The sequence below is a fragment of the Burkholderia sp. Bp9004 genome, assembly GCF_003858025.1.
Lineage (GTDB): Bacteria > Pseudomonadota > Gammaproteobacteria > Burkholderiales > Burkholderiaceae > Burkholderia > Burkholderia diffusa.
The window spans coordinates 115,344-200,977 of record NZ_QTQD01000009.1 but is presented as its reverse complement, the minus strand read 5'-3'; the positions used below and the strand labels follow the sequence as shown (position 1 = coordinate 200,977).

90 protein-coding genes, 5 tRNA genes and 1 pseudogene (1 of these 96 only partly in view) are annotated in these 85,634 nt (G+C 66.7%); 57 read left to right on the top strand and 39 right to left on the bottom strand.

The features are described 5' to 3' along the window. Positions 1-159: pseudogene (locus DIE08_RS13410) on the top strand (electron transfer flavoprotein subunit alpha/FixB family protein); the annotation flags it as partial. 323 nt (positions 160-482) lie between these two features. Here DIE08_RS13410 and DIE08_RS13405 read toward each other — a convergent pair. Next, entirely contained in the window at positions 483-1,769 is a 1,287-nt protein-coding gene (locus DIE08_RS13405) for a D-amino acid dehydrogenase (protein ID WP_059599367.1), read from the bottom strand. A 144-nt stretch (positions 1,770-1,913) separates the two neighbouring features. On the opposite strand from DIE08_RS13405, the gene DIE08_RS13400 reads away from it, so the two are divergent. Together DIE08_RS13400 and DIE08_RS13395 are read left to right on the top strand one after the other, a co-directional pair. Continuing rightward, positions 1,914-2,402, top strand: coding sequence for an Lrp/AsnC ligand binding domain-containing protein (locus DIE08_RS13400; RefSeq protein ID WP_006762687.1), 489 nt, complete (start codon positions 1,914-1,916; stop codon positions 2,400-2,402). Between the two features lie 91 nt (positions 2,403-2,493). Then, positions 2,494-3,672 (top strand): PA0069 family radical SAM protein, encoded by a 1,179-nt coding sequence (locus DIE08_RS13395; protein WP_124902132.1) that lies wholly within the window; start codon positions 2,494-2,496, stop codon positions 3,670-3,672. Positions 3,673-3,694: 22 nt separating this feature from the next. Here the strand turns inward: DIE08_RS13395 and DIE08_RS13390 are convergent, their stop codons facing one another. Together DIE08_RS13390 and DIE08_RS13385 are read right to left on the bottom strand one after the other, a co-directional pair. Beyond that, the gene (locus DIE08_RS13390; RefSeq protein WP_059599369.1) at positions 3,695-4,165 is read right to left on the bottom strand and encodes an NINE protein; all 471 of its coding nucleotides are present in this window, start codon (positions 4,163-4,165) and stop codon (positions 3,695-3,697) included. Positions 4,166-4,275: 110 nt separating this feature from the next. Further along, positions 4,276-5,415 (bottom strand): sorbosone dehydrogenase family protein, encoded by a 1,140-nt coding sequence (locus DIE08_RS13385; RefSeq protein ID WP_124902133.1) that lies wholly within the window; start codon positions 5,413-5,415, stop codon positions 4,276-4,278. A 153-nt stretch (positions 5,416-5,568) separates the two neighbouring features. Between DIE08_RS13385 and rpsP the strand changes: the two genes are divergently transcribed. The 6 genes from rpsP (at position 5,569) to DIE08_RS13355 (ending at position 9,696) form a co-directional block, all read left to right on the top strand. Next, complete coding sequence (gene rpsP, locus DIE08_RS13380; protein ID WP_006476550.1) at positions 5,569-5,823, top strand: 30S ribosomal protein S16; 255 nt, start codon at positions 5,569-5,571, stop codon at positions 5,821-5,823. Positions 5,824-5,865: 42 nt separating this feature from the next. After that, a complete protein-coding gene (rimM, locus tag DIE08_RS13375; protein WP_124902131.1) occupies positions 5,866-6,543 on the top strand; it encodes a ribosome maturation factor RimM in 678 nt (225 codons plus the stop codon). Continuing rightward, a complete protein-coding gene (trmD, locus tag DIE08_RS13370) occupies positions 6,543-7,337 on the top strand; it encodes a tRNA (guanosine(37)-N1)-methyltransferase TrmD (protein ID WP_124902130.1) in 795 nt (264 codons plus the stop codon). The genes rimM and trmD overlap by 1 nt, the downstream gene beginning before the upstream one ends. 133 nt (positions 7,338-7,470) lie before the next feature. Further along, positions 7,471-7,863: a 50S ribosomal protein L19 gene (gene rplS, locus DIE08_RS13365; RefSeq protein ID WP_006753174.1), complete on the top strand. Its 393-nt coding sequence runs from the start codon at positions 7,471-7,473 to the stop codon at positions 7,861-7,863. An 87-nt stretch (positions 7,864-7,950) separates the two neighbouring features. Further along, positions 7,951-8,637 carry a CoA pyrophosphatase gene (locus tag DIE08_RS13360; protein WP_124623381.1) on the top strand — a complete coding sequence of 229 codons (687 nt, stop codon included), beginning with the start codon at positions 7,951-7,953 and terminating at the stop codon, positions 8,635-8,637. A 120-nt stretch (positions 8,638-8,757) separates the two neighbouring features. Then, on the top strand, positions 8,758-9,696 hold the full coding sequence (locus tag DIE08_RS13355) for a CobD/CbiB family protein (RefSeq protein WP_059599374.1): 939 nt from the start codon (positions 8,758-8,760) through the stop codon (positions 9,694-9,696). Between the two features lie 78 nt (positions 9,697-9,774). Here DIE08_RS13355 and DIE08_RS13350 read toward each other — a convergent pair whose 3' ends face one another. Genes DIE08_RS13350 through DIE08_RS13340 form a run of 3 tightly spaced genes read right to left on the bottom strand, consistent with a single transcriptional unit; the run spans position 9,775 to position 12,348 of the window. Next, a complete protein-coding gene (locus tag DIE08_RS13350; protein ID WP_124623378.1) occupies positions 9,775-10,092 on the bottom strand; it encodes a putative signal transducing protein in 318 nt (105 codons plus the stop codon). Between the two features lie 58 nt (positions 10,093-10,150). After that, positions 10,151-11,092, bottom strand: a complete 942-nt coding sequence (gene rsgA, locus DIE08_RS13345) for a ribosome small subunit-dependent GTPase A (RefSeq protein ID WP_059599376.1) — start codon at positions 11,090-11,092, stop codon at positions 10,151-10,153. After that, on the bottom strand, positions 11,089-12,348 hold the full coding sequence (locus DIE08_RS13340) for a M48 family metallopeptidase (protein WP_059599377.1): 1,260 nt from the start codon (positions 12,346-12,348) through the stop codon (positions 11,089-11,091). Before DIE08_RS13340 ends, rsgA begins: the two co-directional genes overlap by 4 nt. Before the next feature lie 117 nt (positions 12,349-12,465). On the opposite strand from DIE08_RS13340, the gene orn reads away from it, so the two are divergent. Next, positions 12,466-13,086 carry an oligoribonuclease gene (orn, locus tag DIE08_RS13335; RefSeq protein WP_059678659.1) on the top strand — a complete coding sequence of 207 codons (621 nt, stop codon included), beginning with the start codon at positions 12,466-12,468 and terminating at the stop codon, positions 13,084-13,086. Positions 13,087-13,102: 16 nt separating this feature from the next. Here the strand turns inward: orn and mog are convergent, their stop codons facing one another. Continuing rightward, positions 13,103-13,723: a molybdopterin adenylyltransferase gene (gene mog / locus DIE08_RS13330; protein ID WP_082728832.1), complete on the bottom strand. Its 621-nt coding sequence runs from the start codon at positions 13,721-13,723 to the stop codon at positions 13,103-13,105. Further along, positions 13,704-14,309, bottom strand: a complete 606-nt coding sequence (gene yjgA, locus DIE08_RS13325; RefSeq protein ID WP_311768945.1) for a ribosome biogenesis factor YjgA — start codon at positions 14,307-14,309, stop codon at positions 13,704-13,706. The genes mog and yjgA overlap by 20 nt, the downstream gene beginning before the upstream one ends. Before the next feature lie 128 nt (positions 14,310-14,437). Here yjgA and pmbA point away from each other — a divergent pair, with 128 nt between their 5' ends. Further along, complete coding sequence (gene pmbA, locus DIE08_RS13320) at positions 14,438-15,808, top strand: metalloprotease PmbA (RefSeq protein ID WP_059523791.1); 1,371 nt, start codon at positions 14,438-14,440, stop codon at positions 15,806-15,808. 83 nt (positions 15,809-15,891) lie between these two features. Here the strand turns inward: pmbA and DIE08_RS13315 are convergent, their stop codons facing one another. Together DIE08_RS13315 and DIE08_RS13310 are read right to left on the bottom strand one after the other, a co-directional pair. Beyond that, the gene (locus DIE08_RS13315) at positions 15,892-16,392 is read right to left on the bottom strand and encodes a dihydrofolate reductase (RefSeq protein ID WP_124902128.1); all 501 of its coding nucleotides are present in this window, start codon (positions 16,390-16,392) and stop codon (positions 15,892-15,894) included. Positions 16,393-16,686: 294 nt separating this feature from the next. Beyond that, complete coding sequence (locus tag DIE08_RS13310; protein WP_260436516.1) at positions 16,687-16,905, bottom strand: hypothetical protein; 219 nt, start codon at positions 16,903-16,905, stop codon at positions 16,687-16,689. Between the two features lie 609 nt (positions 16,906-17,514). On the opposite strand from DIE08_RS13310, the gene DIE08_RS13305 reads away from it, so the two are divergent. Continuing rightward, a complete protein-coding gene (locus DIE08_RS13305; RefSeq protein ID WP_124902126.1) occupies positions 17,515-18,912 on the top strand; it encodes a sigma-54 dependent transcriptional regulator in 1,398 nt (465 codons plus the stop codon). Between the two features lie 42 nt (positions 18,913-18,954). Next, a complete protein-coding gene (locus DIE08_RS13300; RefSeq protein ID WP_059607103.1) occupies positions 18,955-19,926 on the top strand; it encodes a thymidylate synthase in 972 nt (323 codons plus the stop codon). 111 nt (positions 19,927-20,037) lie between these two features. On the opposite strand, the gene DIE08_RS13295 is transcribed toward DIE08_RS13300, so the two are convergent. Both DIE08_RS13295 and DIE08_RS13290 read right to left on the bottom strand, forming a co-directional pair. Then, a complete protein-coding gene (locus DIE08_RS13295) occupies positions 20,038-22,548 on the bottom strand; it encodes a DUF6600 domain-containing protein (protein WP_124902125.1) in 2,511 nt (836 codons plus the stop codon). A gap of 162 nt (positions 22,549-22,710) precedes the next feature. Then, entirely contained in the window at positions 22,711-23,418 is a 708-nt protein-coding gene (locus DIE08_RS13290) for a helix-turn-helix transcriptional regulator (protein WP_124623362.1), read from the bottom strand. Between the two features lie 175 nt (positions 23,419-23,593). Between DIE08_RS13290 and DIE08_RS35635 the strand changes: the two genes are divergently transcribed. Next, positions 23,594-23,734, top strand: coding sequence for a hypothetical protein (locus DIE08_RS35635; protein WP_174906966.1), 141 nt, complete (start codon positions 23,594-23,596; stop codon positions 23,732-23,734). A gap of 144 nt (positions 23,735-23,878) precedes the next feature. Next, on the top strand, positions 23,879-24,391 hold the full coding sequence (locus DIE08_RS13285; RefSeq protein ID WP_014897688.1) for an acyl-CoA thioesterase: 513 nt from the start codon (positions 23,879-23,881) through the stop codon (positions 24,389-24,391). A gap of 56 nt (positions 24,392-24,447) precedes the next feature. Here DIE08_RS13285 and fumC read toward each other — a convergent pair whose 3' ends face one another. The 3 genes from fumC to DIE08_RS13270 form a co-directional block, all read right to left on the bottom strand. Then, a complete protein-coding gene (fumC, locus tag DIE08_RS13280) occupies positions 24,448-25,842 on the bottom strand; it encodes a class II fumarate hydratase (RefSeq protein ID WP_124623360.1) in 1,395 nt (464 codons plus the stop codon). A gap of 141 nt (positions 25,843-25,983) precedes the next feature. Continuing rightward, positions 25,984-27,372 (bottom strand): multidrug efflux MATE transporter NorM, encoded by a 1,389-nt coding sequence (gene norM, locus DIE08_RS13275; protein WP_124623358.1) that lies wholly within the window; start codon positions 27,370-27,372, stop codon positions 25,984-25,986. Between the two features lie 129 nt (positions 27,373-27,501). Continuing rightward, positions 27,502-27,720, bottom strand: coding sequence for an RNA-binding S4 domain-containing protein (locus DIE08_RS13270; RefSeq protein WP_006753074.1), 219 nt, complete (start codon positions 27,718-27,720; stop codon positions 27,502-27,504). Positions 27,721-28,000: 280 nt separating this feature from the next. Between DIE08_RS13270 and DIE08_RS13265 the strand changes: the two genes are divergently transcribed. Beyond that, positions 28,001-28,411: a hypothetical protein gene (locus tag DIE08_RS13265; protein ID WP_124902124.1), complete on the top strand. Its 411-nt coding sequence runs from the start codon at positions 28,001-28,003 to the stop codon at positions 28,409-28,411. Between the two features lie 116 nt (positions 28,412-28,527). Here DIE08_RS13265 and DIE08_RS13260 read toward each other — a convergent pair whose 3' ends face one another. The 7 genes from DIE08_RS13260 to fdxA form a co-directional block, all read right to left on the bottom strand. After that, positions 28,528-29,304: a DUF4088 family protein gene (locus DIE08_RS13260; protein WP_124623355.1), complete on the bottom strand. Its 777-nt coding sequence runs from the start codon at positions 29,302-29,304 to the stop codon at positions 28,528-28,530. A gap of 159 nt (positions 29,305-29,463) precedes the next feature. Beyond that, the gene (locus DIE08_RS13255) at positions 29,464-29,802 is read right to left on the bottom strand and encodes an AzlD domain-containing protein (protein WP_124902123.1); all 339 of its coding nucleotides are present in this window, start codon (positions 29,800-29,802) and stop codon (positions 29,464-29,466) included. Beyond that, on the bottom strand, positions 29,799-30,572 hold the full coding sequence (locus DIE08_RS13250) for an AzlC family ABC transporter permease (RefSeq protein WP_124902122.1): 774 nt from the start codon (positions 30,570-30,572) through the stop codon (positions 29,799-29,801). The genes DIE08_RS13255 and DIE08_RS13250 overlap by 4 nt, the downstream gene beginning before the upstream one ends. 121 nt (positions 30,573-30,693) lie before the next feature. Next, positions 30,694-31,599, bottom strand: a complete 906-nt coding sequence (locus DIE08_RS13245; RefSeq protein WP_124902121.1) for an AraC family transcriptional regulator — start codon at positions 31,597-31,599, stop codon at positions 30,694-30,696. 61 nt (positions 31,600-31,660) lie between these two features. After that, complete coding sequence (locus DIE08_RS13240) at positions 31,661-32,146, bottom strand: CreA family protein (RefSeq protein ID WP_059607001.1); 486 nt, start codon at positions 32,144-32,146, stop codon at positions 31,661-31,663. 107 nt (positions 32,147-32,253) lie between these two features. Beyond that, positions 32,254-32,329, bottom strand: a tRNA-Asn gene (locus tag DIE08_RS13235). A 103-nt stretch (positions 32,330-32,432) separates the two neighbouring features. Beyond that, positions 32,433-32,756 carry a ferredoxin FdxA gene (gene fdxA, locus DIE08_RS13230; protein WP_011544919.1) on the bottom strand — a complete coding sequence of 108 codons (324 nt, stop codon included), beginning with the start codon at positions 32,754-32,756 and terminating at the stop codon, positions 32,433-32,435. Between the two features lie 289 nt (positions 32,757-33,045). Between fdxA and pncB the strand changes: the two genes are divergently transcribed. The 5 genes from pncB (at position 33,046) to DIE08_RS13200 (ending at position 39,023) form a co-directional block, all read left to right on the top strand. After that, positions 33,046-34,245, top strand: a complete 1,200-nt coding sequence (gene pncB / locus DIE08_RS13220) for a nicotinate phosphoribosyltransferase (protein ID WP_059607002.1) — start codon at positions 33,046-33,048, stop codon at positions 34,243-34,245. An 86-nt stretch (positions 34,246-34,331) separates the two neighbouring features. Further along, on the top strand, positions 34,332-34,994 hold the full coding sequence (locus tag DIE08_RS13215) for a lactate utilization protein C (RefSeq protein ID WP_124902120.1): 663 nt from the start codon (positions 34,332-34,334) through the stop codon (positions 34,992-34,994). Positions 34,995-35,046: 52 nt separating this feature from the next. Next, on the top strand, positions 35,047-36,477 hold the full coding sequence (locus tag DIE08_RS13210; RefSeq protein ID WP_124902119.1) for a sodium:proton antiporter: 1,431 nt from the start codon (positions 35,047-35,049) through the stop codon (positions 36,475-36,477). An 81-nt stretch (positions 36,478-36,558) separates the two neighbouring features. Then, a complete protein-coding gene (locus DIE08_RS13205; RefSeq protein WP_124902118.1) occupies positions 36,559-37,548 on the top strand; it encodes a D-glycerate dehydrogenase in 990 nt (329 codons plus the stop codon). Further along, positions 37,545-39,023: a DNA recombination protein RmuC gene (locus DIE08_RS13200; RefSeq protein ID WP_124902117.1), complete on the top strand. Its 1,479-nt coding sequence runs from the start codon at positions 37,545-37,547 to the stop codon at positions 39,021-39,023. The genes DIE08_RS13205 and DIE08_RS13200 overlap by 4 nt, the downstream gene beginning before the upstream one ends. 96 nt (positions 39,024-39,119) lie before the next feature. Here DIE08_RS13200 and DIE08_RS13195 read toward each other — a convergent pair whose 3' ends face one another. The 6 genes from DIE08_RS13195 to DIE08_RS13170 form a co-directional block, all read right to left on the bottom strand. Beyond that, the gene (locus DIE08_RS13195; RefSeq protein WP_059607011.1) at positions 39,120-39,605 is read right to left on the bottom strand and encodes a GNAT family N-acetyltransferase; all 486 of its coding nucleotides are present in this window, start codon (positions 39,603-39,605) and stop codon (positions 39,120-39,122) included. Further along, positions 39,602-39,877, bottom strand: a complete 276-nt coding sequence (locus tag DIE08_RS13190) for a hypothetical protein (RefSeq protein WP_006476519.1) — start codon at positions 39,875-39,877, stop codon at positions 39,602-39,604. The genes DIE08_RS13195 and DIE08_RS13190 overlap by 4 nt, the downstream gene beginning before the upstream one ends. 36 nt (positions 39,878-39,913) lie before the next feature. Beyond that, positions 39,914-41,209, bottom strand: coding sequence for a gephyrin-like molybdotransferase Glp (gene glp, locus DIE08_RS13185; protein ID WP_124902116.1), 1,296 nt, complete (start codon positions 41,207-41,209; stop codon positions 39,914-39,916). Between the two features lie 105 nt (positions 41,210-41,314). Continuing rightward, positions 41,315-41,932: a molybdenum cofactor guanylyltransferase MobA gene (mobA, locus tag DIE08_RS13180; RefSeq protein WP_124623341.1), complete on the bottom strand. Its 618-nt coding sequence runs from the start codon at positions 41,930-41,932 to the stop codon at positions 41,315-41,317. 28 nt (positions 41,933-41,960) lie between these two features. Beyond that, the gene (moaA, locus tag DIE08_RS13175; RefSeq protein ID WP_124902115.1) at positions 41,961-43,073 is read right to left on the bottom strand and encodes a GTP 3',8-cyclase MoaA; all 1,113 of its coding nucleotides are present in this window, start codon (positions 43,071-43,073) and stop codon (positions 41,961-41,963) included. 131 nt (positions 43,074-43,204) lie between these two features. Beyond that, complete coding sequence (locus DIE08_RS13170; protein ID WP_124902114.1) at positions 43,205-46,315, bottom strand: Rne/Rng family ribonuclease; 3,111 nt, start codon at positions 46,313-46,315, stop codon at positions 43,205-43,207. Positions 46,316-47,039: 724 nt separating this feature from the next. Between DIE08_RS13170 and DIE08_RS13160 the strand changes: the two genes are divergently transcribed. Genes DIE08_RS13160 through DIE08_RS13145 form a run of 4 tightly spaced genes read left to right on the top strand, consistent with a single transcriptional unit; the run spans position 47,040 to position 50,121 of the window. Next, entirely contained in the window at positions 47,040-48,044 is a 1,005-nt protein-coding gene (locus DIE08_RS13160; protein WP_124902113.1) for an RluA family pseudouridine synthase, read from the top strand. Between the two features lie 5 nt (positions 48,045-48,049). Further along, positions 48,050-48,709: an HAD-IA family hydrolase gene (locus tag DIE08_RS13155; protein WP_059607022.1), complete on the top strand. Its 660-nt coding sequence runs from the start codon at positions 48,050-48,052 to the stop codon at positions 48,707-48,709. Continuing rightward, on the top strand, positions 48,706-49,116 hold the full coding sequence (locus DIE08_RS13150) for a Rieske 2Fe-2S domain-containing protein (protein WP_124902112.1): 411 nt from the start codon (positions 48,706-48,708) through the stop codon (positions 49,114-49,116). The genes DIE08_RS13155 and DIE08_RS13150 overlap by 4 nt, the downstream gene beginning before the upstream one ends. Before the next feature lie 12 nt (positions 49,117-49,128). Further along, positions 49,129-50,121 carry a S49 family peptidase gene (locus DIE08_RS13145; protein WP_124623335.1) on the top strand — a complete coding sequence of 331 codons (993 nt, stop codon included), beginning with the start codon at positions 49,129-49,131 and terminating at the stop codon, positions 50,119-50,121. 72 nt (positions 50,122-50,193) lie between these two features. Here DIE08_RS13145 and DIE08_RS13140 read toward each other — a convergent pair whose 3' ends face one another. After that, on the bottom strand, positions 50,194-50,916 hold the full coding sequence (locus DIE08_RS13140; protein WP_059447957.1) for an SAM-dependent methyltransferase: 723 nt from the start codon (positions 50,914-50,916) through the stop codon (positions 50,194-50,196). Continuing rightward, positions 50,913-51,542 carry a Maf-like protein gene (locus DIE08_RS13135; protein WP_124902111.1) on the bottom strand — a complete coding sequence of 210 codons (630 nt, stop codon included), beginning with the start codon at positions 51,540-51,542 and terminating at the stop codon, positions 50,913-50,915. Before DIE08_RS13135 ends, DIE08_RS13140 begins: the two co-directional genes overlap by 4 nt. A gap of 241 nt (positions 51,543-51,783) precedes the next feature. Here DIE08_RS13135 and DIE08_RS13130 point away from each other — a divergent pair, with 241 nt between their 5' ends. The 22 genes from DIE08_RS13130 to nagZ all read left to right on the top strand — a co-directional run bounded on the left by DIE08_RS13130 (position 51,784) and on the right by nagZ (position 71,647). Then, entirely contained in the window at positions 51,784-52,419 is a 636-nt protein-coding gene (locus tag DIE08_RS13130; protein ID WP_059607032.1) for a DUF177 domain-containing protein, read from the top strand. A 98-nt stretch (positions 52,420-52,517) separates the two neighbouring features. Further along, complete coding sequence (gene rpmF, locus DIE08_RS13125) at positions 52,518-52,697, top strand: 50S ribosomal protein L32 (protein ID WP_006051932.1); 180 nt, start codon at positions 52,518-52,520, stop codon at positions 52,695-52,697. Positions 52,698-52,826: 129 nt separating this feature from the next. Then, the gene (gene plsX / locus DIE08_RS13120) at positions 52,827-53,933 is read left to right on the top strand and encodes a phosphate acyltransferase PlsX (protein WP_059607035.1); all 1,107 of its coding nucleotides are present in this window, start codon (positions 52,827-52,829) and stop codon (positions 53,931-53,933) included. Further along, a complete protein-coding gene (locus DIE08_RS13115) occupies positions 53,934-54,923 on the top strand; it encodes a beta-ketoacyl-ACP synthase III (RefSeq protein WP_059607037.1) in 990 nt (329 codons plus the stop codon). It begins immediately after the preceding gene. Between the two features lie 85 nt (positions 54,924-55,008). Continuing rightward, complete coding sequence (gene fabD / locus DIE08_RS13110) at positions 55,009-55,941, top strand: ACP S-malonyltransferase (RefSeq protein ID WP_124902110.1); 933 nt, start codon at positions 55,009-55,011, stop codon at positions 55,939-55,941. A 36-nt stretch (positions 55,942-55,977) separates the two neighbouring features. Further along, positions 55,978-56,727 (top strand): 3-oxoacyl-ACP reductase FabG, encoded by a 750-nt coding sequence (gene fabG, locus DIE08_RS13105; RefSeq protein ID WP_059607041.1) that lies wholly within the window; start codon positions 55,978-55,980, stop codon positions 56,725-56,727. Positions 56,728-56,871: 144 nt separating this feature from the next. After that, positions 56,872-57,111 carry an acyl carrier protein gene (acpP, locus tag DIE08_RS13100; protein ID WP_004197638.1) on the top strand — a complete coding sequence of 80 codons (240 nt, stop codon included), beginning with the start codon at positions 56,872-56,874 and terminating at the stop codon, positions 57,109-57,111. 161 nt (positions 57,112-57,272) lie between these two features. Beyond that, positions 57,273-58,505, top strand: coding sequence for a beta-ketoacyl-ACP synthase II (gene fabF / locus DIE08_RS13095; RefSeq protein WP_059607043.1), 1,233 nt, complete (start codon positions 57,273-57,275; stop codon positions 58,503-58,505). Between the two features lie 11 nt (positions 58,506-58,516). Then, positions 58,517-58,981, top strand: a complete 465-nt coding sequence (locus DIE08_RS13090) for a protein YgfX (protein ID WP_124623327.1) — start codon at positions 58,517-58,519, stop codon at positions 58,979-58,981. 91 nt (positions 58,982-59,072) lie between these two features. Then, the gene (rpoE, locus tag DIE08_RS13085; protein ID WP_006752490.1) at positions 59,073-59,672 is read left to right on the top strand and encodes an RNA polymerase sigma factor RpoE; all 600 of its coding nucleotides are present in this window, start codon (positions 59,073-59,075) and stop codon (positions 59,670-59,672) included. A gap of 86 nt (positions 59,673-59,758) precedes the next feature. Then, positions 59,759-60,376 carry a sigma-E factor negative regulatory protein gene (locus tag DIE08_RS13080; protein ID WP_059523722.1) on the top strand — a complete coding sequence of 206 codons (618 nt, stop codon included), beginning with the start codon at positions 59,759-59,761 and terminating at the stop codon, positions 60,374-60,376. Between the two features lie 5 nt (positions 60,377-60,381). Further along, positions 60,382-61,434 carry a MucB/RseB C-terminal domain-containing protein gene (locus DIE08_RS13075; RefSeq protein ID WP_059607047.1) on the top strand — a complete coding sequence of 351 codons (1,053 nt, stop codon included), beginning with the start codon at positions 60,382-60,384 and terminating at the stop codon, positions 61,432-61,434. A 16-nt stretch (positions 61,435-61,450) separates the two neighbouring features. After that, a complete protein-coding gene (locus DIE08_RS13070) occupies positions 61,451-62,956 on the top strand; it encodes a DegQ family serine endoprotease (protein ID WP_124623326.1) in 1,506 nt (501 codons plus the stop codon). 7 nt (positions 62,957-62,963) lie between these two features. Next, positions 62,964-63,200, top strand: a complete 237-nt coding sequence (locus tag DIE08_RS13065; protein ID WP_059607051.1) for a glutaredoxin family protein — start codon at positions 62,964-62,966, stop codon at positions 63,198-63,200. A 217-nt stretch (positions 63,201-63,417) separates the two neighbouring features. Further along, complete coding sequence (gene lepA / locus DIE08_RS13060) at positions 63,418-65,211, top strand: translation elongation factor 4 (RefSeq protein ID WP_059607053.1); 1,794 nt, start codon at positions 63,418-63,420, stop codon at positions 65,209-65,211. Positions 65,212-65,227: 16 nt separating this feature from the next. Next, positions 65,228-66,121 (top strand): signal peptidase I, encoded by an 894-nt coding sequence (gene lepB, locus DIE08_RS13055; protein WP_059678698.1) that lies wholly within the window; start codon positions 65,228-65,230, stop codon positions 66,119-66,121. A 153-nt stretch (positions 66,122-66,274) separates the two neighbouring features. Next, a complete protein-coding gene (gene rnc / locus DIE08_RS13050) occupies positions 66,275-67,534 on the top strand; it encodes a ribonuclease III (RefSeq protein WP_124902109.1) in 1,260 nt (419 codons plus the stop codon). A gap of 60 nt (positions 67,535-67,594) precedes the next feature. Beyond that, positions 67,595-68,494, top strand: coding sequence for a GTPase Era (gene era / locus DIE08_RS13045; RefSeq protein WP_059607060.1), 900 nt, complete (start codon positions 67,595-67,597; stop codon positions 68,492-68,494). Then, on the top strand, positions 68,481-69,320 hold the full coding sequence (gene recO / locus DIE08_RS13040) for a DNA repair protein RecO (RefSeq protein WP_014897645.1): 840 nt from the start codon (positions 68,481-68,483) through the stop codon (positions 69,318-69,320). The genes era and recO overlap by 14 nt, the downstream gene beginning before the upstream one ends. Then, positions 69,317-70,093 carry a pyridoxine 5'-phosphate synthase gene (gene pdxJ / locus DIE08_RS13035; protein ID WP_059607063.1) on the top strand — a complete coding sequence of 259 codons (777 nt, stop codon included), beginning with the start codon at positions 69,317-69,319 and terminating at the stop codon, positions 70,091-70,093. Before recO ends, pdxJ begins: the two co-directional genes overlap by 4 nt. Before the next feature lie 69 nt (positions 70,094-70,162). After that, the gene (gene acpS / locus DIE08_RS13030) at positions 70,163-70,603 is read left to right on the top strand and encodes a holo-ACP synthase (protein ID WP_124902108.1); all 441 of its coding nucleotides are present in this window, start codon (positions 70,163-70,165) and stop codon (positions 70,601-70,603) included. 15 nt (positions 70,604-70,618) lie between these two features. Then, entirely contained in the window at positions 70,619-71,647 is a 1,029-nt protein-coding gene (nagZ, locus tag DIE08_RS13025) for a beta-N-acetylhexosaminidase (RefSeq protein ID WP_124902107.1), read from the top strand. Positions 71,648-71,813: 166 nt separating this feature from the next. Here nagZ and DIE08_RS13020 read toward each other — a convergent pair whose 3' ends face one another. From DIE08_RS13020 to earP, 3 genes are all read right to left on the bottom strand, one after another. Then, on the bottom strand, positions 71,814-73,199 hold the full coding sequence (locus tag DIE08_RS13020; protein ID WP_124902106.1) for a sigma-54 dependent transcriptional regulator: 1,386 nt from the start codon (positions 73,197-73,199) through the stop codon (positions 71,814-71,816). Positions 73,200-73,470: 271 nt separating this feature from the next. Next, positions 73,471-74,028 carry an elongation factor P gene (gene efp, locus DIE08_RS13015; protein ID WP_059607070.1) on the bottom strand — a complete coding sequence of 186 codons (558 nt, stop codon included), beginning with the start codon at positions 74,026-74,028 and terminating at the stop codon, positions 73,471-73,473. Positions 74,029-74,168: 140 nt separating this feature from the next. Next, complete coding sequence (gene earP / locus DIE08_RS13010) at positions 74,169-75,356, bottom strand: elongation factor P maturation arginine rhamnosyltransferase EarP (RefSeq protein ID WP_124902105.1); 1,188 nt, start codon at positions 75,354-75,356, stop codon at positions 74,169-74,171. Between the two features lie 76 nt (positions 75,357-75,432). On the opposite strand from earP, the gene uvrC reads away from it, so the two are divergent. From uvrC to DIE08_RS12980, 6 genes are all read left to right on the top strand, one after another. Beyond that, the gene (uvrC, locus tag DIE08_RS13005; protein ID WP_124902104.1) at positions 75,433-77,463 is read left to right on the top strand and encodes an excinuclease ABC subunit UvrC; all 2,031 of its coding nucleotides are present in this window, start codon (positions 75,433-75,435) and stop codon (positions 77,461-77,463) included. A 99-nt stretch (positions 77,464-77,562) separates the two neighbouring features. Then, positions 77,563-78,150, top strand: a complete 588-nt coding sequence (pgsA, locus tag DIE08_RS13000) for a CDP-diacylglycerol--glycerol-3-phosphate 3-phosphatidyltransferase (protein WP_006757520.1) — start codon at positions 77,563-77,565, stop codon at positions 78,148-78,150. Between the two features lie 144 nt (positions 78,151-78,294). Next, positions 78,295-78,370 (top strand) — tRNA-Gly (locus DIE08_RS12995). A 51-nt stretch (positions 78,371-78,421) separates the two neighbouring features. Then, a tRNA-Gly gene (locus DIE08_RS12990) sits at positions 78,422-78,497 on the top strand. Positions 78,498-78,548: 51 nt separating this feature from the next. Further along, positions 78,549-78,624 (top strand) — tRNA-Gly (locus tag DIE08_RS12985). 101 nt (positions 78,625-78,725) lie between these two features. Continuing rightward, positions 78,726-78,799: transfer RNA gene (locus DIE08_RS12980), tRNA-Cys, on the top strand. 64 nt (positions 78,800-78,863) lie between these two features. Here the strand turns inward: DIE08_RS12980 and DIE08_RS12975 are convergent. The 3 genes from DIE08_RS12975 to DIE08_RS12965 form a co-directional block, all read right to left on the bottom strand. Then, complete coding sequence (locus DIE08_RS12975) at positions 78,864-79,352, bottom strand: hypothetical protein (protein WP_124902103.1); 489 nt, start codon at positions 79,350-79,352, stop codon at positions 78,864-78,866. A gap of 281 nt (positions 79,353-79,633) precedes the next feature. Next, entirely contained in the window at positions 79,634-80,182 is a 549-nt protein-coding gene (locus DIE08_RS12970; RefSeq protein WP_124902102.1) for a GNAT family N-acetyltransferase, read from the bottom strand. Beyond that, the gene (locus DIE08_RS12965; RefSeq protein WP_059678707.1) at positions 80,179-80,838 is read right to left on the bottom strand and encodes a helix-turn-helix domain-containing protein; all 660 of its coding nucleotides are present in this window, start codon (positions 80,836-80,838) and stop codon (positions 80,179-80,181) included. The genes DIE08_RS12970 and DIE08_RS12965 overlap by 4 nt, the downstream gene beginning before the upstream one ends. Before the next feature lie 149 nt (positions 80,839-80,987). Between DIE08_RS12965 and DIE08_RS12960 the strand changes: the two genes are divergently transcribed. Both DIE08_RS12960 and map read left to right on the top strand, forming a co-directional pair. Beyond that, a complete protein-coding gene (locus DIE08_RS12960; protein WP_059523699.1) occupies positions 80,988-81,224 on the top strand; it encodes a ParD-like family protein in 237 nt (78 codons plus the stop codon). Continuing rightward, positions 81,224-82,030 carry a type I methionyl aminopeptidase gene (gene map / locus DIE08_RS12955; protein WP_124902101.1) on the top strand — a complete coding sequence of 269 codons (807 nt, stop codon included), beginning with the start codon at positions 81,224-81,226 and terminating at the stop codon, positions 82,028-82,030. The genes DIE08_RS12960 and map overlap by 1 nt, the downstream gene beginning before the upstream one ends. 150 nt (positions 82,031-82,180) lie before the next feature. Here the strand turns inward: map and DIE08_RS12950 are convergent, their stop codons facing one another. Both DIE08_RS12950 and DIE08_RS12945 read right to left on the bottom strand, forming a co-directional pair. Then, positions 82,181-82,684, bottom strand: a complete 504-nt coding sequence (locus tag DIE08_RS12950) for a GAF domain-containing protein (RefSeq protein WP_124623302.1) — start codon at positions 82,682-82,684, stop codon at positions 82,181-82,183. 133 nt (positions 82,685-82,817) lie between these two features. After that, a complete protein-coding gene (locus DIE08_RS12945) occupies positions 82,818-83,735 on the bottom strand; it encodes a LysR family transcriptional regulator (protein ID WP_059607090.1) in 918 nt (305 codons plus the stop codon). Between the two features lie 110 nt (positions 83,736-83,845). Between DIE08_RS12945 and DIE08_RS12940 the strand changes: the two genes are divergently transcribed. Beyond that, the gene (locus DIE08_RS12940; protein ID WP_124902100.1) at positions 83,846-84,712 is read left to right on the top strand and encodes a pirin family protein; all 867 of its coding nucleotides are present in this window, start codon (positions 83,846-83,848) and stop codon (positions 84,710-84,712) included. A gap of 127 nt (positions 84,713-84,839) precedes the next feature. Then, positions 84,840-85,331, top strand: a complete 492-nt coding sequence (locus tag DIE08_RS12935) for a GNAT family N-acetyltransferase (protein ID WP_124623298.1) — start codon at positions 84,840-84,842, stop codon at positions 85,329-85,331. 19 nt (positions 85,332-85,350) lie between these two features. Here DIE08_RS12935 and DIE08_RS12930 read toward each other — a convergent pair whose 3' ends face one another. Beyond that, a protein-coding gene (locus DIE08_RS12930; RefSeq protein WP_124623296.1) for a cytochrome c oxidase assembly protein crosses the window boundary here: on the bottom strand, positions 85,351-85,634 show its final stretch. Its footprint extends 589 nt past the window's final position; 284 of the gene's 873 nt are visible here — the last part of the coding sequence; its start codon lies beyond the right edge, outside the window; it ends in the stop codon at positions 85,351-85,353.

The following is an 85,634-nucleotide window of genomic DNA, read 5'->3' as shown; positions in this document are numbered from 1 at the left end:
ATCTCGGGTGCGATCCAGCACCTGGCCGGCATGAAGGATTCGAAGGTGATCGTCGCGATCAACAAGGATCCGGAAGCGCCGATCTTCAGCGTGGCCGATTACGGCCTCGTCGGCGACCTGTTCGCGCTCGTGCCGGAGCTCGTGAACGAACTGGGCTGACACGGCGTGACTTGACGCTTCGGCGGCAAGTACGCAGGACGAGGGGGCGCGATATGCGCCCCTTTTTTTTGTGCGACGACAGAAGCGGGCGGGGTGTTCTGTCGGGCAGTGAGCCGTGCTCGCTCAATGTCGCGCCGAACATGTCGTCGTGCGGACAGGTGGGCCAGAAGCGTTGATCGTCGGCGTGAAGGGTAACGACCGTGCGCGAGTCGACGGGGGCTCTGTTCCGAGGCCGCAACGCATTCGCTGTAACGAAAAAGGCGCCCCGAGGGCGCCTTTTTCGTTGATGCGGACCGGCCTGCGTCGCGGCGGGCCGTTCCGACTTATGCGTATGCCGGGCGCGTCTGGCCGGCTACGTCCTTCAGGTAGCGATGCACCGACAGGTCGTCGGCCTGGATTGCCGGCTTCTTGCCCGAGATCAGGTCGGCGAGCAGCTGGCCCGACCCGCACGACATCGTCCAGCCGAGCGTGCCGTGGCCGGTGTTCAGAAACAGGTTCGAGACCGGCGTGCGGCCGACGATCGGCGTGCCGTCCGGCGTCATCGGACGCAGGCCTGTCCAGAACGTTGCCTTCGACGTGTCGCCGCCGCCCGGGAACAGGTCGTTCACGCACATTTCGAGCGTCTCGCGACGCGCGGCACGCAGGTTCTTGTCGAAGCCGACGATCTCCGCCATGCCGCCGACGCGGATGCGCTGGTCGAAACGCGTGATCGCGATCTTGTAGGTTTCGTCCAGCACCGTCGACACGGGCGCGGCCGTCTCGTCGACGATCGGCGCGGTGATCGAATAGCCCTTCAGCGGATAGACGGGGATCTTCATCAGGTTAGAGATGAAGTCGGTGGAGTACGACCCGAGCGCGACGACGTATGCATCCGCGCGCACCGTCTCGCTGCCGCACTGCACGCCGGCGATCTTGCCGCCCGCGATCGCGAGCGCGTCGATCGGCGTGTTGTAGCGAAACTTCACGCCGAGCGATTCTGCGAGCGCCGCAAGGCGCGTCGTGAACAGCTGGCAGTCGCCGGTTTCATCGCCCGGCAGGCGCAGGCCGCCCGTCAGCTTGTGCGACACGGCGGCAAGCGCCGGTTCGGCATTCTTGAGCTCGGCCGGCGACAGCAGTTCGAACGGCACGTTGGCTTCCTGCAGCACCGCCATATCCTTCGCCGCGCCGTCGAGTTGCTGCTGCGTGCGGAACAGTTGCAGCGTGCCGCCCGTGCGGCCTTCGTACTGGATACCCGTGTCGGCGCGCAGCGCCTGCAGGCAATCGCGGCTGTATTCGGCGAGGCGGACCATGCGGCCCTTGTTGACTGCATAGCGCTCGGCCGTGCAGTTGCGCAGCATCTGCCACATCCACTGGAGCTGGAAGCGCGTGCCGTCGAGGCGGATCGCGAGCGGCGCGTGCTTCTCGAACATCCACTTGACGGCCTTCAGCGGCACGCCGGGCGCGGCCCACGGCGCGGCATAGCCGGGCGAGATCTGACCTGCGTTCGCGAAGCTCGTCTCGAGCGCCGGACCGGCTTCCCGGTCGATCACCGTGACTTCATGACCGGCGCGCGCGAGGTAATACGCGCTTGCCACGCCCACCACACCGCTGCCCAGAATGACGACTCGCATAGCTGCTCCAGATGGAAGGATCAGGTCGAGGCCGGGCGCACCTGCGTCTCCGTGTAACCTCTAGCTGATCTAGTTTTTTGCGCTATGGTATTGTCGAATGTGTAGGTTTTGTTATCGTATTTTTCAGGTTTTCAGCATAAACAAATGAGAACGCAACGCCAGCCAGTACGCTCGCTCGACAAGCTCGACCGGCGCATCCTCAAACTGCTCCAGGACGACGGCCGGATGGCGATGAAGGACCTCGCGGAGCAGGTCGGGCTGACCGTCACGCCGTGCATCGAACGCGTGCGGCGCATGGAGCGCGACGGCGTCATCACCGGCTATCACGCACGCGTCGATCCGGGACAACTGGGTGCCGCGTTGCTGGTGTTCGTCGAGATCACGCTCGGCCACAAGGGCGGCAACATGTTCGAGCAGTTCCGGCGCGAAGTGATGAAGATCGACGAGGTGCTCGAATGTCATCTCGTGTCCGGCGACTTCGACTACCTGATCAAGGCGCGGATCGGTGAAATGGCCGACTATCGCAAGCTGCTGGGCGACATCTTGCTGCAGCTGCCTGGCGCGGTGCAGTCGAAGAGCTATGTCGTGATGGAAGAAATCAAGGAGACGCTGACGATCTCGGTCGGCGAATGACCCTGGCTGTGGCCGACAGTCCGTCCCTCTATCTCGCCCTTGGCATGCTGCACCCAATACTGTATAAATGTACAGTATTGGGTGCAGGCGAATGGGTGAGTGCATGGGCGGTCGGTCCGACAACGAATTTCCTATAGCGCCGCCGGCGCCCCGCAAGGGGCGTGGTGCGGTCGACAACCTCCAGGGGCGATACGAAACGGCGCTGCGTGAAGCGGTCGACGACGGCTGGACCCACGAATCGGCCGACACCGATCTGCCGGCTCCGCTGCGCACGCAGGTGTTCGAGGAGCGCGCGAAGAGCATCCTCACGCACAACCAGTCGCCAGACATACCGTTCAGCGTGTCGCTCAATCCGTATCGCGGCTGCGAGCATGGCTGCATTTACTGCTTTGCACGGCCGACCCATAGTTATCTCGGTCTGTCGCCGGGGCTCGATTTCGAGAGCCGCATCTATGCGAAGGTCAACGCTGCCGAATTGCTCGAGCGCGAGATTTCGCGCAAGCGCTACGTGCCGGAGCCTATCGCGCTTGGCGTCAACACCGATGCATACCAGCCCGTCGAGCGCGATCTGCGCATCACGCGCAGCGTGATCCAGGTGATGCACGATCACGGGCTGCCGTTCGCCGCGATCACGAAATCGTCACTGATCGAGCGCGATCTGGATCTGCTGGCCCCGATGGCCGAGCGCGGGCAGGTGATGGCCGCGGTCACGATCACGACGCTCGATGCCGATCTCGCGCGTACGCTCGAGCCGCGTGCGGCGACGCCGGCGCGCCGGCTGCGCACGATCCGCGCGCTGCGCGACGCGGGCGTGCCGGTGGGCGTCAGCATTGCACCGATGATCCCGTTCGTCACCGAGCCGGACATGGAGCGTGTGCTGGAAGCCTGTGCGGAAGCCGGCGCAACGCACGCGAGTTACATCATCCTGCGGCTGCCGTGGGAGGTCGCGCCGCTGTTCAAGAACTGGCTCTCCGCGCATTTCCCCGATCGCGCGGAGCGCGTGATGAACCGCGTGCGCGACATGCGCGGCGGGAAGGACTACGACTCGGATTTCGCGAAGCGGATGAAGGGCGAGGGAATCTGGGCAGACCTGTTGCGGCAGCGGTTCCGTCAGGCCGTGAAGCGGCTCGGGTTGAACGAGCGCGCGAACGGCATTCTGGATCTGTCGCAGTTTCGCGGTGCGCCGGCAACCGGGGCGGCAGCGCAAAGCCCGATGGCGGGCGCAACCGGCGCGACGTCGCGTGACGACGTGCAGCTGAGGCTGTTCTGAGCTGACCGACGCGCGTCGGTGCTTATTGCGAGATTTGCTTCGCCGCTTCGACTTGCGATTCGAAGTATGTCTGGAAGGACAGCGCGAGCGCGGTCATCAGCAGGAACGCACCGATCAGCAGCGAGAAGATCACGATGAAGATCACCGTCCAGCCTGACTGGCTGTGCTTGCCGGTATCGGCATTGAATTGCGCGTCCCATTTCTCGTCGGGGCGCAGGCCGTAGACGAGCGCGGCGAGGAACGCAGCCAGAAGCGAGATCGCACCCGGCACGGCGAGCCACCAGCCGAGGTTGGCACTGCGCTGGGTCGCGGCGAGCAGCAGGAAACCCGGGATCCCGACGATCGTCGCGAGCAGGTGCGCCCAGCCGTACACGTCGCGAAAGCCGTACAGGTAGAAACGGTGCGCACCGAGCGAGCCGAGGAGGAACGCGAGGGCGGCGGTGAGCGTCTTGGAGCGAAAGCGGCGGGACGACGATGCGGTGCTGCTGGACATGGATGGCGGCGGATTATCGTTGGCATGGGCGGCCGGCAGGCCGGCGCGGGGCGCGTGGCCCGGCAGGCATTCTACGATGCCCGGTCGGGCCGGGTCACCCCTTGCCTGCGTCAAGGTGCCGCATAGGTGACGCGATAGATGGTGCCTGCGTAGTCGTCGCTGACGAGCAGCGAGCCGTCCGGCAGCGGCAGTACGTCGGCCGGGCGCCCCCACACGGTGCCGTCCGCGCGCAGCCAGCCGGTGATGAACGGTGTCTGGCTTGCGTGGCTGCCGTCGGCCGACACGACCGCGCGCATCACGCGATAGCCGACCTTCGTGCTGCGATTCCACGAACCGTGCTCGGCAATGAAGATGTTGTTGCGATATGACGCCGGAAACATCGGCCCCGTATAGAAGCGCATGCCGAGTGCCGCGACGTGCGCGCCAAGTTTCAGCACGGGCGGCACGTAGCGGTGGCACACGTCGGCGCTCCCGAATTCAGGGTCAGGCGTGTCGCCGCCGTGGCAGTACGGAAAGCCGAAATCGAGGCCTGCGCGCGGCGCACGGTTCAGTTTGTCGTCGGGCACGTCGTCGCCCATCAAGTCGCGCCCGTTGTCGGTGAACCACAGCTCGCGCGAATCGGGGTGCCAGGCAAAGCCGACGGTATTGCGCACGCCGCGGGCAAACACTTCTCGGCCGCTGCCGTCCGCGTTCATGCGTGCGATGATCGCGTATCGGCCGCGATCGCCGAGGCACACGTTGCACGGTGCGCCGGTTGGCACGTAGAGCTTGCCGTCGGGGCCGAATGCGATGAATTTCCAGCCGTGATGATGATCGGTCGGCAGCGCGTCCGTCACGACCGCCGGCGCCGGAGGACTGGCGAGCCGGTCGTCGATGTGGTCGAGGCGCAGAATGCGCGACACGGCGGAGATATAGAGCGCGCCGTCGCGATACGCGACGCCGACGGGCATGTCGAGCCCCGATGCGATCACGTATCGGGCCGTGATCCGGCCCTCCTGCATCACGAATGCATGCACGCGACCTTCCTGCGACCCGACATACAGGATTCCGCGGGGCGACCATGCCATTTCGCGGGCGGTCGGCACGGCGTCGGTCAGCACGTCGACATGGAAGCCGGATGGCACGACGAGTTTGTCCACCGGCGTTGCGGCGCAAGCCGCGGCGGCTGCGAGACAGGTGACGAGGCCGGTCAGCAAGCCCGCGAGGCGGTGCTGCGCGCGGCGCGCCTGGGTGACGCAAAATAGCGGCATGGCGGCGGTGAGCGTCGTGGACACGACGATTGTATGCCTGGCGCGCAGGGAGTCCGTGGAATTTTTGCGCGTAAGTGTTTGTTGTGGCTTTGGTTTCCGGCTATAATCGCACGTTTCAGTAGTTTCGAACCCGGTTTCCCCGAAGGATTTCATATGGTTATCATCCGTCTGGCTCGCGGCGGCTCGAAGAAGCGCCCGTTCTACAACATCGTCGCTACCGATTCGCGCAACCGTCGTGACGGTCGCTTCATCGAGCGCGTCGGCTTCTACAACCCGGTCGCCACGAAGGGCGAATCGCTGCGTATCGCTCAGGACCGTCTGACGTACTGGCAAGGCGTTGGCGCGCAACTGTCGCCGACCGTTCAGCGTCTCGTGAAGGAAGCGCAAAAGGCGCAACCGGCTGCCTAACATGGCGCGGTGTGCCGGTCGTGCCGGCTGCAAGGAGCATTGATGTCCGGTCACGATTCCGGTAACGCAAAGCGCGGGCGAGCGTCGTTTGGCGCATTCGTCCGCAAGCCGGTCGAGCGCGACACTGTCGCGAGCGCCGGTGAGGCTGCCGAGTCGGGCAGTCTCGAGGCGGTGCAAGCCTGGCCCGACGATGCTGTCGAGGTCGGGGCGGTAGTCGACGCCTACGGCCTGAAAGGCTGGGTCAAGGTGGCGACGCATGCCGACGCCGGTCGTGGCGGCGATGCGTTGCTCAACGCGCGCTGCTGGTGGCTGGAACGGGGTGGGGAGCGGTTGTCCGCTCGCATCCTGCAGTCGAAGACGCACGGCGACACTGTCGTCGCGCATACCGCGGGTGTCAGCGACCGCGATGCCGCGCTGGCTTTGCGCGGCTTTCGCGTGTTCGTGCGCCGGGAAGATTTCCCGGTATTGGCCGCGGACGAATTCTATTGGGTCGACCTGATCGGCCTCGAGGTCGTCAACGAGCAATCGGTGGCGCTCGGGACGGTGAGCGGGATGATCGACAACGGCGTGCATTCGATCATGCGCGTCGAGTATCCGGCAGTCGGCAAGGATGGCCGGCCGACCACCGGCGAACGGCTGATTCCGTTCGTCGGCGTCTACGTCAAAACGGTGGATCAGGCGGCACGTCGCATCGTCGTCGACTGGGAAGCCGATTACTAATGAACCAGGTTACGGAGAGCGCGGTGCAGTTTGACGTCGTCACGCTCTTTCCCGAAATGTTCCGCGCGCTGACCGACTGGGGTATCACCAGCCGTGCCGTGAAGCAGGGGCGCTTCGGGCTGCGCACCTGGAATCCGCGTGATTTCACGACGGACAACTACCGCACGGTCGACGATCGTCCGTACGGCGGCGGTCCGGGCATGGTGATGCTGGCCAGGCCGCTCGAGGCTGCGATCGGTGCTGCGAAAGCAGCGCAGGTGGAGCAGGGCGTCGCGAGCACGCGTGTGGTGATGATGTCGCCGCAAGGTGCGCCGTTCACGCACGAACGTGCGGTGCGAATGGCGCAGGAGCCAGGTGTCATCGTGCTGTGTGGCCGCTACGAGGCGATCGATCAGCGTCTGCTCGACCGTTGCGTTGACGAGGAAATCAGCCTCGGCGATTTCGTTCTGTCGGGCGGCGAACTGCCGGCGATGGCGATGATGGATGCCGTTGTGCGCCTGCTGCCCGGCGTGCTGAACGATGCGCAGTCGGCCGTGCAGGACAGCTTCGTCGACGGGCTGCTTGATTGTCCGCATTACACGCGCCCTGAGGAGTACGAGGGGATGCGCGTGCCGGACGTGCTGCTCGGTGGCCATCATGCCGAGATCGAGCGGTGGCGGCGCCAGGAAGCATTGAGAAATACGTTGCGGAAGCGGCCGGACCTGATCGTCCGGGCGCGCCGCGAGAAGTTGTTGAGCCGTGCCGACGAGGCCTGGCTTGCGAACCTCGCACGCGAAGCGAAGAACGCCTCCTGAGGCGGCGTCGCGGGCGGGAAATGGCGGTGCCGTGCATGCGTGCGCGGCGCCTGATGTGAATCCATCCTCTATCGGGGCCAAGCCTGGAAGCAGGCGGGTGCAAACGCCGACAAGATGGCTTTAGGAGTCAGTGATGAATCTGATTGCAAAACTTGAGCAGGAAGAGATCGAGCGCGCGCTCGCCGGCAAGACGATCCCCGAATTCGCCCCGGGCGACACGGTGATCGTGAACGTGAACGTGGTTGAAGGTAACCGCAAGCGCGTTCAGGCGTACGAAGGCGTCGTGATCGCGATTCGCAACCGTGGTCTGAACTCGAACTTCATCGTCCGCAAGATCTCGTCGGGCGAAGGCGTCGAGCGTACGTTCCAGACCTACTCGCCGCTGCTGGCGAGCATCGTCGTGAAGCGTCGCGGTGATGTGCGTCGTGCGAAGCTGTACTACCTGCGCGAGCGTTCGGGCAAGTCGGCTCGAATCAAGGAAAAGCTGGTGTCGAAGGATCGCGCCGCAGCAGCTTCCCAAGAGTAAGAGCTGTAAGGAAAAAGCACCCACCCGGGTGCTTTTTTCATTCTGGCGCGACAATATGCTCGATACGTCACGAACTCGAGACCCCGATTGAATCGCCGCCCCATCATTGATCCCGAAGTGCTGCCGGTCGAAGGCACCGGCGCCGGCCTGCCGTCCATCGAATCCCGCTTGATGACGCCGCCCGGGCTGCGCGAGCGTTTCGCGCGCACGCTCGAATGGAGCGTCGAGCCTGGAGAGGTACGGCTGCAGGAGGGCGTCGATCCGCGCAGCGCTGCCGTCCTCATCCCGCTCGTCGTTCGCGAGAGCGGTCTCACCGTGCTGCTGACCCAGCGCGCCGATCACCTGAACGACCATGCCGGGCAAATCAGCTTTCCCGGTGGTCGCCGCGAGCCGTTCGATCGCGATGCGACGGCGACCGCGTTGCGCGAGGCGAAGGAAGAAATCGGACTGGCCGCCGAACCGGTGGAGATTCTCGGTGCGCTGCCCGACTACCTGACGGGGACCGGCTTCTGCGTGACGCCCGTCGTGGGTCTCGTGCATCCCCCGTTCACCGTGCAGGCCGATACGTTCGAAGTTGCCGAGATTTTCGAGGTGCCGCTCGCGTTCCTGATGAGTCCGTCGAACCACCAGGTGCGCGTGTTCCGCTGGGAAGGCGGCGAGCGTCGTTTTTTTGCGATGCCGTATCCGAACGGCGAATCGGCCGGGTATTACTTCATCTGGGGCGCAACTGCCGGCATGTTGCGCAATCTGTACCGCTTCTTGGCAGCCGGATAGCATCCCACCCGAACCTGCGCACGCGGCCGGCTGACGGCCCGTCGCGTCGGCAGCCATGCGCCCCTTACGCTGTGCTATCGTTATGCAAAAAATGACATAACTCCGAAGACGGCACCACGCATGACTTTCTTTTCGGTTCTTCTCGCCCTCATCATCGAACAGGTCCGCGCGTTGTCACCGAGCAATCCGGTGTTCGCGCTGTTCCAGTTTCATGCGGAAACCGTCGCCCATGGCCTCGACGCCGGCAAGCAAAAGCATGGCCTGCTCGCATGGATCGCAGTCGTGCTGCCGTGGGTTCTGGTCGTCGCGCTGATCTACTTCCTGCTGTTCAAGGTGAGCTTCGTGCTCGCGTTCATCTGGAACGTCGTCGTCGTGTATTTCACGCTCGGCTTCCGCCAGTTCAGCCACTACTTCACCGATATCCATCTCGCGCTCAACAACGACGACGTGCCGCGGGCGCGTGAAATCCTGCACGAGTGGACGGGCCTCGATACGGTCGACATGCCGGTCGGTGAAATCGTCCGCCATACGCTGATTCATGCGGTCGTTGCGTCGCATCGCCACGTGTTCGGCGTGTTCTTCTGGTACGTGCTGCCGATCGGTCCGGCCGGAGCCGTGCTGTACCGCATCTCCGAATATCTCGCGCGCAGCTGGTCGACGCCGGGCGACGATCGCACGGCCGCGTTCTCGACGTTCGCGCAGCGCGCGTTCTTCGTGATCGACTGGATTCCGTCGCGACTGACCGCGCTCGGCTTCGCGATCGTCGGCAACTTCGAGGATGCGATCTACGCGTGGCGCAATCACACGCGCCAGTGGCCCGACCCGAACGACGGCGTGCTGCTCGCGGCCGGCAGCGGCGCGCTCGGCGCGCGCCTCGCGGGGCCGCTCGCGGAACCGTCGAGTCTCGACGCGTTGGCGGTCGGTGACAGCGGCCCGTTGACGGTCGGTGATGATTGCACGCCGCGCACGCTGCAGTCCGCGGTCGGCCTGGTTTGGCGCGCCGTGATCCTGTGGATGATCCTGCTGTTGATGCTGACGCTGGCCGTCTGGGTGTCTTGACGCGGCAGCGAACATGCGCGATGAAACGAAAAGGCCGGCTTCATGCCGGCCTTTTTGCTGTGCGTCCGGTCAGTCCGCTCAGTCGTCGAGCGGATCGCGTACGGCGCCGCATTGCCAGCAGGCGGTGAACTGGGCCTCCAGCGCCTCGCCGCATTGGCGGCAGCGCCACGAAACCGCGCCGGCCGACGGGCCGTGCGACGCCGCATCGAGGAGCCGCCGGGCGAGTGCATCGTCGCGCTCGTCGTCGAGCCACAGCTCGGGGGCGCAAGCGTCGGCGGGCAAGCCGCCGAGCGCGCCGGTCGCGTAGCAGTTGTGCAATTCGCAGCCGATGCCGGCCACCTGCAGTACATTCGCCCAGTGCTGCGCGGTGGCGAGATCGGGGGCCTTGAAACGCATCGCGGCTCCTGTCGGTGAAGGCCGGGCCGGCACCGGCCGCCTTCTGTCCGCCGTGCGGTCAGCGGACGATCTGGCTTGCCTCGTGCACGAGCTGTGCGTAAAGCGCATGCCGCGACGGTGAAATGCGGCCGTCGGAGACGGCTTCGAGAATCGCGCAGCCCGGCTCGTGCAGATGATGACAATTATAGAAACGGCAGTCCGCGAGCAGCGGGCGGAATTCCGGGAACGCGCGCTCGAGGCGGCCTTCCGTCAGGTGGTAGAGGCCGAATTCCTGGAAGCCCGGCGAATCGATCAGTGCGCCGCCGCCTTCGAGCGGGTAGAGGCGAGTGAACGTCGTCGTATGGCGGCCGCTGTTGAGCGCGGCCGAGATTTCGCGGGTCGCGGCTTCGGCATCGGGCACGAGCAGGTTCACGAGCGTCGACTTGCCCATCCCGGACTGGCCGAGCAGGATCGTCGAATGCCCGGCCAGATGCGGCATCAGTTGCGCGCGCGCATCGTCGGGCGAGCCCTTCACCGACAGTTCGAGCACGTCGTAGCCGAGCGCGCGGTAGGGCGCGAGGCGCTCGCGGGCGACCGGCAGCGCGGCCTCGACGTCGATCTTGTTCAGCACGACGAGCGGCTTCAATTCGTTCGCTTCGGCCGCGATCAGCGCGCGGCCGAGGAGGTCTTCGCTGAAATAGGGCTCGGTTGCGAGCACGATCAGCAGCTGGTCGAGGTTGGCCGCGAACAGCTTCGACTTGAACTGGTCGGAACGGTACAGCAGGTTGCGCCGCTCGCCGATCTCGACGATCACGCCCTGGTCCGCCGACGCCTGTTCGTACACGACGCGGTCGCCGACCGCGATCTCGCTTTTCTTGCCGCGGGGGAAGCACTGCAGCATCGGGCCGCCGTCGTCGGGCGCGACGATGTAGTGGCGGCCGTGCGCCGCGATCACGCGGCCTTCGACACGCGACGCGCCTGATGCGCGCGGAGCCGGCTTGCGGGAGGTCGGCCGGCTCATGCGTGCTGCATCAGGCGGTCGATCCGCTGCGACGCCGGCGGATGCGAGTAGTAGAAGGCCGTGTAGACCGGGTCAGGCGTGAGGGTCGACGCGTTGTCCTCGTAAAGCTTCACGAGCGCGCTGATGAGATCCTGCGCGTCGGTCTGGCTGGCCGCGAACGCGTCGGCCTCGAATTCATGCTTGCGCGACGTGAGGCTGCTGAACGGCGTCGCGAAGAACAGGAACACGGGGATCGCGAGGAAGAACAGCACGAGCGCGGCGCCCGCGTTGCTCGTGTCGAGCGACGGCGTGACGCCAAGCCCCGTGTAGAACCACGTGCGCTGCGCGAGCCAGCCGAGCAGCGCGAGCAGCACGAGACTCAGCACGAACGACACGAGCATCCGCTTCATTACGTGGCGGCGCTTGAAGTGGCCGAGTTCGTGCGCGAGCACGGCCTCGATCTCCTGGCCGGACAGCCGCGCGAGCAGCGTGTCGAAGAACACGATCCGCTTCGATGCGCCGAAGCCCGTGAAATACGCGTTGCCGTGCGCGGAACGGCGGCTGCCGTCCATCACGAACAGGCCCTTCGCCGCGAAGCCGCACCGTTTCATCAGCGACTCGATGCGGGTGCGCAGCGCTTCGTCCTTCAGCGGTTCGAACTTGTTGAAGATCGGCGCGATGAAGGTCGGGTAGATCAGCAGCACGAGCATCTGGAATGCAACCCAGACGATCCAGGTCCACAGCCACCACAGGCTGCCGGCCTGGTTCATCAGCCACAGCACGACGAACAGCAGCGGCAGGCCGAGCACGGCGCCGAGCAGCGTGTTCTTCAGCATGTCGGTGAAGAACAGGCGCTTGGTCATGCGGTTGAAGCCGAACCGCTGTTCGATCCCGAACTGGCGGTAATACTCGAACGGCACGTCGATCACGCTCATGGTTGCGAGCACGGCGGCGACGAGCGCGACCTGCTGCCCGTAGCCGCGGCCGAACCAGCCCGTCAGCAGCGTGTCGAGGGCACCGACGCCGCCGAGCAGCGTGAGGCCGACCAGCACGGCCGCGCTGACGACGATTTCAAACATTGCCAGCCGGGTGCGCTCGACCGTGTAGTCGGCCGCGCGCTGGTGGGCGGTCAGCGGAATGGTGGCGCTGAACTGCGCGGGCACGCCGTTGCGGTGCGCGGCGACGAAGCGGATCTGCCGCGACGCGAGCCACAGCTTGGTAACGACCATCGCGAGCACGGCGAGCGCGAACAGCAGGGTGAACGAAAAGGGTGACATCGAAGGCGCCAAAGGGTTCTATGCGAGAATTATATGTTCTTGCGGACCGGGCCCGCTCACGCGATGCCGGCCGCCCGGGCGGCGCCGCGCGCCGTCCGCCATTTTCCAGGATGACTCATGACCGATACCGCCGCTTCCGCCAGCCAGCCCGCGCTCGTGCGCAACGAGTTGAACCTCGTCTGGCTCGACATGGAGATGACGGGCCTCGACCCGGATAACGACCGCATCATCGAAATCGCGGTCGTCGTGACCAATTCCACGCTCGACATCGCCGTGGAAGGCCCCGTGTTCGCGATCCACCAGAGCGACGAAACGCTCGCGAAGATGGACGACTGGAACAAGTCGACGCACGGCCGCTCGGGCCTGATCGACCGCGTGCGCGCCTCGACCGTGACCGAGGCGGACGCCGCCGCGCAGCTGCAGGCGTTCCTCGCGCAGTACGTATCGCCCGGCAAGTCGCCGATGTGCGGCAATTCGATCTGCCAGGATCGCCGTTTCATGGCGCGCTGGATGCCGGAATTCGAGAAATTCTTCCACTACCGCAATCTCGACGTCAGCACGCTGAAAGAGCTGTGCCGCCGCTGGCAGCCCGCGATCTACAAGGGCTTCCAGAAGCGCGCGATGCACACGGCACTCGCGGACATCCACGAGTCGATCGACGAACTGAAGTACTACCGCGAGCATTTCCTGATTCCGGCCGCGTCGGCGCCGGCAGGCGAGTCCGCACCGGCCGCCTGAGCGGGCCGGCACGCGCTCAGCGCGGCGCGCGTTGAGCGCTCTTCGGCCGGAACGCCGCGACCACTGCGGCGTCGGTCTCGATGTACGGGCCGCCGATCAGGTCGATGCAGTAGGGCACGGCCGCGAAGATGCCGGGAACGGTCGACTTGCCGTCGGCGTCGCGCAGCCCTTCGAGCGTTTCCCGGATCGACTTCGGCTGGCCGGGCAGGTTGATGATCAGGGCCGCGTGGTCGGCCGTCTCGCGGATCACCGCGACCTGTCGAGACAGGATCGCGGTCGGCACGAAATTCAGGCTGATCTGCCGCATCTGTTCGCCGAATCCCGGCATTTCCTTCGTCGCAACGGCCAGCGTGGCTTCCGGCGTCACGTCGCGCCGCGCCGGGCCGGTGCCGCCGGTCGTCAGCACCAGATCGCAGCCTGCCACGTCGACGAGTTCCGCCAGCGTGGCGGAGATCGTCGGCGCGTCGTCCTGGATCAGCCGGGTTTCGGCGCGCCACGGCGAGCGCAATGCGCCGGCGAGCCATTCCTGCAGCGCCGGAATGCCCTTGTCCTCATAAACACCCGTGCTCGCGCGGTCGCTGATCGACACGAGGCCGACCACGAGCTCGTCCGGGTGGTTACGCTTCGTCGTCGTCATGGTCGTCTCCGGCGTCGTCGGCCGCTTCGTCATCCCCGTCGGGCGTACCGCTCGCGGTCTTGATCCACTGGAACAGCTCGCGGAAATAGCGCGGCGGCTTGCCTTGCTGCGCTTCCTTGCGCGCGTTGCGGATCAGCGTGCGGCCTTCCTGGATGTCGGCTTCGGGGTGCTGGCGGAGGAATTCGGTCAGCGCGTCGTCGTTGGCGAGCAGCTGTTCGCGCGTGCGCTCGATCCAGTGCAGGCGAGCGGTCGCGGCCTTGTTCACGCCTCGCTGGGCGTCCAGCGCGGTGCGCAGCGCGGCCGTTTCATCCTCGGTCAGCGAGCGCATCACGCGGCCGACGTACTGGAGCTGGCGGCGCTTGCCTTCGTGGTCGGTGATCCGACGTGCCTCGCGCACGGCGTCGGCGAGGTCCTCGGGCATCGGCATGCGCTTGAGCGCGTCCTTCGGCAGGTCGACCAAGGCCTGGCCGAGCTCCTGCAGCGCGTGCATCTCGCGTTTCAACTGGGATTTGCTGGGGCGATCGTAGCCGTTGCCGACGTCGTCGTCGGCATGCTCGATCGGCTGGATTCGGGTTTTGCGTGTCATGGGCGGCATTGTATCGCGGCGCGAACACCCCAAGCTTGTCGGTATGCGGCCCCGGACCTTGCTATGATCGCGGGATACGCAACATTTTGAACATGCGGGCGGCTCGCCCGCCACCGGATATCACGACGATGGCAGCCAATCTCGACGTACAAGCGCGCTATTTCCCGCACACGCAGGACCAGCTCAAAGAAATTGCCTCGGACATCCTTCGCCATGCGAAGGCGCTCGGCGCGACGGACGCCGCGACCGAAATCTCCGAAGGCGACGGCCTGTCGGTGTCGGTGCGCCGCGGCGAGGTCGAGACGATCGAACACAACCGCGACAAGATGGTCGGCGTGACGGTGTTCATCGGCAAGAAGCGCGGCAACGCGAGCACGTCGGACTTCTCGCCGGCCGCGATCAAGGATACCGTCGCCGCCGCGTACAACATCGCGCGCTTCACGGCCGAGGACGACGCGGCCGGCCTCGCCGAGGCCGAGTTGCTCGAAACCGACCCGCGCGACCTCGATCTCTACCACCCGTGGGCGCTGACGGCCGACGAGGCCGTCGAGCTCGCCCGTCGCGCGGAGGACGCCGCGTTCGCGGTCAGTCCGCAGATCCGCAACTCGGAAGGCGCGAGCGTGTCGGCGCAGCATTCGCAGTTCGTGCTCGCGACGTCGCGCGGCTTCCTTGCCGGCTACCCGTACTCGCGCCACTACATCGCGTGTGCGCCGATCGCGGGCACCGGCCGCCACATGCAGCGGGACGACTGGTATTCGTCGAAGCGCAGCGCGGTCGACCTCGCTGCGCCGGAAGCCGTCGGGCGCTATGCGGCCGAGCGTGCGCTGGCGCGGATGGGCGCGCGCCGCCTCGACACCCGCAAGGTGCCCGTGCTGTTCGAGGCGCCGCTCGCGGCCGGCCTGCTCGGCGCATTCGTGCAGGCCGTCAGCGGCGGCGCGCTGTACCGCAAGACGTCGTTCCTCGTCGACAGCCTCGGCAAGCCGGTGTTCGCACCGCACGTGCAGGTCGTCGAGGATCCGCACGTGCCGCGTGCAATGGGCAGCGCGCCGTTCGACGAGGAAGGCGTGCGCACGCGTGCGCGCAGCGTCGTCAGCGACGGTGTCGTCGAAGGCTACTTCCTGTCGACCTATTCGGCGCGCAAGCTCGGCACGCAGACGACCGGCAACGCGGGCGGTTCGCACAACCTCGCGCTGCGCAGTTCGAACACGCAGCCGGGCGATGATTTCGACGCGATGCTGAAGAAGCTCGGTACGGGCCTGCTGTTGACGGAGCTGATGGGGCAGGGCGTGAACTACGTGACCGGCGACTATTCTCGCGGCGCGGCCGGCTTCTGGGTCGAGAACGGCGTGATCCAATATCCGGTCGAGGAAATCACCGTCGCGAGCACGTTGCAGGAGATGTTCCGGCATATCGTCGCGATCGGCGCGGATTCGATCGTGCGCGGTACGAAGGAAACGGGCTCGGTGCTGATCGAGCAGATGACGATCGCCGGGCAGTAAGCGGCGCGGCGTCGGCCGCCACGAAACGAAAAAGCCCGACCGGCGTGAGTGCGCCGGTCGGGCTTTTTGTCGTGTGCCGCGTGTCAGTCGCGCTTGCGCGCGTAGACGACGAACGCATAGCCGAACGTGTTCGGCGCGGCGGCCTGGTGCGGATCGCGCGACACTTCTTGCCAGTGCGCGGGATCGGGCGCCGGGAACGACGCATCGCCGTCGAAGTCCGCGTCGATCTCGGTGACGACCAGCTTGTCGGCGAGTTCCAGGCCTTCCGCATAGAGCTGTGCGCCGCCGATCAGGAATGCTTCGGCCACCCCGTCGCGCGCGGCGAGCGCGAGCGCATCGGCGAGCGACGTGACGGTGTCGCAGCCGTCGAAGCGGCGCGCTGCGTCGCGCGTGACGACGATATTGCGGCGGCCCGGCAGCGGCCGGCCGATCGACTCGTGGGTCTTGCGGCCCATCACGATCGGCGCACCCATCGTCGTGCGCTTGAAGAACGCGAGGTCCTCGGGAAGTTTCCAGGGCAACTGGTTGTCGCGGCCGATGATGCCGTTGCGGGCGCGCGCGACGATCAGGGTCAACGTCGTCATGAAGGTGGAGAAGAGGAGAACCGGAATGGCGCCGATTCTACCGGAATGGCGGCGCGCGACCGCATCGATGCGGATGCGCGGGCGCCTTGGCAGATTCCGGTCCGCCGCACCTCGCCGACGGTGGCGACGAGGTGCGGCCTTTGCGCCGTAATGTCCTGAATAAAAAGAGTGCCCGCCGGGGGACGGACACAAAAACGGTTCGCGTCGAGATATCGACGCTGTGTGAACTGACCTGACTCATCTCGCTCGTCTGTAATCCTCATCAATTGAGCGGCATGTGGCGTCGTGAGCAGATTATTGATGCACGCGGTTTCCGGTGTTTCCCTCCATCGCATGCTGTGCGTTGCCGGGAAGCGGAACAGGAATCGGTACCGGCAGCGGAGTAGGCGGGGCGAGCTCGTCCCACAGCGTCACCCATGTCTTGCCCGACGAACGCGGTTGGGGTGCGGCGACCGGCACGATACCGATGCGGTTGTCCTGTTGCGTGTGCGGCGCGTTATCGGCAAGCAGCATCGCGCGTTCGGGCCGCGCGCTTTCTTCCGCGCGGGCCGGCATGAACGGGCACGCGAGCGCAAATGCAATCGTGATCTGCACACAAGACCGTGAAAAAAGTGTTCGCATGGCTGCCTTCTCCGATCCGTTGCACATTCAGCGAAATACATGCCATCGGGCGAAGAGCATTGTCGCGTCTGCGATTCGCGGGGGAGCATCGTGAATCGCAATCGAAAACGCCGGGAAATGTTTCAGGCGTGAAACGAAGGGGCTTGGGAGTACTGCGGATTCATTCGATACGCTTCAAGGATGAAAATCTGGGCGTGTGTCGATGCAGGTACGCGTCACTGCGCGTGTGCTTATGTGCAGATGATTGATAAACGTCGACCATTGAGCGATTCGGCCGCTCGCCCATTTGCGCTGCAATCGGTTTGTCGTATTCAGCGCCTATAACTAAGCCGTTGTGACCCAAAAATAACTGGACGCGAGACAAGCGCCATCATGCGAGGCTGGTCGTCGCCGCGCATCGGCATGGCGAATCGAGCCGCTTCGGCTGACCCGGTTCGATCCTTTAGCACGCGACTTGGCGTGTGCTGCAATCGTTAGACGGTTGATGAACGGGGTGGGCATATGGGAGCCGAGCAGCGGCATGTGATCTATTTCTCGCGCGAGCCGAACGACGCTTTGCGCGGGCATTTCGACGAATGCGGGTGGCGCGTCGATCTTGCGGAAAGCGCACGCGACGTGCGGCGTGTCGTGCAGCACGGCGTGGCAACCGCCGGCCTGCTCGATTTCTCGCCGGGCTTTCGGCCCGCGGATCTGCGCGAACTCGAAACGTGTCTGAGCATCCAGCACATCGGCTGGATCGCGGCGACCCGGCGTGGGCAGTTGCAGGACGCCACACTGCGGCATCTCATTCGCGACTATTGCTTCGACTACGTGACGATGCCGTACGAGGCGTCGCGCATCGTCGAGACCATCGGCCATGCGCACGGCATGGTCGCACTGACCGACCCGGTGGCGGCGCCCGTCGGCGCCGGGCGCGCCGAAGGCGAGATGGTCGGCACCTGCGATGCGATGCTCGGACTCTTCAGGACGATCCGGCGCGTCGCCACGACCGATGCACCGGTGTTCATCTCCGGCGAATCGGGTACCGGCAAGGAACTGACGGCCGTTGCGATCCACGAGCGCTCGGCGCGCGCGCAGGCGCCGTTCGTCGCGATCAATTGCGGTGCGATTCCGTCGACGCTGCTGCAAGCCGAGCTGTTCGGCTATGAGCGCGGCGCTTTTACGGGCGCGAACCAGCGCAAGATCGGCCGTGTCGAGGCCGCGAACGGCGGCACGCTGTTTCTCGACGAAATCGGCGACCTGCCGCTCGAGAGCCAGGCGAGCCTGCTGAGATTCCTGCAGGAAGGCAAGATCGAGCGGCTCGGCGCGCATGTGTCGGTGCCGGTCGACGTGCGCGTGATCTGCGCGACGCACGTGAACATGGAAGCGGCGCTGCGCGACGGGCTGTTCCGCGAGGACCTGTTCCATCGGCTGTGCGTGCTGAAGATCGAGGAGCCGCCGCTGCGCGCGCGCGGCAAGGATATCGAGTTGCTGGCGCGCCACATGCTCGAGCGTTTCAAGGGTGATGCGCATCGCCGCCTGCGTGGCTTCTCGCCGGATGCGATCGCCGCGCTGTACGGCTATTCGTGGCCCGGCAACGTGCGCGAGCTGATCAATCGCGTGCGCCGCGCGATCGTGATGTCGGAGGGCCGGATGATTACCGCGGCCGATCTCGAACTCAACGAATTCGCGATCCTGGCGCCCGTCTCGCTGACCGAGGCGCGGGAAGCGGCCGAACGGCAGGCGATCGAGCAGGCGCTGCTGCGCCACCGCGGCCGTTTCGCCGATGCGGCGCGCGAACTCGGCGTGTCGCGTGTCACGCTGTACCGGCTGATGTGCGCGCATGGCATGCGCGATCGCAGCGACCCGCTGGGAGGGTTTTCGGCGCCGTTGCCGGAGGTTCCGCGTCACGCTTGCTAAAATTGGCGGGTGACGGCCGCCCTCGCGGCCGAAGGAACCCGCATGAAACAGTACCTCGACCTCGTTCGCACCATCCTCGACACCGGCACCTGGCAGGAGAACCGTACGGGCATCCGCACCATCAGCATGCCCGGTGCGATGCTGCGGTTCGACCTGCAGCAAGGTTTCCCGGCCGTGACGACCAAGAAGCTCGCGTTCAAGTCCGCGATCGGCGAACTGGTCGGCTTCCTGCGGGCGTCGCGCAGCGCGGCCGATTTCCGCGCGCTCGGCTGCAAGGTGTGGGACGCGAACGCGAACGACAATGCGCAGTGGCTCGCGAACCCGTACCGCCAGGGCGTCGACGACCTGGGCGACGTGTACGGCGTGCAATGGCGCCAGTGGCCCGGCTACAAGGTGCTCGACGCGGGCGCCGACGCGCAGGTCGCCGACGCGACGCGCCGCGGTTTCCGGATCGTCACGCGCTTCGACGAGGACGGCGCGCCGAAGGTGCTGCTGTACAAGGCGATCGACCAGTTGCGCCAGTGTCTCGACACGATCATGGAGAACCCGGCCGATCGCCGCATTCTGTTTCACGCGTGGAATCCGGCCGTACTCGACCAGATCGCGCTGCCCGCGTGCCATCTGCTGTACCAGTTCCTGCCGAACGTCACGAAGCGCGAGATTTCGCTGTGTCTGTACATCCGCAGCAACGACGTCGGGCTCGGCACGCCGTTCAACCTGACGGAAGGGGCTGCGCTGCTGTCGCTCGTCGGTCGGCTGACGGGTTATACGCCGCGCTGGTTCACGTACTTCATCGGTGACGCGCATATCTACGAGAACCAGCTCGACATGCTGCAGCAGCAGCTCACGCGCGAACCGTACGACAGCCCGCGGCTCGAGATTGCCGAGCGCGTGCCGGACTACGCGAAGACGGGTGTTTATGCGCCCGAATGGCTCGAGCAGATCGAGCCGTCCGACTTCTCGCTCGTCGGCTATCGGCATCATGAGCCGCTGACCGCGCCGATGGCGGTCTGAGCCCCGGCGGTTGACGGCGCGGCGGTGCGGGTTACGCGATCCGCGCCAGACGGAATGAAGAAGGCCCGACTGGCATTCGCCGGTCGGGCCTTTCCGTTTCATCGGGCGCGGTTACTGGCGGTGCCGCTCATCGTGGCCGCCGGGCGGCGGGTTGCTCGGGTGCGGCGCCTCGACGTGCGGCGCCGGTTGCGGCCGTGGTTCCATGTGCGGCGCGGGCATCGACGGCCGCGGCTCCATGCGCGGAGCTTGCGGCTGCGGTCGCGGCATTTCGTGTACGGCCGGCGCGGGCGGGCGGTACTCGTTCACGCGCGGCGGCGCGACTTCGTGCCTTGGTGCCGGTTGCGCGAATTCGGGGCGCGGTTGCGGTGTCGGGGCGGCCCGCTCGGGCCGCGGCTGCGCATGCTGCGCCGGTGCCGCGAAGTCAGGACGCGGACGCGGCTGCGGAATCTGCGCGGTCGTATCGAGCCGTGGTTGCGGCAACGCGCGCGGCGTTTCCTGCCGCCCGCCGAGTTGCGTACTGGGCGCGGCTTCCGGATGCTGGGCCGGTGCCGCGCCGCGCACGGGCGGCAGTGCATTCTGTCCCGCTGCGTGGAGAGCCGTCGGTGGCGTCGGGCGCTGACGCTCCATCGGCGTATGCGGTTGCATCCACGCGGGCGCGGGCGCCGCGGCAGCATGCGTGTTGTCGTGCCCGGTCGGCGTGTTGACGGAGGTCGGCGGGTGCGGGACGCCATTTCCAGGGCCCAATGCCTGATGCGCAGCCGGATTGCCCGGTGCCTGCGGCGTGGCACCGTTCGTGAAGCGCGGCGCATTGGGGCCTTCGCCGTTCGTCGGCCGCGCGCCATTCGGCACGACAGGCATCGGCGCACCCGGCCGTGCGGCCAGTGCCTGTGCCGGGGCTGGCTGCCCGTCGCGCGGCGCGTGCGCCGGTTGCACGACAGGACCGTGCGGGTTCACGAGCTGAACGTTGCGCATCGCCCATGCACCGGCCTTCGGGTTGCCCGGAACGCGGACCGGGCGAGCCGTATAGTCGGCCGGCACGTTCGTCTTCGCGACGGGCGCGCCCGCGCCGGGCACGCGCGCGCCTTGCCCGGCGAGACGCGCGGCCGCTTGGTCGCGATACGCGGCCGGTACCGCCGGATTGCGCGTCGCGACGAACGTGTGCTGTCCGATCGCTGCCGGCGGGCGGTAGCTGGCCGTGCGCAGTCCGCCGGTAAAGCTCTGGCGTACCGGCGCAATGCCGGGGGTGCCCGGCATCACGTGCGCGTTGCGCCATTGCTGCGGATCGACGCGCTGCGAGAAGTGCGCGACTGGCTGACCGTGCACGAACGCGGACGCCGGCACGGCCGTGATCGCGTGCGGCGCGCGGAAGTTCACGTACGTCTTGTTGATGTTCGTGATGTTGGTGATGTTCGTCACGTTCACGGTCTTGTTGACCGTCACGTTGTTGACCACGATGTTCCGGTTCACGCGATCGTAGTAATGCGGGCTCCAGCCACCCCAGCCGGGATGCCAGGCTTCGCCCGGGCCGAGTGCGAACCACGCGCAGCCGGCCGCGGCGACGCCGCCGACCGTCAGGGCGACGCTCCAGTCGGGACCGCCGCCTCCACCCACGAACGCGACGAGCGCCGGCGCGTAGACGGGCGGCTGGCTGACGACCATCGGGCCGGGCACCCATGCCCAGCTATCGTCGACATAGGCCCAGCGGCCGTAGTGATAGGGCGCGAAGCCCCACGGTGCATCGTCGACCCACGTCCAGCCCCACGGCGCTTGCCAGATCCAGTGACCGTCGTGATACGGAGCCCAGTCGGCCGGCGTGTCGTTCGGCACCCAGACCTCGCCGTAATTCGGGGTTTCGCGCCACGTACCGTTCGCGTCGAGGTCCTGATAGCCGGGAACGTCGCGCGATACGTAGCGGGCCGACACCGAGCGCTGCTCGGCCGCATCGCGGCTGGCGGCCCACTGGTCGAGCGCATCGGGGGCCGGTGCGGCCGATTGCTGTGCGACCTGCAGGTCGGTGCCGGTGAACACGACCTGCTGCCCGGGCGACAGCGGATACTGCCCGTTACTGCCGTAGACGGTCGCGCTGCCGCTGCGGACGGTGACCGTCGTGGTCGCACCGTTCGGCGCGACATCGACGCGATAGTCGCCGGGGCCCGTGATGCCGAGCGCGAGATTGGGCGTATCGATTTCGTAGGTTCCGCCGGGCGGCAGATCGCGTACGTGGGTCGACACGGTGCCGAGCCCGACTTTCAGCTGCGTCGTGTTGTCGTCGAGGTTCAGGACCGACAGGTTCGTCGATTCGCCGAGACGCACCGCGGTCGAGCCGATGTGCAGTTCGGAGCGCGCGCCGGCATCGTTCCACAGCTGGTCGCCGGTCGTCAGCGGCCGGTTCACGGCGGCGTACGACCAGGTATCGGTGCCGGCGGGCTCCGTCGTCACGGCACCCGACATGTAGTTGAGCCGGGCGACGCGGCTCGGCGGATCGCCACCCGGTTGTCGGGCGGCGGCCGCATACGCCGCGGCCTGTGTCGCTTGCGCGAATGCGGACGGCAGGGTCGCCAGCGTGGCGACAGCGAGCAGCGTGCAGTGGGCGGTTCGCTTGAGCGTGAACAGGGAGGCCATGATGAGCGTCTTCGTCGTTATCGCGGCGCGTCGATTCGTGCCGTCGAGTTCACAATATCCGCTCGGCCTGTTTCAGTGCTCAGTGTTTTGTAAGTCGTATGGCACGCGATGTAACAAAACCTGTCCATCGCGCGCCGTTGTCATCCGGTCGCAATGCGCACGTCAAGCGGACGTAAGCCAGTCGTCGAAAATCTGCTGTCCCGGCACGGTGACGCGCAGCACGCGCGGCCGCACGGTGCGCTCGATCCAGCCGTGCGCGCAGAAGCTGTCGAGCAGTGCCGCGCCCAGCGCGCCGCCGAGATGCGGGCGGCGCTCGCTCCAGTCGAGGCAGCGGCATGCGAAACGGCGGCGGCGCGTGCGCTGCTGTGCGACGTCGATGCCCCAGCGCCCGAGCGCCTGCGTGCCGAGTTCGGTGGCTTCGATCGCATCGCCGTCCGCCTGCAGCCAGCCGCGTGCCGTGAGCCCGTCGAAGATGCGGACCGCGAGCTCGCCGGCCATGTGGTCGTAGCAGGTGCGCGCGTAGCGCAGTTCGGCCGGCACCGTGCGCGACGGCGGCGGCACCGGACGGTTCGGCGCGGCCGCGCGGGCCACGTTTGCGAGTGCCTCGAGCGACGCCGCGATGTCGACCGACGCGAGCCGGTAGTAGCGGTGCCGGCCACGCACGTCGAGCGCGAGCAGGCCACCTTCGGTCAGGCGCGCAAGGTGCGCGCTCGCCGCGGAAGGCGACAGCCCCGCGATCATCGTCAGTTCGCCGGCCGGCCGCGCGCTGCCGTCCATCAGTACCCACAGCATCGCGGCGCGCCCGGGATCGGCGATCAGTGCGCCGATCCGGCTCAGGCCTGGAAAGTGGTGGTCGTCTTGATCGGTCATCGTCGTGTCTCGTCAGGCGGAATGCCTGCAGTGTAGGCGCTGCGCGCATTCGATGTTTCGCGTTCGGATGAAATGTCAGATGCGGCGGGGCGGTGTGTGCCCGCGGTTGCCGGCCGCGCGCGTAGAATGGCCCGACGCGGCGGCAGTGGGCCGCCGGATGCGACACGATGCAACGATGAAGACGATTTTCTGCCTGTTGGCGGCCGCGTTCCTCTGCGCGGCCTGTGCGCAGGGCGGTGCGGGTGCCGCCGGCGCGCGGGGCGGCAGCCTCGAGATGTACGGGACGATCGACCAGGGCATCACGGTGCGCCGCTGACGGGCGCCAGCTTGCGGTGCCGATGCCGGTTCAGTGCGCGGGTGGGCGTGCCGTCGCTGCGGCGCGGCGGGCACCGCGACGTGTTGCCGCAGTGCAACGTATAATGCGCCGATTGCAGTGCCCCCGCCGCCTGGAGCTACCACGATGTCCCAACCGTCCCCCGTACCGGCCGCCCTCGACCGCACCGAAACCGTATTCCGCTTCCTCGCCGAGCCGTCGTCCGTGAACTTCGGCGGCAAGGTGCATGGCGGCGCGCTGATGAAGTGGATCGACGAGGTCGCGTATGCGTGTGCGGCGGTCTGGTCGAGCCGCTATTGCGTGACGGTCAGCGTCGGCAACATCCGCTTCCAGCGGCCGATCCTCGTTGGCAACCTGGTCGAACTGAAGGCGCGTGTCGTCGCGACGGGGCGCACCAGCATGCACATCCATGTGTCCGTGCACGCCGGCGATCCGAAGGGCGGCGTACTGCGCCAGACGACCGATTGCCTCGTCGTGTTCGTCGCGGTCGATGAGAACGGCAACCCCGTGCCGGTGCCGCCGTTCGTGCCCGAGACCGACGAACAGAAGGTGCTCGCAAAATATGCGGCCGACGTGCGCGCCGCGCTCGACAAGATCGTCGAGATGAAGCCCGAGGAAGTGGCGAAGGGCACCGTCTGACGACAACGGGCGCCGCGCATGCGTGCCGCGCCCGTCATCGCGTCGCCTCCCCGCGATTACCGCGATCCGATCATCTCTTCGGGGCGCACCCACGCGTCGAATTCCGCCTCGGTCAGGTAGCCGAGCGCGAGCGCGGCGGCTTTCAGCGTCGTGCCTTCCTTGTGCGCCTTCTTCGCGATCTGCGCGGCCTTGTCGTAGCCGATGTGCGGATTGAGCGCCGTCACGAGCATCAGCGATTCGTTCAGCAGCAGGTCGATGCGCGCGCGATTCGGCTCGATGCCCACCGCGCAGTGGTCGTTGAAGCTCTGCGCGCCGTCGGCGAGCAGCCGCACCGACTGCAGCACGTTGTGCGCGATCATCGGCCGGAACACGTTCAGCTCGAAATTGCCGCTGGCGCCGCCGACGTTGACCGCGACGTCGTTGCCGAACACCTGGCAGCACAGCATCGTCACGGCTTCCGACTGCGTCGGGTTCACCTTGCCCGGCATGATCGAGCTGCCCGGTTCGTTTTCCGGAATCGACAGTTCGCCGAGCCCGCAGCGCGGCCCGCTCGCAAGCCAGCGGACGTCGTTGGCGATCTTCATCAGGCCGGCCGCGACCGTCTTCAGCGCGCCATGCGCGAACACCAGCGCGTCGGCGGCTGCCATCACCTCGAACTTGCTCGGGGCGGTCACGAACGGCAGCTTCGTCAGCCGGCCGATCTCGTCGGCCACGCGCACCGCGAACTCCGGATGCGCGTTCAGCCCGGTGCCGACGGCGGTGCCGCCGAGTGCGAGTTCGTACAGGTGCGGCAGCGCGGATTCGACGTGCCGGACGCCCTGGTCGAGCTGCGCGACGTAGCCGGAAAACTCCTGCCCGAGCGTGAGCGGCGTCGCGTCCTGCAGGTGCGTGCGGCCGATCTTCACGATGTCGGCGAAAGCCTTCGACTTCGCGTCGAGCGTCGCGCGCAGCGTGCGCAGCGCGGGCAGCAGGTGGTTGACAATCGCGTAGGCGGCCGCGACATGCATCGCGGTCGGGAACACGTCGTTCGACGACTGGCCGCGGTTCACGTCGTCGTTCGGGTGGACCTTGCGTGCTTCGCCGCGCTCGCCGCCGAGCAGCTCGCTCGCCCGGTTCGCGATCACCTCGTTGAGGTTCATGTTGGTCTGCGTGCCGGAGCCCGTCTGCCAGACCGCGAGCGGGAATTCGCGCGGATGCTTGCCCGCGATGATCTCGTCGGCCGCGTCGATGATCGCGCGCGCCTTTTCGTCGGCCAGCACGCCGAGCGACTGGTTCACGGCGGCCGCGGCACGCTTGACGATCGCGAGCGCGTGGATCAGCTCGGGCGACTGCTTCTCCGTCGAGATCCGGAAATTCTGCAGCGAGCGTTCCGTCTGCGCGCCCCAGAGCCGGTTGGCCGGCACGGCGATCTCGCCGAACGTGTCGCGTTCCATCCGAACTGCTTCGTTCATGATGCACTCCTCTTGGGAAGGGGAAAAGCCGCGGGTCGCGCGGCGTCTGGCGTATCGTGAGGCAGTCGCGCCGCTGGCGCGGCGTCCTGGGTCTTCAACCGACAAGCATAGCGCCGGCTGCGATTTTGCGTCGTGCCGAGCTCAACGCGTCGGCGCGACGAGCGACGAGGTCTTCCGGTGAAAGCGCCAGGCCATCAGCACGGCGACGCTCGCGAGGCCGGCCGCGAGCCCCCACCACAGGCCGCGAGCGCCGAGGCCGGCATGGAATGCCAGCCAGTAACCGGTCGGGAAACCGATGCCCCAGTAGCCGAAGGTCGCCGCGAGCATCGGGATGCGCGTGTCCCGCAGTCCGCGCAGTGCGCCCGACCCGACGGTCTGCATGCCGTCGACGATCTGGAACACCGCGGCGATGCCGAGGAGCGATGCGGCCAGCGACACGGTCGCCGCGTTGGCCGGGTCGTCGAGTTGCAGATACAGGCCGACGATCGCATGCGGCGCGACGATCAGCACGAGCCCCGACAGCGACATGAACGCGACGCCGAGGCCGAGCGCGACGAAACCCGCATGTCGCGCGGCGACCGGCTGGCCGGCGCCGACCCAGTAGCCGACCCGCACGTTGGCGGCCTGGCCGATCGCGAGCGGCACCATGAACGCGACCGACGCGACGTTCAGCGCGATCTGATGCGCGGCAAGCGACGTCGCGCCGAGCACGCCAATGGTGAGACCCGTGGCGAGAAAGAGCGTCGATTCGACCCCGTACGTGATCGCCACCGGCCAGCCGATGCCGATCAGCTCGCCCATCAAGGGCAGTTTCGGACGGGCGGCGGTCACGAAATGGCGGAACCGCTGGCGGCCGTGCAGCAGCCAGATCAGCGCGAGCGCGGTGAGCCAGATGGTGATGGTCGTCGCGACCGCCGAGCCGAGGAAGCCGAGCCGCGGCAAGCCGAATGCGCCGTGGATCAGCCCGTAGTTCAGCACGCCGTTGATGCCGACGCCGCCGATCGACACCCACAGCAGGCGTCGTGCGGCGCCGATCGCCGGCAGGAATGCGCGCATCAGTCCGACGCCGATCAGGCTGCCGAGCGCCGCGAACCGCAGGATGCCGGTGTACTCGCCGACGTGATGCGCGAGCGTCGGCGGCTCGTGGAACATCAGCAGGATCGGTTCGGACAGCGACAGCGCGACGATCGCCGGAATCGCGAGCAGCACGGACAGCATGAAGCCGGTCCAGTAGATGTGCGGCACGCGGTGTTCCGCCTGCGCGCCGCGCGCATGCGCGACGCTCACGCTGACCGACGAGAGCACGCCCTGCAGGACGGTCACGATGACGAAGAAGAAGTTCGCGCCGAGGCCGCCCGCCGCGAGCGAATCGGGGCCGAGCGAGCCGAGCAGTACCGTGTCGGTGACGCTCATCGCCATCTGCGAGAGCTGCGCGATCGCAAGCGGCGCGGCGAGGCGCGCGGTATCGGCGGCATGACTGGACAGGGACGGCGGCGCGGCGGCCGTCCGCGTAAGACCGGAATGCGACATGGAATGAGCGCTCGCGCGGGTGCGGGCCCGCGCTGTCTGTATTTATTTTGAGAGACGGCTAGCTTACGGCTTTATTCGAACGGTGTCGAACGCGCGCGCCGATGGCCATGTCACGGTCAGGGGGAACCGCTACGCGTCGTGAACCGCGATCCGCGTATCGCCGAACAGCACGACCTGACCCGCGCGGATCTTGCAGGTCTTGCGCAGTTCGACCACGCCGTCGACTTTCACCGCGCCGGACGCGACGAACATCTTCGCCGTGCCGCCGCTGTCCGCGAGGCCGGTGATCTTGAGAAGGTTGTGCAGCTCGACGTATTCGCCGGTCAGCGTGAAATCCAGATTGGGCATGACGAAGGAAGCGCGCGATGCGCGGGAGGAATCGCCCCGCATCATACGGCACCGAGGGCCGGCGCGCGAGTGCGGACGGTCGTGCAGGCCCGCGCGCAGTAGTTGTTAAGGACTGTGAGCGATTCGTCAGCAAATGAAACGGTGGGTAACAGTCTGAGAGATTGGAGAACCGGACGTGCGGCCTGCGGGTCTTTCGTCGTACCTGCTGCGTGTTGCGGCGGGGGACGCGACGGATCGCATCGAGGCGGTCCGCGCCCACAACTTCTTGAGGAGGATTCTCATGTCCAAGATTCGTACGATGCTGATCGGTGCCGCGCTGACGGCGTTCGCCACTTCGGCCGCATTCGCGCAGACGGGCGTCGCGGCACAGGGCACCGCAGGTGCCGGCGTGCAGGCGCAGGCGCCGGCAGCAGGGGCAGGCGCTGGCGCGGGCATGCAGGGTGGTGCCGGCGCGAACGCGTCGGGCAATGCGGTCGGCGGCGCGACCGACGCGGTCGGTGCGACAGCCGACGGCGCGAAGGACACGGCGGCGTCGTCGGTCCACTCGGCCAAGAAGCACGCGAAGCATGCGGCGAAGTCGGCCAAGCATCATGCCGGCTCGGCGAAGTCGAAGGTGGGCGACGAGGCGGTCGAAGGTGGCGCGTCGGCTGGCGTGCAGGGCGGTGCATCGGCCTCGGGCGCCGCGCAGTAAGCGGCCCCCGACGTCGCACGACGTTCGCCCCGGACGGCGCGTCGTGACGGCGATCGATCGATGGCCCGGTTCGCTTCGCGCGAACCGGGCCGTTCTTCATGCGTCGACGCGGGCCGTCATGGCCGGTGCTGTTCCGGCCCCGGTCCGTGCGCCGGCCGCGCGGCGGACGGCGTGAATACGCTGCGCAGCCACGCGGCAAGCCGCGCGAATACGTCGTACGGCTCGTCGACGAAGATGTCGGGCTTCAGCAGCCGCAGGTATTCCATGATCTGCTGCGCTTCCTGTTTCTGGAACGAACCGTGCGCGAGCCCGAGCCGCAGCAGGCCGCGCAGTTCGCCGAGCTTGTCGCGCGCGGCGCTGCCGACGCTCATCTCGCACGCGAGCTTCGCCTCGTAGACGCGCTGGCGCAGCGATTCCGCAAGCCGCCATGCGGGCGTCTGCATCGTTTCCTCGAGCGTCTGGATGTCGTGCACCGCGCCCTTGATCTGCGCGGCGAGCGGATCGACGAGCGACGCGTCGCCCTGCGCTTCGGCGACGATCGCCTTGGCCCAGTCGCGGCATGCCTTCGCGAGCTCGTCGGGGGTCCATTCGGAGCGCGACGCGAAGCCGAAGCCGAATTCGCCGGCCTGCCGCATCAGGATCGCGACGACGTCCGGAAATTCCTTGTCGAGCGTGCGCTTCGCCCACGCGTACTGGCCGCCCTCGAGCATCCGCTGCACGGCATGCTCGGTCAGCGGCACCATGTTGTCGAGCAGCTTGGCGCGCAGGAAATCCTCGAACGACGGCGTCGCGAACTGCGGGTCGAGTTTCAGCGACACGCGCACGAATGCGTCGTAGTCCTTGCGCAGGGACGCAAGCGTGTCGTCTTTGAGGGAAAGGGTGATCTGGCCCATGAATCGTCTCGATGGCGGCCCGCGCGGGCCGGCGGCCGACACCGCGCACCGGTGCGGGCGCAGCGTCGACGGACCGGTTCGCGCCGAGGCCGATGGCGGGTCTTCATACCCGATATCGGCGCGCCGGGCGAAAACTTGAGCACGGCCGGCGACGTTCGCTCAGGCCGGCAGCCAGTGCGGCATCACGATCCCTTGCCAGAGGAAGAACACCGCGAGCCCGACCGCGATCGTCACGAGCGGCCGGCGTGTCGTCGCCGACACGGCCACGGCGGCGAGCGCGCCGACGAGCTGCGGATTGCGCCAGGTCAGTTCGGCCGTGCCCCCGTGCGGCGAGACGGTCATCGGCACGATGATCGCGGTCAGCACGGTGACGGGCACGAAGCCGAGCGCGGTCCGCACGAGCGGTGGGAAGGTCAGCCGCTCGCCGAACAGAAACAGTGTCGTCCGGATCGCATAGGTGATCACGGCCATCCCGAGGATCAGCAGCGCGTAGCTCACGATGCGGTCTCCGTGCGTGAAGCGGTGCGCGAACGCTCGTGCCGCAGCGTCAGCGCGACGCCGACCACGACGCCGGCGGCGACCGCGCCCAGCAGCCCGAGCTTGTACGGCCAGCCCTGCCAGAAGTACGCGAGCGTGCCGGCCGTCGCGGCGGCCGCGAAATAGCGCAGCGTGCCGAGTTGCGGAACGACGATCGCGATGAATGTCGCCGCCATCGCGAAATCGAGGCCGAGCGATTGGAGGCCCGGGAAGGCCGCGCCGAAGCCGATGCCCGCGAGCGTCCAGACCTGCCAGTTCAGGTACATCGCGAGGCCCGAGCCGAAGAAGTAGTGGGGGCCGATTGCACCGGGCGGGAAGTGCCGGTAGTGCGCGTAGGCGACCGCGAACACTTCGTCGGTCATCAGCGCACCGAGCGTCGCGCGCCAGCGCAGCGGCAGGTGCGCGACGTACGGCGCGAGCGTCGCGCTGTACAGCAGATGACGCAGGTTCACGATCAGCGTCGTCGCGAGCACGACGACGAAGCTTGCGCTGCCGGCGATCAGGCCGAGCGCGATGAATTGCGCGGAGCCCGCGAACACCGCGAGCGACATCAGCGCGCCGTGCCATGCGGCGAGCGGGCCGCCACCGACCAGCGTGCCGAAGATCACGCCGAACGGCGCCGCGCCGATCATCATCGGGATCGTGTCGCGTGCGCCGTCGAGCCATTCGTTGAGCGGGCGGCGGGGCGGGGGCGAGTTTGTGGGTGTGGGATTCAAGGGGTGCGTCTCCATGAAATGCAGGATAGCGGAGCGCTGCCCGTGGCGGCTTGTACGTTCTTGCGCCCGCGGTGCCGGAGGCGCAACCTGCGTGCCGGTTGCCGCGTATTGTCGAATGCAGGGTGGGGAGTGCGCGTCAGCGCGCTTGCCAGCGTCCGGGCGGCACGCCGAACATTCGTTTGAAATGTCGCGAGAAGTGACTCTGGTCGACGAAGCCGCTGGCCGCGGCGACGTCGGCGATCGACACGCCCGCGCGCAACGGCGCCAGCGCGCGCTGCAGCCGCAGCTGGTTGCGCCATGCATGCGGCGGCATCCCGATCGTCCGGGTGAACAGGCGCGCTGCGTGGAACGGCGACAGGCCGGCAGCCTGCGCGACGTCGTCGAGCGTGACAGTGCAGGAGAGATCGGCGGCGAGCCTCTCGCGCATCGCGTCGACGCGCGGCTCGTCGGCCGCAAGCACTGCCGGCTGCAGCCGCGCGTCGGCATGGCGCGCGATCAGTGTCGACAATGCATCGAGCATCGCCGTTTCGGCGGCGAGCGGATCGTAGACGCGCGCGGCTGCCGCGGCCGGAGCGTCGGCGGCCGGCTGCTCGTGCGGATGGAACGCCGGCATGCATTCGCTGCCGGCCTCCATCATCCGGTGGGCCAGCGCGAGCCGTGCCGCGAGATCGGCGTCGCGGATCACGTCGGACGGGAACCATGGCGCGTCCTGCGGGCGCCCCGCAATCGCGCTCGCGAGCGCGCGAATGTAGTCGACCGGCACGTAGCTCACGCGATAGCACCAGCCTTCGTCGGTCGCGCGCGAGCCCGTGTGCACTTCGCCGGGATTGATCACGGGCACGGTGCCCGTTTCGGCGACATGGCCGCTGCCGCGACATGTGTAGCGCTCCGCTCCCTCGAGGATCACGGGGATCGTGTACGCGTCGTGCCAGTGCGGCGCGAACGTATGGTCGCGATAGGTAGCCGTGAGCAGATCCGCGCCCGGCAGCAGCGGCGTGCGCCAGTAACGTGCGGAGTCCGGAAGAAGGCGGGTGGCGGACATGGTCGGGCGCGGGGGCGGTCGAATCGACAGTGTATCGCTCGAGCGCCCGGCCGGCGCGGGCTTACTTGACCGGAATCGTCGTGCCGGCCGGCATCGGCACCGCGGTCACGGCGTTCTTCGGGCTGCCGCTGACGATGCGGTCGCTGTAGGTCAGGTAGACGAGCGTGTTGCGCTTCTTGTCGACCACACGCACGACGTGCAGCGTCTTGAAGATGAACGACATCCGCTCGCTGAACACGTCGGTCTGCTGCTTGAGCGGCTCCTTGAAGCTGAGCGGGCCGACCTGCCGGCACGCGATCGACGCTTCGCTCGGATCCTCGGCGACGCCGAGCGTGCCCTTGATCCCGCCGGTGCGCGCCCGTGACACGTAGCAGGTGACGCCCGTCACGAGCGGATCGTCGTACGCTTCGACGACCACGCGGTCAGAGCCCGTCACGCGGAAATGGGTGTTGACGCTGCCGACTTCCTCCGCGTGCGCGAGCGGCGCGGCGGCAAAGGCGGAGAGCAGAAGGGCGAACGGCGCGGCGGAAAGGAGGCGATGCTTCATCGACGGGACCGGATGCGAATGCGGGACAGAGACTCTAGCATGCGCGGCGGTGACCGACGGGCGCCGGAAAAACAAAAGGCCCGTCGAATGACGGGCCTTTTGCTGTCTGGCTCCCCGACCTGGGCTCGAACCAGGGACCTACGGATTAACAGTCCGGCGCTCTACCGACTGAGCTATCGGGGAACAAACAACAACAGCAGAGAAACGAGATTTTATGGAGCGTTCGCTAACCTGTCAACACTTTTGAGCGGCGGGGTGCAAAAAATTTTGCGGCGCCGCTGCGCGATCAGCGTTCGAGCAGGTGCAGCTTGTCCTGCACGTCCTTCCACTCGTCCGCGTCGGCCGGTGCCGGCTTCGTCTTCGTGATGGACGGCCAGTTCTTCGCCAGTTCGGCGTTCAGCTCGGTGAACTGCTGCTGGTCGCCCGGAACGTCTTCTTCGGCATAGATCGCATTGGTCGGGCACTCGGCGACGCACACGGCGCAGTCGATGCACTCGTCCGGATCGATGGCGAGAAAGTTGGGACCTTCACGGAAGCAATCCACCGGGCACACATCCACGCAATCCGTGTATTTGCACTTGATGCAGCCTTCGGTCACAACGTGAGTCATTAAAACGCTCCTGCTTCGCGGTATATATGGGGTGGCGTTTGCGCCAAAAGCGGCATTGTAACTGAAGCGCAAAACCCGCATGGCGTGGTCGGCTTTCCGGCTTATATCGTTTCGTGATTAGTTTATGGGGCCGACCGTGGGCGCGGTGCGTGCGGCCGGCCGCACGACGCGGTGGGCAAGGGGGAGGCGGTTTCACGATGGTCGGGCCCGCATTCGGGTAACATGGCCGGCAGACCGGGCGGCGCGCGGTGCGCCGGGGCCGTGTCTCGATATTGGCGGTACCGCAATCATGATCATCACTTCGCTGCTCGACACGGATCTCTACAAGTTCACGATGATGCAGGTCGTCCTGCATCACTTTCCTGCCGCACACGTCGAGTACCGGTTCCGGTGTCGCACGCCCGGCGTCGATCTCGTCCCGTACATCGACGAGATCCGCGACGAGGTGCGCGGCCTGTGTTCGCTGCGCTTCACCGACGACGAACTCGACTACCTGCGGCGCATGCGCTTCATCAAGAGCGACTTCGTCGACTTCCTCGCGCTGTTCCATCTGAACGAGAAATACATCTCGATCACGCCTTCTCCGAAGGGCAACGGCGAGATCGACATCGTGATCGAGGGGCCGTGGCTGCACACGATCCTGTTCGAGATTCCGGCGCTCGCGATCGTCAACGAGGTCTATTTCCGCAACACGCAGCGCGAGCCCGACTATCGCGAAGGCCGCGAACGGCTGCGCGAGAAGATCAAGCTGCTCGGCGCGAAGCCCGAGTTCGCCGACTGCAAGATCGCCGACTATGGCACGCGCCGGCGCTTCTCGAAGGTGTGGCACGAGGAGGTCGCGCTGACGCTGCGCGACGGGCTCGGGCCGCAGTTCGCGGGCACCAGCAACGTGTTCTACGCGATGAAGCACGGCCTGACGCCGCTCGGCACGATGGCCCACGAATACCTGCAGGCCTGCCAGGCGCTCGGCCCGCGGCTGCGCGATTCACAGACCTATGGTTTCGAGATGTGGGCGAAGGAGTATCGCGGCGACCTCGGGATCGCGCTGTCGGACGTCTACGGGATGGATGCGTTCCTGAACGACTTCGACATGTACTTCTGCAAGCTGTTCGACGGCGCGCGCCACGATTCGGGCGATCCGTTCGAGTGGGGCGAGCGCATGCTGCGCCACTACGAGGCGAACCGCTGCGACCCGCGTACCAAGGTGCTCGTGTTCTCCGACGCGCTCGACATCCCGAAGGTCATGCAGCTGTACGAACGGTTCCGCAACCGCTGCAAGCTCGCGTTCGGCGTCGGCACCAACCTCACGAACGATCTCGGCTACGTGCCGCTGCAGATCGTGATCAAGATGGTCCGATGCAACGGACAGCCGGTCGCGAAGCTGTCGGATTCGCCGGGCAAGAGCATGTGCGACGACAAGGCGTATCTCGCGTACCTGCGCCAGGTGTTCGGCATCGCGCAGCCGGTCGACGAGGACGCATCGCAGTAAGCGTCGGCCATGCGGCCAAGTGCGTCGCGGCGAGGGCGGCCGGTATAATCCGACGGTATCGCACGCCAACGTCACGAGGACCGTTCATGGACACTTCCGCTGCGCGTCGCCAGATTCTCGCACGCATTCGCGCGTCGCAACGACGCGCGCCCGAACCCGATGCAGCGGAGCGCGACGGCGTCGCCGACTACCTCGCCCGCCATCCCGAGGGGCCGCGCCCGCCGATGCCGGCCGACCTCGTCGCCGCATTCGGCGATGAAGCGGCTCGCCTCTCGACGACGGTCGACGAAGTCGCGACACTGGCCGACGCGCCGTCCGCCGCCGCCCGCTATCTTTCCGCTCACGGCCTGCCGATGCAGGCCGTCGCATGGCGCACGCTGGCCGAGCTCGACTGGGCCGGCGCCGGCCTGTCGGTCGAATGCCGCAAACCGCGCGACGGCGATCTCGTCGGCCTCACCGGCTGCTTCTGCGCAACCGCCGAAACGGGTTCACTGGTTTTGCTGTCCGGCCCCGACACCTATGCATCGGCCGCGCTGCTGCCGGAGACGCACATCGCGATCGTGTCGGCGTCGCGGATCGTCGCGGGCCATGAAGACGCATTCGCGCTGATTCGCGCGGAGCGCGGCGAATTGCCGCGCGCGGTCAATTTCGTATCGGGCCCGTCGCGCACGGGCGATATCGAGCAGACCATCGTGCTGGGCGCGCACGGCCCGTACCGCGTTCACGTGATCGTCGTACGCGGCGCATGACGCACGCACCTGATCCCTCCTCACTCGACTCACTCGCACAAGGAAGTTCTGCATGAAACGACATGCCGCCTGGGCGGGCATGGCGTCGGGAGCCGCGCTTGGCGCCGTTCCCGCGCTTGCATCGGCCGCCACGCTCGACGGTGCCACGCTGTCCGCACTCTGGGGCATCCCGTTCGCCGGGATCCTGCTGTCCATCGCGGTGTTCCCGCTCGTCGCGCCGGTGTTCTGGCATCACCACTTCGGCAAGATCGCCGCAGCGTGGGCAATCGTGTTCCTGGTCCCGTTCGCCGTCGCGTTCGGTGCGAGCACGGCGTTCGGTACGCTCGTGCACGCGCTGCTCGAGGAATACATCCCGTTCATCGTGCTGTTGACGGCGCTCTATACGGTCGCCGGCGGCATTTGCGTCAACGGCAACCTGCACGGCACGCCGAAGCTGAACACCGCGATCCTCGCGCTCGGCACGCTGCTCGCGAGCGTGATGGGCACGACGGGCGCCGCGATGCTGCTGATCCGGCCGCTGCTGCGCGCGAACGATAACCGCAAGCACGTCGTGCACGTCGTGATCTTCTTCATCTTCCTCGTCGCGAACGCGGGCGGTTCGCTGTCGCCGCTCGGCGATCCGCCGCTGTTCCTCGGTTTCCTGAATGGCGTGAGCTTCTTCTGGACGACCACGCATCTCGCGCTGCCGATGCTGTTCATCTGCGCGGTGCTGCTGACGCTTTTCTTCGTGCTCGATACGTACTTCTACCGGAAGGCCGGTGAGGAGCGGCCGGCCGCACTCGACCCGACGCCCAACGGCGGCGCGCTGTCGATCGACGGCAAGGTCAACTTCGTGCTGCTCGCGGCCGTGATCGGCCTCGTGCTGATGAGCGGCATCTGGAAGCCGGGCATCTCGTTCGACGTATGGGGCACGCACGTCGCACTGCAGAATCTCGTGCGCGATGTCGCGCTGGTCGTCGTGGCCCTCGCGTCGCTCGCGCTGACGCCGCGCTCGGCGCGCGAAGGCAACGCGTTCAACTGGGCGCCGATCGAGGAGGTCGCGAAGCTGTTCGCGGGGATCTTCGTGACGATCGCACCGGTGATCGTGATCCTGCGCGCGGGTGCGGACGGTGCGTTCGCACAGATCGTCCATCTCGTCACGGGGCCCGACGGCAAGCCGATCGACGCGATGTATTTCTGGGCGACCGGCCTGCTGTCGTCGTTCCTCGACAACGCGCCGACCTATCTCGTGTTCTTCAACCTCGCGGGCGGCGATGCGCAAGCGCTGATGACGACCGGCGCGACGACGCTCGCCGCGATTTCCGCGGGGGCGGTGTTCATGGGAGCGAACAGCTACATCGGCAATGCGCCGAACTTCATGGTGAAAGCGATCGCGGAATCGCGCGGCGTGAGGATGCCGAGCTTCTTCGCATATCTCGGCTGGGCGCTCGTGATCCTGGTACCCGTATTCCTGCTGACGTCGTGGATCTTCTTCCCGGCGTAGGCTGACGATTTTCAACCAAGCGCGGACGGCTCCGGCGGCGCACGATGTGCCGCGTGCCGGCCGCGGCATGCGGAGATGGCGATGCAGAAGATCCTGGTCGCACGTCCGATCTTTCCGGACGTGATCGAACGGCTCGAGCAGTATTTCGAAGTCGACTGGAACAATGGCGATGCGCTCGCCCCCGACGCGCTCGCCGCGCGCCTCGCGGACAAGGACGGCGCGCTGACGGCGGGCGACCCGGTCGGCGCGGCCGCGCTCGCGGCGGCGCCGCGCCTGCGCGTCGTGTCGAACATGGCGGTCGGCTACAACAATTTCGACATGGCCGCGTTCAACGCTGCGAACGTGCTCGGCACCAATACGCCCGACGTGCTGAACGAATCCACCGCGGATTTCGGCTGGGCGCTGATGATGGCCGCCGCGCGGCGGATCGCCGAATCCGAGCACTGGTTGCGCGCCGGACACTGGAAGAAGTGGGCGTACGACGGTTTCCTCGGCAGCGACATTTACGGCTCGACACTCGGCGTCATCGGGATGGGGCGCATCGGTCAGGCACTCGCACGGCGCGCGCGCGGCTTCGGGATGCAGGTGATCTATCACAACCGGTCGCGGGTTGCGCCCGAGATCGAGGCCGAGCTGAACGCCGAATACGTGTCGAAGGATGCGTTGCTGGCGCGCGCCGATCACGTCGTTCTCGTATTGCCGTACACGAAGGAGAACCATCACACGATCGGCACGGCCGAGCTCGCGAAGATGAAGCCCACCGCGACGCTGACCAACATCGCGCGCGGCGGCATCGTCGACGACGCAGCGCTGGCCGTCGCGCTGCGCGACGGGACGATCGCCGCGGCCGGCCTCGACGTCTATGAAGGCGAACCGAGCGTCCATCCGGCGCTGCTCGAGGTGCCGAACGTCGTGCTGACGCCGCACATCGCGAGCGCGACCGAAAAGACGCGCCGCGCGATGGCGAACCTCGCGGCCGACAACCTGATCGCCGCGCTGGGCGAAGGGCCGCGCGCGGGGCAGCCGCCGAACCCGATCAACCCTGACGTAATCGGGAAGCCGCGCGCATGACGACGATGTTGTTGCTGGCGGCGGTCGTCGTGCTGGCCGTCGCGCTCGCGGTGGCGATCGTCGCGATCGTGCGCGGTGGCGGCCGCCACGACGATGCGGCCGTGCTGGGCGACCAGATCGAGGACGCCGCGCACGCGCAGGCGCTCGCGGTCGAGCGGCTCGAGCGCGAGCTGCGTGGCGAGATCGTCGAGAACGCACGAGGCTCGCGCACCGAGCTTGCGGGCAGTTTCTCGCAACTCCAGCAGACGCTCGCGACGCAGCTCACGAGCATCGCGACCGTGCAGAACAATCAGATCGAGGGCTTCGCGCAACAGCTGGGCAAGCTCGTCGCGGGCAACGCGCAGCAGTTCGACGCGATGCGCGAGAGCGTGCAGCGCCAGGCGCAGCAGGCGCGTGAAGAGCAGACGGTCGCGCTGCGGCTGTTCGGTGACACGCTGAACCGGCAGCTCACGCAACTGACCGAGGCCAACGATCGCCGGATCGGCGAAGTGCGTGCGACGCTCGAACAGCGGCTGAAGGAAATCGAGACGAACAATGCGGCGAAGCTCGAGGAGATGCGCCGCACCGTCGACGAGAAGCTGCATGCGACGCTCGAACAGCGGCTCGGCGAATCGTTCAAGCTCGTGTCGGACCGGCTCGAGCAGGTACATCGCGGGCTCGGCGAGATGCAGACCCTCGCGGCTGGCGTTGGGGACCTGAAGAAGGTGCTGACCAACGTGAAGACGCGCGGCACCTGGGGCGAGGTGCAGCTCGAGGCCTTGCTCGAGCAGATGCTCACGCCCGACCAGTACGCGAAGAACGTCGCGACGGTGCCGAAGAGCAGCGAACGCGTCGAGTTCGCGATCCGGCTGCCGGGGCGCGACGCCGGCACGCGCGACGCGCCGCCGGTGTGGCTGCCGATCGACGCGAAATTCCCGCGCGAGGACTACGAGCGGCTGATCGACGCGCAGGAGCGTGCCGATTCGGTGGCGGTCGAGGACGCGGCCCGTGCGCTCGAGGCGCGCGTGCGGTTGGAAGCGCGCACGATCGCCGAGAAGTACGTCGCACCGCCGCATACGACCGATTTCGCGCTGCTGTTCCTGCCGACCGAGGGGCTCTATGCGGAGATCCTGCGCCGCCCTGGGCTGACCGACCTGCTGCAGCGCGACTATCGCGTGACGGTGGCCGGGCCGACGACGCTGACTGCGCTGCTGAACAGTCTGCAGATGGGCTTCCGCACGCTCGCGATCGAGCAGCGCTCGAGCGAAGTGTGGCAGGTGCTCGGTGCAGTGAAGACCGAATTCGGCAAGTTCGGCGACGTGCTCGCGCGCACGAAGGCGCAGCTTGAAACGGTCACGCGCTCGATCGAGTCCGCCGAGCAGCGCACCCGCGTGATGAACCGCAAGCTGAAGCAGGTCGAGGCGTTGCCAGGTGAGACGGCCGCCGGGCTGCTCGGCACGGAAGGCGCTGATGGAGCCGATGCGGACGATGCATGACGCATCACGCGTACAGCCGAAGCCGGCTGGAACGAAAAACGGGCGCTACGGCGCCCGTCTTCTTTTGCAGCATCGACCAGCGTGGCCGGCCCACGTTCAACGTGCGGCGAGCGTGTTCAGTGCATCCCCGGTGACGCGCACGATGCGCCACTCGGGCAGCACGGTCGCGCCCATCTTCTGGTAGAAGTCGATCGCCGGCTGGTTCCAGTCGAGCACCGACCATTCGAAACGAGCACAGCGGCGCTCGACTGCGAGTGCTGCGAGGTGCTGCAGCATCGCGGTGCCGAGGCCCGTGCCGCGCTGCGACGGCTGCACGTACAGATCCTCGAGATACAAGCCGCGACGGCCGAGGAACGTCGAATAGTTGTGAAAGAACAGCGCATACGCGACGATCGCGCCGTCGCGCTCGGCCACGAGCGCTTCGGCGGCGGGGCGCTCGCCGAACAGCGCGTCGGCCAGATCGGCGTCGCTCGCGACGAACAGGTGCGTGAGCTTCTCGAACTCGGCCAGCTCGCGCATCAGCGCGAGGATCGCGCCGACGTCACGCGTTTCCGCCGTGCGGATCAGCGGCGTGCCGCTCACGCTTCCTCCGGCGGATCGGACAGCACGATTTCGATGCCGCCGAAGCGCGACGCGACCCAGTTGTACGCATGGCAGGCGATCCACAGCAGCACGAAACCGAGGATCGCGTTCAGCAGCAGCGCGCTCAGGATCGTGCTCAGTTCGACCATCCCGTAGCGGATGTACGCGACCAGGATGCCGAGCAGCACGATCGGCACGCTGAACGTCAGGTAGACGAGGATCAGCGCCTTAGCGGTCTGCCCCGCGGCGATCGACGAGATTTGTTTCTTCATGTGCGGATTGCCCCGTAGAGATATACCGATTGGAATTCAGATCAAGCCGTCGAGCGGCAGGATGTCGACCGGGGCGCCCGCGTCGACTGCTGCGCAATCGTGGCCCAGGACGATGAAACAGTTGGCGGCCGCGAGGCCGCTCAGCGATGCGGAACTTTGCGAACCGGCCGGCGCGACAAGCCACGGGCCGTCGGCGTCGCGCGTCGCGATGGCGCGCAGATATTCGGTACGGCCCGGGCGCTTTTTCAGCGCCTGCGTGCTGCGTGCCGTATACAGCGCCGGCGGTGGCGCATGCGCGCCGGCCAGCGTCAGCAGCGCGGGGCGCACGATCGCATAGAACGTCACGGCGGAGGCGACGGGATTGCCGGGCAGCCCGAAGAACAACACGTGGCCGGCGCCGTCGCCCGCAGGTGCGAGCGTGCCGCACGCGAGCGGCCGGCCGGGCCGCAGCGCGAGGCTAGCGAAGGTCACGTCGCCAAGCCGCGCCATCACGTCGCGCGTGAAATCGGCTTCGCCGACCGACACGCCGCCTGACGTGATCACCGCGTCCACCTGTGCGGCGACGGCATCGCGCAGCGCGCGCTCGAGGGCCGCCGGATCGTCGCGGACGATCCCGAGGTCGAGCGCGTCGATGTGCAGCCTTTCGAGCATCGCGACCAGCATCCCGCGATTGCTGTCGTACAGCGTGCCGCGGCCGAGCGGCTCGCCGGGTTCGCGCAGTTCGTCGCCGGTCGAGAACACGGCGACGCGCACGCGGCGGCGCACCGTGACTTCGCGCAACCCGAACGATGCGAGCAGGCCGAGATCGGACGGGCGCAGGATGCGGCCAGCGGCAAGCGCGCAGGCGCCGCGCGCGAGGTCCTCGCCGGCCCGGCGGCAGTTTGCTCCGCGCGTGACGTCGTGCGCGGCGAAGCGGATGACGTCGCCGTCGACGCGCACGCGTTCCTGCGGAATGACCGTGTCGCATCCGGCCGGCATCGGCGCACCGGTCATGATGCGGATGCACTTACCGGGCGCCACGGCTCCATCGAACGGATGGCCTGCGAACGCCGTGCCGGCGACCGTCAATGCGATGTCGGGGGCCGATGCAGGCGTGTGTGCGCCGCAGTCGAATGCATAGCCGTCCATTGCCGAGTTGTCGTACGCGGGGATGTCGAACGGCGCATTGACGTCGGCCGCGAGCACGCGGTCGAGGGCGTCATGCAGCGGCACCGTGTCGCACGCGTCGACCGGCACCGCGAACCGGCACGCGAGCGCCTGCGCATCGGCGAGCGACAACGGGGCAGCGGAATCGGGTGCGGTTCGGGAGGCGGGCGAGGATTGCGTGATCATCAGTGTGACTGCGCCGCAAGGCGTATCGGGTTCGTGGCCGGTGGCGCGCGGAGGGCGCCGGAGCGCGAAGGCGCATGCGGCGGGCGGGAACGGATGCCGGTGCCGTCAGCGGCGGGCAAGCGCGGCAAGTTCCTGCCAGGAGTTGGCATTGTAAAACGCACGCTCGTCGCAAAACTCGACTTCGACCGTCTTGTGGCGTGCGTACCACGCACGCACCTTGCGCTCGCCGGCCGCGAGTCCGGCCGCGAGATCGTCGGCGAGCGACGTTCGCAGCAGCGCGAAGGTCGGCTGCGGCGAACGTGCCTGTTGCGCGTCGACGGTCACCGCCATCGCGATGTCGGCTTGCTGCGCGTCGAGCGCCGCGTGCAGTCGTGCGACGAGGTCGGTCGGCAGATAGGGTGTGTCGCACGGCGAGCACGCGACGAGCGGTGCGCGCGCCGCCCGCATGCCGGCCAGCAGACCCGCCAGTGGGCCGGGGAAATCGGGTGTTTCGTCCGGCACGATGCGCGCGTCGAACGGCGCACCGAGCTCGGCGTAGCGATCGGTGTTGCGATTTGCGCTGATCAGCGTCTCGTCGACCTGCGGCGAGAGCCGGCGCAACACGTGCAGCGCAAGCGGCGTGCCGTCGAGCAGTTGCAGGCCCTTGTCGGCGCCATCCATGCGCGTCGCGCGCCCGCCCGCGAGCAGCAGGCCGGTGACGGAAGGCGAGGTGGAAGCGGACATCGCGGGAAATCGGGGCGGCGGGCGCGCGTCAGCCGCCGATGTACGACATTTCTACGCGCTTGCCGGCACCGTGGGGTGCCGCGTCGGTGGCCGCGCTGCCGCGCAGCTGCGAATAGCGGTCGGTGCGGGCCTGCCAGATCCGGGCGATCGCGGTCGCGATCTCGGCGTCGCTGGCGCCACCGCGCACCAGGGCACGCAGGTCATGGCCAGTCGACGCGAACAGGCACAGGTACAGCTTGCCTTCGGTCGACAACCGCGCGCGCGTGCAGTCGCCGCAAAATGCCTGTGTGACGCTCGAGATCACGCCGATTTCACCGCTGCCGTCCGCATAGCCCCAGCGCTGCGCGGTTTCCGCCGCCGTGTGCGGCTCGAGCGGCACGAGCGGGAACTGTTCGGCGATCCGTGCGACGACGTCCGCGGACGGCAGCACTTCGGTCATGTTCCAGCCGTTCGACGTGCCGACGTCCATGTATTCGATGAAACGCAGGATCACGCCGGTGCCGCGGAAGCGCTCGGCCATCGGCAGGATCTCGCTGTCGTTGGTGCCGCGCTTCACGACCATGTTGACCTTGACCGGCGCGAGGCCCGCGGCCTGCGCGGCGAAGATGCCGTCGAGCACGTCGGCGCTCGCGAAGTCGGCGTCGTTCATGCGCTTGAACAACGTATCGTCGAGCGCGTCGAGGCTGACCGTCACGCGCGTGAGGCCGGCATCCCTCAGCGCGCGCGCCTTGCGCGCGAGCAGCGAGCCATTGGTGGTCAGCGTCAGGTCGAGCGGGCGGCCGTCATGGGTCGTCAGGCGCGCGAGGCGCTCGATCAGGAATTCGAGGTTCTTGCGCAGCAGTGGTTCGCCGCCGGTGATCCGGATCTTTTCGACGCCGTGTGCGACGAACAGCCGCGCCACGCGTTCGATCTCCTCGTGCGTGAGCAGCGCGCTGTGCGGCAGGAACGGGTAGTTCTTGTCGAACACGTCGCGCGGCATGCAGTACACGCAACGGAAGTTGCAACGGTCCGTCACCGAGATGCGCAGGTCGCGCAGCGGCCTGGCGAACGTGTCGGCCAAGGCGCCGTCAGGGGTATGCGCGACGCCGGAGATATCCGGCATCCCGCTGACGTCTGCGAGGGGAATGATGCGTCGGGACATGTCGAAAGAAGTGCGAGCCAAGCTTCTATTCTAGCCGCAAGCGGCTGGCCGGGCCGGTGGGCGGAAACCCTCGGCGCGGAAATGGAAAAGCCCGCCGGGGGCGGGCTTTTCCTGGTCGGGCGATGCGCCGCTTAATGTTGCGACGTTTCGACCTGCTGCATCGGGGTCGGGTCGACCGGCGGCAGCGCCTTGCGCTCGCGCGGAACGCGGACCGCGCGCGGCAGGCGCGACGCGGCTTCCTGAGCAGCGCGGAACTTGTCGGCGTCGGTGTTCACCCACACGAGACCGGCTTGTTCCAGCACGGCATCGAGGCTCGCCGAAGCTGGCGCAGCGGCCGGTCGCACGGGTGCCGGAGCCGGTGCGGCAACGGTTTCGACCGGTGCAGTTTCGACGCGGGCCGGTTCGACGCGGGCCGGTTCGACGTGAGCCGGTTCGACAACGGCCGGAACCGCTTCGGCTGCGACGACCGGTGCCGGTGCGGCCTGCTCGACGGGCGCGGACTGCGGCGCTTCGACGGCAGCGGGCGCGGCCGGCACTTCGAACGCATCGATCGGCGAAACCGCGACCGGAGCCGGGCCGGCTTCCGGAGCAGCGGCCGGCGCGACCGGTGCCGATTCGGCTGCCGGTGCGACGACGGCGGGCTCGAGCGGTGCGACCGGCGTTGCTTCGACACGAACCGGTGCCGGTTGCGGCTCGACTGCGACCGGTGCGACCAGTGCGGCCGTATGAGCCGGCTCGTCCGCGCTCGAGGGTTCCGTCGTCACGGCCTGCATGGCGACTTCGCCGTCCGCGCCTTGCTCGGCGTGGTCGACGACTGCGCCTTCGTCCTCGCGTTCGCGACGACCGCCACGGCGACCGCGGCGGCGACGGCGACGTTCCTCGCCGTCACGTGCGCTGGCTTCCGCGTCGGCTGCGACATCGGCGCCCGGCAGGGCGACTGCTGCGGCCTGGTCGGCTTCCGCTTCCGGATGGTTCTCGCCACGGGTGACGGTTTCGAGCGTCGCCGCGTGTTGCATCGGCTTGCGGCGCTCTCCGCGCTCGCGACGTTCGCCGCGCTCCTGGCGCTCGCCGCGGCCGGCTGCCTCGACGGCTTCCGGCTGCTCGGTGCGCTCGCGCGGTTCGCGGTTCTCGCGCGGTTCACGCGGCTCACGGCTCTCACGCGGCTCGCGGCCTTCGCGCGGGCCACGACCCTCGCGACTTTCTCGACCCTCGCGGCCTTCACGCGGCTCGCGGCTTTCGCGCGGTTCGCGGCCTTCACGCGGTTCGCGACCCTCGCGCGGTTCGCGCGGCTCGCGACCTTCCTTGCCTTCGCGTTCCAGGCGTTGCGACTGGCCACGGCCTGCCGCTGCCTGGTCGCGACCACCCTGAGCCTGCTGGGCGCCGCCACGGCGGTTGCGGTTGCGATCGCCGCCGCGCTGCTCGGTCTTCTCGGTCCGCTCGCGGGCCGGACGGGTTGCCTGTTCCTTGGCCGGTGCCGGTGCGACCGGCGCGGGCGCCGGAGCCGGCGACATGCCGAACAGACCCTTCAGCCAGCCGATGAAACCGCCGCTCGCCGCGGCGACCGGTGCGGGCGCCGCAACCGCCGGCTCGACCGGGCGCTGCGGTGCCGGGCTCGGTGCCGGACGCTCGGGCGTGATGCCCTTGACCGCCGCTTCCTGCTTCGGCTTCACGTCGGCCGCACGCTTGCTGTAGCCGGTTTCCGACTCCAGTTCGCGGGCAGCTTCCTCTGCCATCTTCCAGGACGCACGCGGATCGTCGAGGCGCGCGTCGTCATGGCGCAGGCGCTCGAGCTTGTAGTGCGGCGTATCGAGGTGCTTGTTCGGGATCAGCACGATGCCGACCTTGAAGCGCGACTCGATCTTGTTGATTTCCTGACGCTTTTCGTTGAGCAGGAAGGCGGTCACCTCGACCGGCACCTGGCAGTGGATCGCCGCGGTGTTTTCCTTCATCGCTTCTTCCTGAATGATCCGCAGGACCTGCAGCGCGGACGATTCGGTATCGCGGATGTGGCCGGTGCCGTTACAGCGCGGGCACGTCACGTGGCTGCCTTCCGACAGGGCCGGACGCAGGCGCTGACGCGACAGTTCCATCAGGCCGAAGCGGGAGATCTTGCCCATCTGCACGCGTGCACGGTCATGCTTGAGCGCGTCTTTCAGGCGCTGCTCGACTTCGCGCTGGCTCTTCGCCGACTCCATGTCGATGAAGTCGATCACGATCAGGCCGCCGAGGTCGCGCAGGCGGAGCTGGCGGGCCACTTCGTCGGCCGCTTCGAGGTTCGTGCGGGTCGCCGTTTCCTCGATGTCCGCACCCTTGGTCGCGCGCGCCGAGTTCACGTCGATCGCGACGAGCGCTTCGGTGTGGTCGATCACGATCGCGCCGCCCGACGGCAGCGGCACCGTGCGCGAGTAGGCCGTTTCGATCTGGTGCTCGATCTGGAAGCGGGAGAACAGCGGCACGTCGTCGTGGTAGCGCTTCACCTTCGACACGTTGTCCGGCATCACGATGTCCATGAACGCACGGGCCTGATCGTAGATCTCGGTCGTGTCGATCAGGATTTCGCCGATATCGGGCTGGAAATAGTCCCGGATCGCGCGGATCACGAGGCTCGATTCCAGGTAGATCAGCATCGGCTGGCCGGAGTTGCCGCTTTGCGACGCGGCTTCGATCGCGCGCCACAGTTGCAGCAGGTAGTTCAGGTCCCACTGCAGTTCCTCGGCGCTGCGGCCGATGCCCGCGGTACGGGCGATCATGCTCATGCCGTCCGGAATCTGCAGTTGCGACATCGTTTCGCGCAGTTCCTGGCGCTCGTCGCCCTCGATCCGGCGCGATACACCGCCGCCGCGCGGATTGTTCGGCATCAGCACCAGGTAGCGGCCGGCGAGCGAGATGAAGGTCGTGAGGGCGGCGCCCTTGTTGCCGCGCTCTTCCTTCTCGACCTGGACGATCAGCTCCTGGCCTTCGCGCAGGGCATCCTGGATGCGCGCGGAGCGCATGTCGATGCCTTCCTTGAAGTACTGGCGGGCGACTTCCTTGAACGGCAGGAAGCCGTGGCGATCTTCGCCGTAGTTGACGAAGCACGCTTCGAGCGACGGCTCGATGCGGGTGACGACACCTTTGTAGATATTGCCTTTGCGCTGTTCGCGCCCGGCTGTCTCGATGTCGATGTCGATGAGCTTTTGCCCATCAACGATGGCGACGCGCAGCTCCTCCTGCTGCGTCGCATTGAACAGCATGCGTTTCATGTACGACTCCAGGCGGCTCCGCAGCCGGCGCCTCGCGGTTGTCAGTCGCGAGGGCGGGAACGACGGCAGGCCGCACCTTGTTGTGTTGTCACAAGCACGCTGGAGCGGGAACGATGGCGGGGAGAATTGCCTGAAGAGGCGCTTGGGCCCGAAAGACGGGGCCGGCGGCCGTAGGGCACCTGCGAATACGGCTTCAAAGCACGGCGTTCACACACCGCACGCTGCAAAAAAGCGCGCTAAGCCTGAGTCCGCGCATTGCCACGGGCGCGCGCAATGCGTCGCGCGCGCCGACGGGCGGCAGATGCTGCGGCTTGGGCCGCAGCGGGGAGTATCGAATCCAGCCCGACTTTCCCGCTTGGGGTGTACTTCCCTGGTTTGACGTCGCCAAGCCCCGCACGCTTCGCGGGGCCAAATCGGGCGCAACGCCGTAATTTTCGCAACCGGCAGCCTGCGGACGCACTTCGCGCCGTCGGGCTGCCGATCAAATTCTTTTCAACCAACTTTCCGTTACCGCGGCGCCTTGCCGACCGAATCCGCCTGTGGGCGCGATCCTTGCCGACGGGCGGCGCCGTGCGTGCAACTTGCTGCATCTCTTTGATTAGGGGCGAGCAGCGGACCCCCGGCGCAAGTAAAATAATGGTTTCCGCTTGCACCTTGCCCGACTCGGTCGGGGCCGGCCGGTCAGGCCACCCTCAACGTCAGGCTGGGCAAAATTATATTCAGTATGAATGAGTTAGGCAAAATATCCCAGAATTCAGTCGCAAGCGGCCAGGTATCGCTGATCGAGATCGACGAAAACTCGGCCGGTCAGCGGATCGACAACTTCCTGTTGCGCGTCTGTAAAGGCGTGCCGAAAAGCCATATTTACCGGATCCTGCGCAGCGGCGAAGTGCGCGTGAACAAGGGCCGGATCGATGCGCAGTACCGGCTCGCCCTCGGCGACATCGTGCGCGTACCGCCCGTGCGCGTGGCGGCGGCGGACCTCGCGCGCGCCGACACGCCGATCGTGCCGCCCGCGCAATTCGAGGTGCTGTACGAAGATGACGCCATGCTCGTCATCAACAAGCCGGCCGGCGTCGCCGTGCACGGCGGCAGCGGCGTCGCGTTCGGCGTGATCGAGCAGATGCGTCAGGCGCGTCCGCGCGCGAAGTTCCTCGAACTCGTGCATCGGCTCGACCGCGAGACGTCCGGGATCCTGATGCTCGCGAAGAAGCGCTCGGCGCTCGTCGGCCTGCACGAGCAGATTCGCGAGAACCGGATGGACAAGCGTTACTTCGCGTGCGGACATGGAGAATGGCAGGCCGACTGGGGCCGCCGCCGTGCGGTGAAGGCGCCGCTGTTCAAGTATTCGACCCCGGAAGGGGAGCGGCGGGTGCGCGTGCAGGACGACGGCCTGCCGTCGCACACGGTGTTCAACCTGATCGAGCGCTGGCCGGACTATGCGCTGGTCGAAGCGGAACTCAAAACGGGTCGGACCCATCAGATTCGTGTGCACCTCGCGCATCTCGGCCTGCCGATCGCCGGCGACGCCAAGTATGGCGACTTCGCACTGAACAAGGCGCTGGCGCGCGCGAATGCGCAGCCGTCGCTCAAACGGATGTTCCTGCACGCGCACCGGCTGAAGCTCACGCATCCGCTGACCGGCGAGGCGCTGCAGTTCGACGCGCCGCTGCCGGACGAATGCCGGCGCTTCCTCGATCAACTCAGCGCTCTGCGCGATACCGCCTGACTTGCATGGCCCGACAGCAATTTGACCTGATCGTCTTCGACTGGGACGGCACACTGATGGATTCGACTGCGCACATCGCGCACAGCATCCAGGCCGCGTGCCGCGATCTCGGCCTGCCCACGCCGTCGGACGAGGCGTCCCGCTATGTGATCGGCCTCGGCCTGCGCGATGCGCTTCAGATTACTGCGCCGACCCTCGATCCGTCCGACTATCCGCGGCTGGCCGAACGTTATCGCCATCACTACTTGCTGGACGATCAGCGCATCGAGCTGTTCGCCGGCGTGCGCGAACTGCTCGCGGAATTGCGCGACATGGGTTACCTGCTCGCGGTCGCGACCGGCAAGGGCCGCGTCGGGCTGAACCGCGTGCTCGACCAGTCAAAGCTGACGAGCCTGTTCGATGCGACGCGCTGCGCGGACGAAACGTTCTCGAAGCCGCACCCGGCGATGCTGCACGAACTTTCGCGCGAATTGGGGCAGGATCTTGCGCGTACCGTGATGATCGGCGACACCACGCACGACCTGCAGATGGCCGCCAGTGCCGGTGCCGCCGGCATCGGTGTTTCGTATGGTGCGCACACGGCCGATGCGCTGGCCGCGCTGACGCCGCGCTTCGTCGCGCCGGACGTCGGCGCGCTGGCGGCGTGGCTGCGAGAGCACGCATGAGCACGGCGCCGGAAGTCGTGCGCGTGTGCGCATCGGACGCGCTGGCCGACGGCGGTGCCGGCGTGCGCGTCGACGCATCGCTGCGCGGCGAGCAGGCGGTCGTGTTCTTCGTGCGCTACGAAGGTCGTGCGTACGGCTACCTGAACCGCTGCGCGCACGTGCCGATGGAACTCGACTGGGCCGAAGGGCAGTTCTTCGAGTCGTCGGGCCTGTACCTGATGTGTGCGACGCACGGCGCGATCTACGCGCCGGATACTGGCAAGTGTGTCGGCGGCCCGTGCCGCGGCGGTCGCCTGCGACCGGTCGAAGTCGACGAGCGCGACACGCCGGACGGGCGTGCGGTATTCTGGGTGCCGGATGCCGACCTGGAACCCGCCGCTCCGCCCCCTTCCGCCACGACCGACTGAAGACATTACTGCATGGCCGACCAACCGAACATCCCTGATTCCTCCTCCCGTCCCGACAGCCGCGAACCGAACTGGGAGCGTGCGGCGCTCGAGCGGATCGCGCTCGCGGCCGTCAAGGAACAGCGCGCGGCGCGGCGCTGGAAGATCTTCTTCCGCTTTGCGTTTCTCGGCGTATTCGTGCTGCTCGCGTTCGCGCTGATCGATTTTTCGAGCGACTCGAAGTTCTCGTCGAGCGGGCGCCACACGGCGCTCGTGACGATCGACGGCGAGATCGCGGCGGGCACCAACGCGAATGCCGACGACATCAATACGGCGCTGGATGCCGCTTTCGACGACAGCGGCACGGCCGGCGTCGTGCTGCGGATCAACAGCCCGGGCGGCAGCCCGGTGCAGGCAGGAATGGTCTATGACGAGATCCGCCGGCTCCGCACGAAGTATCCGGACAAGCCGTTGTACGTCGTCGTGACCGACATGTGCGCATCGGGTGGCTATTACATTGCGTCCGCCGCCGACAAGATCTTCGTCGACAAGGCGAGTATCGTCGGCTCGATCGGCGTGCTGATGGACGGGTTCGGCTTCACGGGCCTGATGGGCAAGCTGGGCGTCGATCGCCGCCTGCACACGGCGGGGGAAAACAAGGGCTTCTACGACCCGTTCTCGCCCGACACGCCGAAGATGGATGCCCATGCGCAGGCGCTGCTCGACCAGGTCCATGCGCAGTTCATCAAGGCCGTGAAGGATGGCCGCGGCAAGCGGCTGCACGAAACGCCCGACATGTTCTCGGGCCTGTTCTGGACCGGCGAGAAGAGCGTCGAACTCGGGCTCGCCGACGGCTACGGCACGACCGACACGGTCGCGCGAGACGTGCTGAAGGCGCCGGATCTCGTCGACTACACGGTGAAGGAAAGCCTGACGAATCGCGTTGCGCGCAAGTTCGGCGCGGCGGTCGGCGGTGCTGCGATGAAGGCGCTGACCGCAGGCGGCACGTCGTTCAGCCTGCGCTGAGCGGCAGCCGGCCGGCGCCGCGCCGATTGGGGCGGGGCGCCCCGCGCCGCGAGGCTGTTGCCGGTGCCGATCTCAGTTCGCGAGCAGCAGGAAGATGGCAGGGCGCTTGTGCAGATTCGGCGCCGGCGCCTTTTTCCAGTCGGCCACCGAACGGCTGGCGATCGTCTCGGTTTCGAGGGTCAAGTCGGCTGCGACGCAGATCTGCGTCGACGGCGCGCAGGTCGCGACGAGCGTATCGAGCATCGCATGGTTCCGGTACGGCGTCTCGATGAAGATCTGCGTCTGGCGCGCCTTGCGCGACAACTGCTCGAGTTCACGCAGGCGTTTCGCGCGCGCGGCCGCATCGACCGGCAGATAGCCGTTGAACGCGAAACTCTGGCCGTTCAGGCCCGATGCCATCAGCGCTAGCAGGATCGAACTCGGCCCGACGAGCGGCACGACTTTCACGCCGCGCTCGTGCGCCCGGCGGACCAGCAGCGCGCCGGGATCGGCAACGGCGGGGCAGCCGGCCTCGGATACGAGCCCGGCGTCCGCGCCCGCCAGTACCGGTGCGAGCAGCCGGTCGATCTCGCCGGCCGGCGTATTGACGTTCAGTTCCCGAATCTCGATCTCCTGGATCGGCCGCGTCGTGCCGATCTTCTTCAGGAACGCGCGGGTCGTTTTCGCGTTTTCGCCGATGTAGTAGCCGAGCGTGCCGGCGCGCGCCTGCACGGCCGCGGGCAGCACGGCGGCGAGCATCGATGCGTCGCCTTCGCCGAGGGTGTTCGGGACGAGATAGAGCGTGCCGGCCGTCATGCGCGGTCTCCCTGGGTAGCGAACAATGGATAGCCCGCGGCGCGCAGCATCCGCGTGAGCGCGATCAGCGGCAGGCCGACGAGAGCCGTGGGGTCGTCGGAGTCGATGGCATCCAGCAGCGCGATGCCGAGCCCTTCTGACTTCGCGCTGCCGGCGACGTCGTACGGCGTTTCCGCGCGCAGGTAAGCGTCGAGTTCGGCTTCGGACAGCGAGCGGAAGCGCACGTGCGTGACGACGTCCTCGCTCCAGGTTTCACCCGTGCGGCTGTCGTACAGGCTGAGCGCACTGTGGAATTCGACGTCGCGGCCCTGCATCGACAGGAGCTGCGCGAGCGCGCGCTCGTGCGTGCCGGGCTTGCCGATCTGGCGGCCGTCGAACGTCGCGACCTGGTCCGACCCGATCACGAGCACGCCGTCCGGCGCGTCGATCGTCGCGGCGACCGCGCGCGCCTTCGCGCCGGCGAGGCGCAGTGCGGTCTCGGCCGGCGCTTCTCCTGCGAGCGGGGTTTCGTCGAGGTCGGGCGACATGACGTCGAACGGCATGCCGAGGCGCTCGAGGAGCGCGCGGCGGTAGCGGGAACTGGAGGCGAGAATCAGCCGCGGCGGGCGGCAAACGGTATCCGGCATGGTCGGTTGGGTCGATGAGTCGTCAGGTGTGGCGCGGTGTTGCGAGGGCGCAAGCATAAGTGATTGACCGAAAAAGGTAAAACAGGTATGCTTTCCCGCTTTTCATCGGCAGGCTTTCGCTGTGGTGGCGCCTGCCGGGTCTTCGGACGTAAAGTACGTAATCGTACGCGGCGTAGATCGCGCACGTGTGCGGCGCCAGCAAGCCGGATCCCGCAAGTCAGCCTGTAGGCAGGAGCGCAACATGAACACTTCTTCTGGCAAACCTGCGGCGTTGCTTGATCCGCACGCGGTCGACCTGTTCGAATTGGCCCGCAGCGGGCGGCAAGCAGCGGGTGCCGTGCGCCTGTCGCAGCTGCCGCGCATGCTGAACGAAGTGCCGGCGGACGCGTCCGATCGCGACACGGTCTTCACGTGGCAGGCCGAAGGGTTCACCCAGAAAGAGTTGCAGGACGACGGCGCCGATGGGCAGCAGCCGTATCTGCGCCTCGCGGTGCATGGGCATGCGTGGCTCACGTGCCAGCGCTGCATGACCCCGTACGACCAGACGTTCGACGTCGACATGACGTACCGGGTCGTTGCGACCGAAGAAGAAGCTGAAGAATTTCCGCTCGACGACGATGAAGCCGATGTGATCGTGGGCTCACGCCAGTTCGATCTCGTCGACTTGATCGAAGAGGAGTTGCTGCTTTCGTTGCCGCTCGTGCCCAAGCACGAGGTTTGCCCGGCAGTTCACGAAAGCCTCGTGTCGGGTGCGAGCGGTCCTTCGGAAGACGCGGACGACGAGTCCGCCGAAGACGAGGACGAAGGCAAACGGCCGAATCCGTTCGCGGCGCTGGAAGCGCTGAAGAAGGACGGGGACGGCGGCAAGAAACACTAAGCAGTTGTGGCGCGGGAAGGCGTAAGGGCTTTGGGCCAGGGTAGTTAAGCGCCGGATCGGGCTGTGTTAGAATCCGGAAAATTATTTAGGAGTTAGTCATGGCAGTCCAGCAAAACAAGAAGTCGCCGTCGAAGCGCGGCATGCATCGTTCGCACGATTTCCTGACGGCAGCGCCGCTGGCAGTCGAGCCGAGCACGGGTGAAGTGCATCTGCGTCACCACGTCAGCCCGAACGGCTACTATCGCGGCAAGAAAGTCGTCAAGACGAAGAACGACTAAGCGTCAAGTCACGCGTTGCGCGCTACGTTCGCCGTTCGCGTGACAACTGGTTCGCTTGACACTTTCCTGGCTCAACAAAAAGGCGGCATTCAACTGCCGCTTTTTTGTGCCTGAAATTCGTCGCATTCCATGACCGTAAAGCTCACAATCGATTGCATGGGAGGCGACCACGGCCCGTCCGTGACCGTTCCCGCGGCAGTCAAGTTCGTCCGCGCGCATCCCGATGCGCACCTGATGCTCGTCGGCATCGAAAGCGCGATCCGCGCTCAGCTGAAAAAGCTGAAAGCCCTCGACGATCCCGCGCTGACCATCGTGCCCGCCACCGAAGTCGTGGCGATGGACGACCCTGTCGAAGTGGCGCTGCGCAAGAAGAAGGATTCTTCGATGCGTGTCGCGCTCAACCACGTCAAGGACGGCGCGGCCCAGGCCTGTATCTCCGCCGGCAATACCGGTGCGCTGATGGCCGTTTCCCGTTACGTGCTCAAGACGCTGCCCGGCATCGAGCGGCCCGCGATCGCGTTCGCGCTGCCGAACCCGACCGGCTACACGATGATGCTGGACCTCGGCGCGAACGTCGACTGCGAGCCGCAGCACCTGCTGCAGTTCGCGGAGATGGGGCACGCGCTCGTTGCCGCGCTCGAAGGCAAGGAGCGTCCGACGATCGGCCTGCTGAACATCGGCGAAGAGGTCATCAAGGGCAACGAGACGATCAAGCGCGCAGGGGAACTGCTGCGCGCCAGCACGCTGAATTTCCGCGGCAACGTCGAAGGCAACGACATCTATAAAGGCACGGTCGACGTGATCGTCTGCGACGGCTTCGTCGGCAACGTCGCGCTGAAGACGTCCGAAGGGCTCGCGCAGATGCTCTCCGACATCATCCGCGAGGAGTTCGGCCGTTCGCTGATGTCGAAGCTGATGGCGCTGCTTGCGCTGCCGGTGCTGATGCGTTTCAAGAAGCGCGTCGATCACCGCCAGTACAATGGAGCAGCGCTGCTGGGGCTGAAGAGCCTCGTGATCAAAAGCCACGGTTCGGCCGATGCCTATGCGTTTGAGTGGGCGATCAAACGCGGGTATGATGCCGTCAAAAACGGCGTGCTGGAGCGCCTCGCGCGCGCGATGGCGGACAATTCGGTGTCGCTCGGCGACGGCGAACACGACGCGGGCGGCGCGGGCCAGACGAGCCCGGCCGCAGGCCATCACGCCGAACCTTCCGCTGCGCAATCCTCTAAAGCATAAATGGCCCAATCGACTCTCTATTCCCGCGTGCTCGGCACGGGCAGCTATCTGCCGCCCGACCGCGTCACGAACCAGCAGCTTGCCGATCGACTCGCGAAGGAAGGCATCGAGACGAGCGATGAGTGGATCGTTGCGCGCACGGGCATCCATGCGCGTCACTTCGCCGCACCGGACGTCACGACGAGCGACCTCGCGCTCGAGGCGTCGCGTCGTGCGATCGAAATGGCCGGTATCGATCCGCAGTCGATCGACCTGATCATCGTCGCGACTTCGACCCCCGATTTCGTGTTTCCCAGCACGGCGTGCCTGCTGCAGAACAAGCTCGGCATCAAGAACGGCGGCGCGGCATTCGACGTGCAGGCCGTGTGCTCCGGTTTCGCCTATGCGATGGCGACGGCCGACAGCTTCATCCGCAGTGGCCAGCACCGCACGGCGCTCATCGTCGGCGCGGAGACGTTCTCGCGCATTCTCGATTTCAAGGACCGGACGACCTGCGTGCTGTTCGGCGACGGCGCGGGCGCGGTGATCCTGTCCGCATCGGAAGAGCCGGGCGTGCTAGGCAGCGCGCTGCACGCGGATGGCAGTTATTCGAACATCCTCTGCACACCGGGCAACGTCAATCGCGGCGTGATCGACGGCAGCGCGTTCCTGTACATGGACGGGCAGGCCGTGTTCAAGCTCGCGGTCAACGTGCTCGAAAAGGTCGCGATCGAGGCGCTCGCCAAGGCGAATCTCGCGCCGGAGCAGATCGACTGGCTGATTCCGCACCAGGCCAACATCCGCATCATGACCAGCACCTGCCGCAAGCTCGGCCTGCCGCAGGAGCGCATGGTCGTGACGGTCGACCAGCACGGCAACACGTCGGCTGCGTCGATCCCGCTGGCGCTCGACACCGCGGTGCGCGACGGCCGCATCCAGCGCGGTCAGCACGTGCTGATCGAAGGCGTCGGCGGCGGCTTCACGTGGGGCGCATCCGTCTTCCGCTACTGATCCGCGGCGCGCAATGGCTGCGCGCGGATCCCGAACCGGCGCGCCGTTCGCGCGCGCCGTCCGAATCGATTCAATTGGGGACGATATGAAATTTGCATTCGTTTTTCCGGGGCAGGGCTCGCAGTCGGTCGGCATGCTCAACGCATTCGCCGATCTGGCCGTCGTGCGCGAGACGCTTCAGGAAGCATCCGATGCACTCAATCAGGATCTCGGCAAGCTGATCGCCGAAGGTCCGGCCGAAGAACTGAATCTGACCACCAACACGCAGCCCGTGATGCTGACGGCCGCCTACGCGTGCTACCGCGCATGGCAGCAGGCCGGCGGCCCGGCCCCGTCGATCGTCGCGGGCCACAGCCTCGGCGAATACACGGCGCTCGTCGCCGCGGGCGCGATCGCGTTCAAGGACGCGGTGCCGCTCGTGCGCTTCCGCGCGCAGGCGATGCAGACGGCCGTGCCGGTCGGCGAGGGCGGCATGGCCGCGATCCTGGGTCTCGATGACGACACGGTGCGCGCGGTGTGTGTCGAAGCCGCGCAAGCGGGCGTCGTCGAAGCCGTGAACTTCAACGCTCCGGCGCAGGTCGTGATCGCGGGCGCGAAGGCGGCCGTCGAGAAAGCTTGCGAGATCGCGAAGGCGAAGGGCGCGAAGCGCGCGTTGCCGCTGCCCGTGTCGGCGCCGTTCCATTCGTCGCTGCTCAAGCCGGCGTCGGACCAGTTGCGCGACTATCTCGCGAACGTCGACGTGAAGGCGCCGCAGATTCCGGTCGTCAACAACATCGACGTCGCGGTGACCAGCGATCCGGCCGCGATCAAGGACGCGCTGGTGCGCCAGGCCGCGGGCCCGGTGCGCTGGGTCGAATGCGTGCAGCACATCGCGGGCACGGGCGTCACGCACGTGATCGAATGCGGTCCGGGCAAGGTGCTGTCGGGCCTGACGAAGCGCATCGACGGCAACCTGGTCGGCGTATCGGTGTTCGATCCGGCTTCGCTCGACGAAGCACTGAAGCTGGCGACCGCCTGACGCGGCGCCTTTCCTCAAGAGACGGATATTCGATTCATGGAAAAGACTCTCGATAAACAGGTCGCGATCGTGACCGGCGCGTCTCGCGGCATCGGCCGGGCGATCGCGCTCGAACTCGCGCGCCTGGGCGCGACGGTGATCGGCACGGCGACGAGCGAATCGGGCGCCGCCGCGATTACCGCAGGGTTCGCGGAAGCGGGCGTGACGGGCCGCGGCGCGGTGCTGAACGTCAACGACGCGGCGGCGGCCGAAGCGCTGATCGACGCGACCGTGAAGGAATTCGGCGCGCTCCACGTGCTCGTCAACAACGCCGGGATCACGCAGGACCAGCTCGCGATGCGGATGAAGGACGAGGACTGGGACGCGGTGATCGACACCAACCTGAAGTCGGTGTTTCGCCTGTCGCGTGCAGTGCTGCGCCCGATGATGAAGGCCCGCGGCGGCCGTATCATCAACATCACGTCGGTGGTCGGTTCGGCCGGCAACCCGGGGCAGGTCAACTATGCTGCCGCGAAGGCCGGCGTCGCGGGCATGACCCGTGCGCTCGCGCGCGAGATCGGCAGCCGCGGCATCACGGTGAACTGCGTCGCGCCGGGCTTCATCGACACCGACATGACGAAGACGCTGCCGGAAGAACAGCAGACCGCGCTCAAGACCCAGATTCCGCTCGGCCGCCTCGGCAGCCCGGAAGACATCGCCCATGCCGTCGCGTTCCTCGCATCGCCGCAGGCCGGTTACATCACCGGCACGACGCTGCACGTGAACGGCGGCATGTACATGTCGTAACGGTTTTCGTTTACCATCCGCGCCGTATCCCGTTTTTCAGGCGGATAGGCGCTTGATCGACCATCAAGCCAACGCGCGTTTTGGCGTCAGCAAACCTGATAAAATGCGCGCACTTGTAAATCTGAACTTTCCCTCGGAGGGGTAATGGATAACATCGAACAACGTGTCAAGAAGATCGTCGCTGAGCAACTGGGCGTCGCAGAAGCCGAGATCAAGAACGAAGCATCGTTCGTGAACGACCTGGGCGCGGACTCGCTCGACACGGTCGAACTGGTGATGGCGCTCGAAGACGAGTTCGGCATGGAAATCCCGGACGAAGAAGCAGAGAAGATCACGACCGTTCAGCAAGCGATCGACTACGCTCGCGCAAACGTCAAGGCGTAAGCGCCTTAGCGCTTGTCTGCCACGTCGCCGCGATCTTCGCGTTTGACGCGCCATCCTGCCGGCAACCGCGCCGGACGGACTAACAGCCACAGGGCTCGCAGGGCTGGTTCCTGTGGCCACTGTGGCTTTTGTTTTTGTCATCCAATGGAAAAGAGGTTACCGTGAGCCGCCGTCGTGTTGTCGTTACAGGCCTGGGGCTGATTTCGCCTGTTGGCAATAATGTTGCCGACGGCTGGGCCAATCTCGTCGCCGGCAGGTCCGGCATCGCCACCGTCACGAAGTTCGATCCGTCGAACCTTGCCGTGCATTTCGCGGGTGAGGTGAAGGGTTTCAGCGCCGAGGAGTACATTCCGGCGAAGGAAGCCCGCAACATGGATACGTTCATCCATTACGGCATCGCAGCCGGCGTCCAGGCAATCCGGGACAGCGGCCTCGAAGTGAACGAAGCCAATGCGGAACGCATCGGCGTGCTGGTCGGCTCCGGCATCGGCGGCCTGCCGATGATCGAAGACACGCACCAGACCTACGTCGATCGCGGCGCGCGCCGGATCTCGCCGTTCTTCGTGCCGGGTTCGATCATCAACATGATCTCGGGTCACCTGAGCATCATGTTCGGCCTGAAGGGCCCGAACCTCGCGGTCGTGACGGCCTGCACGACCGGTCTGCACAGCATCGGCCTCGCGGCGCGCCTGATCCAGGCCGGCGATGCCGACGTGATGGTCGCGGGCGGCGCCGAATCGACGGTGTCGCCGCTCGGCATCGGCGGCTTCGCGGCTGCGCGTGCGCTATCGACCCGCAATGACGATCCGGCCACTGCGTCCCGTCCGTGGGACAAGGACCGCGACGGCTTCGTGCTGGGCGAGGGTGCAGGCGTCATGGTGCTCGAGGAATACGAGGCGGCGAAGGCGCGCGGCGCGAAGATCTATGCGGAAGTCTCGGGCTTCGGCATGACTGGCGATGCGTACCACATGACCGCGCCGAACATGGACGGTCCGCGCCGCTGCATGGTCGCGGCACTGCGCGACGCCGGCGTGAACGCGGACGAGGTTCAGTACCTGAACGCGCACGGCACGTCGACGCCGCTCGGCGACAAGAACGAGTCCGACGCGGTGAAGGCAGCCTTCGGCGAGCATGCGTACAAGCTCGTCGTGAACTCGACGAAGTCGATGACGGGCCACCTGCTGGGTGGCGCGGGCGGTCTCGAGTCGGTGTTCACGGTGCTGGCGCTGCACAACAACGTGTCGCCGCCGACCATCAACATCTTCAACCAGGACCCCGAGTGCGATCTGGATTACTGCGCGAATACCGCGCGTGACATGAAGATCGACGTTGCCGTGAAGAACAACTTCGGCTTCGGCGGTACCAACGGCACGCTGGTGTTCAAGCGCGTCTGACGCCGAATCGCTTGACGAGTCCATTCGATGCTCCGGCCGGGCGTCCGCAGCGCTTTGCGTTGCGGGCCTCGGCCGTGTCGTATGTCGTGCTGGCCGTGTTCGTCGCGGCGGCTGCCGCGTCCGCGTACCTGTTCTGGGCGCCGCGGGCCGGTGCTGCCGCCGGCGCTTGCGTGTCCGCGGCGACGGCTGCGCTGCTTGCCGTGTGTGCCGCGCGGGCCTGTGCCCGTCGGCTGCCGGCCGAGCTGCGGATCGATGCATTCGGGGAGATTGCGGCGTTTGGCCGCACCGGGCGCTTGCTGGCCCGGGGCCGCGTGACCGGCCATGCACACTGGAGCAGCCTGCTGCTCGTGCTGTCGGTCGGGCAGGGCGCCCGGCGCGCCCGGCCGCTGCTGATCCCGGCCGATGCGCTCGATGCCGCGTCGTTCAGCGCGCTGTCCGTGCTGGCGCGTACCGCGGGCACGGCGGGGCGGGCATGACGGTGGCGCAGTTACCGACCGTAACCAGCGCCCGGCGCCGGAACGCTACAATAACGCTCCGCGTTGCATCCCTAGTTAACGGATTTGTCAGGTGAGTGAAAAAGAAATCGATCAGGCTCTGGTCGAGCGCGTACAGAAAGGCGACAAGGCAGCGTTCGAACTCCTGGTCTCCAAATACCACCGCAAGATCATTCGGCTGATCTCGCGCCTCGTGCGGGATCCCGCCGAGGTCGAGGATGTGGCCCAGGACGCGTTCATCAAGGCGTATCGTGCGCTGCCGCAATTTCGCGGCGAGTCGGCGTTCTACACGTGGTTGTACCGGATTGCCGTCAATACGGCGAAGAACTACCTTGCGACGCAGGGCCGCCGGGCACCGACCTCCACCGAGGCCGATGCCGAGGAAGCGGAAACTTTCTCCGACGCAGACCAACTAAGGGATATCAACACGCCTGAGTCGATGTTGATGAGCAAGCAGATTGCCGAGACGGTCAACGCTGCAATGGCCGTCCTGCCCGAAGAACTGCGCCAGGCGATCACGCTGCGCGAGATCGAGGGCCTGAGCTACGAAGAGATCGCGGAAATGATGGATTGTCCGATCGGGACGGTCCGGTCGCGGATCTTCCGGGCGCGCGAGGCAATTGCTGCGAAATTGCGTCCGCTGCTCGATACGCCCGAAGGCAAGCGCTGGTAAGCGCGACGGGCGCAACGAAGCGGGTCGGGGTCTAGTTACGGATAGAGTCGTGAAGTCACGACGGGGTGTGCAAGATGGGGAGCATCATGGGGTCGGTCAATACGCAGTCGCAGGCGTGCTCGCGCGGCGAGCGCCTTTCCGCTCTGGTCGACGGTGAACTGTTCGACGGCCCGGATCACGGGCAGTTTCTGGCTGAGCTCGACCGCGCGGATCGCGCTGCGTGGGCCCATTACCACCTGATCGGCGATGCGCTGCGCTCGGACGAGCTTGCGCTGTCGCCCGCGCTGAGCGTCGCGTTCACCGCGCGCATGTCGGCCGCGCTCGAAAGCGAGCCGCACCTGCTCGCGCCGGCCGCCGCGCCGGTCGCGCGCAAACTGCTGTCGCTGCGCCGGCGAGTCGTGCCCGCGTTCGCGGTGGCCGCCGCGGCCGCCACGCTGACGTGGATCGTCGTCCCGCAGATGCAGACGGCCGGCGCGCCGGGCGCCGTCCAGGTCGCATCGACAGGCGCACCGCAGAACGGCAACCTGCAGCGCGTGACGGTTGCGCAGGCATCGGCGCAGCCGGGTCTGCAGGACGTCAACATCATCCGCGACGCAAGTCTCGACCAATACCTTGAAGCGCACCAGCAATTCGCGCAGCAGCCCGTCGTCACGGGCTCGATGCCGCTGATCCGCGCTGCCGTGACCACCACGCCAGGCCAATAAACCCGATGCGGACATTGCAGTTGAATCACGCCATCTCCGGATGGAAGCGGCTGCCGGCCCTCCTGCTTTGCGCAGCCGCCCTGTTGTCCGTCCAATCCCTCACAGCCAGCGCCCAGCAACCGGACGATCCCGTCGCGACCCGCAAGGGTGCGGCGGATTGGCTCGATCGCATCCAGCAGGCGGCGCAGCAGCAGAGCTACGAGGGTACGTTCGTCTACCAGCGCGGCGGCTATGTCCAGTCGTCGCGTATCGCGCACGTGGCGTCCCGCGACGGCGAGTTCGAGCGGATCGAGTCGCTCGACGGCAAGCCGCGCAAGGTTCTGCGGCACAACGACGAGTTGTACACGTTCGTTCCCGAGCGCAAGTTGTGCGTGGTCGAGCGCCGCCAGACGCGCGATTCGTTCCCTGCATTGCTCGGCGCGGGCGGCGAGCACGTGATGTCCGTTTATGACGCGAAGCTGCTCGGCAAGGACCGTGTGGCCGGAGTCGACGCGCAAGTGGTCGAACTCGTACCGAAGGATGCGTACCGGTTCACGTACAAGCTGTGGGCCGACACCCGCACCGGGCTGCTGCTGCGTTCGCAGACGCTCGACGCGAGCGATCACGTGCTCGAGCAGGTCGCATTTTCGCAAGTGCAGACAGGCGGCACGGCCGGCGACAAATCCGCGATTGCGGCCGGCATGCGCAACCTGAGCGGCTGGACGGTCGTCCGCCCGCCGGTCGCGACGGTCGACATGGAAGCGCAGGGCTGGCAGATCGCACCGACCATCGCCGGATTCCGGAAGATTCGCGAGGTGCGCCGCCCGATGGCCGCGCGCGACGCCGGTGATCCGCCGATTCCGGTCGATCAGGCCGTCTTCACCGACGGCCTCGCGACGATCTCCGTCTTCATCGAACCGGCCGAAAAGAACACGCGCAAGGAAGGTGCGGGCAGCACCGGCGCGACCCACGTGCTCGTGAAGCGTCGCGGCGACTACTGGATCACCGTGCTCGGCGAAGTGCCGCCGGCCACGTTGCAGCAGTTCGCGTCTGCCATAGAATACAAGGCTTCCAAGTAACGCTACGGCTTTCGACATGACGAAACTCACGCTGCGCAAAGTGTTCGCGGCGGCGGTGCTGTTTGCCTGCCTGCCGCTTGCCTCGCATACCGCTGCCGCTGTCACGCCTCCTGCGGCCAGCCTTCCCGACTTCGCCGATCTGGTCGAGAAGGTCGGGCCGGCTGTCGTGAACATCCGGACCACCGCGAACGTGCCGACGCCCGGGCCGCGCGGCGTGCTCCCGCCGGGCTTCGACAACGGCGACATGTCGGAATTCTTCCGGCGCTTCTTCGGCATTCCGCTGCCGCAGGCGCCCGGTAGTGGTGGCGGCAACGGCAATGGCAACCCGAAAAACGCGCCGGCGCCGGACAATCCGCCCGACACCGAGCAGAACCGCGGCGTCGGTTCGGGCTTCATCGTGTCGGCGGACGGCTACGTGATGACCAACGCGCACGTCGTCGACGACGCTGACACCATCTACGTGACGTTGACCGACAAGCGCGAATTCAAGGCGAAACTGGTCGGCGTCGACGACCGCACGGACGTCGCGGTCGTCAAGATCCAGGCGTCGAATCTGCCGGTCGTCGCGATCGGCGATTCGAACAAGGTGCGCGTCGGCGAGTGGGTCGTCGCGATCGGCTCGCCGTTCGGCCTCGACAACACCGTGACGGCCGGCATCGTGAGTTCGAAGAGCCGCAACACGGGCGATTACCTGCCGTTCATCCAGACCGACGTCGCGGTGAACCCCGGCAACTCGGGCGGCCCGCTGATCAACATGCAGGGCGAGGTGATCGGCATCAACTCGCAGATCTACAGCCGCACCGGCGGTTTCATGGGCATTTCGTTCGCGATCCCGATCGACGAGGCGATGCGCGTGGCAGACCAGCTGAAGGCGACCGGCAAGGTCACGCGCGGTCGCATCGCGGTGGCGATCGGCGAAGTGACGAAGGACGTGGCCGACTCGATCGGGCTGCCGAAGGCGGAAGGCGCGCTCGTCAGCAGCGTCGAGCCGGGCGGTCCGGCCGACAAGGCGGGCATTCAGCCGGGTGACATCATCCTGAAGTTCAACGGCCGGCCGGTCGATGCGGCGTCGGATCTGCCGCGCATGGTCGGCGACACGAAGCCGGGCACCAAGGCGACCGTCAGCGTGTGGCGCAAGGGTCAGGCGCGTGATGTGCCGATCACGATCGCCGAGACGCCGGCGGAGACGACGGCGAAGGCCGAGCAGCGCAAGAATGTGCCGCAGAAGCCGCGCCAGGCCAATTCACTCGGCTTGACGGTCAGCGACCTTTCGGCTGACCAGCTGAAGTCGCTGAAGCTGAAGAATGGCGTGCAGATCGACGGCGTCGACGGTCCGGCGGCCCGTGCGGGCCTGCAGCGCGGCGACATCGTGCTGCGCGTCGGCGACACCGACATCACGAGCGCGAAGCAGTTCGCCGACGTGACCGCGCAGTTGGATCCGCAGAAGGCGGTCGCGGTGCTCGTGCGGCGCGGGGACAACACGCAGTTCGTGCCGGTGCGCCCGCGCCCGATCCAGAAGTAACGCGCCGATGTTCACGCTCTACGGCCGCGGCTGGTGCCATCTGTGCGACGACATGCGCGATGCGCTGGCGCCCGTGGCGGCCGAGTTCGGCGTTGCCGTCGACTACGTCGACATCGACGCCGATCCGGCGCTCGTCGCCCGTTACGACGAGGACGTGCCGGTGCTGTTGCTGGACGGCACGGAGGTGTGCCGCCACCGGTTCGACGAGGCGAGGGTGCGCGGCGCGCTATCGGCGCGGCGCTGAATCTGGCCCCGCCGCCGGCCGCGCCCTGCGCGGAGTTCCGGTGCGAGTCTGCCCGCCAAGGCCTCCGGCAGGGTGCCCTGACCGGGCGTCCTCGACCAGACGTCCCAAATTACCGCCCGGCAAAGGCCTTTTCGGCTAAAATAAGCCGTTTTTTCACCGACTTACAAGGCGTGCTCCGCAGTCGTCGAGCGCGCCTTTTTCGCTTGATCGGCACTGAATGGATCATATTCGCAATTTCTCGATCATCGCGCACATCGACCATGGCAAGTCGACGCTCGCGGATCGCATCATCCAGGTATGCGGCGGCCTCGCCGACCGTGAAATGGAAGCGCAGGTGCTCGATTCGATGGATATCGAGCGCGAACGCGGCATCACGATCAAGGCGCAGACGGCGGCACTGTCCTATCGCGCCCGCGACGGCAAGGTCTACAACCTCAACCTGATCGATACGCCGGGGCACGTCGACTTCTCGTACGAGGTCAGCCGTTCGCTGTCCGCGTGCGAAGGTGCGCTGCTCGTGGTCGACGCGAGCCAGGGCGTCGAGGCGCAGACGGTCGCGAACTGCTACACGGCGATCGAGCTCGGCGTCGAGGTCGTGCCGGTGCTGAACAAGATCGACCTGCCGGCCGCGAACCCCGAGAACGCGATCGAGGAGATCGAGGACGTGATCGGCATCGACGCGACCGACGCGACGCGCTGCAGCGCGAAGACGGGGCTCGGCGTCGAGGACGTGCTTGAAGCGCTGATCGCGAAGGTGCCGCCGCCGAAGGGCGATCCGGCCGCGCCGCTGCAGGCGCTGATCATCGATTCGTGGTTCGACAACTACGTCGGCGTCGTGATGCTCGTGCGCATCGTCAACGGCACGCTGCGCCCGAAGGACAAGATCAAGATGATGGCGACCGGCGCGCAGTATCCGGTCGAGCACGTCGGTGTATTCACGCCGAAGTCGCGCAATCTCGAATCGCTGTCGGCCGGGCAGGTGGGCTTCATCATCGCCGGCATCAAGGAACTGACGGCCGCGAAGGTCGGTGATACCGTCACGCACGTGACCAAGGCCGCCACCGAGCCGCTGCCGGGTTTCAAGGAAGTGAAGCCGCAGGTGTTCGCAGGCCTCTATCCGGTCGAGGCGAACCAGTACGACGCGCTGCGCGAGTCGCTCGAGAAGCTGAAGCTCAACGACGCATCGCTGCAGTACGAGCCGGAAGTGTCGCAGGCGCTCGGCTTCGGTTTCCGCTGCGGCTTCCTCGGGCTGCTGCACATGGAAATCGTGCAGGAGCGGCTCGAGCGCGAATTCGACATGGATCTCATCACGACCGCGCCGACGGTCGTCTACGAGGTCGTGCAGAGCGACGGCTCGACGATCATGGTCGAGAACCCGGCAAAGATGCCGGAGCCCGGCCGCATCGCCGAAGTTCGCGAGCCGATCGTCACCGTGAACCTGTACATGCCGCAGGACTACGTCGGGTCCGTGATCACGTTGTGCGAGCAGAAGCGCGGCTCGCAGATCAACATGCAGTATCACGGCCGCCAGGTGCAGCTCACGTACGAAATCCCGATGGCCGAAATCGTGCTCGACTTCTTCGATCGGCTGAAGTCGGTGTCGCGCGGTTATGCGTCGATGGATTACGAGTTCAAGGAATACCGCACGTCGGACGTCGTGAAGGTCGACATGCTGATCAACGGCGACAAGGTCGATGCGCTGTCGATCATCGTGCACCGCTCGCAGTCGCAGTATCGCGGCCGTGAAGTGGCCGCGAAGATGCGCGAGATCATTCCGCGCCAGATGTACGACGTGGCGATCCAGGCCGCAATCGGCGCGCACATCGTCGCGCGCGAGAACATCAAGGCACTCCGCAAGAACGTGCTCGCGAAGTGCTACGGCGGCGACATCACGCGAAAGAAGAAACTGCTCGAGAAGCAGAAAGAAGGTAAGAAACGCATGAAGCAGGTGGGTTCGGTCGAGATCCCGCAGGAAGCGTTCCTCGCGATCTTGCGCGTCGAAGACAAATAACAGGACTGATCCTTTTATGAATTTTGCGCTGATTCTTTTTGTGCTCGTCGTCGTGACGGGCGTAGCGTGGGTGTTGGACAAACTGGTGTTCCTGCCGCGGCGACGCAAGGCGGCCGATGCGGCGATCGAGGAGTTCGATCGCCAGCAGTCGCGCATCGACAAGCGTTTCGCGGACGAAAACGCGGGGCAGACGCGTTCGAAGCTGCGCGACGAAAAGCTGCGCCAGCCGTGGTGGCTCGAGTACACCGCGAGCTTCTTCCCGGTGATCCTGGCCGTATTCGTCGTGCGTTCGTTCGTCGTCGAGCCGTTCAAGATCCCGTCGGGCTCGATGGTGCCGACGCTGCTGGTCGGCGACTTCATCCTCGTCAACAAGTTCGAATACGGCCTGCGCATGCCGATCACGAACACGAAGATCACGCAGGGCAGCCCGCTGTCGCGCGGCGACGTCGTCGTGTTCCGTTATCCGAAGGACGAGTCGGTCGACTACATCAAGCGCGTGATCGGCCTGCCGGGCGACACGGTCGCTTACCAGGACAAGCAACTGACGATCAACGGCCAGCCGGTGCCCGAAACGCCGTTGCCGGATTTCTTCGACGACGAGCGCCAGAACTACGCAAAGCAGTTCGAGGAAACGATCGGCAACAAGAAGAACGCGATCCTCAACAACCCGGCCGTGCCGCCGTTCGTGATGGGCGCCTACGATTATCCGTATCGCGACAACTGCACGTACAACAGCCGCGGCGTGATCTGCAAGGTGCCGCCGGGCCACTACTTCATGATGGGCGACAACCGCGACAACAGCGCCGACAGCCGCTACTGGGGTTTCGTGCCGGACAACAACATCGTCGGCCGCGCGTTCTTCATCTGGATGAACTTCGGCGACCTGAAGCGCATCGGTTCCTTCAACTGATCGCGTTCGACTCGCACGCAATACGCGACGCACGGGCCGCGTCGCGTATTGCCGAACTACTTTAAGAACCGGCGGTAACACCGCCTCGTCACGCCTTTTCGCGTCCGGCCGTGCCGTTTCGGCCCGACCGGCGCCCGCGTTATACTCCTGCACATGCCCCTATCCCAGTTGGAAAGCCGGCTGCGCTACGAATTCCGCAATGCGGAATTATTGCGCCAGGCTTTGACCCATCGCAGTCACAGTGCCACGCACAATGAACGGCTCGAGTTTCTCGGCGATTCCGTTCTGAATTGCGCGGTGGCCGCCCTTTTGTTCCAGCGTTTCAGCAAGCTGGACGAAGGCGACCTGTCGCGCGTGCGCGCCAACCTCGTCAAGCAGCAGTCGCTCTACGAAATCGCTCAGGCCCTGAATATTTCGGAAGGGCTGCGGCTGGGCGAGGGCGAATTGCGCAGCGGCGGCTTCCGTCGCCCGTCGATCCTCGCGGACGCGTTCGAAGCCATCATCGGGGCGGTATTCCTCGATGGCGGCTTCGAAGCCGCCCAGGGGGTCATCAAGCGCCTCTATATCCCGATTCTCGACCACATCGATCCGCGCACGCTCGGCAAGGATGCGAAGACGCTGCTGCAGGAGTACCTGCAGGGGCACAAGATCGCGCTACCGACCTATACGGTCGTCGCGACTCATGGTGCGGCGCACAATCAGCAGTTCGAGGTCGAGTGCACGGTGCCGAAGCTCGACGTGAAGGTGTCAGGCTCCGGCGCGAGCCGGCGGGCGGCCGAGCAGGCTGCCGCGAAGAAGGCGCTCGACGAGGTGCTGGCGGCCGCGCCGATGCTGGCCGCGAAGCCGAAGCGTTCGAAGAACGCACGCGGGTCGAAGCACGTCGAGCCTGAAATCGTGCCGGGCGTGAAGGGCGTGCAGGAAGCACTCGACCTGCGTTCGCCGGAACGAAAGGAGCGTGCGACGACGCGCGACGCGAAGGCGCCTGCTGCCGGGTCGGCAGCGACCGACGCCGGCGCACACACGACCGAGCGGCCGACGCAGGCGCCGATGGCCGCGATTCGCGCGGCGCATGTGGAAACGGCCACGGACAAGGCCGACCGGCCCCCGAAGCCGATGGCCGACAAGCCGGCCGACAAGGCGTCTGAGAAGCCGTCGGATCGCAACGAAGCCGGCTCGCGCGCGGCGGACCGCGCGACGGACAAGCACGCGGAAGCCGCCCCCCGTGCAGCCGACAAGCAGGCGGGCCAAGCGGCCGATCCGGCCGCGTCCACCGACAAGCCCGCTGCCGGTTCAGACGCCGCTTCGCGTGCAACGTCGCGCGCCCGCGACGCCGCGGCGCCCGGCACCGAGACGCCGCAGGGTGGCGCAAGCCTCGCTGCCGCGCAGGCGCGCGTGGCCGATGCCGACCACTGAATTGCCCCTCGATCGTGCCGCGCGCCGCGCGGCCGTTTCCGAACCTGTCTCCCAAACGATATGAACACTCCCGCTCCTACCGGTTTCCGTTGCGGCATGATCGCGATCGTGGGCCGCCCGAACGTCGGCAAGTCGACGTTGATGAACGCACTCGTCGGCCAGAAGATCAGCATCACGTCGCGCAAGGCGCAAACGACCCGCCATCGCATCACCGGCATCAACACGTTCGACGACGCGCAATTCGTGTTCGTCGATACGCCGGGCTTTCAGACTCGTCACAGCACCGCGCTGAACCGCTCGCTGAACCGCGCGGTCACGTCGACGCTCACGTCGGTCGACGTGATCCTGTTCGTGATCGAGGCCGGCCGCTTCGGGCCCGACGACCAGAAGGTGCTCGACCTGATCCCGCCCGGCATGCCGACGCTGCTGATCGCGAACAAGATCGATCGTGTGTCCGACAAGGCGACGCTGTTCCCGTTCATGCAACAGATGAGCGGGCTGCGCGAATTCACCGAACTCGTGCCGCTGTCGGCACAGCGGCCGGAAGACATCAAGCGCCTGCTGGACACCATCAAGCCGTACCTGCCGGAAGGCGAGCCGATCTATGGCGAGGACGAACTGACCGACCGCAGTTCGCGCTTCCTTGCGGCCGAAATCCTGCGCGAGAAGGTGTTCCGCTGGACCGGCGACGAACTGCCCTACACGAGCACCGTGCTGATCGACAAGTTCGAGGAGGAAGGGCGCCTGAAGCGTATCTTCGCGACGATCCTCGTCGAGCGCGATTCGCACAAGGCGATGGTGATCGGCAAAAAGGGCGAGAAGCTCAAGCAGATCAGCACCGAGGCGCGGATGGACATGGAGAAGCTGTTCGACGGCCCCGTGTATCTCGAGACCTTCGTGAAGGTGAAGAGCGGGTGGGCTGACAACGAGGCGGGGCTGCGCGCCTATGGGTACGAATGACGCGCTGACGTCGACCGAAGACGCGGTGACCGCCGGCGCGAACGACGCGCCGTTGCCGGCACCGCCCGAACCGCCGCGTCGCAAGGCGCGGCGCGCGACGTCTCGCACGTCCGATTTCCGCGTCGCCGAGCAGCCGGCGTTCGTGCTGCACAGCTATCCGTATCGGGAAACGAGCCTGATCATCGACGTGCTCACGCGCGATCACGGCCGCCTCGCGCTCGTCGCGAAGGGCGCGAAGCGCCCGCACTCCGCGCTGCGCGGCGTGCTGCAGACGTTCCAGCCGCTACTGCTGTCCTGGTCGGGCAAATCCGAAGTACGCACGCTGACGGGTGCCGAGTGGGTCGGCGGGATGCTCCCGCTCGGCGGCGACGGGTTGCTGTGCGGCTTCTACGCGAACGAGCTGCTCGTGAAATTCTGCGCGCGCGAGGATCCGCAGCCGCCGCTCTTCAATCACTACGTGCTGACCCTCACGCGCCTTGCGCACGGCGAGCCTGCGGTGCAGGTGCTGCGTTCGTTCGAGCGCGTGCTGCTGCGCGAGACCGGCTATGCGATGGCGCTGAACCGCACGGTCGCGCGCCGTGCGGTCGAGCCGGATCGCCGCTACGTGTTCGATCCCGAGCGCGGCGTGCGCAATGCGGACGACGACGTACCGTCGCACTGGCCGGTGATTACCGGACAGACGTTGCTCGACATGGAGCAGGACGATTACCATCGAGCCCAGACGGTCGCGCAAAGCAAGACGCTGATGCGCTTCCTGCTGAACACCTATCTCGGCGGTACGCCGCTTGCCACGCGTCAGATCCTGATCGACCTGCAAAACCTATGAGTTTCTTCCTGACAACGCCCACCGCCATCGACCTCGGCGTGAACATCGACCACGTCGCGACGCTGCGCAACGCGCGCGGCACGTCCTATCCCGATCCGATCCGCGCGGCGCTCGCCGCCGAAGAGGCCGGTGCGGACGCGATCACGCTGCATCTGCGCGAGGACCGCCGCCACATCGTCGACGCCGACGTGCGCACGCTGCGCCCTCTGCTGAAGACGCGGATGAACCTCGAGTGCGCGGTGACGGCCGAGATGCTCGACATCGCATGCGAAGTGCGTCCGCACGACGCGTGCCTCGTGCCGGAGAAGCGCGAGGAACTGACGACCGAAGGCGGTCTCGACGTTGCCGGCCGCTTCGAGGCCGTGCGTGCGGCATGCAGGCAGCTCGCCGACGCCGGCGTGCGCGTGTCGCTGTTCATCGATCCGGACGAGACGCAGATCCGTGCCGCGCACGAAGCCGGCGCGCCGGTGGTCGAGCTGCATACCGGCCGCTACGCCGATGCGCACGACGAGGCCGAGCAGCAGCGCGAATACGAGCGCATCGTCGCCGGCGTGCAGGCCGGCGCGCAACTGGGTCTCAAGGTCAACGCCGGCCACGGGCTGCATTACACGAACGTGCAGCAGATCGCCGCGATCGACGGCATCGTCGAACTGAACATCGGCCACGCGATCGTCGCGCACGCGATCTTCGCAGGCTGGGACAACGCGGTGCGCGAGATGAAGGCGATCATGGTCGCCGCACGCGTCGCCGCGCTGCACGGCGGCGCGCGCTGACGATGCGTTGCGTGCGCGCGCGCTTCGCTCGCCGCCCGGCATCGTCCGCGCATCACGGCGGGCGTTGAGATGGCGATCTACGGCATCGGCACCGACATCGTCCAGGTGAGCCGCATCGCGGCCGTGCTCGAGCGCACGGGCGGCCGGTTTGCCGAGAAGGTGCTGGGCCCCGACGAGCTGCGCGTGTTCCAGGCTCGCCGTGCGCGCTCGGAGGCGCGCGGCATCGCGTTTCTCGCGACGCGCTTTTCCGCGAAGGAAGCGTTCTCGAAGGCGATCGGGCTCGGCATGCACTGGCCGATGACGTGGCGTGCGCTGCAGACGCTCAACCAGCGCAGCGGCGAGCCGTACGTAGTCGCTTCGGGCGAGCTGGCCGACTGGCTTGCCGCGCGTGGCATAACGGCGCGCGTGACGGTCAGCGACGAACGCGATTACGCGGTGTCGTTCGTGGTCGCCGAAACGGACGCCGCGCCTGGCACTGCACCTGCACCTGTTTCCCGAACCCCCTCCTGACGGAATTCCGATTCGATGAAAACGACTCCCGGCCCGGTCATGCTCGACGTCGTCGGCACGACCCTGTCGCGCGACGATGCGCGGCGCCTCGCGCATCCGAATACCGGCGGCGTGATCCTGTTCGCGCGGCACTTCCAGAATCGTGCGCAACTGACGGCGCTGACCGACTCGATCCGCGCGGTGCGCGAAGACATCCTGATCGCCGTCGATCACGAAGGCGGCCGCGTGCAGCGGTTCCGCACCGACGGCTTCACGGTGCTGCCCGCGATGCGTTGCCTCGGCGAACTGTGGGACCGCGACGTGCTGCTCGCGACGAAGGTCGCGACCGCCGTCGGCTACATACTGGCCGCCGAGCTGCGCGCATGCGGGATCGACATGAGCTTCACGCCGGTGCTCGATCTCGACTACGGGCACTCGAAGGTGATCGGCGATCGCGCGTTCCATCGCGACCCGCGTGTCGTCACGCTGCTCGCGAAGAGCCTGAACCACGGTTTGTCGCTCGCGGGCATGGCGAACTGCGGCAAGCATTTCCCGGGGCACGGCTTCGCGGAAGCCGATTCGCACGTCGCACTGCCGACCGACGACCGGCCGCTCGACGCGATCCTCAAGCAGGACGTCGCCCCGTACGACTGGCTCGGCCTGTCACTCTCCGCGGTGATCCCCGCGCACGTGATCTACACGCAGGTCGACAAGCGGCCCGCGGGCTTCTCGCGCGTGTGGCTGCAGGACATCCTGCGCGGGCAGATCGGCTTCACGGGCGCGATCTTCAGCGACGACCTGTCGATGGAGGCGGCACGCGAAGGCGGCACGCTCACGCAGGCGGCTGACGCAGCGCTCGCCGCCGGCTGCGACATGGTGCTCGTCTGCAACCAGCCGGACGCGGCCGAGGTCGTGCTGAACGGGCTGAAGGCCCAGGCGTCGGCCGAGTCGGTGCGGCGCATCAAGCGGATGCGGGCGCGCGGCAAGCCGCTCAAGTGGGACAAGCTGATCGCGCAACCCGAGTATCTGCAGGCGCAGGCGCTGCTGAGCAGCGCGCTGGTGTAAGCGGAGAAGGGCGGCGTGATGTCGTCTTTCCCGTTGTCGAAAGCAAAAAGCCGCGCAGAAGCGCGGCTTTTTGCTTTGCCATCGAGGCGGGGCGAGGCGCAAGGCGACATGGACTTGCGCAACTAACCGTCAACTCCCGCCCGCGCCCCGAACAACTGCGGCGCGGTCAGTTGACCTTCATCCGCTGCAACTTGTTGTACAGCGTCTTGGGGCTGATGCCGAGCAGCGTCGCAGCCCGATGGCGCGTGCCGCCGACCGCGTCGAGCGTCGCGCGGATCAGCAGGTCCTCGACGTCGGACAGCGGGGTGCCGACCTTGATCTGCACGCTGCTGCCGTTCAGCGCGCCGCCAGCCGCGAAGCTCGCTTCGCCCGCGCGCAGCGTTTCGATGAAATCGCCGGACGCGTCATAGGCGAAACGCACGCGCTCCTGCAATTCGCGCACGTTGCCGGGCCATTCGTAGGACAGGCATTCGCGCACGAAGCCCGGTGCCGCGCGCTTGTCGGTCGTGCTGCGGCCGTTGGCGCTCGCTTCGCGGTTGAGTTCGTCGATAAGCGCGTCCGCGATGGCGAGCGCATCACCATCGCGCTCGCGCAGCGGCGGCATCGTGATCGACGCCGCATCGAGACGCAGCCACAGATCCTCGCGCAGCGTGCCGTTCGCGACCGCCTCGCGGGCCGGGCGGCGCGTGGTCGCGATCAGCCGGAAGTCGCTCGCGATCGAGCTCGTGCCGCCGATCCGCATGAAGTTCTGCGAGTCGAGCGCATGCAGCAGCGCCTCCTGCAGCACGAGCGGCAGTGCGGTGATCTCGTCGAGGAACAGCGTGCCGCCGCCGGCCTGTTCGAACAGGCCCGATTCGCGCCGCTCGGCGCCGTCGAACGCGCCGCGTTCATGGCCGAACAGCACGCTGTCGAGCGACGCGCCGTGACGCCCGGCATGCGCGATCGTGCGGCAGTCGAACGACACGAACGGCCCCTTGCGGCGCCGGCTCAGTTCGTGCAGCGTGCGCGCGGTCAGCTTCTTGCCCGTGCCGGCTTCGCCGGTGAACAGCACGGCCGTTTCGGTGCCGGCGTTGTGCTCGATCATGTCGTACACGTGCTGCATCGCCTCGCTGCGGCCCACCAGCGCGCCGAAACGGCCCAGGTGGCGCAGCGACGCGCGCAGCGTCCGCACTTCGTCGATCAGTTCGTAGGGACGCGGAATCCGGGCCAGCAGGCTGCGCAGGCGCGGAATGTTGATCGGCTTCAGCAAGTAGTCCCAGATGCCGTGACGCAGGCCTTCGATCGCGCTCTCGACCGTCGCGTTGCCCGTCAGCACGATCACCGGCAGCGAACCGTTCGGCTGCTGCTGCGGCAGATGCTGGAGCAGGTCAAATCCGCTGCCGTCCGGCAGGTTCAGATCGACCAGGACGACATCGGGAATCGAGCGGCCGAGCGCCGTGCGTGCCTCGGCGAGCGACGTGGCCGTGTCGACCGAGAAGCCGTCCGCGGCGAGCAGCGCGGTCAGGCCGGACAGACTGTTGGGATCGTCTTCGACAATCAGGGCGTGTGGCATGGTGGACGCGAGTCGAGTCAAGAGAGGCGGGCTGTCGGCTGTCGAGCCGGCCGCAGCCGCATGTCAGATTAAAAACTGATTTTATGCCCCGCTGAACGCCTGACGTACATTATTTCTTTGTCGCTATAAAACAGTTACCGATGATACAAATTGAATACCTTTAGTGCTGGATTTTGTATTATCGATGGTGCCGACGCACCGGTGCTGTTGGCGGCAGGCAAACAAAAAGCGCCCCGAAGGGCGCTTTGTTCGATCCGGAAATCGCGAGCGATTACGCGCGGCTGCGATATTCGTTCGTGCGCGTATCGATTTCGATCTTGTCGCCGGTACTGCAGAACAGCGGCACTTGCAGTTCGAAGCCCGTCGCGAGCTTGGCGTTCTTCAGTACCTTGCCCGACGACGTGTCGCCCTTGACGGCCGGTTCCGTGTAGGTGATCTCGCGAACCAGGATCGTGGGCAGTTCGACCGAGATCGCCTTCTCGTTGTAGAACACGACTTCGCAAGCCATGCCGTCTTCGAGGTAGTTCAGCGCTTCGCCCATCATTTCCGCTTCGACTTCGTACTGGTTGTAGTCGGCGTCCATGAACACGTACATCGGATCGGCGAAATACGAGTACGTCACTTCCTTGCGGTCGAGCACGACGACGTCGAACTTGTCGTCAGCCTTGTAGACCGATTCCTGGCCTGCGTTCGTCAGCAGGTTCTTCATCTTCATCTTGACGACGGCGGCGTTACGGCCCGACTTGTTGTATTCCGTCTTTGCGATGACCCATGCGTCGCTGCCGATCTGCACGACGTTGCCTACGCGGAGTTCCTGTGCGGTCTTCATAAAAAAACTGTCCTGATCCAATCAAATAAATAGGTGCCTGAGCGTTGCACAACGGCTGACGGCGCAAGCGGGGGGCGTTCCGGTGGGTGCCAAGAGTCCCAAAACGCGAGCGCTTGCGTGGTCAGCCGTCGGATAACCGCTTATTTTAACTGAGATTTTGCGTATTCCGCCAGCTTTCCGGCGAGATCGCCGACGCCCGCCAGCGCGTCGGCCCAGCATGCCGCGTTGGCGTCCAGCGCGGCACGGTGTTGCAGCAAATCGGCCCAATCGGGCGTGCCGCCGCCGTTCCATGCGTGCCAGAAGCGCTCGAGCGCGGCGCGCGGCGCGTCGGCGAGGCCGGCCGACAGGTGCGCGAGCGCGGCGTCGAGCTTCGGCAGGTGCGCGTCGTCGGCCTGCGGGTAGATGTGCCACACGAACGGTTTGCGCGCCCATTGCGCGCGAACGAACGAGTCCTCGCCGCGCACGAAGTTGATGTCGGACACCCACAGCAGCGGGTCATAGTCGGCCTGCGGGACGAACGCGAGCCCGTAAGCGGTCAGGTTGCCGGCGGCCGCGCGCGCGCCGGCGCCGAACGATTCGACCCCGAAGAAACGCGCGACCGCCGGCGATACGCGGCCGGCAGGCACGAGCGCGATGACGGGCGACGGGCCGTCGCGCCACTGCGCGAGCAGCGCATCGACGGCCGGATTTTCATAGGCGAAGAGGCTGACGACGGTCGTACCCGGCGCCGGCGGCGCGTCGCCGGTCGCCTGCCGCCACCAGGCGGCGCGCGCTGCCGTGTCGGCTTCGAAGGCCGTGCGGCGCGCGTCGAGGTCGCGTTCCTTCAGCACGCCGCCCGTGCCGGCCGATAGTCCCGGGAAGAAGAACGTCTTCAGCAGCGGGTACCGCGGATGGGGCGACGGCCGCAGATGGAAATCGGCGACCCAGTCCTCGGCGCTCAGGTATTCGAGATTGATCCACACGGGGCGGCGCGCGCGGCGCGCCATCGCCGCGAGATACGCGCCGGGCAGCTCGCACGCGAACGCCTCGATCACGACGTCGGCGATCTCCAGCGCGTCGCCGGCTTCCGCATGCCAGTGTTCGATCACGATGGCGTCGAGCGTCTGCCGTCCGGCATCGGGATCGACCCCCGGCAGCAGACGCGCGAACGTGTGCAGATCGTCGACGAACAGGCGCACCTGCCAGCCGTGCTCGTGTGCGAGCTGGCGCGCGAGGCGCCAGCACACGCCGATGTCGCCGAAGTTGTCGATCACGGTGCAGAAGAGGTCGCACGCGATCGGTTCGTCGGGTGCGAGCGGCGCAGGGGAGGCGGGGGTGGTGCGGGGCATCGAAGCGGACCGGTGAATGCTCTAAACTGGCGATTCTAATGGACCCGTTCCGCGCCACAAGGCACCCGGATCACGCATGACATCCCCAGAAGCCGCCGACATCCCGTTCGAACCCAAGAAGATCCTCGCGCAGTTGCCGCACATGCCGGGCGTCTACCGCTACTACGACACGGCGGGCGCCGTACTTTACGTAGGCAAGGCGCGCGACCTGAAGAAGCGCGTATCCAGCTATTTCACGAAGACGCAGCTGTCGCCGCGCATCGCGATGATGGTCACGCGCATCGCACGCATCGAGACGACCGTCACGCGCTCGGAGGCGGAAGCGCTGCTGCTCGAGAACAATCTGATCAAGGCGCTCACGCCGCGCTACAACATCCTGTTTCGCGACGACAAGTCGTATCCGTACCTGAAGCTCACCGCGCACCGCTTTCCGCGCATGGCTTACTACCGCGGCTCGGTCGACAAGCAGAACCAGTACTTCGGGCCGTTCCCGAGCGCATGGGCCGTGCGCGAGAGCATCCAGATCCTGCAGCGCGTGTTCCAGCTGCGCACCTGCGAGGATTCGGTCTTCAACAACCGCACGCGGCCATGCCTGCTGCATCAGATCGGGCGCTGCACGGCACCGTGCGTCGGCGCGATTTCCGAGGACGACTACGCGATCGACGTGTCGAATGCCGCGCGGTTTCTGCTCGGTCGGCAGTCGGAAGTGATGAAGGAGCTCGAGCAGAAGATGCACGCGTTCGCGGCCGAGCTGAAGTTCGAGCAGGCGGCCGCCGTGCGCAACCAGATGAGCTCGCTCGCGACGGTGCTGCACCAGCAGGCGATCGAGGTCGGCAGCGACAGCGACGTCGACATCCTGGCGGTCGTCGCGCAGGGCGGGCGCGTGTGCGTGAACCTGGCGATGGTGCGCGGCGGCCGGCATCTCGGCGACAAGGCGTATTTCCCGACGCACGTCGAAAGCGCGCTGACGCTTGCCGAAGGCGGGCTCGGCGACGAAGCCGAGGCGGCGGACGCAGCCGACGAAACCGTCGCGGCATTGCCCGAGGCGCCCGAGGAAGACGCTGCCGCCGCGCGTGACGCGGGGGCGTCGGTGGAGGCCGAGGTGCTCGATGCGTTCATCGCGCAGCACTATCTCGGCAATCGCGTGCCGTCCGTGCTGGTCGTGAGCCACGCGCCCGCGAGCCGCGACCTGCTCGACTTGCTGTCCGAGCAGGCCGGTCACAAGGTCTCGCTGGTGCGGCAGCCACAGGGGCAGCGGCGCGCGTGGCTGTCGATGGCCGAGCAGAACGCGCAGATTGCGCTCGCACGGTTGCTGTCCGAGCAGGGCTCGCAGCAGGCCCGCACGCGCGCGCTCGCGGAGACGCTCAGCTTCGAAGGTGACGATCTCGCCACGCTGCGGATCGAATGTTTCGACATCAGCCACACGATGGGCGAGGCGACGCAGGCGTCGTGCGTCGTATATCACCATCACAAGATGCAATCGGGCGAGTACCGTCGCTACAACATCACCGGGATCACGCCGGGCGACGATTACGCGGCCATGCGGCAGGTGCTGACGCGCCGTTACGAGAAGATGGTCGAGCAGGCCGCGCAGGCGGCGGCCGCCGACGACGCAGCCGGCATCGACGGCGAATCGACGCGCAAGGCCGAGGCATCGAGCCTGCTGCCGAATATCGTGCTGATCGATGGCGGCAAGGGGCAGGTCGAGATTGCGCGACAGGTGTTCACCGAACTCGGGCTCGACACGTCAATGCTGGTCGGCGTCGCGAAGGGCGAAGGGCGCAAGGTCGGCCTCGAGACGCTCGTGTTCGCGGACGGCCGCACGCCGCTCGAACTCGGCAAGGAGAGTGCCGCGCTGATGCTCGTCGCGCAGATCCGCGACGAGGCGCATCGTTTTGCGATCACCGGAATGCGCGCGAAGCGGGCGAAGGCGCGCCAGACCTCGCGGCTCGAGGAGCTCGAAGGGATCGGCGCGAAACGCCGGCAGCGACTGCTCGCGCGGTTCGGCGGGCTGCGCGGCGTGGTCGCCGCGAGCGTCGAGGAACTGGCGAGCGTCGAAGGTATCTCGCACGCACTCGCCGAGCAGATCTACAAACAGCTTCACTGAAGCGGCCGTGCGGCCGGCGGCTCCTGCGCGCGATCTCGCGTTCTTGTGGCAGGCCGGTCGACACGGCACAATTGCAAATCCTTTACTGACCCGCCTGCCATGCCGTTCAATTTCCCGATTTTCCTGACGTGGGTACGGATCGTGCTGATCCCGCTCGTCGTCGGCGTGTTCTATCTGCCGGACACGGTGATGGGTGGCGCGCACCGCAACCTCGCGGCGGCGGCGATCTTCATTCTCGCCGCGCTGACCGACTGGTTCGACGGGTTTCTCGCCCGCAAGTGGAACCAGACGTCGTCGTTCGGCGCGTTCCTCGATCCGGTTGCTGACAAGCTGATGGTGACCGCCGCGCTGCTGATCCTCGTGCAGATTTCGCGGGTCGATGCGGCGATCGCGCTCGTGATCGTCGGCCGCGAGATCGCGATCTCGGCGCTACGCGAATGGATGGCACAGATCGGCGCGTCGAAGAGCGTCGCGGTCAACCAGCTCGGCAAGTTCAAGACCGCGTGCCAGATGGTCGCGATCCCGATGCTGCTGTACTACGGCCCGCTGCCGCTCGGCATCGCGACGATCGACACGCGCGTGTGGGGCGAGTGGCTGATGTACCTCGCGGCGGTGCTGACGATCTGGTCGATGCTGTACTACATGAAGCTTGCATGGCCGCAGATTCGCGAGCGCGGCGGCGCGTGATCGGCCCCACATGGTCGATTGCGCAGGTTTTTGGAAAAAGGGCTGGAAAAGCCCTTGACACACGAATGTGCCTTCGACATAATCTCGCTTCTCCGCTGCACGACGAAGTAAGTGTGTGACGGGGAAGCAGTAGCGTATCAATACGCGGGAGTAGCTCAGTTGGTAGAGCGCAACCTTGCCAAGGTTGAGGTCGCGAGTTCGAGACTCGTCTCCCGCTCCAGATTTTTCTGGCAGCGTGTTGAATGGCAAAGCGCTGCAGGTGCAGGACAATGCGGGAGTAGCTCAGTTGGTAGAGCGCAACCTTGCCAAGGTTGAGGTCGCGAGTTCGAGACTCGTCTCCCGCTCCAGATTTTTCTGGCAGCGTGTTGAATGGCAAAGCGCTGCAGGTGCAGGACAATGCGGGAGTAGCTCAGTTGGTAGAGCGCAACCTTGCCAAGGTTGAGGTCGCGAGTTCGAGACTCGTCTCCCGCTCCAAGTAATGGGGAAGCCACGCTTCCCTTTTTATTTGATGGACTGATGGTCCTCGAATAAAAAATCTGTCGCTTGCCTCCACGGCATCCGGACAGTCCGCTTTTGGCGCGATAGCAAAGCGGTTATGCAGCGGCCTGCAAAGCCGTTTAGGCCGGTTCGACTCCGGCTCGCGCCTCCAGGTAAGAAAAGAAAAAGCCCCGCTTCGGCGGGGCTTTTCTTTTTTCCGCGCCTCATTCGCGCATCTATTCCGCCGGATATGTCAGCGTCACCAACTCGCACTTCGACGTGCTCTTGCCGTCGTAGTCGTAAATCGCGAGCAGATGCTGGCCCTTGCTGTTCAGTATCGGCAGCGTGATCGTCCGCCGATTCGGGTTGCCGCCGCCGGCGGGTTCGTCCGACACCTGTTTACGGATTTCCGATTCGAGGTCCGACGGCGTGTTGATGCCGTTCTCCGGCCCGCGGCTGCGCACCCGGCTGTAGAAATGAAAACCGTTGTCGGTCCAGCCGCGCGGCAGCATGTTGCGCCACTGGTTGTTGGTGACTTCCTTCCACAGCAGATCGGTGTTGCCGCTCAACGCGAACGGCGTCGGACACGCGGCGGCCGCGAAAGCTTGTCCGCAGAAAAGCGGGAGGGCGGCAAGCGACCACGCAATGCGTCGGGCCGCGCGGCGCGCGAGGCCGGCATCGCGTCGCGATCCGGCATGGTGCGACAGGACAGGGGGCGTTTTCATACGGCATTCTCCGGGTGATGGATCGGTACGCGGCCGTGCTGCGACCGCTGGGGAATACCGTATCGCTACCGTTCTCGCAGAAGAATGCGGCGAACGTCACACGTGCGGTCACGGGGCAAAGGGGCGAGGCCGCGGCCCGGGAAGGCCCGGAGGAGGGGCGACAACGCGCTCCTGTGGGGAGGGGGCGATCGCGCGTTGTCGCGGGCGAAGCGATGGGCGTGCTGCGGGCCGTCTATCCCGCCCGCGTCATCATGAGCATGCCGAACATTCGGCGATGCCGGTCAGCCGTCGACCGGCCGTGCCGGCGTGTCGAGCCTCAGCTGATAGAACGCCGCATCGAGCCAGCGGCCGAACTTGAAACCCGCTTCGGTGATCGTGCCCGAGTGCGCGAAGCCGAGCCGCGTATGCAGCGCGACGCTGCCGCTGTTGGTCGCGTCGATGCAGCCGACCAGCAAATGCACGTCAGCTTCGCGCGCACGCCGGATCAACTCGCGCAGCAGCAATTCGCCGAGCCCGCGGCCGCGATGGTCGCGGTGGACGTAGACGCTGTGCTCGACCGTGTACTTGAACGCCGGGAACGCGCGGAACGTGCCCCAGCTCGCGAAGCCGACCAGCGTGCCCGATTCGTCGACCGCGCCGACGACCGGAAACCCGCCGGCGCGCTTCGTCGCGAACCAGGTGACCATCGCTTCCGGTGGGCGAGGCTGGTAGTCGTACAGCGCGGTGGAGTTCAAGATCGCATCGTTCAGGATCTCGAGAATGGCCTCGGCATGCTCGGCCTCGTTGCAATCGATCAGGCGCACGTCGTCGCGCGGTGTCGGGGAATTCATACGGGCTCCTGCGCCTGTCGGCCTTGAACGGATGACACATTCCGCGCGCCGATGGCGGCGGGGGCATCGCAGATCGCGACGACATAGCGCGCGACGTGCGACGACGGGTTGCTGAACACCAGCGGCTGATCGACGCGCATGGCCAGACAGTCGCCTTCGTGTAGTTTGTGAAGCTGATCGCCGAATGTGACGTCGATGCACCCGCGGACGACCCACACCTGTTGATGCAGCGCGCTTTCGCGCCCGCCGGAGTCGTACGCGACGCGCGCGCCGGGCGGGAAATCGACCTCGACGAGCTGGATCGGCGACGGCCATCCGGGCGGCGACAGATTGCGCCGCACGTACCCGGATGCCGGATCGCGCCATTCCGCCTGCTGTGCGCGCCGCACCAGCGGCTGCGCGGGTGCGTCGTCGCGATCGCCGGCGAACAGTCCGGCCAGCGACACGCCCAGACCGGCCGCGAGCTTGTCGAGCACGACGGCCGTCGGGCTCGCCGACGCACGCTCGATGAGCGAAATCATCGAACGGCTGACGCCGGAACGCGCGGCGAGCGCATCCAGCGTGTAGCCTCGCAGCGTGCGCAGGTCGCGCACGCGCCGGGCGATGCGTTCGTTGATGCCGGTGTCGTCAGCGGGGGCAGCGGTTGATTCTTGCATGATGGATTTATTTTCCAGCAAGCTGGAATTTGATGTCAACGGGATTCCTGCTGTCGCGGGATGACGATTCGCCGTCGGTCGCGTGCTTGCCCGACGACCCGGGCGAGCGTAATATACGAAACGGCTATATTTCGTTTAATTAGAGACATATGGGAATCATCAAGATATCCGAGCACATGCACGAACGGCTGCGCTCGACCAGCACTGCGCTGAGCCGTTCGATCAATGCACAGGCGGAGCACTGGCTGCGCGTCGGGATGCTGGCGGAGCTCAATCCGTCACTGTCCTACGGCGATATTTGCCGGATGCTGATCGAGACCGAAGCGCGCGGCGGCGATGCCGGGCCGACAGAGTCGGTCGCCCACGGCATCGAGCAGGTGGCGTGATGGCGAGACGCGAAATCCCGATCCGCGGTGCCGCGGAAATCGCCAGGTCGCGCGAGGCCGCGAAGCTCGCGTCCCAGGTGCTGACGATGATCACCGAGCACGTGAAGCCGGGCGTCACCACCGACGAGCTGGATGCGCGCTGCCGCGAATACATCGTTGACGAGCTTCGCGCGATCCCGGCGAACATCGGCTACCACGGGTATCCGAAAACCCTGTGCACGTCGGTCAATCACGTGGTCTGTCACGGCATTCCGTCGTCGCGGCCGATGCGCGACGGCGACATCGTGAATCTCGACATCGCGGTGATCAAGGACGGCTGGTTCGGCGACACGAGCCGCATGTACTTCGTCGGCGAGCCGGGCGAACTGGCGCGGCGCCTCGTCGCGATGACCTACGAGGCGATGCATGCGGGCATCCGCGCGGTTCGTCCGGGCGCGACGCTCGGTGACGTCGGCTACGCGATCCAGCAGGTCGCACATCGAGAAGGGTTCAGCGTGGTTCGCGAGTATTGCGGGCACGGGATCGGCGACGTATATCACGACGAGCCTCAGGTGCTGCACTACGGCCGCCCGGGTACCGGCGTGCCGCTGCGGCCGGGGATGATCTTCACGATCGAGCCGATGCTGAACGCGGGCAAGCGCGATACGCGCGTGCTGGCCGACGGCTGGACGGTCGTCACCAAGGACCATTCGCTATCCGCCCAATGGGAGCACATGGTCGTCGTGACGGAGCAGGGCTTCGAGATCCTGTCGGACGACGTGAAGCCGCCGGCGTTCGCGGCGCTGTCCGGCACGCACGCGGCCTGACGCGCGGCGTGCCGCACGCAGCGGCGCAATGAAAAAGGGCCCCGTCACGGGGCCCTTTTGATTTGGAGTCGCGCGGCGCGATCAGCAGATGATCGTCTCCACCGCCGCGACCCGCAGCGCCACGCGGCTCAACCGGGGCTCAACCGGGGCTCAACCGCGCGCCTTCTGCCATGCGTGCTCGACGAATACGCGGCACAGCGCTTCCATTCCGTTGCGGTCCTCGTCATCGAAACGTGCGGCAACGGGGCTGTCGACGTCCCACACGCCGATCAGCGTGCCGTCGGCGGCCACCAGCGGCACGACGATTTCCGATTCCGAGGCGGCATCGCAGGCGATATGGCCGGGGAATTCGTGCACATCGCGCACGACCTGCGTCTCGCGGGTCTGCGCGGCCGTGCCGCACACGCCCTTGCCGAGCGCGATCCGCACGCACGCGGGCTTGCCCTGGAACGGGCCGACCACGAGTTCCGTCCCGTCGAAGAAATAGAAGCCGGCCCAGTTCAGGCGGTCGAGCGAGTGATAGACGAGCGCGGAGAAGTTCGCGGCGTTCGCGGTCAGGTCGCGTTCCGTTTCGACGAGCGCGCGTGCCTGTTCGACGAGCGTCGCATAGAGTTCGGCCTTGGAGGCGTGAGGGGCGGTGGACAGCGTGAACATGGCTGAAATGCGAAAAGGGTTGTGGGCAGCGGGATTGTGAAAAGCGCGATGCGCGTCCCGCAGTCTACGGCACGCGCGGCTCGTTTGCAGCGCGTGGTTCGCGGGCGCCCTGGTGAACGCGCAGCGCCGTCGTTCAATCAGGTTCGAGCTCGGCGAACCGCTCGGCCAGGAAATCGAGCAGCGCGCGCACCGCGGGCAGCAGCCCGCGCCGCGACGCGAACACCGCGTGCACGATTTCGCGCCGCGGTGCCCAGTCCGGCAGCACGGTCGCCAGTTCGCCGCGCGCGACTTCGTCGCGCACCATCATCGTCGGCAACTGCACGATGCCGACGCCGGCGACGGCCGCCGCACGCAGTGCGAGCATGCCGCCCGTCACGAGCCGCGGCTGGTGATGGATTTCCGCCTGCGCGCCGTCGGGGCCGCGCAGCCGCCATACGTGCGCGGCCTGCGGCACGCCGTGATCGAGGCTCGGCAAGCGGGTCAGGTCTGCGGGGACGGCCGGCACGCCGCGCTCGCGCAGCAACGCGGGGCTCGCGACGAGACACTGCCCGCGCTCGGCCAGCACGCGCAATGCGAGATCGCTGTCCTCGAGCGGCGGCGGGCGCACGCGAATCGCGACGTCGATCCCTTCGCCGACGACGTCGACGCGCCGGTTGGTCGCTTCGAGATGAATCTCGACGCGCGGGCACGTGACCATGAACGCAGCGATCATCGCGCCGACCAGCGAATCGAGCAGCACGACCGGGCAACTGACCCGCACGATGCCGCGCGGCTCCTCGTGCAGCAGCGCGATCGCCTCGTCGGCGGCGTCCGCTTCGACGAGCATCGCGCGACAATGCGCGTAATAGGTCTGACCGACGTCGGTGACAGTGAAGCGGCGTGTCGAGCGCTGGATCAGCCGCATTCCGAGCCGCGCTTCAAGCAGCGCGATGCGGCGGCTCAGCTTCGATTTCGGCATGTTCAGCGCGCGTCCGGCCGGTGCGAAGCCACCGTGCTCGACCACCTGTACGAAGTAATAGAGATCGTTCAGATCCCGTTCGTTATCGTTCATCAAATAGAACGCTGAGTGCGATTTTGGCAGTCTACCGCATCGATCGTCCCACCTCTATATTCCTTCTCAGGATGCGAAACACGTGTTTCGCCGCAATTCGGAGAAGGCAAATGAAGAAGATCCAGGGTGTGTACAGTGCGCCGCGCGGTCATTGGGTCGGCGACGGTTTCCCGGTGCGTTCGATGTTCAGCTATCAGTCTCACGGCGCACATCTGAGCCCGTTCCTGCTGCTCGACTACGCCGGTCCTGCGAACTTCGAGCCGGCTTCGGCGCCGCGCGGGGTGGGGCAGCATCCGCACCGCGGGTTCGAAACGGTGACGATCGTCTATGACGGCGAAGTCGCACACCGCGACTCGACCGGCGCGGGCGGCGTGATCGGCCCGGGCGACGTGCAGTGGATGACGGCGGCGAGCGGGATCCTGCACGAGGAATTTCACTCGGAAGCGTTCACGAAGCGTGGCGGCCCGCTTGAGATGGTGCAGCTGTGGGTGAACCTGCCCGCCGCCGACAAGATGGGTGCGCCCGGTTATCAGACGCTTCTGAACGCGGACATCCCGGTGGTCGAATTGCCGGACGGCGCAGGTCGCGCGCGGATCATCGCGGGCGAGTTCGACGGGCGGCGCGGCCCGGCCCGTACGCACACGCCGATCGATGTGTGGGACGTGCGGCTTGCAGCAGGCGGCCGTGCTCGGTTCCCGATCGCCGAAGGGCGGACGCTCGCGGTGGTCGTGCTGAGCGGGACATTGCTGGTGAACGGCGAGACGGTCGCCCGCGAAGCGCAGTTCGTGCAACTGAGCCGCGACGGCCGCGACGTCGAGATCGAAGCGAACGGCGATGCCAAGCTGCTGATTCTGAGCGGCGAGCCGATCGATGAGCCGGTCGTCGGTTACGGGCCGTTCGTGATGAACTCGCAAGAGGAAATCCGGACCGCGATCGACGATTTCAACAGCGGCCGCTTCGGCCAGATGCCGGTGTGACGGACAGGCCCCGCGCAATGCGGGGCTTTTTTTCATGCGCGGCGCGGCGGCACGCGTGCCGCGTGCGCTTCGAGGCATAATCATCGGTTGCTGCGCGCCGGCCGGCGCGCTTGATTCAGGACCGACCATGAACGCTTCCGCACCTGCCGCCTCCGTGCGCGCCGACGATCTCGACTGGCACTGGAAATCCTTCGACGCGCTGACGGCGCGTGAACTCTATTCGATCCTCGACGCGCGCAGCGCCGTGTTCGTTGTCGAGCAGAACTGCGTGTATCGCGACATCGACGGTGCGGATCAGGCCGCATGGCACCTGGCCGCGTACGACCCGGCGGGCCGCCTCGCCGGCTATCTGCGCGTGCTGCTGCCGGATGCGCAGCACACTGACGTGCGCATCGGCCGTGTGCTGACGACCGCGCCGTTTCGCGGCGCGGGCCTCGGCAACGCGTTGCTGTCGCGCGCGCTCGAGTTCATCCGCGCGCAGTGGCCGGATGCGCAGGTGAGCCTGCATGCGCAAGCCCATCTGCAGCGCTTCTATGGGGCATTCGGTTTCGCGCCGAGCTCGGACGTGCACGACGAGGACGGCATCCCGCACGTGTGGATGACCAGCGCGCGCGGCTGACGCGCCGCGCGCCGCGCCGTCAGTGGGCGGCGCGAGTCACCGGCGAGTTTTGCGCGTGCCGGGCGGCCGCCCGTTCGTCGACCAGGCGGCCGCGCGCTGACAGTCGCAGCCAGTGCCGCAGCGCGATCAGCGCGCCGATCACGCTCATCATCGAACCCGGGATCCACAGCAGCAGGCCGCCGATCTGCTGATCGCGCAGCGGGCTGAGCCATGTGAATGCGCGTCCGCAGATCGAGTAGATCGGATACAACTCGTGCGGCGTGAAGAAGATCAGCGCACCAAGCGCGATCTGCGGCGGGATCG

Bases quoted from the DNA above. Each gene is read 5' to 3' on its own strand.
- mobA (WP_124623341.1), bottom strand. From the start codon at position 41,932: ATGTCCGCTTCCACCTCGCCTTCCGTCACCGGCCTGCTGCTCGCGGGC.
- pmbA (WP_059523791.1), top strand. From the start codon at position 14,438: ATGGCAGCCAATCTCGACGTACAAGCGCGCTATTTCCCGCACACGCAG.
- DIE08_RS13240 (WP_059607001.1), bottom strand. From the start codon at position 32,146: ATGAAGCATCGCCTCCTTTCCGCCGCGCCGTTCGCCCTTCTGCTCTCC.
- DIE08_RS13160 (WP_124902113.1), top strand. From the start codon at position 47,040: ATGAATGAGTTAGGCAAAATATCCCAGAATTCAGTCGCAAGCGGCCAG.
- fdxA (WP_011544919.1), bottom strand. From the start codon at position 32,756: ATGACTCACGTTGTGACCGAAGGCTGCATCAAGTGCAAATACACGGAT.
- DIE08_RS13205 (WP_124902118.1), top strand. From the start codon at position 36,559: ATGCAGAAGATCCTGGTCGCACGTCCGATCTTTCCGGACGTGATCGAA.
- DIE08_RS12965 (WP_059678707.1), bottom strand. From the start codon at position 80,838: ATGCAAGAATCAACCGCTGCCCCCGCTGACGACACCGGCATCAACGAA.
- DIE08_RS13405 (WP_059599367.1), bottom strand. From the start codon at position 1,769: ATGCGAGTCGTCATTCTGGGCAGCGGTGTGGTGGGCGTGGCAAGCGCG.
- DIE08_RS13260 (WP_124623355.1), bottom strand. From the start codon at position 29,304: ATGGGCCAGATCACCCTTTCCCTCAAAGACGACACGCTTGCGTCCCTG.
- DIE08_RS13300 (WP_059607103.1), top strand. From the start codon at position 18,955: ATGAAACAGTACCTCGACCTCGTTCGCACCATCCTCGACACCGGCACC.
- recO (WP_014897645.1), top strand. From the start codon at position 68,481: ATGGGTACGAATGACGCGCTGACGTCGACCGAAGACGCGGTGACCGCC.
- DIE08_RS13190 (WP_006476519.1), bottom strand. From the start codon at position 39,877: ATGAAGAAACAAATCTCGTCGATCGCCGCGGGGCAGACCGCTAAGGCG.
- norM (WP_124623358.1), bottom strand. From the start codon at position 27,372: ATGTCGCATTCCGGTCTTACGCGGACGGCCGCCGCGCCGCCGTCCCTG.
- DIE08_RS13390 (WP_059599369.1), bottom strand. From the start codon at position 4,165: ATGTCCAGCAGCACCGCATCGTCGTCCCGCCGCTTTCGCTCCAAGACG.
- DIE08_RS13250 (WP_124902122.1), bottom strand. From the start codon at position 30,572: ATGGAGACGCACCCCTTGAATCCCACACCCACAAACTCGCCCCCGCCC.
- DIE08_RS13295 (WP_124902125.1), bottom strand. From the start codon at position 22,548: ATGGCCTCCCTGTTCACGCTCAAGCGAACCGCCCACTGCACGCTGCTC.
- plsX (WP_059607035.1), top strand. From the start codon at position 52,827: ATGACCGTAAAGCTCACAATCGATTGCATGGGAGGCGACCACGGCCCG.
- fumC (WP_124623360.1), bottom strand. From the start codon at position 25,842: ATGAACGAAGCAGTTCGGATGGAACGCGACACGTTCGGCGAGATCGCC.
- DIE08_RS13265 (WP_124902124.1), top strand. From the start codon at position 28,001: ATGTCCAAGATTCGTACGATGCTGATCGGTGCCGCGCTGACGGCGTTC.
- DIE08_RS12970 (WP_124902102.1), bottom strand. From the start codon at position 80,182: ATGAATTCCCCGACACCGCGCGACGACGTGCGCCTGATCGATTGCAAC.
- nagZ (WP_124902107.1), top strand. From the start codon at position 70,619: ATGAAAACGACTCCCGGCCCGGTCATGCTCGACGTCGTCGGCACGACC.
- DIE08_RS13305 (WP_124902126.1), top strand. From the start codon at position 17,515: ATGGGAGCCGAGCAGCGGCATGTGATCTATTTCTCGCGCGAGCCGAAC.
- orn (WP_059678659.1), top strand. From the start codon at position 12,466: ATGACCGATACCGCCGCTTCCGCCAGCCAGCCCGCGCTCGTGCGCAAC.
- DIE08_RS12935 (WP_124623298.1), top strand. From the start codon at position 84,840: ATGAACGCTTCCGCACCTGCCGCCTCCGTGCGCGCCGACGATCTCGAC.
- DIE08_RS13155 (WP_059607022.1), top strand. From the start codon at position 48,050: ATGGCCCGACAGCAATTTGACCTGATCGTCTTCGACTGGGACGGCACA.
- glp (WP_124902116.1), bottom strand. From the start codon at position 41,209: ATGATCACGCAATCCTCGCCCGCCTCCCGAACCGCACCCGATTCCGCT.
- trmD (WP_124902130.1), top strand. From the start codon at position 6,543: ATGAACCAGGTTACGGAGAGCGCGGTGCAGTTTGACGTCGTCACGCTC.
- DIE08_RS13290 (WP_124623362.1), bottom strand. From the start codon at position 23,418: ATGACCGATCAAGACGACCACCACTTTCCAGGCCTGAGCCGGATCGGC.
- DIE08_RS13340 (WP_059599377.1), bottom strand. From the start codon at position 12,348: ATGTCACCCTTTTCGTTCACCCTGCTGTTCGCGCTCGCCGTGCTCGCG.
- rimM (WP_124902131.1), top strand. From the start codon at position 5,866: ATGTCCGGTCACGATTCCGGTAACGCAAAGCGCGGGCGAGCGTCGTTT.
- map (WP_124902101.1), top strand. From the start codon at position 81,224: ATGGCGAGACGCGAAATCCCGATCCGCGGTGCCGCGGAAATCGCCAGG.
- DIE08_RS13310 (WP_260436516.1), bottom strand. From the start codon at position 16,905: ATGCTGCTTGCCGATAACGCGCCGCACACGCAACAGGACAACCGCATC.
- DIE08_RS13115 (WP_059607037.1), top strand. From the start codon at position 53,934: ATGGCCCAATCGACTCTCTATTCCCGCGTGCTCGGCACGGGCAGCTAT.
- DIE08_RS13170 (WP_124902114.1), bottom strand. From the start codon at position 46,315: ATGAAACGCATGCTGTTCAATGCGACGCAGCAGGAGGAGCTGCGCGTC.
- lepB (WP_059678698.1), top strand. From the start codon at position 65,228: ATGAATTTTGCGCTGATTCTTTTTGTGCTCGTCGTCGTGACGGGCGTA.
- rnc (WP_124902109.1), top strand. From the start codon at position 66,275: ATGCCCCTATCCCAGTTGGAAAGCCGGCTGCGCTACGAATTCCGCAAT.
- fabD (WP_124902110.1), top strand. From the start codon at position 55,009: ATGAAATTTGCATTCGTTTTTCCGGGGCAGGGCTCGCAGTCGGTCGGC.
- lepA (WP_059607053.1), top strand. From the start codon at position 63,418: ATGGATCATATTCGCAATTTCTCGATCATCGCGCACATCGACCATGGC.
- DIE08_RS13355 (WP_059599374.1), top strand. From the start codon at position 8,758: ATGACTTTCTTTTCGGTTCTTCTCGCCCTCATCATCGAACAGGTCCGC.
- DIE08_RS13315 (WP_124902128.1), bottom strand. From the start codon at position 16,392: ATGACGACGTTGACCCTGATCGTCGCGCGCGCCCGCAACGGCATCATC.
- acpP (WP_004197638.1), top strand. From the start codon at position 56,872: ATGGATAACATCGAACAACGTGTCAAGAAGATCGTCGCTGAGCAACTG.
- era (WP_059607060.1), top strand. From the start codon at position 67,595: ATGAACACTCCCGCTCCTACCGGTTTCCGTTGCGGCATGATCGCGATC.
- rsgA (WP_059599376.1), bottom strand. From the start codon at position 11,092: ATGAGCCGGCCGACCTCCCGCAAGCCGGCTCCGCGCGCATCAGGCGCG.
- DIE08_RS13215 (WP_124902120.1), top strand. From the start codon at position 34,332: ATGGACACTTCCGCTGCGCGTCGCCAGATTCTCGCACGCATTCGCGCG.
- earP (WP_124902105.1), bottom strand. From the start codon at position 75,356: ATGCCCCGCACCACCCCCGCCTCCCCTGCGCCGCTCGCACCCGACGAA.
- DIE08_RS12940 (WP_124902100.1), top strand. From the start codon at position 83,846: ATGAAGAAGATCCAGGGTGTGTACAGTGCGCCGCGCGGTCATTGGGTC.
- pncB (WP_059607002.1), top strand. From the start codon at position 33,046: ATGATCATCACTTCGCTGCTCGACACGGATCTCTACAAGTTCACGATG.
- uvrC (WP_124902104.1), top strand. From the start codon at position 75,433: ATGACATCCCCAGAAGCCGCCGACATCCCGTTCGAACCCAAGAAGATC.
- DIE08_RS13285 (WP_014897688.1), top strand. From the start codon at position 23,879: ATGTCCCAACCGTCCCCCGTACCGGCCGCCCTCGACCGCACCGAAACC.
- yjgA (WP_311768945.1), bottom strand. From the start codon at position 14,309: ATGACACGCAAAACCCGAATCCAGCCGATCGAGCATGCCGACGACGAC.
- DIE08_RS13210 (WP_124902119.1), top strand. From the start codon at position 35,047: ATGAAACGACATGCCGCCTGGGCGGGCATGGCGTCGGGAGCCGCGCTT.
- DIE08_RS12960 (WP_059523699.1), top strand. From the start codon at position 80,988: ATGGGAATCATCAAGATATCCGAGCACATGCACGAACGGCTGCGCTCG.
- moaA (WP_124902115.1), bottom strand. From the start codon at position 43,073: ATGTCCCGACGCATCATTCCCCTCGCAGACGTCAGCGGGATGCCGGAT.
- DIE08_RS13385 (WP_124902133.1), bottom strand. From the start codon at position 5,415: ATGCCGCTATTTTGCGTCACCCAGGCGCGCCGCGCGCAGCACCGCCTC.
- DIE08_RS13065 (WP_059607051.1), top strand. From the start codon at position 62,964: ATGTTCACGCTCTACGGCCGCGGCTGGTGCCATCTGTGCGACGACATG.
- DIE08_RS13245 (WP_124902121.1), bottom strand. From the start codon at position 31,599: ATGTCCGCCACCCGCCTTCTTCCGGACTCCGCACGTTACTGGCGCACG.
- DIE08_RS13200 (WP_124902117.1), top strand. From the start codon at position 37,545: ATGACGACGATGTTGTTGCTGGCGGCGGTCGTCGTGCTGGCCGTCGCG.
- DIE08_RS13020 (WP_124902106.1), bottom strand. From the start codon at position 73,199: ATGCCACACGCCCTGATTGTCGAAGACGATCCCAACAGTCTGTCCGGC.
- DIE08_RS12945 (WP_059607090.1), bottom strand. From the start codon at position 83,735: ATGAACGATAACGAACGGGATCTGAACGATCTCTATTACTTCGTACAG.
- DIE08_RS13140 (WP_059447957.1), bottom strand. From the start codon at position 50,916: ATGACGGCCGGCACGCTCTATCTCGTCCCGAACACCCTCGGCGAAGGC.
- mog (WP_082728832.1), bottom strand. From the start codon at position 13,723: ATGACGACGACGAAGCGTAACCACCCGGACGAGCTCGTGGTCGGCCTC.
- rpsP (WP_006476550.1), top strand. From the start codon at position 5,569: ATGGTTATCATCCGTCTGGCTCGCGGCGGCTCGAAGAAGCGCCCGTTC.
- pdxJ (WP_059607063.1), top strand. From the start codon at position 69,317: ATGAGTTTCTTCCTGACAACGCCCACCGCCATCGACCTCGGCGTGAAC.
- efp (WP_059607070.1), bottom strand. From the start codon at position 74,028: ATGAAGACCGCACAGGAACTCCGCGTAGGCAACGTCGTGCAGATCGGC.
- DIE08_RS13070 (WP_124623326.1), top strand. From the start codon at position 61,451: ATGACGAAACTCACGCTGCGCAAAGTGTTCGCGGCGGCGGTGCTGTTT.
- DIE08_RS12975 (WP_124902103.1), bottom strand. From the start codon at position 79,352: ATGAAAACGCCCCCTGTCCTGTCGCACCATGCCGGATCGCGACGCGAT.
- acpS (WP_124902108.1), top strand. From the start codon at position 70,163: ATGGCGATCTACGGCATCGGCACCGACATCGTCCAGGTGAGCCGCATC.
- DIE08_RS13350 (WP_124623378.1), bottom strand. From the start codon at position 10,092: ATGCGTTTCAAGGCCCCCGATCTCGCCACCGCGCAGCACTGGGCGAAT.
- DIE08_RS13150 (WP_124902112.1), top strand. From the start codon at position 48,706: ATGAGCACGGCGCCGGAAGTCGTGCGCGTGTGCGCATCGGACGCGCTG.
- rpmF (WP_006051932.1), top strand. From the start codon at position 52,518: ATGGCAGTCCAGCAAAACAAGAAGTCGCCGTCGAAGCGCGGCATGCAT.
- DIE08_RS13130 (WP_059607032.1), top strand. From the start codon at position 51,784: ATGAACACTTCTTCTGGCAAACCTGCGGCGTTGCTTGATCCGCACGCG.
- DIE08_RS35635 (WP_174906966.1), top strand. From the start codon at position 23,594: ATGAAGACGATTTTCTGCCTGTTGGCGGCCGCGTTCCTCTGCGCGGCC.
- DIE08_RS13395 (WP_124902132.1), top strand. From the start codon at position 2,494: ATGGGTGAGTGCATGGGCGGTCGGTCCGACAACGAATTTCCTATAGCG.
- DIE08_RS12950 (WP_124623302.1), bottom strand. From the start codon at position 82,684: ATGTTCACGCTGTCCACCGCCCCTCACGCCTCCAAGGCCGAACTCTAT.
- DIE08_RS13400 (WP_006762687.1), top strand. From the start codon at position 1,914: ATGAGAACGCAACGCCAGCCAGTACGCTCGCTCGACAAGCTCGACCGG.
- DIE08_RS13080 (WP_059523722.1), top strand. From the start codon at position 59,759: ATGGGGTCGGTCAATACGCAGTCGCAGGCGTGCTCGCGCGGCGAGCGC.
- DIE08_RS13270 (WP_006753074.1), bottom strand. From the start codon at position 27,720: ATGCCCAATCTGGATTTCACGCTGACCGGCGAATACGTCGAGCTGCAC.
- DIE08_RS13145 (WP_124623335.1), top strand. From the start codon at position 49,129: ATGGCCGACCAACCGAACATCCCTGATTCCTCCTCCCGTCCCGACAGC.
- DIE08_RS13075 (WP_059607047.1), top strand. From the start codon at position 60,382: ATGCGGACATTGCAGTTGAATCACGCCATCTCCGGATGGAAGCGGCTG.
- rplS (WP_006753174.1), top strand. From the start codon at position 7,471: ATGAATCTGATTGCAAAACTTGAGCAGGAAGAGATCGAGCGCGCGCTC.
- pgsA (WP_006757520.1), top strand. From the start codon at position 77,563: ATGCCGTTCAATTTCCCGATTTTCCTGACGTGGGTACGGATCGTGCTG.
- DIE08_RS13135 (WP_124902111.1), bottom strand. From the start codon at position 51,542: ATGCCGGATACCGTTTGCCGCCCGCCGCGGCTGATTCTCGCCTCCAGT.
- fabG (WP_059607041.1), top strand. From the start codon at position 55,978: ATGGAAAAGACTCTCGATAAACAGGTCGCGATCGTGACCGGCGCGTCT.